The organism is Xanthomonas sp. AC360, assembly GCF_979258225.1.
Map to the genome: position 1 here is coordinate 346030 of NZ_OZ409846.1, position 113909 is coordinate 459938.

Sequence of the window (113909 nt, forward strand, 5' to 3'; positions counted from 1 at the left end):
TGCAGCGACTCCGCTGCCAATCACGCTGGAGTTTGTTGCCGATCACGGCAGCGTCGGCGAGGTTCGCATCACCGCCGGCACACCGCCCCTGCTGAGCCATGGCGTCGAGGTGACGGCGCGTATCGAGGATGCGGATGCGGTGAGCGGTGTTGCGGCGCTGGCCGTCATCGTGGACTACCGCTTCAGCGGGCTCGCACAGGGCAACCCGCAGGCACGGATCGCCTTGCGTCTGCTCGGCGATGGGCGGCATGAGCGCAGCAATACCTGGGTCGCGCAACCGGCCGACGCCGTGGTCGCGGGCTGAGCGGGTCATGAGCGCTCCAGGCCACCGCAACCTGATCTTTCCGCAGCGCCCCACTGCGGCGGCAGCGCGTGCGCTGGCCGGACCGACCGCGGCAACGCCGTCGGCTGGCGAAGCAACGGCAACGGCCACGGTCAAGCCTCAGGCGACCGAGACCATCGCGCGACGTACCGGTGCGATGGTCAATGAGGTGGATTTTCCGGGCTTTGTCGCGCAACTGGTGCATGGCACGTTCGACGCCATCGTGGATGCGTCGATCCGCCAGATGGAAAGTTATTCCAGCATGGTGGCAGCGGTGTCCAAGACGGTGGATCAGTTCACCGAGGACAACGTCTCGCTCAATCAGGCGCGCGATTGGCTGGCCACGCACTATCCCGGCGATATCGTCTTGCTGCTCCCCGATGGCGGCGCGCGCACCGTGCCGGAGCTGGTGCCACGCACGACCGGCAGCCAACCATTATGGCTGGCCGACTATGGGCTGGCCGACGAGGAACTCACCGCCGAATTGCTCGAACAGCGCGTGCTGCCGCAGGTGCGGTTGAAGGTCGGCAGCGAACGTCAGCAACTGCTGGCAACGATGGTGCTGCTGGGCATGAACCGGGTGGTGGTGCGCGATGGCAGCATCAGCAGCAAGGTGATGTTTCGCGCCGCCGCACAAGATGTGGCCAAGGTCGGCTATGCCACCGGCAGCGATCCCGCACAGGCAGACAATTGGGGCGAGCGCGGCTCCTCCAGTTATGCCGGGCAGACCTCGACCATGGTGTCGACATTGCAGGTCAATGCACAGAACGAATCGAACGTGCGCGCCGATCTGTTCGGCGAGGTCAAGCTCAATTTCGTCAGCGAGACATTGCCGCTGGAGCGCCTGGCAGATGCCGCCAAGGTGGCGCTGGTGCAACGCAACGCACCCGCCATGCGTGCCGCCGCCGGCAACCTCGCGCCCGCCGCGGCGGCACCGGCGGCACCATCGCCTGCTGAAGGAGCGGTGTGATGTTGCGCGAACTGTCCGGATTGCTGGAAGAACTGCACGCTGGCCTGGTGGCGATCGAAGACCGCGCCGGCATGCAGTTAACGCATGTGGAAATGCGGCTGCCGCTGGAGCTGCGCCCGATCCTGCGCGACGGTGGTTGCCGCCTGCTGGCCGATGTGCCGCGCAGCTTCGCCATCAATCACTGGAACGCTGCGCCGTCGCTGCTGCATGTGGTCTGGCAGCTGGGAAAACAGTCATGAGCGCGCAATTGCCCCCGTTGCTGCAAACCCTCGGCGTTCCATTGGACCTGTTCATCCAGGCATTGACCGAGCAATTGGACAAGGCGCAGGCCGCGATGACGATCAAGGCACGTGTGGGCAAATTGCCGCTGACCTTTGCGGTGAAAGACGTGACGCTGGACTTGCGCGTGTTCGTGCAGATGCTCGACGACGATGTCTATCTGCGCCCGGCGGGTCCCGGCGAAAGCGAAGCCAGTACCGTGCGGCTGGCGTTGACCACGATCACCAAACCGATGATCGAAGAGAATGCGGCAGATTTCCGCGCCGACGAATCCGAATTCAGTCTCAAGACCGCGCTTGGCGACCAGTTCTCCGATGAGGAACAACGCCAGCTCGAACGGATCGGCGTGCGCACCGTTACCCAGCTCAACGAGCTCAAGGAAACCGCGGGCGCCGATGTCATCGCACGGCTGTCGCGGATGCCGGTCAATCGCCTGCAACAGGCGCTGCTACGTGCCGCCGCACCGCGTGTGACGCGTGTGCAGGCGAGCGATGGCGCTGGCAACAGCGGCACGCGTGTGCACCTGAGCGCACCGGGACTGCGCAGCGGCAGACTACCGCTGGTGCGTGCGGCGGGAATCGACATTCCCATCGTCTCGTCCGATGACGGACAGCTGGTGCTGGCACCGTTGGCCAGCCAACTCGGCTGCGATGCGCAGCTGGACTTCGAGGATGGGCGCAGCGCCTGCGTGCCATTGCGCGCAGGCAGTCTTGGTCAATGGAGTGCGCAGACATGACCGCCTCACATCACGCCGCCTTGCTGCCACGCCGCCTGCTGCTGACGCTGCGACTAGGCGAAGTGCCCGAGCATCTGCCGGGGCTGCGTGCGGTGCAAGGCTACGGCACACCGATGAGCGACGCGGTGGACCACGGGCCGATCGACCGGCTGTTGCGTCACCACGGCGATGCCTTCCGCGCGGTGCGTCTGCATAGCGCGCGCCTGGGCCGCCAGCAAAGCCGCCGCAGTGGCGCACAGCGCTTCGATGCCATCGAACAACTGAGTGGCGTCGCGCGGGTCTTGCGGGTGGAATTACGCGATGGCGCCCGGCTGCCTGCGCTGTTGCGGGCGTTGGCCGAGATCCCGGTCGTGGAGCGGGTCGGTGCCGATTATCTGAGCAGCACCCCGCGCACGCTTGCGGGCCCGGCAGCGCACCTGGCCGCACACGAGAGCTGGGCGCAACAGGCCATTCGTCTGCCGCAGGCCTTGCAACTGGAACCAGGCGATCCGGCGGTGCTGATCGGCCTTGCCGACACCGGCGTGGCGCTGCAGCACCCCGAACTGGCCGGACACTTGCGCGCAGGATTCGACAGCGTGGATCTGGACCCGGCAACGGTCGGCGGGTTGTCGCTGGTCGGCGACTATCGCCGTGCCGGCGAACGTCCGCAGGACGAAGTAGGCCATGGCACCGGCTGTGCCGGCATCCTGGTGGCCAGCGGCCGCCAGATCGCCCCCGGTGGCGCAGGCGCATGCGGACTCACCCCGGCACGCGTGCTGGGCGCCGCGCTGGAGGCTGGCGATCGCCGCGTCGGCGTCGGTGCGTTGGACAACATCGATGCCGGCATGAAGCGTCTGATCGATCTGGGCGTGAAGGTCATCAACATGAGCTTCGGCACGCCGGAATCGGCATTGCTGCCGGATGCGCCCGCACCGCATGAAGAGACCGTGCGCTACGCGCTGGCACGTGGCGTGGTGCTGGTGGCCGCCAGCGGCAACTCCGGGCTGCATGAGCGGTTTTATCCCGCTGCACACGACGGCGTGATCGCCGTGGGCGGTATCGATGCGCACCTGGTGCCCGCCAGCTTCAGCACGCGCGGTGCGCACGTTGCCCTGTGCGCGCCGGGACGCGACATCCGCACCTGTGCCTTGGACGGCTACCAGAGCGCGTCGGGTACCAGCTTTGCCGCTCCCTTCGTGGCGGCGGCGTGCGGCTTGCTCGCAGCGCGCGCGCAACGCCGCGCCTGGCCACTGGATGGCGCAACCGCCCGTCAATTGCTGTGCGATAGCGCGCGCCCGTTTGGCGGTGCCGGCGTCGCCGACTGCGGTGCCGGCGTGCTCGATGCGCATGCCGCGCTCCGCGCGCTCGATGCCTATCTGGACCTGCAACTGCGCGACGAAGACAGCGCAGCCGATTCCCCCACCGTCCCGGCGTCGTCCACGCCGGTGGCGGCCTGACCTCCCACCCGCTGCCGAGGAACGTTCGATGGCGACCCAGCGCACTACCAAGAAGTCCACCCCTAAGACGGTCGCCCCGGCAGCCAAACCACGCTCCAACGGTCGCAGCAAGGCGGCCGCGGCCAGCAGCACCGCCTCCAGCAAATCTCCTTCACCCAAACCGTCCGATCCCGGAGTGAACACCATGAATCGCATCCTGCTGGTCGATCTCGGCGAGCGCGAAACCAAGAAGCGCCAGGAACTGCGTGCACGCCGCCAGGTGCTGCAGACCATCGACAAGACTGCCGACACCAGCGGCGGGCTCAGTCCGCGGCAACTCGACGAACTGGCGCAGATCAAGACCAAGCTGTCCAGCGACGTGGTGGTCGATCCGTTCTACCAGCTGGTGACTGCGACCCAGCAACAGAAGGACTGGAACAAACTTGCCTGTGCGACGGAAAACGTCCACAAATACGGCCTGATCGGCTCGCAACGCTCGCCCAAGGAATTACGCGGCCCGCTTGGCTGCGACGAGCGCGAAATCATCGGCATCTGCGGGCTGCTGCAGCTCGATGGTTACACCGACGCCAGTCTGCGCGGATTCGTGCAACGCGTCAGCGCCGCACAAGGCGAGTACCGCGAAAACCGCGCCTTGTTCGACGCCGCCTTCGAGCTGCTGGTGCCGCGTTACCAGGTCACCATCCAGTCGCAGATCGCCTCCGGGCTGATCGATGCGGACATCGTCGGTTGCGAGTGGCCCGACGACAATCCCGAAGACCGACGCGACCGCTACAGCACCGACACCGATTTCCGACCTTCCGCAAAAGACACCGTCTGCGCATTGAGTTCGCGCAATCTCGCCGCCACCGTGCGCCGGCTTGCCAGCAACGGCATCGGTGCCGACAACGCCTGGCTGGCCAGTCATCTGCAGAACGGGTACGAGATGCAGACCGGCGTGGTGGCCGGCGCGCCCCCGTCGGCGATGGAAATCATCCTGCCCGATCTGGAAGATTCCACCGATGTGGAAATCGTGCGTGAGAATCTCAACGCGGTGCAGGCGATCTACTTTGCCTACATGCTGGAAGAGACGCGGATGCCGCAGGTGGTGGAACGCATCGTCGAATTGTTCCGCAGCGGCATGTTGCCGCTGGGACGCGGCAAAGCCGGCGATTATCTGTTCCGTTACTACAAGACGGCCGCCGAACGCATCACCGAAGGCGAGCGCCGCGACCTGTACATGCGCTGCTTCGGCGCACCTGGTGGCGACCCGAACGGAAACGAACCCAATCGCGAATTCAACGAGCTGTGGTTGCGCTTCCTGTCGGCGGTGTCTTCGTTCGGACGCCAACTGAGTGTGGACCGCATGCTGCGCACCAACGTACCGGTGGCGGTCTCGCAGGAGCAGGTGCGCAAGGCCGCACGCGATCTGGGCGCCAGCCTGTCGCGCAGCGGCTACGGCATCGCCTACTTCGCTGCCACCGAGTTGCAGCAGATGATCCTGGAATACCGCGACCTGCTGAGCGACCCGGAAGTGCGTGGCGCGTTCGGCGCACGCGACATGTGGCAGGTGATCGACCAGGTCAACGCCAATTACCTGGGTGGCCCGCGCAATACCAGCCGCTTCCGTACCCAGGCCCGCGCCGGTGCGGTGATCATTCGCTGGATCGCCAATACGCGACAACGCCTGGAAGGCCGCTATGGCGAAGTCATTTCGATCAGCGCACTCACCAACCCGCAGCTACGCGGCAGCGACCAACCCACCGTCGATCCCACCGATTGGGATCTGCTGCAGGCGTGCGAACAATGGCTTGCGGTGGGCGGCGTACAGGACAACAGCGTCGAGCAGTACGCACAACCAGCCGAATCGCCGGTGATTACCAGCCGTCCGATCGAGATGCCGCAGGCCGCGCGCGATCTACTCAACCAGGCGGGCATCAGCCTGCCCGGTCTGTAAGGAGCACGCGCATGCGCACTCATGACGATCGCCCGCAGGCGGTCAAACATCTGGTCCGTCAATCGCTGCGTTCGGCGGCCAAGGCGCTGGGCACCCGAGACCCGTTGCCCTACGTCGATGGCTTGATCGACCGCACCTTCTACCTGCCCGACGACGATGTGTCGTACGCACGCAACTCGCTCACACCCGGTGCGGTGCCCTACGAACCCTCGTTTTCCGAATCCGAACCCAACCTGCTGCGCTTCACCATCGAACCGTTGGGCCCGGAGGCCTCACCGGTCGCACGACGCGATGAAGCCACCCGCGAAGCACGCAGGTTGATCGCTCCGATCTTCGGCCAGGATGCCTTGCGCTGGTTCGACAGGCGCAGCGAAGCATGGCGCGGCTTCGGCGGCTTGAGCTGGATGAACTACGGCGCCTGGTTCGGTAGCGCGTTCGATCAGGATGGGCTCTACGCCACCAAGATCTACTACGAGCTGCTGCCCAATCAGATCGATGCCTTGGCGCCCGCGTTGTCGCGCTTGACCAGGCTGGCCTGCGACGAACTGCCCGGACTGGTGCCGATCTTCACCTCGATCGGCTGCAAGCGCGATACCGGTAGTCAGCGGGTGACGTTCTTGCATCGCGGGGCATTGGCGGTGAATGGACTGGGCCCGTTGATGAACCGGCTTGGCATCGGCCATCAATTGCCGGGGTTGATGCGCGTGGTTGGTGTCGCCCTGGGTGGGCGGTTCGAACTGCCGGCCGGTGGCGTGCTGATCGGCCTGCGCGATGCGCCCGATGGTGCGGAGTTGAAACTGGAAGTCCTGCTCGCTGCCATTCCGGACCTGCCGGCGCGTTTTCTGGATCTGCTCAAACTCGGCCTGGCCGAGCGCCCCCGGCAACTGGCTGCGCTGGCGCGCTGGCTGGATGCCTTCGGCATGGACGATGCCGAGCAACAAGGGCATTTCTCCGTGCTCAGTATCCGGGTGACGCCGAATTCGCCCGCACGCATCAGCCTGTACGTACGACCGATCGAGTTCGAAATGCGCGAAGCCATCGAAGACGCGCGCGCCCTGCAGTGAGTCGCATCACCTATCGCCTTTCCACCGCCCCCCTGTCGTGCAGGAGTTGCCATGAGTGCCATTTTTCCCGCAGCCGGATCCAGCGCGCGCACGGCCACACCGCCTGGCAACCGCGAAACACACGACGCCGCACGCCTGGCCGTACGTCAGTTGCTGGAACGCAGCGACGCGTTTCATGAGCTGCCTGCCGACAAGCGCGCAGTGTTGGCGAAGGGGCTGGTGCAGATCGGCGCCTATCTCGCCGAACCTGATGGCGTACGCCTGAAACAGCAGAGCGCGCCCGTGCGCGCGATGGCGGGCGAAGATTCCACGCCCCTGAAACAGGAAGACCAGCCAGAGTTCGGACAGGCCCTGAAGACCGGCGTACAGCAGGCCGGCGCATTGATGGCAGCGGTCAATTTCCCCACCTTCGTCTCGGGGCTGATCAATGGTGTGTTCCACTCCATCGTCACCTCGTCGATCGAACAGATGGAGGCGTATGCCAAGTTGGTCGCCGACGTGTCCAAAAGCCTGAATCAATTTCGCGACGACAACACCACCCAGAATCAGGGCCGCGATCATCTGGTGGAACAGTTTCCTGACATTTTTCAGCTGCAGATGGGAGACGATGCCTTCGGCGATTTCGGTGGCAGCAGCGACACCGGTGCGCCACCGCAACCGCGCGTGGTGATGCGTCAGGATGTCGACGAACGCGCCGCCATCGCACGCGTCAATCAATCGCTGCCGCTGGACAAACCGGTCACCACACTCAACGACGATCTGGTCGAAGCGGTATTGGTGCCCGCTGCACGTACCCAGATCGCCACCGGCCGCCAGCAGTTACTGGCCACGCTGGTGATGCTGGGCATCAACCGCATCGTGGTCACCGACGGGCGCATCTCGGCCAAGGTGCTGTACGACTTCCAGGCGCGCGACGACAGCCGCTATCGCTACAGTGCCAGCAAGATGGATCACCAGAAGGATATATTCGGCAACGTGCAGAAAACGCGCGGTTACGAAGGCGATTACGACTACAAGAGCGATGGCGGCACCTCTAGCCAGAGTGCCGACGGCTCCAGCGACAAGCGCGATGGCAGCTATTACGCCAAGGGCAGCTACAAGTACAACGAACAGCCCATCATCAAGATGATGAGCACCTCGCAATTGCAGAGCGATTCTTCGCTGCAAGCCAAGGCAAGCCTGGCAGGACAAGTCGAGGTGAACTTCAAGAGCGATTACCTGCCGCTGGAAAAACTGGCCAATCCCGAGTCGATTGCGGCGATCCAGATGAATGCGCAACCGGGCATGGTGAAATCGTTGGCCACCAACCGCCCTGGCAGTAACACCGCTGCTGCGCCCTCCGCTCCACCTGCGGCATGACCTGGGATCACCACTGCCATGCATGCACTTGCCACAGACAGTTTCAGTGCGACCTCCGGTCATCCCGCCTGGCTCGACGACGACACCCTGGCGGCCGTGCGGCCGCAGGTGCGACGCCTGCTGGAATCCTCGCCTGGCTTCCGCCAGTTGCCAGTGGCCGAGCAGCAGGAAATGGCACGCAATATGGTGCGCGTTGCGTCCTACATGTCCAACCCCGACGGACTGGCAAAACAGGAGCTCTCCACCGATGGCGGCATCCTTGCGCGCGATACGCCGCCAAGCGCGCGCGCACTCGCCGACCCCGTTGGCCAGGCCAAAAACAAGGCATCCGACAAGATCGGTACGTTTGCCGGTAGCGACTTCACTGCCGCCTCGGTGGAACAAGGCGGCGACAACTTCAAGAAGTACATCGGCTCGGTCGATTTTCCTGCCTTCGTCGGCGGGTTGATCCAGAACGTGTTCCAGGCCATCGTCGATGCCTCCATCCAGCAGATGAATGCCTACGGCGAATTGCTCAAGTCGGTGGCGCAAACGGTGGATCAATTCGCTACCGACAACATCAGCATGAACAATGCGCGCGACTGGCTGGTGGAACGCTTTCCGGAGGCGCTGACCATCGAGACCGATGGCGATGCCGGCCCGCGCGTGGGCGTGCGCGACGAAGATCAGGCAGGCGCGGTACTGACGCAGATGAAGGACGACATGCAGCTGGCCCAGCCCATCACCGACCTGTCCGACCCGGAGCAGGAAACACGCCTGGTGCAAGGCGCGCGGTTGCAGATGGCACGCAGCCGCCAACAGCTGCTCTCGTCGATGGTGATCCTGGGCATCAACCGCATCGTGGTGACCGATGGCGCGATCAATGCCAAGGTGGTGTTCGACTTCCGTGCATCCGACTCTGCGCAGCGCACCGCGGGCGCTTCGTTGTACGACACGCAATCCAGCTACAACCGCCGCAAATCCGGCGCCGGCATCAACCTGGGCTGGGGGGCTGCCGGCACCGTCAACACCAATGTGCAGCGACACATGACCACGGTGCAATCCTCGGTCAACGAAGAGTCGTCCTCGGATCAGGAGATGAAAGCAAAACTGACCGGCGAGGTGCGGGTGAACTTCAAATCCGATTACTTCCCGATGGAAAAACTGGCCTCGCCCGGCATGATCGCCAGCATCCAGGGCAATGCCACGCCGTTCAACCCGAATCCGCCGCCGGCCGCTGGTCGTCCTGCCGCCGCACCGGCCGTCTGAGGAATCGCCGCATGCGCCCGCCCTCTGCACCCCGCATCGCTGCAGCCTGGCCGCATCCCTACGCGACCTTGCTGCAGGCGCTGGCCTTGGCACAGGCAAACGTGGCGGTGCACGACGCGGCGCTGGCCCGCACATTGGCCGAACTGGGCGAGATCGACCTGCCGCCCGGCGCACCGAATGCGCAGGATCGCCCGCGCCTGCTGGCAGTTGCACCACTGTATTTTGCCGCTGCGCTGGAACGGGCTGGGGTTTTGCCCGCTGCCGAGCAAATCGCCGCGCTGTTTGCCAGCGGCGCGATCACCCAGCCGCTCGGGCCTGGCACGCAATCGCTGGCCACGTTCTGGCGCAGCCGCCGCGAACGACTCAGCGCGGCCGAGCGCAATGCGATCTTCCAGCGCGTTTTCGAACAACCGCATTTCGATCGTCTGATGCAGGCGTTATGCACTGCGATCGTCGCCGAGGCAGATGGCCGCGACATGCGCGAAGACGTCGCCCTGGCCGCCACCGCGCAGGCGATGGGCGAGTTTCTGTCGCAGCGTGCCGATGCGATGGCGGCGATGGCCGCGCGTGAGATCGTGGACAATCTCAACGCTGCGTTGGGCATGCTGCGCGACCGCCAACTGCAACTGGCCTTCGGCGTGCAGTCGCTGTGGATGTTGATCGGCGTGGCCAATCCCGGCACTGCGCACTCACAGGCCTTCGCCGAGCAGGGGCGCAACGGCCAGCAGGTGCTGGCATGGCTGGCCGCACAGGACCTGGCCATGCCGCTCGGTCTGGAGGCCGCACGCGCCGAAGATGGCGCAGTGATGGCGGCGGCGCAGCGCTGGTTGCTGTCGCTTCCGCAGTCGGCGGCCTAGGCCTGGAGGCCCCGTCATGCCTGCCGCCCGCATCCTGCCGCCGATCTCGCTCACCGCATCGCGCATGCCGCCAGGGCATGCGCCGCAGCCCTGGGTTCGCGCCGCCGTGCGCGAGGTGCTCGAACGCGCGCCTCACTACCAGGCACTGACACCGCACGACCGTCAGGCGCTGGCACGCTCCATGGTGACCGTGTCGGCGTTGGCAGCCGATCTGCTTGCCGAGGAACATGCCGCCGATCAACAGATCGCTCGGACCGCGCCGGCGGTATTGGCGCGCGCGCAAGAGCAGCAACCCGCATTCGGCGACGCTGCGCAGCGGATTGCCGACACCACGCGCGGCGTGCTCAACGCGGTGTCGTTTCCACGCCTTGTCACCGATCTGATCAACGGCGTGTTTCGCGCGATGCTCGACTCCAACGCCCAGCAAATGCAGCAATACGTCGAACTGCTGGGCGCCGTTTCGGCGTCGGCCAGCGGTTTCGAGCGCACCCAATTCGGTCTCGCGCAGGTTCGCCAGTGGGTGGCAGAGCATTTTCCCGAAGCGATCGAATACGACGCACCGGATCCAGCCGACATGCCCGACCCGGACGAACAGGACCAACAGCGGCTCCGCCTGCGTTCCGGCGCCAGCATGCCGGTGGCCGATGACATCCGCGCAACGCTGGGTCTGGCCGACGACGAATCGGTGGACGCCTCCAACCCGGAGCAGCTGGTTCCACTGGCACGCCGTTACCTGGCCCGCCAGCGCCAGCAGATGCTGGCCACGATGGTGGCGATGGGCATGCAGCGCATCGTGGTGGACAGCGGCCGCATCAATGCCGCGATGCGTTTTCATATCGATACGCGCAGTGCCGCCAATGAAGACCGCGGCAGCCAGTTCAGCATGCAGAACCGCGTCAAGGCTTCGGGGAAATTCGGGATGGGCGCGTGGGGCGCGAGTGCGGAGATCGAGAACAACATCGGCTATGTCTCCACCCAGCGCTCGCAGCGCACCGAAGAAATGAATACCGATCTGGATCTGAGCTCTTCGGTGGAACTGAACTTCCACAGCGATTATCTGCCGCTCAACCAGATGGCCGCGCAAGCGCAGGCGGATCGCATTCGCAGCGCCACCTTGAATCCCTCTGCGGACATCCCCGACCCCAGCGCGGCGCGTACGGCGCGCCTGCAGGCGCAGCTCACCGGCGAGCGCGAACGGCGCAGCGGCATGGATGCCGCGATCGCCGGCAGCACCGCGCCACGCCCGGCAAGCCCGTCGCCGCCCAATGCCACACCCGCGCCTGCGGCGGCGCGCCCGCCACCTACCGCACCGACAGCACCGCCTGCGGCTGCCGCACGCAGCCCTGCCGCGGCTGCGCCGAGTGCTGCAGTTGCCAGGGCAGGCGGCAGTCGTGCACCAACCGGAGCAAGCGCAGCGAGCGGCATGCCGGCCGGTCGCCAGTCGCCCACACCCGCGTCCAGCACAACCACGCCTGCCGCAACGGCGACGCGCCCGGCTCCAGCAGCAGCGGCACCCAGCGCCTGATCCAGCGCCATGCAGATGAGGCTACGCCACGCTTGATCCGGTTCAACGCCATCGCATCAACAGCAGCGCCCCGCAAAAGCGCCGTACCACCGCACCCTTACGCGAAGGCAGGCCATCGTCACCGCCACCGCCACCGCCACCGCTGAATCTGAGGATGTCGCTCAGCTAGGAACTGTGAGAGTCGTTGCAACTGCTCGACGCCCTGGCCATCGGCACGATTCCCACCAGCCCACGCACCCGCATCGCCTCCAGCACGCCACGCAGGATGGTCAGGTTATGGCCGTGCGCGGCGCCTTCGTGCAGCAGCACGATCGCGCCGGGGCGCAGGTCGCGCACGATCCGCGCCACAGTGGCGTCCGGTTCGCAGCGCACGCCGTCGAAGCCGCGCGCACTCCAGGCCACGCGGGTCAGCCCGTGCGCACGCAGCGGCGAGGCGACGAAGGGGTTGGTCATGCCGACCACCGAGCGGTACAGCCGCGGCGCCTGCCCAGTGATACTGGCCAGGGTGCGCTGCGCCAGGCCGATTTCCTGCGCCATACGGCGCGGCCCCAACGCCCAGAACCAGGCCTGCGGATGGGTATGGCTGTGGTTGCCGATGCCGTGCCCGCGGCGCACGATCTCGCGCACCAGCTCCGGCCGCTGCTCGGCACGCGCACCGACCACAAAGAAGGTGGCCTTGGCATCGTAGGCATCGAGCAATTCGAGCATGGCCGGGGTGTCGTCGGACGGGCCATCGTCGATGGTCAGCCAGACCTGCGGCGCGTGACCGGGCAGCCGCGCCACCACCGGCGCGTACAAGCGTGCGCGCGGCAGGAAGACCGGCACCACGAATACCGCATGCGACAGCAGCAGCGCAGGCAGGCCCCAGGCCCAGCCCAGATGCCACCACAGCACCGCCACCGCCACCTGCGAGAGGGCAAACAAGCCCACCCAGCGGTAGGGGTGGGAGGGGATGCGATACAGCGTTTCCGGCGTGGTCATGCCGCATGATGCCACGCGGCGTAGAATGCCCAGTCTCCACGCTCTCACCGAAGTGCTGCCATGTCCCTCGACCCCGCCCTGCGTTCCCGTATCGATACGCTGCTGCAATCCAGCCGCGTGGTGCTCTTCATGAAAGGCCAGCCCAGCATGCCGCAGTGCGGTTTTTCGGCCAAGGCAATCGGCGTGCTGGACGGACTGGGCATCGACTATGCCCACGTCAACGTGCTGGCCGACCAGGAGATCCGCGAGGGCATCAAGGCGTACGGCGACTGGCCCACCATTCCGCAGCTGTACGTGGATGGCGAGTTGATCGGCGGCAGCGACATCATTTTGCAGATGGCCGACAGCGGCGAGCTGAGTACGATGCTCGGCCTGCAGGCGCCGGATCGCAGCCCGCCGAAGATCACCATCACCCCGGCCGCGGTGGACATGCTCAAGGGCGCGCTGGCCGATGCCCCGGATGCGTCGCTGACGCTGGCCATCGATGCGAATTTCCAGCCGAACTTCCAGCTGGCGCCGACCAACCCGAACGCCATCGCGGCCGAATCCAACGGCCTGCGCGTGCAGTTCGACCTGGCCAGCGCGCGCCGCGCCGACGGCATCACCATCGACTGGGTGGACGACATCCGTGGCCGTGGCCTGGCCATCGACAATCCCAACGCGCCCAAGCCGGTGCAGGAGCTGTCGGTGCGCGATGCCGACGACCGCCTCAAGGCCGGCAGCCTGACCCTGGTGGATGTCCGTCCTGCCGACGAACGTGCACTGGCGACGGTCAACGCACCGTTCCGCACCCTGGATGCGCACGAGCGCCTGGCGATCGAGCAACTGCCCAAGGACACCCCGCTGGCGTTCCTGTGCCATCGCGGCGGGCGCAGCCTGCAGGCGGCCGAGCATTTCCGCGGCCTGGGCTTCAGCAACGTCTACAACGTCACCGGCGGCATCGACGCCTGGTCGGACGAGGTGGACAACGGCGTGGCGAAATACTGAGCGCGGCCAGGCGCGCCACGCACCACTGCATACCGAAACGGGCGCTCCTTGGAGCGTCCGTTTTTTCATGGATCAACACCCACAAGGACCCCGCCGCAATGCAACCCTCTCTGATAACGCTCGCCCTGGCCGCCCTGTTGCCGCTGGCCGCGCAGGCCGCCGAACCCGCGCGCGCTGTGCTGCTGGTACAGACCTACGACAGCCAGCCGTCCGAAGATCCGCTGGAATACATTCCGGTGTGGCTGGGCAAGACCGTGGCCAAAGATTCCACCATGCCCAAGTCGCTGCTGAGCCAGCCGCTGCAGGCCTTCGATAACGGTGTCTCCACCGCCAACGTGCGGCTTGCTGCACTGACCGTTGACGACAACAGCATGTGCGGCGGCACCTCGAAACTGCGCTTGAAGGGCAACCCCGCGCTGTCGCACTCGCCGCTGTTGTCGACAGTGGATCTGAATCCGGGCAAGCGTTTCGCCGGCCGCGCCGCCACCGCTGCCGAACAGACCGAGTTGCTGCGTCAGGTCGGCGACACCGCGCAGTTGCGCAAGACCGTCAAGCCGGCGGAATTGTCCAAAGCGCTGGCGGCCTTCGCTGCGGACCGTGCGCAGGACACGGCGTCACTGCAGATCGTGACCGATGCACAGCAGCCGCAGCGGCGCGTGGCGGTGCTCACCTCCAACCACCCGACCAAGACCGGCAACCCGGACAACCCGACCGGCGTGCTCGTCGTGCTGGCGATCTTCGAACACGACGGCAACCACTGGCAGTTCCGCCGCGGCAGCGCAGCCAGTGGCTGCGACGATTGTGAAGACCTGCCACTGCGCACGCACCTGCTGCAGTTCGGCGATATCGACGGCAATGGCACGCTCGACTTCGTACTGTCGGAAAGCGGCTACGAAAGCTACGGCTTCTATCTGCTGCTCGGCGAAGGCACCGGCTGGCGCTCGGAAGGATTGCCGGGCGGCTGCTGATCGGTTTGCTGCCATCTGCGCGATGCCGGTTGCGGCATCGCGCATCGGCGCAGACCCAGCATCAACATGCGTGGCGCAGACACGCCACGCCAGTGATTAACCGGCAAATCCACCGTCATCGAGAAACTGCTGCTCTTCGGCCGTGGTCTGGCGCCCCAGCACCGTATTGCGGTGCGGAAAGCGGCCAAAGCGCTGGATGATCTGCTGATGCTCCGCCGCCCAGCGCGTGGCTTCCGCATCGTCCAGTGCAGCGGTCAGCTGCATGGCGCGCGCCTGCTCCTGCAGATCCTCTGCGTGCCCAAACGGCAGATAGAAAAACAGCCGTAATTGCGCCGAGACCTGTTGATCGAACCCCTGCTCGAGCGCCTGCTTGGCGTAACGCAACGCCAGCCCGTCGGTAGCGTAGGCGTGCGCACTGCCCCGGAACGCATTGCGCGGGAATTGATCCAGCAGAATCAACAGCGCCAGTGCGTCTTCGGCACGCGCCATCCAGTCCGCGTAGTCGCCGCGGGCGGCGGCAAAATGCTGCTCGCTGAAGTGCTGGCGAAAGTTGGCATCGAACGCATCGTTATGCGTGAACCAGCGCGCGGAGCCGGCCAGTTCCCAGAAGGCCAGCACCACATCGGCCTGTTTGTTGCGCTCTGTTTTGGCAATCATCGACGTTCCCCCTGACGAATACGGCACAGCATGCACGTGCGCATGTGATGAGGCCACCGCTCCCCGACCTCCAGCACTTGGCAAGTACGGCGCTGGCGGCTAGGTTTGCGGCCTACGCTTTCGTTTCACCGGGGAAATCCATGCGTTCTATTCTGTTCGCCGCCCTTGGCGCGGCGCTGCTGTGCGGGCCTGCGTCTGCGGCATCGCGGTTTGTGCAAGATCCCTACCCCAGCACCTACCACGCGCTCGCGTCCGGTCCGGTGCTGATCCAGCACGCCACGGTACTGACCGGCACCGGGCAGCGGCTGGACGATGCCGACGTGCTGCTGCGCGACGGCAAGGTGGCCGCGGTGGGCCGCGCACTCGAAGCGCCCGCCGACGCGCGCCGCATCGATGGCACCGGCAAGTGGGTCACGCCCGGCATCATCGACGTGCACTCGCATCTGGGCGTGTATCCCAGCCCCGGCGTCAGCGCGCATAGCGATGGCAACGAGATGACCGCACCGGTCACCCCGAACGTGTGGGCCGAGCATTCGATCTGGCCGCAGGACCCGGGCTTCGGCACTGCACTGGCTGGCGGCATCACCTCGCTGCAGATCCTGCCGGGCTCGGCCAATCTGATCGGCGGGCGCGGGGTCACGCTCAAGAACGTGGCCTCCACCACCTACCAGGGCATGAAGTTTCCCGGTGCGCCGTGGGGCCTGAAGATGGCCTGCGGCGAAAACCCCAAGCGCGTCTACGGCGAAAAGGGCGGCCCCGCCACGCGCATGGGCAATGTGGCCGGCTACCGCGCCGCGTTCATCGATGCGGCCGAGTATCTGCAGAAGAACGCGCCTGAAAAGACCACCAAGAAGCGCCACTGGTGGAGCAGCGGCGGCGACAACGACAGCAGCGGCGATGCCGGCGGCAAGCGTGACCTCAAACTCGACACGCTGGCCGGCGCCATCAACGGCGATATCCGCGTGCACATCCATTGCTACCGCGCCGATGAAATGGCGACCATGCTCGACCTGTCCAAGGAATTCGGCTTCCACATCGCCGCCTTCCATCACGGCGTGGAGGCCTACAAGCTGGCCGACCGGCTGGCGCAGGAAAACGTCTGCGGCGCGCTGTGGGCCGATTGGTGGGGCTTCAAGATGGAAGCCTTCGACGGCATCCAGGAAAACATCGCCATGGTCGACCGCCCGGCCAATAGCTGCGCCATCGTGCATTCGGATTCGGAAGAAGGCATCCAGCGCTTGAACCAGGAGGCCGCCAAGGTGATCGCCAACGCGCGCCGCAGCGGCACCGAGATTGCGCCCGAGCGCGCCATCCGCTGGCTCACCAGCAACGCCGCCAAGGCGCTCGGGATCGAGCAACAGACCGGCTCGCTGGAGCCGGGCAAGATGGGCGATGTGGTGGTGTGGAACGGCAATCCCTTCAGCTCCTATGCGTTGGCCGAACAGGTGTATATCGACGGCGCGCAGGTCTACGACCGGCATAACCGCGCCCTGCAGCCGGTGTCGGACTTCATGCTGGGCCAGGAGGTGGCACGATGAGCCGCGCCTGGTTCGCCCGCCCGCGTCTGCGCGCGTTGAGCGCGCTGGTCATGGCCGCGCTGGCACTGCCTGCCATCGCACAGCAGGTGCTGATCCGCGATGCCACCGTGCACACCGCCACCGCGCAGGGCACGCTGCAACACACCGACGTGCTGGTGCAAAACGGCGTGATCCGCGCGATCGGCAGCAACCTCGCCGCGCCTGCCGATGGCCGCGTGGTCGATGCCAAGGGACGTCCGCTGACGCCGGCCTTGTTCGGCGGCATCACCGAGATCGGTATCGAAGAAGTGTCCGGCGAAGACAGCACCGTGGACAGCGGCCTCAAGCTGGCCGAGCAACCGATGCGCCCCGAGTTCGACGTCACCCTGGCCTACAACCCCGACTCGGTACTGGTGCCGGTGGCGCGCGTGGAAGGTATCGGCTTCACCGCGCTCGGCGCCACCACCAGCGGCGCCTTCATCGCCGGCCAGGGCGGCATCGTGCGACTGGACGGCAGCCCGGACCCGGTCGGCCCGCATGCGTTGTTCATCCGTATTGGCGCGGCAGCATCCGATCTCACCGGCAGCTCGCGTGCAGCGCAATGGATGCTGCTCGATCAGCTGGTGGCCGAAGCGCGCGGCCGCGTGCCGGCGGATTCGCCGCATGCCTTGCTGACCCCGATGGGCCGCAGCGTGCTGGCCAAGTATCTGGCCGGGCAAGGCCGCATCGTGGTGCAAGTGGAACGCGCCGCCGACATCCGTCAGTTGTTGCGCTGGGCGCAGCGCGAAAAGGTGCGCATCGCCATCGCCGGTGGCGCCGAAGCGTGGAAGCTGGCGCCGCAACTGGCGCAGGCCAAGGTGCCGGTGTTGGTGAACGCCTTGGCGGATCTGCCATCGACCTTCGATCAGATCGGCGCCACGCTGGAAAACGCCGCGCGTCTGCGTGCCGCTGGTGTCGACGTCAGCTTCACTCAGAGCGGCGATGCCTCGCACAACGCACGCAAGCTGCGTCAGCTGGCCGGCAATGCGGTGGCCAATGGCTTGCCGTGGGAATCCGGCCTGGCCGGGCTGACCCGCGTGCCTGCGGAGATCTTCGGCGTGGCCGATCGTATCGGCAGTATCGCAGTGGGCAAGCAGGCCGATCTGGTGCTGTGGGACGGCGACCCGCTGGATGTGGCGCATTACGCCGAGCAGGTGTGGCTGGGCGGGCGCGAGATGCCGATGCGCTCGCGTCAGACCGAACTGCGCGACCGCTACATGCAGCAGGCTGGACCGCTACCGCGTGCGTATTTGAAATAAGACCAGCGAACACAGCAACTGAGCGGCCGCCAGGTGCGCGCGGCCGGTGCTCGGAATCGACATGGACGCCTCGTACACTGCGATTCTTCTGCGCCGGCCACGCTCAGCTGGGGATCGCTTGCTGCACATTTCACTGCCCCACGTGCGTGCCGCCTGTGTGGATGCGTGTCGTGTATCGCAATGGTTTCGCCAGCGCAGGCCCGCGCATCCACCCTCGCCGGCAGCGTGCCGGCACCATTTGCAAGGACTGCCGATGCGCCTGCCGCGCCGCCTGATGCCATCCATCATCGCTGCCTCCCTGGGCTTGATGCCGCTCTCGGGCATGGCGCAATCGGGATGGATCAACGCGCAGGGCGAAGCGGTTGCAGAATCGCCCAGCCGCAAGACCGTGCAGGACATGGGCGCCAGCCTGCTGCTGACCCCGGATGCGGACTGGCAACAGAAGTGGAACACGCCCAGCGACACCGCTCCGCACTTCAATGAGGTCGACCACGTCGCCACCGGCGACACGCTGTTCGTGCTGATCTTCCTGTCCAACCCGGGGCTGGATGCGCAACGGCGCGCCGATGTGGTGTGCAGCATCCGCGTCATCGACCCCACCGGGCATGCCGAGCAGAACACCGTCGATGCGCCGTGTCTGCAGACGCAGATCGAGGGCGATCCGCGCCATGTCTATCTGGCGCAGGTCAGCCTGGGCGTGCGTGCGGAGGCCAGCGACCCGCCCGGCCGCTGGCAGGTGCAGGTCACCGTCAACGACCGCCAGCGCGGCATCCGCATTCCGCTCGTCAGTTCCTTCACCATGGGCCGTCAGCGGCCGGCCGCAAAAACGCCATGAGCGACCTGTCATTCCGCGCGCGTGCGGGCTACGTGTTGGTGGCCGTGGCGCTATTCCTGATCGAAGTGGCGATCGCTGCCGGATGGATCGGCGGTGCGTGGGTGCGCGGCAGCCTGGGCGATGTACTCGCCGTGGCACTGGTCTACTGCGGCCTGCGTGGCGTGTTTGGCTGCCCGCCCGGATGGGCCTGCCTCCTGGCCGTGGGCATCGGTTGCGCGATCGAAGGCTTGCAGGCCATCCATCTGGCCGACCGGCTCGGCCTGCGCCCAGGCAGTGCGGCCTACATCGCGCTCGGCAACACCGCAACGCTGCACGACGTGCTGATGTATGCCATCGGCGGCGTGATGTCCTTTGGTTGCGATGCGCTGTTGCGACCTCGACGACGCGCAATGCCTGCAGCGCCCCTAATTGATTGATGCTGGTTGATTGATGCTGGTTGATTGATCCCGTTCGCCCTGGACTGCCATGCCTACCCCTCTGGTTTCGACCATCACCCGCTGCGCCGCCCTTGCCACCGTACTTGCGCTGGGCGCATGTGGGCGCGATACAACGCCTGCACCGCCCTCGAGTGCCGGGGCGATCGCTGCTGCCGCCACGACACCTGCCCGCACAGCACTGACGCTGCACTGCGAAGATCTGGACGATGCAGCGCAGGAAACCGCCGCCATTGCCGCAGGCGCCGGCGATCGCGTGCGGCGCGTGGGGGCGCATCGGTTGGAAGTGAAAACCGATGCGGGCACGCAGGTGTTCGACGACAGCCCACCCTACGATGAGCCGCTGGATGGCGCCGAGTACCGCTATTGCGATCGCCGCGATGCCTATGTGTTGCTGCATCACCGTGATGGCGACAATTTTGGCGGCGTGTTGATCGACACCCGCAGCGGTAAGCAGCTCCCCGGCGGCACCCAGGTGGTGATTTCGCCGGACCGCAGCCGTTATCTGGCCGTTGTACAAGTCGACGGCATGGACGGCGAGCAGTGGCGCGTCCTGGATTTCAACAAGCGCACGCTGATCTCCACCACCAGCATGCTGCTCAGCCAGGATGCCACCACCGGTATCGCCGAACTGAGCGCGCCGCAGTGGTTCGGCACGCAACTGCAGGCCACCGCAACCTGCCTGAGCGACGACACCCAGCACTGGCAGGTCCGTCTGGCTAACGCGCAAGGTGCATGGGATTGGCAGCCGCGCCGTGCTTGCGATGCCGCCGACCCCTCCCAGTGACATGATGTTTGAAGGCGGCGGATTGCGCTCGATCCAGCGCGTGGTATTGCGCCAGGCACCGGCCAATCTGCAGCGCGGGATCGAGGCGGTGGGCGGACGCCTGATCCTCACCGCCAACGCGCTGTTGTTCCAGCCGCACGCGCTCAATGTGCAAACGCGTTCGCTCACTGTTCCGCTGAGCCAGATCGTGTCGCTGCAACCGCGCTGGACCCGGCTGTTCGGGCTGCTGCCGGTGGCACCGACGTCGCTGGCCGTGCAGGTGGACAACGGCGACGAGCACCGGTTTGTGATCGGCAAACGCGACCACTGGATTGACGCCATCGCCAGCGCACGTGACGCGCTGAGCCAAGCCGAGCAGCCCTGAAACAGCTACGACCAACTGCAGCCATCGCGGTCATGCAGCAACGCGCCGTCTCCAGGTCGCAGTACAAGCGTGACCCGCACTTAGATTCATTGCGGAAGTTTGAACCGGGCGCACGCTCTGCATCTTCGGCGGTCGCAGCCAAGGTCCAGCCCGCCTAGCATCGCGCATCGGCATCACGGCCACGTCCTCCCCTCAACTAAACGCGGCTAACACCTCGTAGCGAGCAGTCGTCAGGTGCGTCTCAGAACCGGAGCGTACGAGTGGTACATGCCGCTCCGAGCGCCGGCCGCACCTACCTGGCGATTGCACCGTAGGTTTGTTAGCTGCTCTAAGGAACTGAACATGCGCCACTCCATCCTGCGCACGCTGGCATGCGCGCTGTGTCTGTACGGTAGCGTCAGCGCGCCCGCCATGGCCGCCTTCGGATTCACCCGCAGCGGCGACCGCGTGGTGGTGGACACCGGCGCCGAGCTGGTGTTTTCGGTCAACGCCAACAACGGCGACATCGTGTCGATGCGCTACCGCGACAACGAGCTGCAGACCACCGAATCGAAGGGCTCGCATATCGCCTCGGGACTGGGCAGTGCCAACGTGGAGGCACGCGTCGTGGGCGGGGCGATCGTGGTGTCGGCCAAGGCCGGCGATCTGACCCAGTACTACATCGCACGCAAGGGCCGTAATGCGATCTATATGGCCACCTATGCGCCGACGTTGCTGCCGGTGGGCGAGCTGCGCTTCATCGCGCGCTTGAACGTCGCCAAGCTGCCCACCGCGCAGCAGGAACCCGACTCCAATGTCGGCACCGTGATCGAAGGCGAAGACGTGTTTTTGCTGCCGGACGGACGCACCAGCTCCAAGTTCTATTCGGCGCGCCGCATGATCGACGACCAGGTGCATGGCGTCAGCGGCTCGGGCGTTGCAGTGTTCATGCTGATGGGCAATCGCGAGCGCAGTGCTGGTGGTCCGTTCTTCAAGGACATCGCCACGCAGAAAACCCGCGTAACGCATGAGCTCTACAACTACATGTATTCCGACCATACCCAGACCGAAGCATTTCGCGGCGGCCTGCAGGGTGTGTACGGCCTGTTGTTTACCGATGGCGGCGCACCGAGCAGTGCGCAGCTGAGCACCGACTTTGTCGACGCAACGCTAGGATTGAGCGGCTATCTGGCCGGCAGCGGGCGTGGTGCAGTGAGCGGGCGGGTCAGCGGCGTGCTGTCCGGCCAGCCGGCCGTGATCGGCCTGCGCAACGAGCAGGCGCAATACTGGGCCACTGCAAACGGCAGCGGCGATTACCAGATTGCCGGCGTGCGGCCGGGCCGCTATCGCATGACGCTGTATCAAGGCGAACTGGAAGTGGCGCAACGCGATGTCGAAGTATTCGCCAATGCCACCGCGCAGGCGGCCTTGCAGGCAGTGGCGTTACCGGGCACGGTGAAATGGCAGATCGGCGTGCTCGATGGCACGCCGGCCGGATTTCGCCATGCCGAGTTATTGCCGCGCGCGCACCCTTCCGACACGCGCATGCGCTGGACACCGGTCACTTACACCGTCGGGTCGAGCAGCGTGGGAAGCTTTCCTGCTGTGCAGTGGCGCAGCATCAACACGCCCAGCCGCATCGACTTCACCTTGGCCTCCAATGAACTCCGCAGCTATCGCCTGCGTATTTTCGTGCCGCTGGCGCAGGTCAGCGCGCGCCCGCAGATCGCCGTCAACGCGCGCTGGAATGGCCCGCTTCCTGCCGCACCCAACCAACCCAAGACGCGCGGCATCACCCGTGGCACCACGCGCGGCAACAACACGCTGTATGAGGTGGATATCCCCGCCTCGGCGCTGCAGGCCGGCAGCAACCGCATTGAGATCGGGCTTGCATCGGGATCGCCGGACAACGGCTTCCTCAGCCCTGCGGTGGTGTTCGACAGCATCCAGTTAGTGGCGCTCTAGGAGCGGCCAACAAAACGCAGCGGGCAGTGGTCAGGCGGGTAAGGCACGCCCAGAGCCGGAGTGGACGCTGAGTACATGCAGCACCGAGTACCGGCCGTGCATGCCTGGCGCTGAGCACCGTCGTTTTTTTTGTTCTAAGACTGGCTACAAAACGCAGAGAGCAGTCGTCAGGTGGATGTGGACGGCGCGTTCGTAACCGGAGTGCACGCATGGCACCTGCCGCACCGAGCGTCGGCCGCGCCTGCCTGCCGGTGAGCATAGTCGGTCTGTTAGCTGCTCTAAATCGGTTGCGGCCTGGAAGCACCTACATGACCACCACTGCACACACGCACGTGCAGTGGTGGCCATGACTTAAGCTGTTGGTGTCATCTTTTGAGGCGCCGCATCAGGTGGCGCACACAGATGCGCCACATCGCGCGACGCATGCATCGACTACGTCATCGCCACATCGCGTCGATGGAGAGTGGTCGCAGTTACTTGGCCGCAATCGAGCCCGTCAGCGAGATCGTCCCCATCCCGCCTGTCACCTCGAAACCGCCTTCCACCACCTGCAGATACAGCTCGCTGCTGTAGCGGCCATCGCCACTGCGTAGCGTCTGCAACCGAGTCAAAAACGCTTTGACGTCCACATTGAGGTTGCCCTTGGCCGGAAGCGCGTTGCTGTTGCCGGCGCTGCCATGTGGGATGAAGGTGTAGACGTAGTAGCCGGCGGCCGAGTTATTGCCTTCCCACAGATCGTAGGTCACGCCGCCAGAGGTGAATGCATTGGACGCGGTCAATGTGCCCAGCGGATACGAATTGTTGGCGCCCCAGATCATCACTTCCAGCTGCGGATTGCCCTTGCTGGTGTCCTTGCGGAAAAACAGATCGTAGGCAAAGTCGCCGGTCTGCCCGCTGCCCTTGGTGGTAAAGGCCAGCGTGCCGCTCAGGCTGCCGACCTTCGAGACCTGATGCGGGAAGTAGCTGTCGGTGGCCGGGTTCATCGTGTAATGCCAACCGCGGCAGATGGCCGGATAACCGTACAACTGCCCACTGGGCAAGTTGTAGGAGACCGTCAGGCTGGGCGTGCTGCCAGACCCGAATGTCGCCTTGATGTTGTTGTTGCTGTCGTTGAAATTATTGTTGTAAGCGTATTGCGTGCCGTAGACCTTGGTCTCGCCGGTCGCCGCGCTGGCGCTGGAGGCAACCAGCACCAAGGCCAGCGTGGTGGCGTGCAGCAGTAAGCCGCGACGCAAGGGCAAACGGAAACGTTCGTGCACGTGCATGAGGTGAACTCCGATGATGGATAGACGGGCCACGCTCGCCAGCTGGCAACACGCCAGCGGGTGGGCGATGACCGTGGATGCATCCGGCGCAACGACGCCTTCGCGCCGTACCGGATGCCCGCGCACTGACGGGGCGCGGACATGGACATCCCTGCAGACCGATCACCGTGGCCTCATCCGATGCGCGACACATGCGTTGCATGCGCCGCACAGACGACCACATCATTGTTGCGATGCGACTGAACCCAGTAGCAGTGCAGGTAGCAGCGCGCGGGCGGCGGTGCATACCGTCAACGACACACCACTGCATGGACCGACCGCGTCGCTGACGGTCCATGCGCCGCTCATCAGGGACTGTTACTTGGCATCCATCGTGGCGCTGACCTTGGCCCAACCATTGCCGCGCACCACTTCAAAGCCGGCTTCGGCCGCATGCAGATACATGCTGTTGTTGTAGCGGCCATCCTTGGAGCGATTGTTCTGCAGCCAGGTCAAGAACGGCTTGGCATCGATGTTGAGATTGCCGCTGGTCTTGAGCGTCGGCTGGCCGGCGGTGCCGGTCGGGATGAAGGTGTAGACGTAGTAGCCGGCACCGGAGTTGAAACCCTCCCACAGATCGAACGTGCGCCCGCCTGCGGTGATCACCTTGGTGGCGGTCACCGTGCCGATCGGCCAGGAGTTATGGTCGCCCCAGATCATCACTTCCAGCTGCGGGTTGCCCTTTGCCGTGTCCCAGCGGAAGAAGATGTCGTAGGCAAAATCGCCTGCCAGATTGGTGCCGCCGGCGCTGTAGTTGAACTTGAACGGCAACGAGTTGATCGAGGAAATCTGCTTGGGGAACAGCTTGTCGCTGGTCGGATTCCAGTCGTAGTGCCAGCCGCGCACGATCGCCGGATATCCATACAGGTTGTAGTCGGCGAAGTTGAAGGTGACGGTGAGCTCCGGCGTGCTACCGGTGCCGAAGGTGCCCTGGATGATGTTGTTGGGATCGTTGAAATTATTGACCCACGCATAGTGGTTGCCAAAGATCTTGTACGGCCCGGCCAGTGCCGCCGGTGCCAGCGCCACCAGGCCGATCGCCAGCGCGGCCTTCCACCAGCGCGATGCGCGCCGCCGCGTGGTGGGCGCCTGCGCACCAGTCTGTGTGAGGGTGTTGGATGGGGTGGTGTGCATGTGGACTCTCCATGGTGTTCAGCGCGGCGGCGCCAGTGCGGCGCTCCCGGGACCCGCCCTGCAGCGGTTGCGGCCGACCCTAGCAGCGGCACTGCGGCAGGAGCTATAGCGATTCCGGCAGGACAGCCGTGCCAAGCGCGATAGCGGGCGCTACCTTGCACCCCGAGCGTGCCCTGGTCCTCAGTTCGCACCCAACTTCCTGTCGGTCCAGCATGTACCGCTCAGGTGTGTTGCCTGGCGCCGCACGCAAATGGTGCAGAGCCACATGCCCGTGTGGTCGTGTGGTCGTGTGGACGCGGGTGGCCGGAGGCTGCGCTGGGCGGACGCCGCCGTCTCGTTGTTCCTGCGTGCGAGGCGCTGTCCCTGCCAATCCACCTGGACCGACCATGCCGTCTCCAACCTGCCCAACCACTACACGCCCAGCGCGCAGATCACCGCGGGCATCGTAAAGAACCGCCCTTCGATAGCCAGGGTTTGGTGCCGCTGGCCGCCTCCCGGCCCGGCCGGTCCGACCGCTGGTCTACGCGCGGCGACCGTTTTGCGATAGCGTTCGCAGTTGGAAACGACGCAATAGCCGGAGGGGGCGACGATGCGCATCGGAATCGTGGTGGACAGTGCGTGCGATTTGCCGCAGGACTTCATCCAACGCAACAACGTGATCGTGCTGCCGATCAGCGTCCGTATCGGCGACGCCGTGCTGGCCGATCATCGCGATGAAGAAGCCACCCTGAGCTTTTTGCAGGCGCATGTGGCCGAGCGCGGCCACGAGGCAGAAACCACACCGTTTTCGGTAAATCAGATCCGCGATCTGTTCCTGCAGCGTCTGGTCATCGATTACGACCACGTGTTCTGCCTGACCATCTCCAAGCTGCGCAGCCAGATCTACGACAACGCCATGCAGGCCAGCTTCGCGATCCTCAACGACTACAAGCCGATCCGTCAGGCCGCAGGTCACAGCTCGCCCTTCGCATTGCGCGTGATCGATACCTTGAACCTGTTTGCCGGCCAGGGCATCACCGCGGTGGAAGCGGTGCGCCTGCGCGAGCAAGGCCAGGGTGTTGCAGCGATCCGCACCCGCCTGGAGCAGTTGGCCGAGCACACCTACGGCTACATGATTCCGCGCGATCTCTATTACCTGCGCGCACGTGCACGCACCAAGGGCGATCGCAGCGTGGGCCTGATCGGCGCGGCGCTGGGCAGCGCGCTGGATATCAAACCGGTGCTGCGCGCGTATCGCGGCGTCACCGAACCGGTGGCCAAGCTCAAGGGCTTCGAGCCGTCGGCCGAGAAGCTGTTCGGCTTCACCGTGCGCAAGCTCCGCGAGGGCCTGATGACACCCACCGTGTGCGTGGGCTATGGCGGCGAGCTGGCCGAGCTGCATGCCCTGCCCGGCTATGCCGCGCTGCAGGCCGCCTGCCAGAGCCATGGCGTGGAATTGTTCGAAAGCGTGATGAGCCTGACCGGCATGGTCAACGTAGGCAAGGGCGCGCTGGCGGTGGCTTTCGCCGCCGAACCGCACCGTTTTTCTGCCTGAGGCAAGCGCGTCACGACGCATGGCCTTCGACGGCGTTCTCACCCGCCCTCGGCTAGTGTGCCGCCGTCATTCAACGGAGTGTGTCCATGCCTGTCAGCTACTCGATCAGCCTGCCCGACCCCAAGCTCGCCCGCGGCAGCGCGCCGTCGGTGAGCTTCACCGCCAACGGCGCCGAGGCCTTCGCCGAACAGTTGCAGGCCGCACTGCGCGACCCGGCCTGGTTCGATCGCTGGCGCCAGCTGCAGGCCGACCCGGACGAGGTGGACCCCAGCCTGGGCATCACCGATCCGTCGGCCACCGTCACCGGCAAGCAGGACGATCTGCGCATCGATCTGGTCGCCACCACCAGCATCCCCGGCGATCTGTTCAAGCAGCGTATGCAGGCCCTGGCCGGCCATCACTGGGAAATGCGCGACGTGCGTTGACGGCGTGCATCAGATAGGCAGACACGCTGCGCAGCAACTGCGCTAGGTGCCGTCAGAGGCATCGTGCCGCTTAAAGCCCCTCTCCCACCGGGAGAGGGATTTGGGTGAGGGTACGGCGCGAAGCCACTCACGCAATCACTCTCTGCACCAAGCTGTGGCCCGTACCCTCATCCGCCCCTGCGGGGCACCTTCTCCCGACGGGAGAAGGGACATCGGGTCGCCGCTTGATGCGTGGCACCAGAACGCACAACACAGCACCACCACGCCACGCGCACCACCGTGCATCGCCCTATCGCACACGCACCACTACTCACTCAGCCAACTACTACTTACGCAACGAAACAATCAACCACGCAATGCCGCAGCATGATGCGCAATATGTTCGCCAATAAAGCTGGCGATGAAGTAATAGCTATGGTCGTACCCCGGCTGCATGCGCACGGTCACCGGGTACGCCGCCGCCTTGGCAGCGTCTTCGAATAACCCGGTTTTCAGCTGGTTTTCCAGGAATTCGTCCGCCCCGCCCTGATCGATCAACAGCGGCAAACGCTCCTGCGCCTGTGCGATCAACGCGGTGGCGTCATACGCCTTCCAGCTGTCGCGATCCTCACCCAGATAGTGCCCAAACGCCTTCTCGCCCCACGGCACCTGGCTCGGCGCCACGATCGGCGAAAATGCCGACACGCTGCGATAGCGGCCCGGATTCTTCAGCGCGATGGTCAATGCGCCATGGCCGCCCATCGAGTGACCGCTGATCGCACGCGCACCGGTGGTGGCGAATGTCGCTTCGATCAATGCCGGTAATTCGTTCACCACATAGTCGTACATGCGGTAATGCGCTGCCCACGGCTGCTGCGTGGCATCGACATAGAAACCGGCGCCCTTGCCGATGTCGTAGCCTTCCGCGTCGGCCACATCGTCGCCACGCGGGCTGGTGTCCGGCGCCACGACGATCACGCCGTGTTCGGCCGCGTAGCGCTGCGCGCCGGCCTTGCCGATGAAGTTCTGTTCGGTGCAGGTCAGGCCACTGAGCCAGTACAGCACCGGCAACGGACCCTCGGCGGCCTGCGGCGGCAGATACACCCCTACCGTCATGCTGCAATCCAAGGCCTGCGACTGATGCCGGTACACGTCCTGCCAACCGCCGAAGCAGGCACGGTGTTCGATACGTTCCATGGAATTCCTTCGAAAGAAGACCGCGCAGCCGGCATCACCGGCTGCGCGGCGGGTGGGTCAGTGCAGCAGACCCTTCTGACGCGCCACCTGGGCCGACAACGCGTCCATCAACCCCGGCGACAGGCAATCGTACGGCTGCAAGCCCAGCTCGGTCAGCCGCGCGCGCACGCCTTCCATCTGCTCCGGCGGCGTACCGGTTTCGATGATGGACGACACGAACGCCGCAAAGCCCGGCGGTGACCAGCCCGACTGCTGCGACAGTTCGGTGTGGATGAAATCCAGACCGTAGAACGCGTGATCCTTTTTCTCGATGCGGCCAATCATGTGCACACCGCAGCCGGTGCACGCATGCCGCTGGATCGTTGCACTTTCATCGACGATCTTGAGCTTCTCCGCATGGGCGGTCACCGTGATCTTGTCGCGCGGCGCCACCGCGATCACGGAAAAGGTCGCCCCTTCCGGCTTCCAGCATTTACTGCAGCCGCAAGCATGGTTGTGCGCGGTCTGCGCCGCCACGTCCACGGTTACCTTGTCGCTGGCGCAATGGCATTGCAGGGTTCCGCCTGCAAAGCCGCCGGCCGCCCCACGCGCTACTCCACTGTCCACCGAAGGATGAATCGACACGGTAGTCATCATGCCCCTCCCGGGTATCGGGTACTGCGTGCGCGGAAGCGGCCGCGCGCCGATCCTGGCCGTACGGTCAGAAATGAATCACGGTGCGGATCGACTTGCCTTCATGCATCAGATGGAAGGCCTCGTTGATCTCTTCCAGCGGCATGGTGTGGGTGATGAACGGGTCCAGATCGATCTCGCCCTTCATCGATTGCTCCACCATACCCGGCAATTGCGTACGTCCCTTGACACCACCGAAGGCCGAGCCGCGCCACACGCGGCCGGTCACCAGCTGGAACGGACGGGTACTGATTTCCTGGCCTGCGCCGGCCACGCCGATGATGACGCTCTCGCCCCAGCCTTTGTGGCAGCACTCCAGCGCCGAGCGCATCACGTTGACGTTGCCGATGCACTCGAAGCTGAAATCCACGCCGCCGTCGGTCAACTCAACGATGACTTCCTGGATCGGCTTGTCGTAGTCCTTCGGGTTGATGCAATCGGTGGCGCCCATGCTGCGCGCCAGGTCGAACTTGCCCGGGTTGGTATCGATAGCCAGGATGCGCCCGGCCTTGGCCTGCACCGCGCCCTGGATCACCGCAAGACCAATGCCGCCCAAGCCGAACACCGCCACGCTTTCGCCCGGCTTGACCTTGGCGGTGTTGTGCACCGCGCCGATGCCGGTGGTGACGCCGCAGCCGAGCAGGCAGACCTTTTCCAGCGGCGCTTCGGGATTGACCACCGCCAGCGAGATTTCCGGCACCACGGTGTATTCGCTGAAGGTGCTGCAGCCCATGTAGTGGAAGATCGGCTCGCCGTTGTAGGAGAAGCGCGTGGTGCCGTCCGGCATCAGGCCCTTGCCCTGAGTGGCACGCACGGCCTGACACAGGTTGGTCTTGCCGGACAGACAGAATTTGCACTTGCGGCATTCGGCCGTGTACAGCGGGATCACGTGGTCGCCGACCTTGACGCTGGTCACGCCTTCGCCGATCTGCTCGACGATGCCGCCGCCTTCGTGGCCCAGCACCGACGGGAAGATACCTTCCGGGTCATCGCCGGACAGCGTGAAGGCATCGGTATGGCACACGCCGGTGTGGGTGATGCGGACCAGCACTTCGCCGGCCTTCGGCGGTGCGACGTCGATCTCGACGATTTCCAGCGGCTTGCCGGGTCCGAATGCGACTGCTGCACGGGATTTCATTGGGATAGCGCTCCTGACGAGGATGTTCGAGGACGGGCGCGGCATGCGCCGGCCCGGTGGGAGTTCATTTGAGGTAAGACCGGACCAGGCCGAGCAAGTCCTGTACCCGCTCGGCGCGTTGTGCATCGGACGCAGCGGCATGCCCGAAGTCTTCACGGATATGCGCTTCAAGCACCTGCGACATCAGCCCATTCACTGCCCCCCGGATCGCGGCGATCTGCTGTAGCACTGGGGCGCAGTCTGCGCCCGACTGCAACGCACGCTCAAGTGCATCGCACTGCCCACGCAACCGCCGTACTCGCGCCAGTGCGCGTTTCTTTTCCAGCGGCGAATGCGGCATGCCGGCCCTCGACCCAAGATACTGGGGGGCAGTATAGGCATCTGTATGGAAAAAGCGATGCCGAGGGCTGTTGAGCAGTCGATACGCACGCTGCACGCAACAGAAGGTGACCGCGCTCACATCATCGCCGTCCTGCCTTCGCGTCACATCCAGGCGTTGCTGCGCGCATCACCCTGCTGCATTGCCGCACGCGATTGCGCAGCAGCGCATGGCCGATGCCTAACGGTGCGCAGGCTCGCCCCGCTCCAGCTTGAACTGCAGGCAGGCGTCGTGAAAGCCCTGCAGATTCGGCGAAAAAAACTTGTCGCGATGCGCGATCAGAAAGAACCGCCGGGTCAGTCGCGGCAGCCCGCCGCTCAGCGGCTTCAACTTCTTCGTTGCGATCAGCTCATCCACCACCCAGCGCGACAGGCAACTCACACCCAGGCCCTGCACCACCATGTTCTTGATCGCTTCCGAGCTGCCGATCTGGCGGGTATCGGACAACGCATGCAGATGCCGCAGCAGCAACTGCTCGACCTCTTCACGCGTGCCCGAGCCTGGCTCGCGCAACAGCCAGTCGGCGTCGCGCAGGTCGGCCAGCGCGACCTTGGGCTGCTTGGCCAACGCATGTCGGCGACCGACCACGACCAGCAGTTCGTCCAGCAACCAGGGCTCCGCACGCAGTTCCGGCAAATGACAGGGTCCTTCGATCAACCCCATGTCCAACTCGAAGTTGGCCACCTTGCGCGCGATCGTGCTGCTATTGGCACTTTCCATATCCACGCGCAGCGCTGGCGCCTGCTTGCGTAGCGCATGCAGCACCAGCGGCAACACATGATTGCCGATCGTCGTGCTGCAACCGATCTTCAAGCGACCTGTAGCGGCAGCGGTGCCCGGTTCGAAGCCCGCTTCGATCTCGTGCGCGCCATCGAGCAGCTTGCGTGCCTGCGGCAGCAGCGCGGTGCCGACATCGTTGAGCACCAGGCGTTTGCCGACGCGATCGAATAACTGCGTGCCCAACGCATGCTCCAGCTCATTGAGCGCCGCGCTGGTGGCCGACTGCGACAACGCCACCACCAGTCCGGCACTGGTAGTGCTGCCATGCTGGGCAATGGCGCAAAAGATCTGAAGTTGCCGCAGCGTCAGACGCACAATCTACCTGCCTTACAAGTATTCAATAACGATATTACCCGTTTTACAGCTATGAACTGGCGCTCGACACTGTTGCCACTGCCCTCCCCATTGCGTCACATGCCGCCATGTCTACCGTCACTGCACTCCCAGTCACCCAGTGGCTGCGCCCCTTCAAGGCACTGTCCGGCCCGCGTGAGGTCATCCGTCAATTCACCCCGAGCTGGTTCGCCGTCACCATGGGCACCGGCATTTTTGCCCTGGCGCTCGGGCAACTGCCGTGGCCTGTTCCAGGCTTGGCGGCGATCGGCGCGCGCCTGTGGATGTGCAACGTTGTGCTGTTTGTCGTCTTTGCGCTGCTGTATGCCGCGCGCTGGGTGCTGTTCTTCGATGAAGCCAGACGGATCTTCGGGCACGCCAGCGCGTCGATGTTCCTGGGCACCATCCCGATGGGCCTGGCGACCATCATCAACGGCCTGTTGCTGTACGGCATGCCACGTTGGGGCAGCGCCGTGCTGCCGCTGGCCGAGGCCCTGTGGTGGGCGGATGTGGCGATGGCCGTGGCTTGCGGAGTGGGCGTGCCGTATCTGATGTTCACCCGGCAGCGCCACCGCATCGAGCAGATGACCGCGGTGTGGCTGTTGCCGGTGGTGGCGGCCGAAGTGGCGGCGGCCAGCGGCGGGCTGCTGGCTCCGCACCTTGCCGATGCAGGCAGCCGCTTCGCGGTGCTGATTGCCAGCTATGCGTTGTGGGCGTATTCGGTGCCGGTGGCGATGAGCATCCTGGTCATCCTGCTGCTGCGCATGGCCTTGCATCAGCTGCCGCCGGCCAGCATGGCGGCATCGAGCTGGTTGTCGCTCGGCCCGATCGCGACCGGTGCGCTGGGCATGCTGGTGATGGGCGCCGACGCCCCGGCGATCTTCGCTGCGCACGGGCTGGCCGAGCTCGGGCAGATCGCGGCGGGCATCGGCGTGATCGGCGGCGTGCTGTTCTGGGGCCTCGGCGCCTGGTGGCTGCTGCTGTCGATCCTGATCACCGCACGCTATTTCCGTGCCGAGGTGCCGTTCAATCTGGGCTGGTGGGGTTTCACCTTTCCACTTGGCGTCTACGCCGTGGCCACCTTGAAACTTGGCGCGCTAGTGCAGCTGATGTTCTTCAATCTGCTCGGCGTCGTCCTGGTGGCCGTGCTTGGTGTGGTCTGGGCAGTCGTCGCGGCCAGGACGCTGGCTGGCGCATATCGCGGCAATCTATTTGTGTCGCCCTGCATTGCGGAGCTGCACAGCGAAACGACCGCGCCGTGAGTGGTGCAATAGGAGTGATTGATCGATTCGTTGTCATTGGATTTCGCCAACGCTGCACGCTCATCTAGCCGGCGACCAATCGATCGTGCATTGCATGCATTCGACGCCGCGACTGTGAGTACCAAGCAAGCCTGGCAGCGCCGGCGCGATCGAATAGCGGGGTCAACTGCGTGGCGTCAGTAACGCTGCAACCTTCCGATGGCAGCGTCCGCTTGAACCCGCGCACGAGGAAGATGCGCATGCCGTTGATGAGCAACGGCATGTAGTGGTAACGACCACAAGCGCTGACAAGCGCGTCAATCCCTCAACGATCGACCACCACCGGCGCAATGCCGACGGCGTTTTGCGGCGCATGGTCCGGCAGCGACGCCAGTACCGCGCTGCGGAAGCGCGCTGCAAAGGCGGCATCATTGGCCTGATAAAACGCACGCGCATTGGCCGACAGCGTGTCCAGCGCGGCCTGCGGCATGGCGAGCGCGGTTTCCACCGCCTGCGCAATGCCCGCTGCGTCAACGTAGTAATACGACGCCAGGCGTCGCTGGCGCACGTCGCCCACCGGAATCAATACGCCATGTTCCGGCTTGACCAACTCGTTCATCGGCTCGCCATCGGTGGCCAACGTCACCGCCCCCACGCTCAGCGCTTCCATCAGGTAGTGGCCGAAGCCTTCGGCCTCGGAGGGACAGATGTGGAAGAGATGCGCATTTTGCAGCCGGCGCAATTCCGCATCGTCGAGATAACCGACCCTGTGATCGATATTCGGCGCCACCACCGGTTTCCCGGCGGTCCGCGGGTTTTGCACCACCGTCAGTAGCGGCCACTCCGGATGCTGCTTCCAGGTCTCCAGAAGCACGCGGGTGCCCTTGGCAGTGCTGCGCCCGGCCAGATGGAAAAACGCACGCTGGCGCGGCACCTGCGCATCGTGGCGATCCGGGCTGGTAAAGCCGATGAAACGCGTGGTGCAGCCCAGGCTCTGGAAAATCCGCTCGGCATGGTGGGTCTTGCACAGCACCGCATCGAATTTCGGCAGCAACGGTAGCCATTTGGGCAGCAGCCATTCCGGGTTGGGCACCAGCAGGTTGATCTGCCCCAGCGGCAGGCAGCGCGCATACACGCGCTCGGAAAAGATCTGCAACGGCACCCGCCCGAACAGCGCGCGACTGGCCCATAGCCGCACTTCGCGCCCGGTGTCCTGCAACCGCTGGCTGGTGAACCCCAGCTCCTGCACGGGCACGCCGCCGGCGCGCAACGTCTGCGCCATCAGTACCATGTCGCGGGTCAGGCCCACGCCGTTATCGCGGCTGATCACCCGCATCATCGGAAACGCCTTGTCATGCACGCTCCCACCATCGGGATGGCGCAGTGTCGAAGCGATGGTGTCCTGCGTGATGTCCCGTCCCGTCATGTTGCCTTGCACGTGTGCCAATAGTTGACAAATTTGATGTTTATGATGTGAGTTCCAGCCTTGCACCTGCGAGCACCATGTATCCGGTAGCCACCACCCTGCGCGGGCCGACCTCCGCGCCACCGACGATGATTCCCATGGACATGCAACAACCCCGCGTTCTTGTGGTCGACGACGACCCGGACCTGCGCAAGCTGATCGGCGAGTTCCTCAGCGCGCATGGCTACCAGGTGGACGTTGCCGAAAACGTGGCGGACATGCGCACGCGCATGGCGCAACGCCGCCCGGACCTCATCGTACTCGACGTGATGATGCCGGGAGAAGATGGGCTGAGCGCAGCCCGCGCCCTGGCCAGCGAACGCGGTTCGCCGGCGGTCATCATGCTCAGTGCGCTGGGCAACGACACCGACCGCATCATCGGCCTGGAAGTGGGCGCCGACGACTATCTGGCCAAACCCTGCAACCCGCGCGAACTGCTGGCGCGGGTGCGCGCCTTGCTGCGCCGCAGCCAAGCCAGCAACGAGCAGGCCGACCAGCGCGGAAACGTCTACGAATTCGCCGGCTGGCGCCTGGACGTGGTGCGCCGCGACCTGCGCGACCCCACCGGCATCTTCATCAATCTCTCCGACGGCGAATTCGCGCTGTTGCGCACCTTCGTCGAGCACCCGCAGCGCGTGCTCAGCCGTGACCAGTTGCTGGACTATGCGCGCGGCCGCGATACCGACGTCTACGACCGTGCCATCGACAGCCAGATCAGCCGCCTGCGCCGCAAGATCAACGAGCGCGTCCATACCGAACTGATTCGCACCGTACGCAATGAAGGCTACATGCTGCTGCCGGGCGTCTCGCGTCTGTGAGTAAACCGGCACGTCGCGGGCTGTCGATCTTTGCCCGCACGTTCGTCCTGCTGGCGGTGGCGCTGCTCACCGCCCAGGCCATCGGCATCGCCCTGCTGGTGATGCGCACCCCCGTCTACGAGCCGCCAGTGCACCCGCCGGAAGTGGTGGCGCTGCTGTCCACGCGCATGCCCGCCGGCACCCAGACCCTCAAGGTGCACGACAGCGTGCAGGTGCCAACGGCGCCGCCTGGCCAGGTGCGCGACGCCTTCGCGGAAATGCTGCTGGCCCACTGGCTTGATGTCGACGCGCACCGCGTGCGGTTCTATCGCAGTGCCGACGACCGCGAAAGCCCGCAGCTTGCCGCGGACCGACCGCGACGGCAGCACGCGGCCAGTGCCGCGGACAGCAACGGTATCCGACGGATGTCGCCGGAATGGGCGTCCGGCCGCCCAGCTGGCGACCCGCCGTTCGGCAATGGGCTGCGCATGGACCAGGCGCCGGACGATTGGGAAAGCGAACGTCTGACCCCCGGCGTGCCGCTGCTGGATGGCTTCACCGCCGCCCTGCAGCAGCCCGATGGCCGCTGGCGCACGGTGGAGTCGCCGCGACGGCGGCTGTCGGCTGAGTTCAAGACCCATATCGTGCTGCTGTTCCTGGCCGGCCTGCTCGCCAATGTGCCGCTGGCATGGTGGTTCTCGCGCGCACTGTCGGCGCCGATCAAGCGCTTTGCCGAAGCCGCCGACCGGCTGGGCCGCAATCCCCACGCCGCCGCCTTGCAACGCAGCGGCCCGCCGGAGATCGTCCGCGCCGCCGATTCGTTCAATGCGATGCAGGGGCGTCTGAACCGGCTGATCAACGAACGTACCCACATGGTGGCGGCCATCGCGCACGACCTGCGCACACCGCTGGCGCGGCTGTCGTTTCGACTGGACGGCCTGCAACCGCCACTGCGCGAAAAGGCGCTGGCCGATATCGACGAAATGAAGGCGATGATTTCCGCGGCGCTGGATTTCATCCAGAACGATCGCCATCGCGGCGAACGCGCGCCGCTGGATCTGCGCCTGCTGGTGGAGAGCGTGGTCGACAACGCCACCGATATCGGCGCCGACGCGGTGCTGCTGCCCGGCCCGACCATCACCCTGGACGGCGACCCGCTGGCATTGCGCCGCGCGCTGATGAATCTTCTCGAAAACGCCCTGAAATACGGCAAGTGCGCGCGCCTGCAGCTCACCCGCGATGGTGAGGATGGGGTGTTGTGGATCGACGACGACGGCCCCGGCATCGACCCCACCCAGCGCGAACAACTGTTGCTGCCGTTCGTGCGTGGCGAGTCTTCGCGTAACCGTGGTACCGGCGGCATCGGCCTGGGCTTGTCGGTGGCGCACAGCATCGTGCTGGCGCATGGCGGCGACCTGCGCCTGGACAACCGCGCCCATGGCGGGCTGCGCGTAACGGTGCGCCTGCCGTGCATGCCGGAGCGGCGCTGAGCGCAGACCGGAACCGACGGGGGCAAGGGATCAGCGCGCACGACCAGCAGTGGCCTCATCGCGCGCATCACGGGGCAACACATTCCCCTGGCTACCAGGCTGTCGCGCCGAGCCAGGGTCGGTAACGCGCTCGTCGGTCACCCACGCGAAGAATGCGCGCGACCGTGCGCATCAGGGCGCCAGGGTGGAAGCCGCACGCAACCAGGGCTTCACTGCCGACAGCTAACCGCTCACGCACTGACCCACAGCAACACGCGCCGCATCACGGCGCGTAGTCGACCGCACATCACTCAATCAGTACGCAAACTCACGGAATACACGGTCGATATCGCCGTTCCATGCGCCGTGATACAGCGCCAGCTTGCGCTCGGCGGCAGTGACGCCGCTTTCGGCAATCTCGGCGATCACGTCGACAAAGCCGGTTTCGTCCTGGCCATCGCCATTCAAGCGCGCGCGTCGGCGCAGGCCTTCGCGGGCGATATTGACTGCCTCTACCGCCAGGTCGCGCACGGTACCGTTGCGGAACGGCAGGCCCAGGGCGTGCTTGGGCACGCCGTCGCGCAAGGCGTGGCGTTCGGTCGGGCTGAAATCCTTGACCAAGTCCCAGGCTGCATCGAGCGCGGTCTGGTCGTACAACAAGCCCACCCAGAACGCCGACAACGCGCACAGGCGATTCCACGGACCGGCATCGGCGCCACGCATTTCCAGATATTTCTTCAGGCGCACTTCCGGAAACGCGGTGGTCATGTGGTCCGACCAATCGCGCAGCGTCGGCAACGCACCCGGCAACGCCGGCAGCTTGCCTTGCATGAAATCGCGGAAGCTCTGCCCGCTGGCATCGACATAGACGCCGTTGCGATACGAAAAATACATCGGCACATCGAGCAGGTAATCGACGTACCGCTCGTAGCTAAAGCCGTCTTCGAACACGAAATCCAGCATGCCGGTGCGATCGGCGTCGGTATCGGTCCAGATGTGCGAGCGATAGCTCAGGTAGCCGTTGGGCTTGCCCTCGGTGAACGGCGAATCGGCAAACAAGGCGGTGGCGATCGGCTGCAACGCCAGCGACACGCGGAACTTCTGCACCATGTCCGCTTCGGTGGCGTAATCCAGATTGACCTGCACCGTGCAGGTGCGCGTCATCATGTCCAGGCCGAGCGAGCCGACCTTGGGCATGTAGTTCTTCATGATCTGGTAGCGGCCCTTGGGCATCCACGGCATCTGGTCGCGCCGCCACTTGGGCTGGAAGCCCATGCCCAGGAACCCAAGCTGCAACTCGCCGGCCACCTGCGCCACTTCGTCCAGATGGGTGCCGGTTTCCACGCAGGTGTCGTGCAGGGTTTCCACCGCCGCGCCGGACAGTTCCAGCTGGCCAGCCGGCTCCAGCGTCACCGAGGCGCCGTCGCGCAGCAGCGCGATGGTGTGGCCGTTTTCCTGCACCGGCTCCCAGCCGAAACGGGTCAACCCGGTCAGCAGGGCTTGGATGCCACGCGCGCCTTCGAAGGTGGGCGCGCGCAGGTCATCGAGCTGGAAGCCGAACTTCTCGTGCTCGGTCCCGATCCGCCAGTCCGCACTGGGCTTCTCGCCGGAGGCCAGCACCTGGACCAGTTCCGCGCGTTCGGTAATCGGCGTTTCGGCAACGTGGCTGGGACTCGACAAGGGCAGGCTCGCAAACGTGAAGGTGTGGGACGATGTGGGGATACTTCCCAGCCACCGCAAGGCCCGCACTATACCCGCAGGGCATGCAAGTATTGCCGCCATCGGCCGGGTCTGAGATTTCCATCCATGCGCATGCCGCAGGATGGGCCGCAGTGCGCATCACCGCAGCCCACCGCTCCGCCTGTGCGCCAGCCGGCCAACCGGTACACCGGTCGACCCTGGCTGCCGACAGGCCCATACCGACCGGCACACACGAAGACGGCGAGCACTGGCTCGCCGTCTTGCATCGCATCAAAGGGCCGCGGCCGTGGCGGCCGCCAGGCATCACTCGGCCGCGGGCGTTTCCACACCCAGACCCAGCCAACCGCCGACGATGCCGCGCAGTTCGTCCACACCCTGGCGCGATTCGCCGGAGTAGGTCTGCACGGTCACGCTGTCGCCGAAGCGCGAGGTCACTTCCTTCTTGACCTTCTGCAGGGTCTGCATCTGCTGGCCACGGCCGAGCTTGTCGGCCTTGGTCAGCAAACCGTGCGCGGGCAGGCCGCGCTCGGCGGCGTAGCCGAGCATCTGCAGGTCGTAATCCTTGAGCGGATGGCGGATGTCCATCACCACCACCAAGCCGCGCAGCGCCTCGCGGGTGCGGAAATAGCGGTCGATGAAGGCCTGCCAGTGCGCCTGCAGGTCCTGCGGCACCTTGGCGTAGCCGTAACCGGGCAGATCCACCAGATAGCGCTCGGGCTGGATCTGGAAGAACACCAGCTGCTGGGTGCGGCCGGGAGTCTTGGACACGCGGGCGAGCGCGTTCTGGCGGGTCAGCGCATTGAGTGCGCTGGATTTTCCGGCGTTGGAGCGGCCGGCGAAGGCCACCTCGTAACCGCCATCGTCGGGCAATTGCCGGGCGTTATGGGCGGACAGGTGGTAGCGGGCTTGTTCGATAAGGAGCGACATCTCACTAGGATCGCACGTTCGGGCCCGGCGGTTTTGCTGCACTGTTCGTTGACCCTGGCGCAAAGGCGTGTCGATAATCCAAGCATGCCTGCCACTGCCAGCACCCAACGCGCGCGGGCCGGGTCCATACGGAGCTTTAGCTGATGCGCCATGCTCGTGTGCTAGTCCTCACCGCCCTCGCCGTGCCGGTCATTGCCGCCGTGGCGTTTGCGCAATCGGCGGTCACGCCGATCCCCGATCCACCGCCCGTGCGCGTTGCGCCGCTGGAGGTGGATTTGGCCAAGACCACCTGGGGCGATGCCAAGGCCGGGCAGACAAAGGCGGCCGCCTGCGCCGCCTGCCACGGCCCCGACGGCAATCCGGCGGTAGCCATGTACCCGCGCATCGCCGGGCAAACCGAGCGCTACGTTGCGCATCAGGTGGCCCTGATCGCCAGCGGCGAGCGCAATAGCGGGATGTCGGCGGTGATGGTGCCGTTCGTCAAGGACCTCACCGCGCAGGACATGCGCGACCTGGGCGCCTACTTCGCCACCCAGAAGGCATCCGCCGGGGTCGCCGACGACGCAGTGATCGCCGAGGGTCCATATCAGGGCATGAAGTTCTACGAGGTCGGCGAAAAGCTCTACCGCGGTGGCGACATCGCGCGCGGCGTGCCGGCCTGCATGGCGTGCCACGGCCCGTCCGGTGGCGGCAATCCGGGCCCGGCGTATCCGCGCCTGGGTGGCCAGCATGCCGACTACGTGGCGCGGCGCCTGAAGGACTACCAGGCCGGCACCACCCAGGAGCGCAATCCGGCGCTGTTCAATATCATGGCCCAGGTGGCACGCCCGCTGAGCGAGCAGGAGATCCAGGCGCTGTCCAGCTATCTGCAAGGTCTGCACGACCGCGCCGACGATGCCGCCGCTGCACAGACGCCTGCCGGGACACCGGCGCGCTCATGAGCTGAGGCGCCCACCTGCTCCACCGTGTCACGACGCCGGTCCCGCGACCGGCGTCGTCGTTTCCCGCCCCCTCTTGAGATCCCCACGGAGCCTGCATGAATCTGCTTTCCCGCCTGTCCCTGCTGTTGTTGATCCTGGTGCCACTGGCGGCCTGCGCCGCCGACAAGACGGCGCCGCCGGTCGAAGGCGAGGACTACACCCTGATCGACGGCGGCCAGCCGTATGCGCCGCTGGCCGGCAAGGTCGAAGTGGTGGAAGTGTTCGGCTACACCTGCCCGCATTGCGCGCACTTCGAGCCGACGCTGGAAGCCTGGGCGGCCAAGCAACCGTCCTACGTGCGCTTCACCCCGGTGCCGGCAGCCTTTGGCGGGTTCTGGGACGCGTTTGCGCGCGCGTACTTCGCCGCCGACATCCTCGGTGTGGCCAAGCGCAGCCACCGCGCCATGTTCGACGCCATCCACGAAAAGCAGAGCGTGCCTTCCCAGAACGTGGCACCGGAAGAACTGGCGGCGTTCTACGCCGACTACGGCGTGCCGCAGCAGCGCTTCGTCGAGACCTACAAGAGCCAGGCGGTGGACGCCAAGCTGGATGCCGCGCGCGACTTCGCCAAGCGCAGCAAGCTGCCCGGCACCCCGGCCATCATCGTCAACGGGCGCTACCTGATCGGCGCGCGCAATTATCCGGACATGCTGCGCGTGGCCGACTACCTCATCGCCCGCGAGCACGCCGCAGCTGCCAAGCGCTGAACCGCGTAACCGCCACCGACGGCGGCCCGTGGCATCATGCGCCCCGCGGCCGTCCGGCCCTTTTCTCGCCCCACGCTGGAGATCCAATCCGATGAAGACCCGCTTCGCCCTGACGCTGATGGCGCTGCTGCCGATCCTGGTCGCCTGCAAGGCCCAGGACGGCTCGTCCGACACCGCACCTGCCGCCGCTACGCCGGCTGCCGGGACGGCGTCTGCACCTGCCGCTGCCCCGGCTGCCGATCCGGCCGCCCCGCCTGCGGTTGGCGAAAGCGCCACCACGCCGCCGGCCGCCGCGCCCAGCGCCGCTCCGCGCGCACCGAACGGCCCCGAGCCGGTCGCCGGCACCGACTATGTGGACATCCAGGCAGCCCAGCCGTACCAGCAGGCTGCCGGCAAGATCGAAGTGGCCGAGGTGTTCGGTTATGTCTGCCCGGCCTGCAACGCGTTCCAGCCGCTGATCGGGCCGTGGAAGGCCGGCCTGCCGTCGGACGTGCATTTCGTCTACGTCCCGGCGATGTTCGGTGGCCCGTGGGATGACTATGCGCGCGCGTTCTACGCCGCCGAGACGCTGGGCGTGCAGGAAAAGACCCACGAAGCCCTGTACAAGGCCATCCACGTCGACCAGACCCTCAAGGGCGAGCGCGGCAAGGATTCGGTGCAGGACATCGCCGCGTTCTACGCCAAGTACGGCGTGGACCAGAAGACCTTCATCGACACCATGAGCAGCTTCGGCGTCTCGGCCAAGACCAACCGCGCCAAGCAGTTCGCCACCCGTAGCCAGATCACCGGCACGCCGTCGCTGATCGTCAACGGCAAGTACCTGGTCAAGGGCAAGAGCTTCCCGGACATGCTGCGCATCGCCGATCACCTGATCGCGCGCGAACGCGCCACGCTGGCCAAGTGATCGGGGCGACCGCCGCATCGTGAACGCTTCGGACTCGCGCACCCTGCGGGTGCTGACCGCCAATATCCAGGCCGGTTCCAGCACTCGCCGTTACAGCGACTACGTCACCCGCAGCTGGTCGCACGCGTTACCGCTGGGGGCCAAACGCACCAGCCTGGACAGCATCGCCAAGCTGGCCGGCGACCGCGACATCGTCGGCCTGCAGGAGGCCGACCCAGGCAGCCTGCGCTCGGGCTTCACCAACCAGACCCACTATCTGGCCGAGCGTGCCGGCTTCCACTACTGGAGCCACCAGCCCAACCGCCGCATGGGTGGGGTGGCGTCCAGTGCCAACGGCTTGCTGAGCAAGCTGGAACCGCTGGAAGTCCAGGACCACGCCCTGCCCGGCCGCATCGGCGGGCGCGGCATCCTGCTGGCCAAGTTCGGGCAAGGCCGCGATGGATTGGCCGTGGCAGTGGCGCATCTGTCGCTGGGCGCCAATTCGCGCATGGCCCAGTTGGCCTTCATCGCCGAGCTGCTGTCCGAGCATCCCAACGCGATGCTGATGGGCGACTTCAACTGCGTGGCCGACCGTCCAGAGATGCAGGCGTTGTATCGGCATACGCGATTGCAGCCGCCGAGCTGCGTGGTGCACACCTTCCCAAGCTGGCGCCCGGACCGGGCGATCGACCATATCCTGGTCAGCGACAGTCTGGTGATCGAGCACACCGAAGCGATTCCTGCCGCGTTCTCCGATCATCTGGCAGTGGGCATGGACATCCGCGTCCCGCTGCAGTTGCTGCGCTAGCGCACGCAAAGTGCCGACGGGTTCGCACTGGCGAACTCGACCGACGACACCCCCTAGACACCGCCTGTGCGATAACGCAGGCGGTTTTTCGTTGGGAGCACGTCACGTGATACGCATCCTATGAGTGCGTCGGTATGAGTGCAGTCGAACCGCAGCCGTTGCCGGTGCGCACGTTGCGGCCGGTGTTTTTGTTGGCGGCGACGGTGGTGTGCACATTCGCCTTGCTGGTGGCGCTGTTTCCGCTGGACGCAGGCCGCGTGCTGCTGGATGCGCAGACCTGGGCCTCGCGCAATGTCGGTTGGTACTACCTGCTGGCGATGACGCTGTATCTGGTGTTCGTGCTGGGCACTGCGCTCTCCAGTTACGGCAACATCAAGCTCGGCGCCGATCACGACGAACCGGAATTCAGCTATCTCTCCTGGGCCGGCATGTTGTTCGCGGCCGGTATCAGCATCACGCTGTTCTTCTTCTGCGTGTCCGAACCGCTGACCCATTATCTGCAGCCTCCCCAGGGTGGCACCGGCAGCGGTGAAGCGTCCGCACGTCAGGCCATGCAGTTGCTGTTTCTGCATTGGGGCCTGCACGGCTGGGGCGTGTTCGCGCTGGCGGCCATGGCGCTCGCGTATTTCGCCTTTCGCCACAACCTGCCGCTGGCATTGCGCTCGGCGCTGTATCCACTGATCGGCAAGCGCATCAACGGGCCGATTGGCTACACCGTGGATGCGCTGGGCATCGTCGCGACGGTGTTCGGCATTGGCGCAGACATGGGCTTTGGCGTGCTGCATCTCAATGCCGGGCTGAGCACCTTGTTTGATGTGCCGCACACGCATTGGGTGCAGGTCGCGCTGATCGTGGCGATGATGGGCGCGGCGATTGTGGTGGCAGTGTCCGGCGTCGAAAAAGGCGTGCGCTGGATGTCGGACATCAACATGCTGCTGGCGATCGCGCTGCTGTTGTTCATGCTGTTTGCCGGCCCAACGCAATACCTGCTCAATGCCTTGATGCAGAACCTGGGCGACTACCTGGGCAGCGTGGTCGGCAAGAGTTTCGACGTCTATGCCTATGGCGGCCGTGCCGACTGGCTGGGCAACTGGACGGTGTTCTACTGGGCGTGGTGGATCGGCTGGGCACCCTTCGTCGGCTTGTTCATCGCGCGCATTTCGCGCGGCCGCACCATTCGCGAATTCGTGCTGGGCGTGTTGCTGATCCCGCTCGGATTCACCTTGGCGTGGTTGTCGATCTTCGGCAATAGCGCGCTGGATCAGTTGCTGCACCATGGCCAGGGCGCATTGGCGCAACAGGCCATCGATGCGCCGCAGACGGTGCTGTACTCGCTGCTGCAAAACTACCCGTGGAGCCGCACCGTAATCACGGTGACGGTGGCGATCAGCTTCGTGTTCTTTGTCACCTCTGCCGACTCCGGCACCGTGGTGCTGTCCACGCTGTCCTCGCACGGCGGCGAGCCGCACGACGACGGCCCGCGCTGGCTGCGCGTGTTCTGGGGCGTGCTCACCGCCGTGGTCACTGCAGGTTTATTGCTGGCCGGTAGCATGGACGCGCTGAAATCGGCAGTGGTATTGGCATCGCTGCCGTTTTCTGCGGTGTTGCTGCTGATGGCCTGGGGTCTGTCGCGCGCGCTGAGCGAAGAATCGCAGCGCAAACGTGCGCAGCTCTACAGCCCCAGCCCGCTCATCGGGCAATCGCGTCATCACGGTGGCTGGCGGCAGCGCCTGGGCCAGGCGATGCACTTCCCGGCGCGCGATGAGGTCTACCGCTTCATGCACGACCAGGTGCGCCCGGCGATCGAAGCAGTGGCCGCGCAGTTGCAGGAAGAAGGCTGGAAGGTCAGCAGCCGGGTCGACGACGGCGACATGGAAATCAGTGTCGATCACGGCGAACAACAAGGCTTCCGCTACCAGGTGGTGATGCGCGGATATCTCACCCCGTCGTTTGTGGCGCAGCGTTTCCGCAACCAGCGCTATTACCGCGCCGAAGTCTATCTGTACGAAGGCAGTCAGGACTACGACCTGGTCGGCTACAGCCGCGAACAAATCATCAACGACATCATCGATCAATACGAGCGTCACCTGCAGTTTTTGCACCTCACACGCTGAGTTGCGTCGCTGCGGCGACCGTCCCAAGGAGGTTTGTCATGCCACGTTTCCCCGACCAGCTGCTGTACATCGGCGGCCGATATGTTCCCGCCCGCGGCGGCCACACGTTCGAAGTGATCAACCCCGCCACCGGCGAAGTGCTGGCCAATGTGCACAACGCGGGCGCCGACGATCTGGACGCCGCGGTCGATAGCGCCAAGGCCGGCCAACGCGTGTGGGCGGCGCTGACGACAGTGGAGCGCTCGCGCATCCTGCTACGCGCGGTGGCATTGCTGCGCGAGCGCAACGATGCGCTGGCCGAGCTGGAGACGCTCAACACCGGCAAGCCGCTGAGCGAAACGCGCAGCGTGGACGTCGTCACCGGCGCCGACGTGCTGGAGTATTACGCCGGCGTATCGCAGGCGCTGCAAGGCGTGCAGGTGCCGTTACGCGAAGGCAGCTTCTTCTACACGCGGCATGAGCCGCTGGGCGTGGTCGGCGCGATCGGTGCGTGGAATTACCCGATCCAGATCGCACTGTGGAAGGCCGCGCCCGCGCTGGCGGCCGGCAATGCAATGATCTTCAAACCCAGCGAAGTGACGCCGCTCACCGCACTCAAGCTGGCCGAAATCTTCACTGAAGCCGGCCTGCCCGATGGCGTGTTCAACGTGCTGCCCGGCGACGGCGCCAGCGTGGGCACCGCACTTACCGAACACCCGCAGATCGAGAAGATCAGCTTCACCGGCGGCACCGCCACCGGGCGCAAGGTAATGGCCAGCGCATCGAGTTCATCACTAAAAGACGTGACCATGGAGCTGGGCGGCAAATCGCCGTTGATCGTGTGCGCCGATGCCGACCTGGATCTGGCCGCCGACATCGCGATGATGGCCAACTTTTACAGCTCCGGGCAGGTGTGTACCAACGGCACCCGCGTATTCGTGCCGCGTGCGCTGCGTACCGCCTTCGAAGCGCGGCTGCTGGCACGCGTGCAACGCATCCATATCGGCGACCCGCTCGATACGAACACGACGTTTGGCCCGATGGTCAGCGCCGCGCACATGCAGCGCGTGCTGGACTACATCGACCAGGGCAAGGCCGAAGGTGCGCGCCTGCTCTGCGGCGGCGAGCGGCTACGCGACGGTGCGCTGGCGCACGGCTATTACGTGGCACCGACGATCTTCAGCGATTGCACCGACGTGATGGCGATCGTGCGCGAGGAAATCTTCGGGCCGGTGCTGAGCCTGCTCACCTACGACGACGAAGACGAAGCGGTGACCCGTGCCAATGCCACCACGTACGGGTTGGCCGCCGGTGTGGTCACGCCCGATCTGGCGCGTGCGCACCGGTTGATCCATCGTCTGGAAGCGGGCATCTGCTGGATCAATACCTGGGGCGAGTCGCCTGCGCCGATGCCGGTGGGCGGTTACAAACAGTCCGGCGTAGGGCGCGAAAATGGCCTGGCGACCCTGCAGGCGTATACGCGCACCAAGTCGATCCAGGTCGAGCTGGAACGCTACGCATCGGTGTTTTGAGCAGCCCACGCCGCAACGCACGCAATCGATGGATGCATGCGTTGCGCCCGACACACGCGCTGCGCGCAACGGCACGTTGCCGCGCACAGAACAACGACTGCGCAGTGCCTTGACTGCCGCTGCACCGCACACGCATCAGGAGACCACCATGCAACGCGAATACGACTACATCATCATCGGCGCCGGCTCGGCAGGCAACGTGCTGGCCGCACGTTTGACCGAAGACCCCGGCGTGACGGTGCTCTTGCTCGAAGCGGGCGGGCCGGATTATCGGCTGGATTTCCGTACCCAGATGCCGGCCGCACTCGCGTTTCCGCTGCAGGGCCGCCGCTACAACTGGGCCTATGAAACCGAGCCGGAGCCGCACATGGACAACCGGCGCATGGAATGCGGGCGCGGCAAGGGGCTGGGCGGTTCGTCGCTGATCAATGGCATGTGCTACATCCGCGGCAACGCGCTCGACTTCGACCACTGGGCCAAACGCCCGGGCCTGGAAGACTGGAGCTACCGCGACGTGTTGCCCTACTTCCGCAAAGCCGAGACGCGCGACATCGGCGCCAACGATTATCACGGCGGCGAAGGCCCGGTGAGCGTGGCCACGCCGAAGAACGACAACAACGTGCTGTTCCACGCGATGGTCGATGCCGGCGTGCAGGCAGGCTATCCGCGTACCGACGATCTCAATGGCTACCAGCAGGAAGGCTTCGGGCCGATGGACCGCACCGTGACGCCACAGGGCCGTCGTGCGAGCACGGCGCGTGGCTATCTGGACATGGCAAAGCCGCGCGATGGCCTGCACATCGTCACCCACGCCACCACGGACCGCATCCTGTTTGCCGGCAAGCGCGCGATCGGCGTGCATTACCTGGTCGGCAACAGCAGCGAGGGCATCGATGCGCATGCACGCCGCGAAGTGCTGGTCTGTGCCGGCGCCATCGCTTCACCGCAGCTGTTGCAGCGCTCCGGCGTCGGCGCACCGGATCTGCTGCGCGCACTCGACGTCCAGCTGGTCCACGACCTGCCCGGCGTCGGCCAGAATCTGCAGGATCATCTGGAGGTCTATATCCAGTACGCCTGCACCAAACCGGTGTCGTTGTATCCGGCGCTGCAATGGTGGAACCAGCCCGCGATTGGCGCCGAGTGGCTGTTTGCCGGCACCGGCACCGGCGCCAGCAATCAGTTCGAAGCCGGCGGCTTTATCCGCACGCGCGATGAGTTCGACTGGCCCAACATCCAGTACCACTTCCTGCCGGTGGCGATCAATTACAACGGCAGCAATGCGGTGAAGGAACATGGGTTTCAAGCGCATGTCGGCTCGATGCGCACGCCCAGCCGCGGGCACGTGCACGCCAAGTCGCGCGACCCGCGCCAGCATCCGTCCATCCTCTTCAACTACCAGTCCACCGATCAGGACTGGCAGGAATTTCGCGATGCGATCCGCATCACCCGCGAGATCATCGCGCAGCCCGCGCTGGACCCTTACCGCGGACGCGAGATCAGCCCCAGCGCCGATTGCAAGACCGACGCCGAACTGGACGCGTTTGTGCGCTCACGTGCAGAGACCGCGTATCACCCGTCGTGCTCGTGTGCGATGGGCACCGATGACATGGCCGTGGTGGATGGACAAGGCCGCGTGCATGGCATGGAAGGCCTGCGCGTCATCGATGCCTCGATCATGCCGCGCATCATCACCGGCAACCTCAACGCGACCACGATCATGATCGCCGAGAAGATCGCCGACCGCATGCGGGGACGTGCGCCATTGCCGCGCAGCACGGCCGATTACTACATCGCCGGCGACGCGCCGGTGCGCCGATAACGATCGGCCACGATTGAAGGCTGCGGATGCACAGGTGCGTTCTGACGCATCGCGCATCCGCAGCCCATCGCAAGCATTGCGCCATGGTCGAAACAGGCGCCGTGCCATGACGGGCCAGCCACGCTGCACCACCGCGCGACAGCCCCAGTCGCGCGGTGCCATCGCCCCACACGCGTGGGATATGCTTCGAGCATGAACTCGGACATCCACCCGGAAGCCGCCATCGCGCCCGGCTATCTGGCCAACCATGCCGCGCGTGTCTTCAATCGCAGTGTCGACGCGCGCCTGCGCGAACACGGGCTGACGCTTGCGCTGATTGCGCCGTTGCTGCTGCTGTCGTGGAAAGGCCCGATGCTGCAGCGGGACCTGGTGCGCCACTCCGCAGTGAAGCAGCCTGCGATGGTGGCGCTGCTGGACAAGCTTGAAGCGATGGCGCTGATTGCGCGCGAAGCGTTGTCCAGCGACAAACGCGCCGCCACTGTTCGGCTGACCGATGCCGGCCAAGACGCCGCTGCCACCGGGCGCACCGCGCTGCTTCACTTCAATGCCGTCGGCGTCTCGGGCTTTTCCAGCGAGGAAGCCGCGCTGCTGACCGTTCTGCTTGGCCGACTGATCGACAATCTGGAAACCGCCGCACGCGAATAGCATCACGCATGATATTTAAGTATCATGCGTGATATACATTCACTGCAGGAGCGGCACTATGTCCCGTCGGATTCTCATCAGTGGCGCAAGCGTCGCCGGGACCACTGCGGCATGGTGGCTCGATGCTTATGGAGTCGAGGTCGACGTCGTCGAACGCGCGCCGGCGTTTCGTGATGGCGGCCAGAACGTCGACGTGCGCGGCAATGCGCGCGAGGTGCTGCGCCGCATGGGACTGGAGGCGCGTGCATTCGAACGTAGCACCAAGGAACTCGGCACCGATTGGGTGAGCGAAGACAATCGCGTCATTGCGCGCTTCAAGGCAGACGAGTCCGACACCGACGGCGGGCCCACTGCCGATCTGGAAATCCGTCGCGGCGACCTCGCGCGCATCCTGTATGACGCCACCCGCGAGCGCGTGCCCTATCGCTTCGGCGACAGCATTTGCGACCTCGCCCAGGACCAGGACGGCGTCAACGTCACCTTCCACAGCGGCCACTCCGCACGCTACGACGCTGTCATCGTCGCCGAAGGCGTTGGTGCGCACACGCGTGAGCTGGTGTTTCCCGGCGAGAACGTGCCGCACTGGATGGACATGACCATCGCGTACTTCAGCATCCCCCGACTCCCGCACGACAGTGCCTATGCCAGGCAATACAACACGGTGGGTGGGCGCGGCGCGACGTTGAAGCCTGCCCTGGACGGCAAGCTGGGCGCCTATCTCGGCCTGCAGAAGCGGCCCGAGGGCGAGAACGCATGGAGCCTGGAGCGGCAACGGCACTACATGCAAGCGCAATTTGCCAACGACGGCTGGGAATTCCCGCGCATTCTCGAGGCGATGAAGGATGTCGACGATTTCTACTTCGAGGTGCTGCGACAGGTGCGCATGCCGCGCTGGTCCGCTGGCCGGGTAGTGTTGACCGGCGATGCCGCGTGGTGTCCCACATCGCTATCGGGCATCGGCACGACGCTGGCGATGGTGGGCAGCTATGTATTGGCGGGCGAACTTGCCCAGGCCAGCGCACCGACGCAAGCGTTTACGCACTACGAACGGATCATGCGCCCGTTCGTCAAAGAGGGGCAGAACGTTCCCAAGATCGTCCCTCGTCTGCTCTGGCCGCACTCCGCCGTTGGACTGACGCTGCTGCGCGGCGCGATGCGCCTGGCTGGCACCCCGCTTGTCCGACGCGTCATCAACAACCGCTTTGCGCGCGATTCCAACAGCATCGCCTTGCCGGACTATCGGCAGCTAGAGCCGCGCTGAAACAGTCGTTGTCGCGAATCGACGACAACGACCTCACCACAACGTGTCAGTAATGCGCCGGCAACCGGCACCTTCGCATCACCTGCCATAACCACGCGCGGTGCGACGACCACTCATCTGCATCGCCGCGATCAGCTAATCAGCCTGCGTGGTTCTCACTGAAGAACCACGCAGCGTCCGGCCGCCCTAGAACTTCAAATCCACACGCGCATACCAGAAGCGTCCACCGGGAATGTCGTAAGTGGATGCGTCATAGCCGTTGAGTGAGCACGACAGGCAGAGCGGCGGATCCTTGTCGAACACGTTGTTCAAGCCAGCCGTGAGTTGCAGCCCCTTGAGCCAATCGACGCGATACCCCACCTGCGCATCGTGATAGGTGATCGCGTCCAGCCGATTGGTGCCCACGGCAGGATCGGAGCACACCGCAAATTCCACCGCATCGCCGCATTGCTCGGTGAGCTTGGAGATGTGGCGCGCCGTCCACGATGCGGTCCAATTACCCAACGACCAATCCAGCACGGCATTGCTGGTCCACTCGGGAATCGCACTGTCGACCACTTCGATACCCGGCCCCTGCGGCTGCCGCTGTCCAGCCGCGCCGAGCGCTTCGTAACGGCCAACGAAGGTGTTTTGCCAGGACAACTTGAAGCGGCCGAACGCGCTTTCAGGCAGCGTCCAGAACAGATCCACATCCCAACCATCGGTCTTGATCGAGCCCAGATTTGTCAGCCGGTTGTTGAAGGCGTTGATGCCGCCGGTGGACGCGCGTCCGATGCCGTCGCAGTACAGCGCATCCAGCGTGTCCACGCACAGATCCAGCTGCGTCTGCGCATTGATGGCCTGGATCGCGCCGTCGACATGATGGCGATAGAACGTCACTTCCATGTCCAGCCGGTCGGACCAGCTGGCGTTGCTGGCAAAGCCCGGGCTGAAGACAAAGCCGGCACTGAAGCTGCGCGAGCGCTCCGGGTCCAGCTGCTCGTTGCCGCCGGTGGTGACCGAGATCTGCTGGTTGGCCTGCTGGTAACCGCCCGGCACGCCGAGTGCGGCGCAGTTGGCCGCACTGCCGCGCGGCGCGGTGCCGCCCAGGCCGATCGAGCATGGATCGGATAGCTGCAAATCGGCGCGCGCGGCCGAACCGAACAGCTCGCCGATGGTCGGTGCACGGAAGCCTTCGGCGTAGCTGGTCCGCAACACCAACTCGTCGGTGACCTGCCAACGCAGGCCGTACTTCGGCGTGAATTCGCCGCCGAAGGTGGAGTAGTCCGAATAGCGCCCGGCGATATTCAGATCGAGTTTGTCGCCCAACGACGAGTTGGCGAAGATCGGGATGTTGAGTTCGAGATACGCCTCGTTGACGTCGTAGCTACCGGAGGTCGGCAACGACGGCACGCCGTTGTAGCGGCCGGCCACGGTGAGCGGATCTGGCTGATATGAGCCCTCGTACTTGCGGTATTCGTAGCCGCTGGCAAACGACACCGCGCCGCCCGGCAGCTGGAACAATTCGCTGCTGAGGTTGGCGGTGAACAGGCTCAACTCGTTCTGACTGCGGTCGCGCACCACCGGCTGGATCCAGCGCAACATGTCCGGCGTGATGCTGCCCGCGCCGCTGAAGATATCCAGCGGCACGCAGCCAGCCACCGCCGCGCATGCAGCCGGATCGCCCAACGCCAGATTGATGTTGAACAGGTTGTAGCTGCCGTAGTTGGTCTGCTCGGCCTTGTTCTTGCTGTACATGCCGTTGACGTCCCAATACCAGGTACGCGCGGCCGCTTCGAAGGTGCCCACCAACCCGGTGCCGAAGTACTGCGTATCCACCTGCTGCTCGTAGCGACGCGGCCCGCCTTCCACCGGACGCCGGCCGATCTGGATCAGGTTGGTGGCCGAATTCAGATCGAAGCCGAACGGATTGAACGGATTCAAGCCGGAAATCACGATGTTGTCGGCGAGCGGATTGCCGGTGCCGGCATCGGGGCCGAGAAAAATCGGCTCCGGCGCGGCCTGATTGGTCGACTCGCGCCGATTGCCCAACGCCTTGACGTACCACTGCACGTCGTCGTTGAAGTAATAGCGGAATTGCGCAAACACGCCCTTGCGCTCGGACGGTGTCAGCAGCAGGTTCTGCTCGGCGAAGTTGTAGCGGTCTGCGGTGCCGAAGCAGTGGTAGTCGTCGCTGCGCGTGCAGCCCGCGCTGCCGTCGTATTGCGGCGTGCCGACGCCGGCATTGGGGGTGAGGTTCTGGCGCGCGCCGGTCGTGGGATCGACGAACTGAAAGCGCCCATCCGGTGTGGCCGAGCTGCCGAAGGTCAGGCCGGTGCCCGGGATCGGGAAGCGTGCCTGTGCACGGTCGCGTGCATAGATCGGGTCCTGCTTGACGTAGCTGGCGCCTAAAAACAGGCTGAAATCCTCGCCGCTGGTGCCCCAGGCCAGATCCACGCCCTGGTTGGCGCCATCGCCCTTGCCGTACTGGCCGTAGTTGAGCGTGACCTGTGCACCGTCGAAGCTGCGCCGGGTGATGATGTTGACCACACCGGCAATCGCATCGGAACCGTATAACGACGAGGCGCCGTCTTCGAGCACTTCGATGCGTTCGACGATCGCCAGCGGAATGGTATTGAGGTCGGTCGACGAACCCACACCCGAGGCGGACGACTCATTGACCCAGCGGATGCCATCGACCAGCACCAGCACGCGCTTGGAGCCGAGGTGGCGCAGATCCACCTGCGCCGAACCCGCGCCCACGCCGCCGCCGTCGGGCGGAAAGCCGAAATTGCCGGACGAATTGAACTTGGCGTTGAGCGCCGAACCGGACGCGGTGAGTTCCTGCAGCACTTCGCCGATCGAGGTCAGGCCGGTGCGCTCGATGTCGGCGCGGTTGAGCGTCTGGATCGGCACCTGGCCTTGCAGCTCGGCAGTCCTGATGCGGGTGCCGGTGACTTGCACGCTATCGAGCGTGCGCGTACCGGGGGTCGCCTCGGGCTGTTGCGCCCAGGCCAGCGTGGGAATCAGACACAACGACAACTGCACGGCCAGGCATGACCGAGACGGGCCAATCAGACGCTTCATCCTTTCTCTCTCCAGAAGGATCTTTAAGTGTCCGCACGCCCCCGTGCCCTGCGGTCCGGCCCAAGTTGTAAACGAAACCTTAACGCACCGCAATCTGGCGGTGCAGCACTGCGATGCGCGTCGCAGTGCATGGTGTGAGCGCAGATGCCGATAGAAACGCGCAAGCGCATGGTCCAGACGACGAACGCACAGCGGCATCGATAGCGCATGCGCTGTCAGGCGCGATGCGTATTCACTCAAGCGCTCAGGCGTGCTTCGGTATAGTCGCACGATGACTTATTTCCCGCGTCTTGCCACTGTTTTCGTCGGCCTGTTGTGCCTTGGCAGCACTGCGCTGCATGCGCAAAGCCTGGATCCGCAATTGACTGCCATGCGCGATGCAATCGCCGCCGCAGAGCGCGGCCAATCCGATCCCGCCCAGGTCTCGGCATTGAGCCGCCATCCGCTTTACGGCTGGCTGGAGTACGCCACACTCAAGCGCAACATCGACAACGTCTCCAACGCGCAGGCGCAGGGATTCTTGCAGCGCTACGCGGGCCAGCCAGTGGCCGAGAGCTTCCGTAGCACCTGGTTGCCGGCGATCGCGCGCCGCCAGGACTGGACCACGTTGCTGGCCAACTGGAAGACCACCGAGAACGTAGGGCTGCGCTGCGCGCAGCTGACCGCGCGCCAGGCCACCGGCAAGCTGGACGCACAGTGGAGCCGCGATGCGCTCACCCTGTGGCGCAACGGCAAGGCGTTGCCGGATGCGTGCGAGCCGGTGGTGGCGGGGCTGGAGTCGCGCGGCGAACTCACCCCGGCACTGCGCTGGGAGCGTGTGGAAGCCGCTGCCGATGCGCAGCTGCCTGCAGTGATGCGTGCGGCGGCGCGTGGCTTGCCGGCGGCTGATCTGGCACTGGCCACCGATTACGCTGCCTTTCTCGACAAGGTCCACCCGCGTGCACTGGGTTGGCCAAGGACCGAGCGCAGCCGCAGCATTGCCGTCGATGGCCTGGCCAAGCTGGCCAAGACCGACCCGGATGCCGCCGAGCAACAGTTGCCGCAGTTCGCCAGCGCGTTGGGTTTCAGCGACGCGCAGCGCGGGCAGGTGCTGTATCAGATTGCGTTGTGGACGGTGGCGTCCTACCTGCCGGATTCAGCGCGCAGGCTCAACGCGGTGCCCGATGCGGCCTACGACGAGCGCCTGCATGAATGGCGCGCGCGCGAGGCAATGTCGCGCGGCGATTGGCCTGCGGCCTTGGCCGCCATCCGCAAGATGCCGGCCAGCCAGCGCGCCGATTCGCGCTGGCAGTATTTCGAAGCGCGCCTCACCGAGAAGACCGGTTCGGCGGCGGCAGCACAGCCGTTGTATCGCGCCGCCGCGCAGTCGCCCACCTTCCACGGCTTCCTGGCCGCCGACCGCCTGCAGCAGCCATATCGGCTGTGCCCGTGGGAGCCCAAGGACAGCCCGCAGGCCAAGGCCGCAGTGGCACGCGACCCGGCATTGACCCGTGCAATTGCGTTGTTCCAGATCGATCGCCCCGGCTGGGCGGTGGCGGAGTGGAACGATGCCGCCAGCCGCTTCGACGACACCCAGCGCCGCCTGGCGGTGGAGGTAGCCAGCGACAACGGCTGGTTCGACCGCGCGGTGTTTGCGCTTGGCAAACAACCGGACGAGCAACGGTTGTATGCGCTGCGTTTCCCGCTACATCACGATGAAAGCATTCGCCGCGAGGCCGCCAAGAACGCCATCGATCCGGCCTGGGTCGCTGCAGAGATCCGCGCCGAAAGCATCTTCAATCCACGTGCGCGTTCGCCGGCCAATGCGATGGGCCTGATGCAGGTATTGCCCGGCACCGGCGCGGCAGTGGCCAAGGGCATCGCCCTGCCCGGCTACGCGGGTGCCGCCAGTCTGTACGAGCCGGATACCAACATCGCCATCGGCACCGCGTACCTGCGCCAGTTGCTCAATACCTATGGCCTGCCGTATCTCACCATCGCCGCGTACAACGCCGGACCCGGCCCGACCGGCCGCTGGCAATCGCAACGGCCGGGCTTCGAACCGGACTTCTGGATCGAGACCATCAGCTACAAGGAAACCCGCGAGTACGTTGCGCGTATCCTGGCCTTCAGCGTGATCTACGACTGGCGCCTCAACGGCGACATGCTGCCGCTGAGCGACCGACTGATGGGCAAGCTGGTGGACAAGCGTCAAAAGCCGGTGTGCACGCCGGGCCAGAGCGCGAACAACGCAGCGCAGGACTGAGCGCACTTTTGCCGACGCGCCCTGCCACTTGCTGAGGCGGGCGCGCCTGCGCCGTTGCGTCTGTTCTCAGCCATGGATTAGTTGAAGTGCGATGCGCTGGCCGCTTGCGGGCCGCATCGCGAATCGGTCTTTGGACGCGTGGCGGCAGCGTGCTATCGCGTCTTGGCTTCGCTGACGATCCCTAAGCAGGGCATCCAGACCTCGATCAGCACATCGTGCAAACACACAACGCCCGCATCGCTGCGGGCGTTGTGTGATGACGGACAGCGCTGCAACCCTTGCAGCGCTGCATGCGGCAGCAGCAGCAGCAGTTACAGCTTGCCTGCGCCGGCCTTGGCCTTGACGTCCGCAGCCACCTTGTTGGCAGACAGCAGATTGTAGGTGTACGGCGGCTTCCAGCCGATGTTGCTGTTCCAGGAACAGCTCAACGCCTTGCCGTTGAGCAACGACCCCTGGTCGCGGTACACGCTGCCCTTGTAATCGCCGGCAATCTTGTCGCAACTACTCACACCGCTGATGTCGAAGGCATTGTTCTCGGAGAAGATCTTCGATTCCTTGCCCACGCCATGCGCATGCGAAAACGGGTAGACCTTATTGCTGGTGCTGCCCACGTGGTAGTTGTTGTACAGATGCACCTGGCCGAAACGTACCCGCGGTGCACGCGCGGAGATGTTCTCGAACAAGGTGTTGTGGATGGTCACCTTGAGCTTGCCGCTGTCGGTGCTGGAGGCGCTGTCGCTGGAGCCGATCAGGCTGTTCTTCTCGTGCGACTTGAAGGCCGAGTACGAGATGGTCACGAAGTTCGCGCCCTTCTTGACGTCCATCGCGCCGTCATGATGCTGCTTGGGGCGACCATTGGCGGTGCCGTTCTGATCGTCGGTGCGGCGACCATCGGTAAAGGTCACGTGGTCCACCCACACGTTGGTGGCGCCTTCCACGGTCAAACCGTCGTACTCGGCATTCCAGTTGCCGTTGTCGCCATCGTCGGCATCCCACTTCGGTTCCGGATCCCACGGATTTTCGATAGTGAGGTTGCGCACGATGACATCGTTAGCCTTGATGTAGAAATAGCCTTCGCGGATTTCTGCGTTGGTGCCGACACCGATCAAGGTGGTCTTGGTCGGCACATCCAGACGCGCACGCGTCTTCATGTCCGAGGTCTTGGTGTAGGCCTTGCCTTCGCTGATGTCGATGACACCCTTGACCTTGATGATGCGCCCGTTGCTGCCAGCGCTGGCCTTCAGTGCGGCCTTCAATTGTGCTGCGTTGCTGACGGTATAGATATTCGCTGCCGCCGCCTTGGACCCGCCTTTTGTGCCGCCGTTCTGGGTGGCCCAGCCGGTGGTGGCAACCTCCAGCGCAGGGTCGGCTGCGTAAGCGGTGGTCGACAACAACGCGGCGCTCAATACAACGCCCACAACGGTACGTCCCACAACAGTCGATGCGTTCGACATGGTGATGAAATCTCTTGAATGAGTGATGCATGACACGCCGCTACGCGACGTGTTCCCCGTGCGTTCGCCCAGGCCAACAGGCCAGTCCCCTAGCGAACCCGACCGATGCTAATGCTTATGTACATTATTTAAAAGTACATTTTCATCATGTTGCACCTGCGTTTTTGGAATGACCACGAGCCACGCGCAGCGCACGTTTTCGTGCACTGCGCGTGGCAACGCTTTGCAGCAGGTGCTGTCGCTTACAGCTTGCCGGCGCCGGCTTTTGCCTTGACGTCCGCAGCTACCTTGTCGGCCGACAGCAGGCTGTAGGTATATGGCGGAGTCCAACCGATATTGCTGTTCCAGGAGCAGCTCAAGGCCTTGCCATTGAGTAGCGAGCCCTGGTCGCGATACACGCTGCCGCCGTAGTCGGCAGCGATCTTGTCGCAGCTGCTCACACCACTGATGTCGAACACGTTGCGCTCGGAAAAGATCTTCGATTCCTTGCCCACGCCATGCGCATGCGAGAACGGGTAGACCTTATTGCTGGTGCTGCCCACGTGGTAGTTGTTGTACAGATGCACCTGGCCAAAACGCACCCGCGGTGCACGCGCGGCAATGTCCTGGAACAGGGTGTTGTGGATGGTGACCTTGAGCTTGCCGCTGTCCAAGCTTGAATGACTGTCACTGGAACCGATCAGGCCGTTCTTCTCGTGCGACTTGAATGCCGAGTAGGAAACGGTGACGAAGTTGGCACCGCGCTTGATGTCCAACGCGCCGTCGTGATGCTGCTTGGGGCGGCCGTTGCCGGTGCCGTTCTGATCATCGGTGCGGCGACCATCGGTGAAGGTCACGTGGTCCACCCATACGTTGGTAGCGCCTTCCACGGTCAGGCCGTCGTACTCGGCATTCCAGTTGCCGGCGCTGCCGTCATCCGGATCCCAGACCGGCTCCGGGTCCCATGGATTTTCGATGGTGAGGTTGCGGATGATGACGTCGTTGGCCTTGACGTACATGTAGCCTTCGCGGATTTCGGCGTTGCTGGTGATGCCGATCAGCGTGGTCTTGGTCGGGATATCCAGACGCGCGCGCGCCTTCATGTCCGAGGTCTTGGTGTAAGGCTTGCCTTCGCTGATATCGATGATGCCGCTGATCTTGATGATGCGTCCGTTGCTGCCCACGCTGGCCTTCAGCGCGTTCTTCAACTCGGCAGCATTCTTGACGGTGTAGATGTTGGCAGCGGCAGCTTTCGAGCCGCCCTTGGTACCGCCGTTCTGCGTCGCCCACCCGGTGGTCGCCGCTTCCAGCGCAGGATCGGCGCTTGCAACGCCGGTGAGCAGCAACGACCCGACAAACAGCGACGCGGCGGCCGCCGTCGAAAATTTCGGCTTCATCTTGATGTCTCCCTCGAATGGGTTCGATGCGCCGCGCGGCGGCACATTCCTCGTCTATTGACTGCGGAACGTACTTTTCATCTCTGTAATTTTCAGCTCCGCGACACGGATACTAGGAGCATCGCAATCGCTTGTATCTAAGCAATGCCTCGATGTGCACGCGCAGTCACGCAAACGGTTGCGGGACACCAAAGAGAAGACAAAACGCTGTAATCAAGACACGCAGAGACAGCGCCAGGGACACTGCAGCGCAGCATTCTGCGTGTCGCATTGCAGTTGGACATGCCTTCAACACACCATGCTGTTGCGATCACATGGGCGTGTTTTTTCGCAGCGAAAGCATCCATTGCAACGTGCTGACTGGATAGCGCGTGCAAGACGCACATGCGCTTGATGCGTCGGCACGCACGCAATCCGGCAAGCGGGAACCGACACGAACGTGCGAGGTGCGGTGCACAATCGCCTAGCGCACGTAGAACAGGCATGACGCAGGCGATTAACTGAGCGATACATCTGCATACACGCACTGCGTGATGCGAGCCATGCGCAAGACATCGTGATCCAAGACCAAGCGTCAATCGATGGAGCTATTGGCGTTGCTGTGTGTTCAAGAGCACACGCCACGTGGCGCTGGTTGCGCACACAGTCAACACATACGCGTGCATCTTTCAGACGTTATCGGCTGTCCACAGCAGCCTGTGCGCAAGCAAGCCCATGTTTGTCATACGCGCGCACCCATCCACGCACGCACAACGCCATGCGCGCGATCATTACCTGCAATCGATTCGATGATGGGCAGCCCGCGAAGGCGAGGCTGCCGCAGCGCTCAGGAAAACCCTTCGAAGAACAACTCGATCGCCATCACCAACGCATCTTCGCGTCCGGTATTGGAGGGGTAGTAGCGCGGGCGCCGCCCGATCTCGTTGAAGCCTTCGGAGTGATACAGCGCAATCGCCGAAGGATTGGACGGGCGCACTTCCAGAAATGCGCGTCGCGCGCCGCGGTCGCAGGCGCCCTTGATCAAGGCGCGCAACAACACGCGCCCGTGTCCTTGCGATTGCGCTTCCGGCGCGATACAGACGTTGAGGACATGCGCCTCGTCGGCGGCGATGCTGATGATGCCGTAACCGATGACCTGGCCGCCCTGCTCCATCACCCAACCCGGGTAGCCCGCCTGCAAACAATCGCGAAAGATGCTGCGCGTCCACGGGAACGGATAGGCACGCTGCTCGATCTCCATCACCGCGTCCAGATCGCTTTCGCGCATGGCACGCAGTGGCGCGGGCAGCGGGGCGTTCATTGCGCTCACGCCGGGTCCTGACGGCGACGCAGCGCGCGCAGCTGCGGCCACAGCGCGCGCTTGGCGGCCGGATTGCCGCGCAAGTCGGCCAGCGGCCAGGAGGCCATCAAGGCTTGTGTCGAAGGGTCGCCCGGGTTGCAACCGGACGCGCGCAGCAACGCCATCTGCAAACGGTCGGGCAGACCAACGCGGCCACGCCGTTGCGGCGCAGCTGCCGAACGTGCATCAGACGCACGCGACTCGGCCGGCGCAGTCGGCGCCGAGCGACGCGCCGCCGGTGCAGCAGCCGGAGCCGCTTGCGCGACACGCGGCGCACGCACTGGCGCAGACACCGGCGCGTGATCGACCTCCTCAACCGGCGCAGGCAAGGCATCGGCTGTGTCGCGATCCAGATACACGGTGTGCCCCATCGCCTGCAGGCACGACACCTGCAGGTCCGACCACACCGGTTCGTGCGCTGGCTCGCTCATGGACGTCGGCTCATGGAAGCTCGGGGACACGCCGCCAACGCCGCCACAGCCACATCATCGGGCCGGACAACGCATACAGCACGCCGATCACCAGCAGCGACCGCGCCAGGTCGATCACCAACAGCGCAATCACCACCGTGGCAACCGCCAGTGCCAGAAACGGCACGCGGTCGGCACGCGGGCCACGCGCGCCGCCCTTGAAGCTCCAGAAGCGGATCCGGCTGACCATCAACAGCGCCGACACCACGGTGACTGCCAGCGCCACGTAGCGCAGCTGCTCGCCGTCGAAGCCCAGGCTGTCGTCAGCGAACGCCCAGACGAAGGACATCATCAGCCCGGCCGCTGCCGGGCTGGCCAGACCGATGAACCAGCGCTTGTCGACCACGCCGACCTGGGTATTGAAGCGCGCCAGCCGTAGCGCCGCGCAGGCCGCATACAGGAACGCGGCCGACCAGCCGACCCGTCCCATCACGTTGCTGTCGTATTTCAGCGCCGACAGCGACCAGTGATACATCACCAGCGCCGGGGCCATGCCGAAGCTGACCAGATCGGCCAGCGAGTCGTACTGCACGCCGAATTCGCTGCTGGTATTGGTCAGGCGCGCAACCCGGCCGTCCAACCCGTCCATCACCGCCGCCACGAACACCGCCATCGCCGCCTGGACGAACTGACCATTGGCGGCGGCGATGATGGCGTAGAAACCGGAAAACAACCCGGCGGTGGTGAACAGGTTCGGCAGCAGGTAAATCGTGCGCGAGCGCGGGGGCGGTCTCATTTCATCCATCCGACAAGTGTAGGGCCTGAGGTCCGTCCGGCGGTAGCGCGCCCGCATCCTGCGGTGCGCTCACTTGCCAGCGCGGGCCGTGGATGCTGCAATCGCGGCGGGAATCATCCAGGGGAAGCCACATGCACCTGTCGTCCGGGCTTTGCGCCCTGTTGCTGCTGGTCAGCGCCGCTGCAGGCGCTACCGATCTGTATAAGTGGAAGGACGCCAAGGGCGTGACCCACTACACCGAAACCCCGCCGCCGACCGGCCAGCGCTACGAATCGCGCCGGATCGACGCGCGCAGCGGCACTGCGGCCATCGCCGCGCCAGAGACCGCCACCCCGGAATCGGCCGACTGCCTCACCGCACGCCGCAACCTGGAGCTGCTCAGCGGCAAGGGCGAGGTCACCATGGGCGCCGGCACCGACGGCAAGCCCGGCACCCCGCTGGACCCGGATGCCCGTGCCGCGCAGCGCAATCTGGCCGAAGCCGCCGCCAAGGCCTATTGCAAGCCGGCAGCGACTGGCGGCGGCCCGGCCACCTGAGTTCGAGCTGGACAGCGTGAGCGGCCGTCACGCCGCTGGGCAGTGACAAAACGCGCCGCGGCGGTGGCGCGGTGCGTTTCGAGGGCGGCGTGACCTCGCTTCCAGGACTGTGGTCGGGCTCACACCGCAGGCCGACGATCCAGCGTTACGACCGCCTGACCAGGCAAGCCGAACGCATCCATCCCCCGCCGCGCGGGTATGCGGCCATGACCGGCAGGGCGCGACACTGGCAAACTATGGGCTTTCCGCCCAAGCGAAGCCCGATGCGTCTTTCCCAGTTCCACCTGCACACCACCAAGGAAACCCCGGCCGACGCCGAGCTGGTCAGCCACCGTCTGATGCTGCGCGCGGGCATGATCCGCAAGCTGGCCTCCGGGCTGTACACCTGGTCGCCGCTGGGCCTGCGCGTGCTGCGCAAGGTCGAGGCGATCGTGCGCGAGGAAATGAACCGCGCCGGCGCCGTGGAGGTGCTGTTCCCCACCATCCAGCCGCGTGAGCTGTGGGACGCCACCGGGCGTTGGGAAAAGTTCGGCGGGCAGTTGCTCAAGATCAGCGACCGCAAGCAGCAGGAGTTCTGCTACAGCCCCACCGCCGAAGAAGCTGCGGCCGACTTCGCGCGCCAGGAGATCAACAGCTACAAGCAGCTGCCGCTCAATTTCTATCAGATCCAGACCAAATTCCGCGATGAAATCCGCCCGCGCTTCGGGGTGATGCGCGCGCGCGAGTTCCTGATGAAGGACGCGTACTCGTTCCATCTCACCGATGCGGACATGGCGCGCGAATACGACAACATGCGTGCGGCCTACGCCCGCATCTTCACCCGCCTGGGGCTGGAGTTCCGCGCGGTGCAGGCCGACTCCGGCGCGATCGGCGGCGATGCCTCGCAGGAATTCCACGTCATCGCCGACTCCGGCGAAGACTCGCTGGCGTTCTCCACGGCCTCCGATTACGCCGCCAACGTGGAAACCGCCAGCGCCGCGCTGCCGGGTCCGCGTCCGGAAGCGACCGAAAGCATGCGCCAAATCGAAACGCCCACCCAGAAGACCTGCGAAGACGTCGCTCAACTGCTGGGCATCGCGTTGCAGCGCACGGTCAAGTCGGTGGCGGTGATGACCAGCGCCGGCTTCGTGCTGGTGCTGGTGCGCGGCGACCACGCGGTCAACGAGATCAAGCTGGGCAAGGTGGCCGGCCTGGCCGACTACCGTCTGGCCAACGAGACCGAAATCCGCGACCACCTCGGCTGCGAGCCGGGCTTCCTGGGACCGCTGAAGACCGCCCGCCCGGTGCGCGTGGTGGCCGATCGCGATGTCGCGGCCATGGCCGATTTCGTGGTCGGCGCCAATGTACCTGGCGCCCACCTTGTCGGCGTCAACTGGGGCCGTGATCTGCCAGAGCCGGAGACGGTGGCCGATGTGCGCAACGTCATCGACGGCGAACGCGCCGCCGATGGCGGCGAGCTGCGTCTGGCCCGCGGTATCGAAGTGGGACACGTGTTCCAGCTTGGCAGCCAGTACGCACAGGCGCTGCAGGCCACCGTCATCGACGAAAACGGCAAGGTCGCGGTGATGAAGATGGGCTGTTACGGCATCGGCATTTCGCGCATCGTGGCTGCGGCAATCGAACAGAACCATGACGAGGCCGGTATTGTCTGGCCGGCACCGATGGCGCCGTGGCAGGTGGTGGTGTGCGTGATCAACCCCAAGCAGGACGCCCAGGTGGTCGCTGCTGCCCAGGCGTTGCTGGACGAATTGATCGCCGCCGGTCTCGATGCCGCACTGGATGACCGCGGTCTGCGTCCGGGCGCCATGTTTGCCGATATGGAACTATTGGGCATTCCGCATCGGGTGGTCGTCTCGGAACGTGGATTGGCAGCCGGCACATTTGAATATCGCGCCCGCACCGCCGAATCGGCAGAAAACCTGGATAAGGCCGGATTATTCTCCCGCTTGGGGTGCTGATCAAACAGGGCAATTCCGCTCCAATCGGATGAACACAATGCGCCGAATTATTTCGGCGCATTTGTCATGCGGGTTTTCTGACATTATGATGGCCGCCGCTGCCAAGGATCGGCATTCTTTCTCTCTCAATCTTCCGGAGTCGCGATGTCGATCGATCTTTCTGGCCTGTCGGCCAAGCAGTTGGGCGCACTGATCAAAAATGCAAAGAAGCAGCAGACCGTGGTTGCCAAGCGCGCCCCGATCGCCAAGGTCCGCACGCAGCTGACCCGCGCGGCGAAAGCGCAGGGTTATTCCATCGAAGAATTGTTTGGTACCGCCGCCAGCGCCGGCCCGGGTCGTCCGGCCGCTGCCAGCAAGCCGGGTCCGCGCGCTGGCCGCAAGCTGGGCAAGGTTGCACCGAAGTACCGCAACCCGTCCAATACTCAGGAAACCTGGACCGGTCGCGGCAAGCAGCCGCGCTGGCTGGCCGAACTGACCGCTGCTGGCAAGAAGGTGGAAGACTTCCTGATCAGCAAGATCGGTGGCGGTGCAAAGAAGGCATCGGCAAAGAAGGCCGCGCCACGTAAAACGGTCACCAAGCGCGCCACCAAGAAGTCCAAGGCCGCTTGATCCAGACCAATAAAAACGCCGGCAATGCCGGCGTTTTTATTGGGTGATTTTCTGGCCGCTCATAAATTCTTGCGCGCTGGAATCAGCAAATTGCCAAACAGCAAACCGGCCATCAATGCCATCACAATATTGGTGACCGCCAACAATGCGGCTTGTCCGACGCTGACATCCTGCTGTTGCACCAGGGTCAAAAAACCCCGCAGGCTGACACTACCGGGAACCAGCATGATGATGCCCGGCAATCGAATCAGCGCACCGGGTTTGTGCACCACCCGCCCAAACAGATTACCGGCGGCGGTCAATGCCATGGCCGAGGCAAATACTCCGGCCGGGCCACCCCAGGCATGCCCGGCATAACGCGCAATGACATAACCGGACATCGCTGCGGCCATGATCCATAAATAATCGCGCCGATTGGCCTTGAACAACACCGCAAACGCATAAGCGGCCACCAGCAACGACGCCCATTCCACCCAGCCGGCCTGCGGACGCAAGGCAGCCACCTGGGGGTGCAAGCCCACCAATTGGGTCAGCGTCACCGCGATCACGGCGCCTACCGTGAGCTTGAGCACCGTGGTCACCGCACCGGCCAGACGCGCCGTGCCGGAGACCCAGTGCTGACTGGCCAGCTCGTTGAATGCATTGGTCAGCGACATGCCTGGCAGCAGCACCACCAGCGAGGCAATGATCACCGTATTGAGATTCAACGGCCCGACCAACGATGCCACCAGCGCGGCGACCACGCCAGCCAGCAGGCCGGCCAGCGCCTCGCCGGCTTCCTTGGTGGCGGCGCGCTTGTCGGTGTATTGGGTCAGCAGGCCGATCGACATGCCGATCGCGCCAGCGGTGGCGATATCCAGCCAGGGCAACTTCCACAACCCGGCCACGCCGGCCGCGGCCAGACCGAAGGCCAGCACCTGCAAGGTCTTGCCGCGCCGATCGACTTCACGGTCCAGGCGGCGCAGCGCGGTGTGGCCCTGCGCAATGCTCATGCGCCCGTTGGCCACACTGTCGGCCACGTAATCGGCCACGCTGAGCTTGTAGAGATCGTTCTCGCCCGGTGCCAGCCGGATCACGCGGGTGATGTCGCTGGAACCGATCGCCTTGGTCGGGTCACTGAAGCTCAAGATGATACCGGTGGGATTGGACCAGGGCTCGCAATCCAGCCCCAGCTTTTGCGATAGCCCGATCACCGCAGCCTCCAGGCGCTGCGCTGTTGTGCCATAGGAATGCAGACGCCCGGCGATTTCCGACACAAAGGCGACGCGCTGGGCGTAGGTGGCACTGGCGGACGGGAGGACGACGGTGGCAGCGGACATGCGTGGCGGGTCGGATCGGAAAAACGCCGTGCGGCGAGGACGTCAGTGTATGCCGCAGCGCGCGTGGCCGGCGCGCCCTCCGTCCATCCAAGGCCGTCGCAGCGAAGGCGCCCCCATCATTCGCTCACACCGGCCCTGTATGCTGGCGCCACGGACAGGCCACCCAATGATCAAACCGCAACCTCCACGCATCGAACAAGACTCGCAGGATCAGGCACAGGTCCGACTCGCCGGCAGTTGGGTCCTGGCGACCGCCCTGCCCCAGGCCGAACTGCTGCAAGCGGTGCCCGACGGGGTGCGTCGCATCGACGCGCGCGGCATCCAGCAACTGGATTCGGCCGGCGTGCTGCAACTGTTGCGCTTCGCCGGCCGCATGGGGCTGAAAGAAGACGCCATCGATTTCCGCGATGAACACCAGGCGCTGGTGTGCACCATCGAAGAACTCAACGACGAGCGCCCCAAGCCCAAGCGCGATTACGGTTTTGTCGCCGCACTCGACCGCCTGGGTCGCACCACCCACGGCGTCGGCCAGGGCATTCTGGAACTCAACAGTTTTCTGGGCGAAAACCTGGTCAAGATCATGCGGCTGATCCACGAGCCGCGCCGCTTCCGCCTCACCTCCACCGTGCACCACATGGAGCAGGTCGGACTGGATGCGGTGCCGCTGGTGGTGCTGCTGTCGTATCTGGTTGGCGCGGTGATCGCGTTTTTGGGCTCGACGATCCTGCGCGACTTCGGCGCGGAAATTTACGTGGTCGAGCTGGTGTCCATCGCCTTCCTGCGCGAATTTGCGGTACTGCTGACCGCAATCGTGTTGGCCGGGCGCACCGCCAGCGCGTTCACGGCGCAGATCGGCGCGATGAAATCGCGCGAAGAGGTCGATGCCATCCGCACGCTGGGGCTGGACCCGATCGACCTGCTGGTGATTCCGCGTCTGCTGGCGCTGATCTTCACCCTGCCGCTGCTGACCTTCATCGCGATGATCGCCGGCCTGGCCGGTGGCGTCACCGTAGGCGCATTCGATCTGGATATCCCGCCGCAGATGTATCTGGCGCGCATGCACGACACCATCCAGTTGCGACACTTCCTGGTCGGCTTGTCGAAGGCACCGCTGTTTGCGCTGGTAATCGGCCTGATCGGTTGCCTGGAAGGGTTGAAGGTCAGTGGCACCGCGCAGTCGGTGGGCGAACGCACCACCTCGTCGGTGGTGCAGACGATTTCCTTGGTCATCATCCTCGACGCGATTGCGGCGTTGTGGTTCATGAAGATGGGGTGGTGATGGAGCCGAGATTCGATCGTCGGGGTTTGGGAGTCGTGCAAGGCAGCAGCGCTGTCGGCGCCCTGAGATGTGGGAGTGTTGTGCTGTGACCAATCTCGAATCCCCAGTCGCCAATCCCGGCACAGAGACGGAGGACGACGACCAGCTGGCGATCTCCGTGCGCGGGCTGACCAACCGGTTCGGTAGCCAGGTCGTGCACGAAGAACTCGACCTGGACGTACGCCGCGGCGAGATCCTGGGCGTGGTCGGCGGCTCGGGTACCGGTAAATCGGTGTTGATGCGCAGCATCCTGGGCCTGCGCGAGCCGGATGCCGGCAGCATCCAGGTGCTGGGTGCGGATGCGCGCTCCGGGCGTTTTGTCGACCGCCAGCACATCACCCGTAATACCGGGGTGCTGTTCCAGGACGGCGCGCTGTTTTCGTCGATGACCGTTGGCGAGAACGTGCAGGTGCCTCTGAAGGAACACCACGGCGAGTTTCCGGAGCGCTGGTATTTCGAACTGGCGCTGCTGAAGATCAAGCTCGCCGGCTTGCCGGCCGATGCGCTGGACAAGCTGCCCTCGCAATTGTCCGGCGGCATGCGCAAGCGCGCTGGCCTGGCGCGTGCGCTGGCACTGGACCCGCCGCTGCTGTTTCTGGACGAGCCCACCGCCGGGCTGGACCCGATCGGCGCGGCCGCCTTCGACCGCTTGATCCGAACGCTGCAGCAGGCGCTGGGCCTGACCGTGTTCCTGATCACCCATGACCTGGATACGCTGTACGCCATCTGCGACCGCATCGCGGTGCTGGCCGATCGCAAGGTGATCGCCAACGCGCCGCTGGCCGAGGTCGAGCAGATCGATCACCCCTGGATCCAGGAATATTTCCACGGTCCGCGCGCCCGCGCCGCGCGCGCGGCCAAGACCGACTCCACCGAGACCGCCTGAGCATGGAAACAAAAGCCAATTACGTCCTGATCGGCGCCTTCACCATCGTGGCAGGCCTGGCCTTGCTGCTGTTCGGTCTGTGGGCCGCCAAGTACTCCTCCGATCGCACCTGGCAGCAGTACCGCGTGGTGTTCCGCGAGGCGGTCACCGGCCTGTCGGTCGGCAGCCCGGTGCAATACAACGGCATCGCGGTAGGCTCGATCACCGAACTGACGCTGGCCCCGAACGACCCGCGCCAAGTGGTCGCACACGTGCGCGTCAACTCCACCACACCGATCAAGAGCGATACCCGCGCCAAGCTGGCCATCACCAGCCTGACCGGCCCGTCGATCATCCAGCTCTCCGGCGGCACGCCCGAGGCGCCGACGCTGACCACCATCGACAAGAGCGATGCGCCGATCATCCAGACCACGCCCTCGGCGCTGCAGAACATCACCGACACCGCCAACCGCATCGTCGAGCGCATGGACGAAATGCTCTCCGACAAGAACGTGGCCAGTATTTCGGCCACGCTGCAGAACCTGGAAAAGATCAGCGGCGGCATCGCCGACCGCGACGAGGGCATGCAGGCGCTGATCGTCAGCGCGCGCGATGCCGCGCGCAATCTGGACACCACCCTGACCACCACCAACGGCACCATCAAGCGGCTGGATCAGAACCTGGTGCAGCAGCTGCCGGGCATCTTGAACAAGCTGGACGCAACCCTGGTCAAGCTGGATTCGGCCGCCGGTAACGCCGACAACATCCTTGGCGAAAACCGCGCAGCCATCAACAGTTTTGCCAACGATGGCCTGGGCCAGCTCGGACCGACACTGACCGAATTGCGCGGCCTGATCCGTGACCTGCGCCGGGTCAGCGACAAACTGGACAACAACCCTGCGCGCTACCTGCTTGGCCGCGACGCACCCAAGGAGTTCGAACCGAAATGACTGCCATGCGCCTGCTGCGTCCCCTGCTGTGCGTCTCGTTGCTGGCGCTGGGCGGCTGCTCGGTCCTGACCGGTGGCGACCAGAAGCCGGCCACGATCTACGCCCCCACCGTGCGCGTCACGCCCAATCCCACCTGGCCGCAGGTGACCTGGCAGCTGTCGGTCGCCAAGCCGAGCGCTGCCCGCATCATCGACAGCCCGCGCATCAACGTGCGCCCGACCCCGGGCGAAGTGCAGGTCTACCACGGCGCCGGCTGGGCGCAACCGGCCACCGACATGCTGGAAGACAGCGTGGTGCGTGCGTTCGAAGACTCCGGCAAGATCGCGGGGGTTGCGCGCATCGGTGCCGGTATCCGCTCGGACTACAAGCTGGCGATCGACGTGCGCCGCTTCGAAGCCGATTACGCCGGCCAGTCGGTGCCCTCGGCCACCATCGAACTCAACGCCAAGCTGCTGCATTCGTCCGATCAACGCGTGGCCGCCTCGCGCACCTTCCTGGTCGCACGCCCGTCCGCCAGCACCGACACCGCTGCGGTGGCCGTCGCCTTCGAGCAGGCACTGACCCAGGTCACCACCGAGCTGGTTGGCTGGACGCTGACCACCGGGCAACAGGACAGCCAGAACTTGCCGCGTTCGTTGTAAGCGCAAGCGACGGATTTAGAGCTGCTGACAACACCTAGTGAGCAGTCGTTAGGTGGGTGCGGACAACGCGTGGAACCGGAGTTTACGAGTGGGACATACCGACTCCTTGCACCGGCCGCGCCCGCCTGTTGGCTGCCGCAAGGCGGCTGATCTGCGGGCTCGCTGCAAGGCCCTTGCCCGCCCACCCTCGCGGGACGCGCTGCAAGTACGTCCTTGTCAGCGCTTACGCGGCATCCATGCCGCGTAAGGTCCTACGACGGTGAGCGGGCAAGGGCCAGTCGAGATCGTCGGTGTGCAGGGCTTTAAGAAGCTACCGATCAACCCTCTGGTGCGGTGCCCTCACCGCTTGCGGGACCGTGTGGCGGCATGGATGCCGCCACCGAGCCCCCAGGGACGGGTTCACGGCGTGTCCCGCGAGCGGTGAGGGCACCGCCACTCAACCCACTCAGCGTTTGACCAGGGCTTCTGACTGCATCCACCAAGATGCAGACGACACAACCACCGCACTCACCACCAGGCGAGCGCTCGCTACGTTATGTGAGCCGCTCTTATCGCTGGAACACGCGCACCCCGATTTGACGAAAGGTCAGGTTGATGCGCTCCCCCACCGGGCGCGCAGTGCGCGGCAGCGCATGCTTGTAATGCTGCTGGGTCTCGCCGGCCATCAACAGCAGATCGCCGTGGCCGAGTTCCAGCGTCTGCTTCAATGCCGCATCGTCGCGATGCTTGAAGGCGAACCGTCGCGCCGCCCCCAGGCTGAGCGATGCGATCACCGGTTGCGCGCCCAGCTCCGGCTCGTCGTCGCTATGCCAGCCCATTGCATCGGCTCCGCTGCGGTAGCGATTGAGCAGTACGCTGTTGAATGGGCAACCGGCTTCATCCTGCAGACGGGCGCGCACGGGCTGCAGCGCCTCCAGCCACGGCTGCGGCGCAAATTGCGTGCCCGAGTAGCGATAGCTGGCGTCCGGATCGCCGATCCAGCTGCTCAGACGCGGCGAATCCACCACCCGCCCGAACATGCGGATGCGATGCACCTCCCACTGCACCTGTTCCAGCAACGCCTGCATCAGCGCATCGGCCTGCGCGGCCTGCAACCAGCCACGACACCAATGGATCTGAGCTCCCGGCAATGCAACGCGCAATTTCATGCGCAAACGCTAGCATGCGCGCGCCGGAGCACGCCCGCAGACGCGGATGAATCAACGCGATTTGCCGCCATCACATGCAATCCCGGAAAATACGCCCCAGCCATCGAGCCAACGGGAGCGGAGCAATGTCGGAAGCGGGAATCGGCGCGCAAGCGTCAGAGACGGTCGAGCGCGACGTCATGGAATACGACGTCGTCACCGTCGGTGCCGGTCCGGCCGGGCTATCGTTCGCGATCCGGCTCAAGCAGCTCAACCCAGAGTTGAGTGTGTGCGTGATCGAAAAATCCAGCACCATCGGCGCGCATATCCTCTCCGGCGCGGTGATCGAACCCGGCCCGCTGGACGCGTTACTACCCGGCTGGCGCGATAACCCGCCGCCGATCTGCGTGGCCGCCACCGACGACGAATTCTGGTTCCTCGGCAAGGACAGCGCACGCAAGTTCCCGGTGGTACCGCCGGGCATGCGCAACCACGGCAACTTCATCGTCAGCCTGGGCGCGATGTGCGCCTGGCTCGCTCCGCAGGCCGAAGCGCTGGGCGTGGAAATCTACCCCGGCTTTGCCGCCGCCGAAACGCTGCACGACGACAGCGGCCAGGTGGTGGGCGTGCGCATCGGCGATATGGGCGTGGCCAAGGACGGCTCGCACAAGCCCGGCTATACCGCCGGCATCGATATCCGCGCCAAGGTCACCGTGCTGGCCGAAGGCGCGCGCGGGCATCTGACCAAGCGCCTGCTCAAGCGCTTCGACCTCACCGCAGACAGCGACCCGCAGGGCTATTCCATCGGCATCAAGGAGCTGTGGCAGGTGCCCGAAGGCCGCGTCACGCCCGGCAAGATCGTGCACACCATCGGCTGGCCTGCGGACAACCGCACCTACGGCGGCAGCTTTCTGTATCACCTGGACAACAACCAGATCGCGCTTGGCTACGTCAGCGGACTGGACTACAGCGACCCGAAGTACCAGCCGTGGGAAGCCTTCCAGCAATGGAAAAACCACACGCTGATCAAGTCGTTGCTGGAAGGCGGCAGCGTCCTGTCGGCCGGCGCGCGCGCCATCGTCACCGGCGGTTGGCAGTCGCTACCCAAAGTCGAAATGCCCGGTGCGCTGCTGATCGGCGACACCGCCGGCCTGCTCAACGTGCCCAAGATCAAGGGCACCCATCAGGCGATTCGTAGCGGCATGCTCGCCGCCGAACACCTGGTGCAATCGCAGCTGGCCCCGCAGGGCTTCGATGCAAAACTGCGCGCCTCGGACGCGATGGCCGAGTTGAAGGAAGTCCGCAACATCAAACCCGGCTTCAAGAAAGGGCTGTGGTTCGGCCTGCTCAATGCCGCCTGGGAAACCGCACTCAAGGGCGCCTCGCCCTGGACCCTGAAGAACAAACCGGACTGGTCGGCGCTGCACAAGCTCGGCGAGTACGAGCAACCCAAGCGCGACTACGTCACCCGCGAACTGGCCCCGCGTGACCGCCTGCAAGCGGTCTACTTCGCCGCCACCGAGCACGACGAAGACCAACCGGTGCATCTGAAAGTCCTGGACACCGATGTCTGCGCCACCCGCTGCGTGGAAGAGTACGACAACCCCTGCACCCGCTTCTGCCCGGCCAATGTCTACGAAATGGTCGCAGACACCGCCAGCCCCAGCGGCAAGCGCCTGCAGATCAACGCCGCCAATTGCGTGCACTGCAAGACCTGCGACATCAAGGACCCCTACGAGATCATCACCTGGGTCACCCCGGAGGGTGGTTCGGGGCCGAACTACCAGAACCTGTAGAAATCAGGGGCCATATCGGCCCCTGATTGTTTATGCGGCTTTGAACTCCACTCCAGTCTTGGCGCGCAACTCCTCCAGCCCCACCCCATCGGCAGCCTCCACCAAGACCAATCCGTCGGCGGTGACATCGAACACGGCCAGGTCGGTGATGATGCGGTCGACCACGCCCACGCCGGTCAATGGCAGGTCGCACGCAGGCAGGATCTTGTGGCTGCCATCCTTGGCCACGTGCTCCATCAGCACCACCACGCGTTTGACGCCGGCCACCAGATCCATCGCGCCGCCCATGCCCTTGACCATCTTGCCGGGCACCATCCAGTTGGCCAGATCGCCGCGGTCGGTGACCTGCATCGCACCAAGAATCGCCAGATCGATATGGCCGCCGCGGATCATCGCGAACGAGTCATGGCTGCCGAAGTAACTGGCACCGGCACGCGCAGTCACCGTCTGCTTGCCGGCATTGATCAGGTCCGCGTCCACTTCATCTTCGGTGGGGAACGGGCCGATGCCGAGCAGGCCGTTTTCCGATTGCAACCACACGTCCACGCCGTCGGGGATGTGATTGGCCACCAGCGTCGGCAGGCCGATCCCCAAGTTGACGTAGGCGCCGTCGGTCAATTCGCGCGCCGCGCGTGCGGCCATCTGATCTCTGGTCCAGGCCATTACTGCTGTCCTTCGCGCACGGTGCGCTGTTCGATGCGTTTTTCCGGCGCCGTGTTGAGCACCAGTCGGTCGACGTAGATCCCCGACAGATGCACGTGGTCCGGATCGATGGTGCCAAGCGCCACGATCTCTTCGACCTCGGCAATGCAGATGCGACCGGCCATGGCGCAGGCCGGGTTGAAATTGCGCGCGGTCTTACGAAACACCAGGTTGCCGGCGGTGTCGGCGCGCCATGCCTTGACCAGCGCAACATCGGCATGCAGCGCTGTTTCCATCACGTAGTGCTTGCCGTCGAATTCGCGGGTCTCCTTGCCCTCGGCCACGATGGTGCCGTAGCCGGTGGCGGTGTAGAACGCGGGAATTCCCGCACCGCCTGCACGCAGGCGCTCGGCCAGGGTGCCTTGCGGATTGAACTCAAGCTCGAGCTCGCCAGCCAGATATTGGCGCTCGAATTCCTTGTTTTCGCCCACGTAGGACGAAATCATCTTGCGGATCTGCCGGGTGGCCAATAGTTGACCAAGCCCGAATCCATCGACGCCGGCGTTGTTGGAAATCACCGTCAATCCGCCGACCCCGCTGTCGCGTACGGCAGCGATCAGGGCTTCGGGAATCCCGCACAAACCAAAGCCGCCCACCGCCAGCGTCTGGCCATCGGCCAACACGCCATCCAGCGCCGTCGTCGCATCGGCATAGCGTTTACCGCCTGCCTTACCCTCTTCATTGCTGCGCATCACCGCCCTCACCTCGCTGATGTGAAACGGCCATTCTATCCGCTGACTGTTCCCTGTCCCCGGTCGCAATTCCGCCACACCCAAGACACGGCGCACCCGCTAAACTCGGGTGTCCCCCACTTCAGGAATTGCCCATGACGCTACCCGCCTTCAAGGCCTACGATATTCGCGGCCGCGTGCCGGATGAACTCAACGAGGACTTGGCCCGTCGGATCGGCGTGGCACTGGCGGCGCAGCTGGATCAAGGGCCTGTGGTCCTGGGCCACGATGTGCGTCTGGCCAGCCCGGCCTTGCAGGAAGCGCTGTCGGCAGGCCTGCGCGCCAGCGGCCGCGAGGTGATCGACATCGGCCTGTGCGGCACCGAGGAGGTCTATTTCCAGACCGATTACCTCAAGGCCGCCGGCGGCGTGATGGTCACTGCCAGCCACAATCCGATGGACTACAACGGCATGAAGCTGGTGCGCGAGCAAGCGCGGCCGATCAGCTCCGATACTGGCCTGTTCGCGATCCGCGACACGGTCGCTGCCGATACTGCTGCAGCCGGCGAGTCCACCGCAAGCGAGCAGAGCCGCACCGACAAGACTGCCTACCTGGAGCACCTGCTCAGCTACGTCGACCGCAGCACGCTCAAGCCGCTCAAGCTGGTGGTCAACGCAGGCAACGGCGGTGCGGGCCTGATCGTGGATCTGCTTGCACCGCACCTCCCGTTCGAATTCGTGCGCGTGTTCCATGAGCCGGACGGCAATTTCCCCAACGGCATTCCGAACCCGCTGCTGCCGGAAAACCGCGCTGCCACCGCCAAGGCGGTCAAGGAACACGGCGCTGACTTCGGCATCGCATGGGATGGCGATTTCGACCGCTGCTTCTTCTTCGATCACACCGGCCGCTTCATCGAAGGCTATTACCTGGTCGGTTTGCTGGCGCAGGCCATTTTGGCCAAGCAGCCGGGCGGCAAAGTCGTGCACGACCCGCGTCTGACCTGGAACACTGTCGAGCAGGTCGAAGAAGCCGGCGGCATTCCGGTGCTGTGCAAGAGCGGCCATGCCTTCATCAAGGAAAAAATGCGCAGCGAAAACGCCGTGTATGGCGGCGAGATGAGTGCGCATCATTACTTCCGCGAGTTTGCCTACGCCGATTCCGGAATGATTCCGTGGCTGCTGATCGCCGAGCTGGTGTCGCAGTCCGGTCGTTCGCTGGCCGATCTGGTCGAATCACGCATGCAGAAGTTCCCCTGCAGCGGCGAAATCAACTTCAAGGTCGCCGACGCCAAGGCATCGGTCGCCCGCGTGATGGAACACTACGCCGACCTGTCGCCCGAACTGGACTACACCGACGGCATCAGTGCGGATTTCGGCCAGTGGCGCTTCAACCTGCGCAGCTCCAATACCGAGCCGCTGCTGCGGCTGAACGTGGAAACGCGCGGCGACGCCGCACTGCTGGAAAGCCGCACGCAAGAGATTTCAGACTTGCTGCGCGACTGATCTACCATTCTCCCCCACCTTTGACGCACTGGAGTTTCCCCCGCTCATGAGCGACGTCCTTCCGATTATTCTGTCCGGCGGTTCCGGCACGCGCCTATGGCCGTTGTCCCGCGAGTCGTATCCGAAGCAATTCCTGCCGCTGGTTGGCGACAAGAGCATGTTGCAGGCCACCTGGTTGCGTTCGGCGCCTGTGGCCGGACATTCACCTATTGTGGTTGCCAACGAAGAACATCGCTTCATGGCCGCCGAGCAGTTGCAGCAACTCGGCGTAAAGCCGTCCGCGATTCTGCTTGAGCCCAAGGGGCGGAATACCGCACCGGCGATTGCCGTTGCCGCGCTTGAAGCCACGCGTGACGGCGCTGATCCGCTGCTGCTGGTGCTGCCATCCGATCATGTGATCCGCGACGAAGCGGCCTTCCAGGCTGCTGTGACCGTTGCTGCCGCCGCCGCAGAGCAAGGCAAGCTGGTGACCTTCGGCATCAAGCCGACAGCGCCCGAGACCGGCTACGGCTATATCAAGGCCGGTAGCGGTACCGGCGCCACTGCCGTTGAGCGTTTCGTCGAGAAGCCCGACCTGGCCACCGCGCAGGGTTACCTCGCCAGCGGCGAGTACTACTGGAACAGCGGCATGTTCCTGTTCCGTGCCTCGCGTTACCTGGAAGAACTGCGCAAGTTCCACCCGGCCATTGCCGATGCCTGCCAGAAAGCCTGGGAAAACGGCAAGCGCGATGCCGACTTCACCCGCCTGGACAAGGACGCATTCGCGGCCAGCCCGTCGGATTCGATCGACTACGCGGTGATGGAAAAGACCGCCGATGCAGTCGTGGTCCCGCTGGATGCCGGCTGGAACGATGTCGGTTCGTGGTCGTCGCTGCTGGACGTGTCCGAGCAGGACGCCCACGGCAATGCGCATCATGGCGACGTGATCCAGGTTGACTGCCGCAATACCTATGCCTATGGCTCGCGTCTGATCGCCATGGTCGGCCTGGAAGACGTGGTCGTCGTCGAGACGCCGGACGCCGTGCTGGTCGGTCACCGCGATCGTATTCAGGAGGTCAAGGACGTGGTTGGCCGCATCAAGGCCGATGGCCGGTCCGAAGCCACCTGGCACCGCAAGGTCTATCGTCCGTGGGGCGCCTACGATTCGATCGACATGGGCCAACGTCATCAGGTCAAGCGCATCACCGTCAAACCCGGTGCAGTGCTGAGCCTGCAGATGCACCACCATCGCGCCGAACACTGGATCGTGGTGAGCGGTACCGCTGAAGTCACCCGTGGCGACGAGGTTCTGCTGCTGACCGAAAACCAGAGTACCTACATCCCGCTGGGCGTGACTCACCGTTTGCGCAATCCGGGCAAGTTGCCGCTCGAACTGATCGAAGTGCAGTCCGGCAGCTATCTGGGCGAAGACGACATCGTGCGTTTTGAAGATACCTACGGGCGCGCCTGATCGGTCGCCTGCAGGATCTGTTTTAGAAAAACAGCCGGGATTCCCGGCTGTTTTTCATTGCGGGTCGGTTGCGCAGTATCACACCGCCACCTGATCGCTGCGGTTAGCGTTTGGCCACAGCCAACTCGGCAATCACCTGCTGCAAACCGACCTGCCACTGCGGCAACACGATGCCGAAATCGTTCTGCAGCTTGTCGATCGATAACCGCGAGTATGCCGGCCGCTTTGCTGAAGTCGGGTAGTCCGCCGTGGTGATGGGCACGACACGCGGCGCGCGCGCCAGCAAACCCGCCGCGACGGCTTTCTCGAAGATGGCCTCGGCAAACCCGTGCCAACTGGTCTGGCCGGCAGCAGTCAGGTGCCAGGTGCCCGATGTGCCGGGACTGCGTTGACGCAGCAGCTGCGCGGTGACATCGGCAATCAATGCCGCCGGCGTTGGCGTACCGATCTGGTCGGCAACCACGCGCAGCTCATCGCGCTCTGCACCCACGCGCAACATCGTGCGCAGGAAGTTGGCGCCATGCGAGGCGTACACCCAGGCCGTACGCAGGATCAGATGCTGAGCGCCTGATGCGCGGATCGCCTGCTCACCAGCGAGCTTGGTTTCGCCATACACACCCAGCGGCGAAGTTCTCGCGTCTTCCAGATAGGGCTCGCTGCCCCGCCCGTCGAAGACATAGTCGGTGGAGTAATGCACTAGTGCCGCGCTATTGGATGCACACCACGCTGCGATCGCGCCGACGGCATCTGCATTCACTCGCCTGGCCACGATGGGATTTGATTCCGCACCATCCACCGCAGTGTAGGCAGCAGCATTCACGACACAGGACGGGGCCAGACTGCCGAGCACTTCCTGCAAACGCTCCGGATGATCCAGATCGGCAACCACGCATGGTCGTCCGTCGGCGAGAATGCCGTCACGCGTTGCAAACTGCAGCTCGGCAACTCCATGGAGTGCACGCTGAAGCTCGCGACCGAGCTGCCCGTTCGCGCCCAACAGCAATATGCTCATACCGAGTGGTAGCGAGGAAGCTGCTCAACGGCCACCTGATCCAAAAACGGAGCAACTGCATCTTTCTTCGAAAGAATTGGATCACTGATCGGCCAATCGATTGCAAAGCGCGCATCATCCCAGCGCAGCCCGGCATCAGCCTCTTTTACGTAGACATCGGTACACAGATAATTGAAAACAGCAGTCTCCGAAAGCACTGCGAAGCCGTGAGCGAAACCCTCAGGAATCCAGAATTGCCGACGGTTCTCGCGACTCAGCACCACCGCCTCCCATTGACCGAAGGTAGGCGAGCCAACGCGGATATCGACCGCAACGTCATAAACCTCACCTTCCAGGACGCTGATCAGCTTTCCCTGCGGCCGAGGCCACTGATAGTGCAGTCCGCGGATTACCCCCCTCCCAGAGCAGGACACATTGCTCTGGACGAACTGCATGTTGAGCCCATGCTGTTTGAACCGCTCGTAATTCCAAGCCTCGAAAAAAAAACCGCGATCATCCGAGTGGACTACGGGTTCGATGACGTAACAGTCTGCTAGTGCGGTGGAAATCACATTCACAACTTGGCTCCTCGTAGAGCCAGTTCTTTGAGATAACGTCCATACCCATTCTTGAGCAGTGGCGCGGCCAGTGCCTCAAGCTCGGCAAGATCGATCCACCCTTGACCGAAAGCGATTTCCTCCGGACAGCAGACCTGCAACCCTTGCCGCGCCTGGATCGTTTCAATGAAGTTGGATGCTTCGTGCAGTGACTGGTGTGTCCCTGTATCCAGCCATGCATAACCACGTCCCAACGCCTCGAGATGCAAATCACCCTCATCGAGATAGCGCCGATTGAGATCGGTGATCTCCAGCTCGCCACGCGGCGACGGCTTCAACTCTGCCGCATAGTCTGCAGCTCTGCCGTCATAAAAATACAATCCGGTAACAGCATAGTTTGAACGCGGCACAGCGGGCTTCTCTTCAATGCCCACAACCTTTCCGTTCGCGTCGAACTCAGCTACTCCGTACCGCTCTGGATCATTGACCCAATATCCAAAGACAGTAGCACCTTCGTTACGCTTGTCTGCTCGGCGCAACATGTCCGTCAAGCCATGACCATGAAAGATGTTATCGCCCAACACGAGACAGCTCGGCTTGTTGTCAACGAAGTCGCGGCCAATCAGATAGGCCTGCGCGAGCCCATCCGGACTTTGCTGCACGGCATATGAAATAGACATTCCCCACTGAGACCCATCACCAAGCAATGCTTTAAATAGCGACTGCTCATGAGGAGTATTAATAATCAATACCTCACGAATGCCTGCAAGCATCAGCACGCTAAGCGGATAATAAATCATCGGCTTGTCGTACACCGGCAGCAGCTGCTTGCTGACGCCTTTGGTGATGGGATAAAGACGAGTGCCGGAGCCACCGGCCAGGATGATGCCTCGACGTTGCGTCATATGGTTCTCATAGGTTGTAGAGGACGTGCTCATTCATGAGTGTCGGCCATGGCACCAAGACGTTGCATACGGTAGCTACCATTCAGCACCCCGTTCACCCAGTCCTGGTGACCCAGATACCACTCCACGGTTTCGCAGATTCCTTGTTCAAAGGTGTATCTGGGCTGCCAACCCAATTGTGTCTTGAGCTTTGATGCGTCAATTGCATAGCGACGATCATGACCAGGCCGATCAGCCACGTAGGCAATTTGGCTTTCGCGTGGCTGGCCGTCTTCGCGAGGACGTAGTTCGTCGAGTAATGCGCAGATGGCGCGCACAACTTCGATGTTCTCCCGCTCAGCATTGCCGCCCACGTTGTAGGTTTCACCGACCTCGCCCTTCGCCAGAACGGTCCGAATGGCCTCGCAATGGTCGCTGACGAACAGCCAGTCGCGCACCTGTTTGCCATCGCCGTAAACCGGCAGCGGTTCGCCAACCAGTGCCTTCGCGATCACCAGCGGAATGAGCTTTTCAGGGAAGTGATACGGGCCGTAATTGTTCGAGCAGTTGGTCGTCAGCACCGGCAAGCCATAGGTGTGATGGAACGCACGCACCAAGTGATCCGATGCTGCTTTGGATGCCGAATACGGCGAATTCGGCGCATAAGGCGTGGTCTCGGTGAACTTGCCGGTCTCGCCCAATGTGCCGTAGACCTCGTCAGTGGACACGTGCAGGAAGCGAAAGCGCTGCTGCGGTCCATCAGGCAATCCCTTCCAATAATCGCGAACGGCTTCGAGAAGCGCTAGGGTGCCGACAACATTGGTTTGGACGAACGCGCCAGGTCCGTCGATCGAGCGATCCACGTGACTTTCTGCTGCAAAGTTCAGTACCGCGTCAGGCTCGTACTCAGACAGCAGTCTGGCGACCAACGCGCTATCGCCAATGTCGCCGTTGACGAACACATGGTTTGGGTCTCCATCGAGCGACGCCAGCGTATTGAGATTCCCCGCATACGTAAGCGCATCGAGATTGACCACCCGCACACCGCGAGAGACGGCTTCCAGAACGAAGTTGCCGCCAATGAAGCCGGCGCCGCCGGTTACAAGCCAAGTTGCCACTGCCCTCTCCTAATCGCGCGGTCTGCCGCGCTCCGCTTTTTTAAGCCACACAGGATATACGCTGCGCGCAATTCCGGCCCGCGTGACTGGCCCTAGATCTTCACCAGTGCTGCGCCGCACCACCATACGCCATCGCATGGTGGATGCTCCCCGGTTAGAATGGGCGCACTCCCGAGCCTGCCGCCGCGGCCGGGCCTTCCCGCAATAGCTGAAGGATCTCGTACACGATGAAAATCCTCGTCGCCTACAAGCGCGTGGTGGACTACAACGTCCGCATTCAGGTCAAGCCGGATGGCTCCGGCGTGGTGACCGACGGCGTCAAGCTCTCGCCCAACCCGTTCGACGAAATCGCCCTGGAAGAAGCATTGCGCCTGCGCGATGCCGGCATCGCCACCGAGGTGGTGGTCGCCACCCTGGCGCCAGCCGATGCTGCCGCACATCTGCGCAACGGCCTGGCGATGGGTGCCAACCGCGCCATCCATGTGGTGACCGATGCTGCCATCCAGCCGTTGACCGCCGCACGCGCCCTGCTGAAGCTGGTCGAAAAAGAGCAGCCCGATCTGGTCATCCTGGGCAAGCAGGCCATCGACGACGACGCCAACCAGACCGGCCAGATGCTGGCCACCTTGTGGGGCCGCCCGCAGGCGACCTTCGCGGGCAAGCTGGTGGTCGCCGATGGCAAGGCCACGGTGACGCGCGAGGTCGATGCTGGCCTGGAAACGCTGGAGGTCGACCTGCCAGCGGTGATCACGACCGATCTGCGCCTGAACGAGCCGCGCTTCATCAAGCTGCCGGACATCATGAAGGCCAAGAGCAAGCCGATGGACACCCTGGCATTCGCTGATCTGGGCGTAGACGCGCACGACAGTCTCACCACCACCCACTATGCGGCGCCGGCTAAGCGTAGCCGCGGCGTGATGGTCAAGGACGCCGCCGAACTGGTGGCCGCACTCAAGCAGAAGGGGTTGTTGTAATGGCCAAGATTCTTGTCGTCGCCGAACACCTCAATGGCCAGCTCAATGCGGCCACCGCAAAGACCCTGAGCGCCGCCCTGGCGATATCGGCCGAGTCGATCGACGTGGTCGTACTCGCGGCCGACCCGGCCGCCGTTGCAGCCCAGGCCGCACAGCTGGCGGGTGTCGCCCGCGTGCTGACCGTGGCCAACGCCGCCAACGAACACGCGCTTGCTCAGGTGCTTGGGCCCCAGATCGCGCAGCTGGCCGGTCAGGGTTACACCCATGTCTTCGGCCCCTCCACCACCTTCGGCAAGGACCTGATGCCGGTCGTGGCCGCGCTGCTGGGCGTGAACCAGATCTCCGACCTGATGACCGTCGAAGATGCGCACACCTTCAAGCGCCCGATCTACGCAGGCAACGCCATCATTACGGTGAAGGCTCCGACCGACCAGATCGTCGTGGCGACCGTGCGTAGCGCCTCGTGGCCGGAAGCGGCTAGCGGCGGAAGCGCAGCAGTCGAGTCCGTTAGCATCGAGGTCACACTGCCGACCCACACCCGCTTCATCGACCTGGCTGCAGGCAATTCCGACCGCCCCGACCTGCAGAGCGCCAAGCGTGTGGTGTCCGGTGGTCGCGGCGTCGGCTCGGCAGAGAACTTCAAGCACATCTACAGCCTGGCCGACAAACTCGGCGCCGCCGTCGGTGCCTCGCGCGCGGCGGTCGATGCCGGCTACGTCCCTAACGAGCTGCAGGTCGGCCAGACCGGCAAGATCATCGCGCCCGAGCTGTACGTGGCAATCGGCATCAGCGGCGCCATCCAGCATCTGACCGGCATCAAGGACGCTGGCACCATCGTGGCGATCAACAAGGATCCGGAGTCGCCGATCTTCGAGATTGCGGATATTGGGTTGGTGGGAGATTTGTTTACGTTGCTGCCTGAGTTGGAACAGGCGCTGGGCTGAGTGCTGCGGCGCATGCCGCATCCTTTCAGCCAAAAATTCCTACCGCCGCACATCACCGCCACCACATTTCAAATCCACACGCACATCACTTGATACCTCGGATTACATGGACGCCCTAATTCCCGTCAACTCATTGTCTCGCCATATTGCTCCGGTAAAGGATGCACTGTCTCAGATTGCAAGCACTATCGTGGCAAGCGGCTACTATGTGCTTGGTCCGAACGTAAAAGCGTTTGAGCAGGAGTTTGCTAGCTACTGTGGCGCTCGAAATTGCGTAAGCGTTGCCAACGGTACTGATGCCCTCGAACTTTCTCTGAAGGCGCTCGGCGTGGGCAGAGGCGATAAAGTGGCAGTAGTCGCAAACGCTGCTATGTACGGTACGAGCGCGGTCCTAGCGTGCGGCGCGTCGCCGATATTTGTCGATATAGGCGCAACCACGGGGCTAATGTCTGTGCCTGCGTTGGAAGCAGTGCTCGCCGGCGGCAGCACGCCGACAGCGGTGATCGTGACTCATCTTTATGGCCAACTGGCTGATATCGAGGCAATTGTTTCGCTCTGCCATGCACGCGGCATTAGGGTGGTGGAAGACTGCGCGCAGGCGCATGGTGCAGAACGCAACGGACGACGCGCGGGCAGCTTCGGCGATATTGCGTCCTTCAGCTTTTATCCGACCAAGAATCTGGGCGCGCTGGGTGATGGTGGCGCAATCGTGACAAATGATGACGACTTAGCCACTCGTGCTGCGCAACTGCGCCAGTATGGATGGACAGCCAAGTACACCAACAGCCTGCGCGGGGGCCGCAATAGTCGCCTGGACGAATTGCAGGCCGCCATGCTACGGCACATGCTTCCGCTGCTGGACGGATGGAACCAACGCCGCCGGGATATCGCCAACCGCTATGCTCGGGGGCTATCCAACCCGAGGATCGAAGTTGCCGGCGAGGTGGGCGTTGATAATGTGGCGCATCTGTACGTCGTGCGTTGCGATGACCGTGAGCAGCTGCGCGCGCACCTGCATGCCGTCGGCGTGCAGACAGAAGTCCATTATCCGTTATGTGACCACCGTCAGCCCTGCCATGAGAGCGCATTTGATTCAGTGGTACTGCCGAACACGGAAGCCGATGCGGCGCGCGTCACCACACTGCCATGCTTTCCGGAACTGACCGACGAGGAAGTCGACCGGGTCGTCGAAGCATGCAATCGGTTCTGAGCGACGTGCAATCGCCTTCCCTCAGCCTTGTCGTTCCGATCTATCGCAATGAGGGTTCGATCGATGACCTGCTGCAGGCCATCGACCTGATTTCGCGCAGCGTTGACGGGACATTTGAAGCGATTTTCGTGGTGGACGGAAGCCCCGACCTCAGCTATGCCTTGCTGCACGAGAAGTTGCCTCGTTGCGCTTTCAGTTCGCAACTGGCAACCCTGACCAGGAACTTCGGGGCGTTTCCGGCAATTCGCACCGGGCTGCAGCTCAGCCGCGGCGATTTGACCGCAGTGATGGCGGCCGATCTGCAGGAACCGCCGCAATTGGTCATCGACTTCTGGCAGCGCTACGCCAGCGGGCGCTACGACGTCGCCTTCGGCGTGCGCGAAGCGCGGAGCGATCCGGCCGCCTCGAAGCTGGCGTCGACCCTGTTTTGGGCGACCTACCGACGGATGGTCATTAAAGACATCCCCAAGGGCGGCGTGGACATCTTCGCTGTCAGCCGTGGTTTCCTCGAACGGCTGTTGCTGTTGAACGAAGCCCACTCCAGCCTGCTCGCCCAGTTGTTCTGGCTGGGAGGCAAACGCGAATTTGTCAGCTATCAGCGCCGCGAGCGGCAACACGGCAAGAGTGCCTGGACGTTGGGTAAAAAACTGCGTTACCTGTCCGACAGCGTGTTTGCATTTACCGACCTGCCAGTCCGCATGCTCACCGCGCTTGGCCTGGTCGCGCTGATCTTTACTACCCTGCTCGGAGCACTGGTGCTTGCGGCAAAATTTTCCGGCCTGGTCGCGGTGCCCGGCTATACCCTCACCATCTTGACCATTCTTTTTTTTGGCGCGCTCAATTCGTTAGGTCTGGGCATCGTGGGTACGTACGCCTGGCACGCGTTCGAAAACACCAAGGCACGGCCTCTGTCGATCATGCAGTCGGTCGAAAATTTCGAAAAGGATACACCGTGAATCATTTCGTACATCCCAACGCCCTTTGCGAAAGCGAAACCATCGGCGAGGGCACGCGCGTCTGGGCGTTCGCGCACGTGCTTCCGGGTGCGCGCCTTGGCCGCGATTGCAATATCTGCGACGGCGTTTTCATTGAATCCGATGTCGTCGTGGGTGACCGAGTCACCGTCAAATGCGGCGTACAACTGTGGGACGGCGTGCGTTTGGGCGACGACGTTTTCGTGGGGCCCAATGCGACGTTCACCAACGACTTGTTCCCGCGCAGCAGAGTGTATCCGGAGAAGTTCCTCGGTACCGTGGTCGAATCCGGCGCCTCGATTGGCGCGAACGCGACCATCCTTGCCGGGACCACCATCGGCAGCGGTGCGATGATCGGTGCAGGTGCGGTGGTGACGCGCTCGGTTCCGCCCAACGCCATTGTGGTTGGCAATCCCGCACGCATCGTCGGCTACGTTTCCGACAAGGACGCAAGCCAACCTGCTGCCTTGCCAGTCGATCAGGGGATCACAGACACCGCCGTTCCCGGCGTCAAGCTTTACCGGATGCCCAGTTTCGCCGACATGCGCGGCTCGCTCTCCGTAGGAGACTTCGATAGTTTCCTGCCTTTCAATGCAAGGCGGTATTTCTTGGTTTATGGCGTTCCCACACAAGAGACCCGTGGCGAACATGCGCACAAGCGCTGCCACCAGTTTCTGATCTGTGTCTCCGGATCGGTCAGGGTCCTTGCCGATGATGGTGCCCGCCGTATCGACGTCGAACTCAACTCGCCAAACCAGGGAATCCATCTGCCTCCGATGATCTGGGGGACCCAATACAAGTACTCCAAGGACGCCGTTCTTCTGGTATTTGCATCTGAACCTTACGATTCAGACGAATACATCCGCGATTACGCTGACTTCAAGAGCCTGGCGAATGCAGCCGGATGAGCTAAGAAGCGCCGGTCCAGTTCAACGTGACCGGTCGTGGGCCTTAGTGGCACTTCGCTTCCTCGTAGGCGGAGTGCTCAATACGGGCATTACCCTCGTTCTCTACTGGGTGCTGTTGCGCTTCATCCATTACCAGTGGGCGTATATGGCGAGCTTTTGCGCCGGCATCCTACTCAGTTACCTCATAAATACACGATATGTCTTCCGCGCTACACACAGCTGGCTAAAGTTTGCGGCATTCCCCCTTATTTATGCTGTGACTTATGCGCTCGGGGCATTGGCACTGAAGCTTAGCGTTGGAAGCCTTGGGATCCCAGCGACAGTCGGCCCATTAATCTCTATCACGGTGACCCTGCCCGTGTCGTTCGTTTTGAGCAAGCTATTATTGCAACCTCGAAGATCCGCACTTACGCAGGATTAAATTCCTTGTAATGCTTCAATCCATCACATAGACCTGAAGTAGCTGACTACGTAGTGCATTCCGTTTCAATATCTGGATTATATGAGCACACCATCTCCGCATAGCCCGTCGCTCCGCCTGTTCGTCAAAGCCGAATGGCTGATGCTGGTGGCTGGCGCCATATTGTCTACTGTAACTGGCAGTATACTCATCGTTGGCTGGCAAGCGGAGCTATTGTCTATACTTAGTCACCCGCTGGCTTACAGCGGCGACGCTTTAAGCAGCCTTTGGCTAACGCAGCGAGCGATAGAAGGATGGATTTTCGAGAACGACCGGAGTGGATTCCCCTTCGGATCCTCTTTCCTAGACTATCCTGGAGCAGATTCTGGCAGCTTTCTGTTGCTGAAGCTCGCGGGAGTGTTGACAGGCAGCAGTGTCGCAGCTACGAATTTATTTTTTTTGACCGGCTTCGCTGCGAACTTCTTGGCTGCATATTGGGTTATACGCTGGCTGCGCGTGAGTCAGCCGCTCTCTTTTGCGACAGCCATGCTGTTTACTTTAGCGCCGTTTCATTTCCTGCGAGTCGGGCATTTATTCTACACTTGGTACTTCGCGATCCCAATATATTTCATGATTGCAATTGCAGCTGCGCGCACTGATGCGGAGTTCGATTTCTGGCGCGCCAGGCCGACGCGCAAAATACTGCTTGCACTCCTTTACTTAATCTTAAGTTGCTTCGGCATTTACTACACTGCATTTGGCCTGATACTGCTTGGAACAAGCGTCCTGCTCGCTTTCCTTCAAAATAAATTAATTTCATCCGCCAGAATTGCCTGGCCAGTCATTTTTTTCCTAATAATAGGGACACTTGCAAATCTTGCACCCAATATCATTAGCGAGTATACCAACGGCAAAAATCCCGAAGTAGCGGCACGCGCACCTGCAGAGTCCGAAATATACGGCGTAAAGTTCATGCAGCTTATACTGCCACGCCCACAGCACAGAATGCAACAACTGGCCGACGTAACTTCTAGATATATGGCAAACACACCACTCGTTAACGAGAATAGCACTGCATCGTTAGGTCTTATTGGTGTCTTTGGCTTACTTATCTTGACGGTTGCTGCCTTTATGCGTCAAGCAGAACGTAATACTGACGAGAGAATCGCACTGCTTGCAGTCCTCTCTGCTGTGCTTTTTTTATTCATGACCATTGGCGGATTGGGCTCTCTCTTTGCACACGCAATTTCGCCCTCCATCAGAGGGTGGAACCGGGCCAGCATCTTTATAACTTTCAGTACACTAGCCGCAGTTGCAATTGCCTTACAGGCGTTACTCGATAGGCTAGAGCGTCGACGTGGTGGCGGCAAGATCGCTGTAGTGGTCGCCTTGGTCGTAATAGCCTTCGGCGCTTGGGACCAGACCTCACCAATTTGTGAAAAGTGTCAGTTAAATGCACGTAATGCATACCACCAGGACAAAGATTTCGTACAGCGCATTGAAGCTACGCTGCCAGTCGGCGCAGCAGTGTATCAACTGCCGTATATGCCGTTCCCAGAAGTACCCCCTAAGAACGAGCTGCACACTTATGATCTTGCAGCAGGTTTCGTTAACTCCCAGCACCTCAAGTGGAGCTATGGCGGCATGAAGGGGCGCGAGGGTGATTTATTCTACCGAAAGTTAGAGACTGAGCCTGTTGCCATTCAACTCGAAGCGATTCACCGATACGGTTTCGATGCTGTCTACATCGACAAACGTGGCTATGCGGATCATGGAGCAGTCGTTATCGCTGAATGGGAGCACGCGATCGGAGCACCGCCTTCAATGATTCGGGAGGATGGTGCAGTTGTCGTCTTCCAACTGCAGGGCGGCAAAAAGCCTTTAAGCGTGGAGGCTGCCAGGAATTCTCTAATAGTGGAGCCCGCAGCAGACACTGTGATCACTCTCCCCAATCTGCGCAACTTCATGGCTGAAGGGTGGTCAGGTGACGAAGCGTGGGGTGTTTGGTCCGAAGGACCAACATCGTCTCTTCGCTATCGCGTCAATGGCGCGACTTTCGGCAAGACAACCTTAATTCTTCGCGGCAATCCATTTCTCCCAGCCCCAGGAAGCCCACTTTACATTAGCGCCACCGTCAATGGCTCCCCAGCTCTGCACGTGCGAATCTCTATACAGCATTCCTCGCCGCTAGAATTGCGCATCCCTGTCGTTACTCACAACCCTGGCGAAGTGGTGCACATCGCCCTCAGCTATGAGGCACCGACGTCTCCGGCGAAAGTAGGTATGTCAGAGGATCAGAGACAGCTTGCGTTCGGGCTCACTAGCCTTCAAATCTGCAAGTCCGAAAACTGCAAATCACATTCTCGACATGAGTAGCTTGCTTAATAGCAAGCTATCCCAGTCGTCAAGTACATAATAAAGACCCAACGCCCCTTGAATCCAGATCAGCGGTCGCTAATCGTCGCTTCCTCAAGCATCCAGCGCAAAGTTTCCTCCAATGGAATGCTGCGCCAATCCCCAATCAGGCTAAGCAATTTGGCATTGCTGCCGAGCAATTTCTTTACCTCGTTCTGCCGAACGAATGATGGATTTACCTCAACATTAATGCGATGACCGCTGAGCTCAGAGCATATCCTGATAATATCGCTTAAAGAATTGGCAGTATTGGAACATACATTGATGATTTCCCCTTCAGCCGCAGACGTTTGGAGAAGCTGACTATAAGCCGAGGCAACCGATCTTACATCACCAAAGTCACGCCATACCTCGGTATTACCTAATTCTATCGTGGGGGACTGTGATGCGAAGTGAGAAACGATCTTCGGTACCAAGAAGTTGGTTGCTTGACCGACGCCTGTGTAATTGAAGGGACGAGCGATTACCAACGGAAGACGAGCACGCCACAGATTCGCTGCATACTCCATCGCAAGCTTGCTTACCGCATAGTCATTCGCTGGCGCAGGCTCAACTGATTCGTCGATTACACCCTCAGTTGCATTGCCATAGACATTCGCACTGCTAGCAATGAGCACTCGCTCGGGGCAGCGCGGGGATGAAGCCAAAGCCTGCAGCAGGTTAAGTGTCCCTAGTAGATTCACGCGATAGAAGTCATCAACCTTCCCATGACCAACATATGCAACCGCGGCAAGATGCACAACGTATTGTGCGTCAGCCTTTGCAACGATACGAGAAACGTCCGCAGCATCCCTCAAATCCATTGAGAGAAATTCGTCGATGCCGGACGCGCCTTGCTTGTCGGGGTGCGTACCGACACCGATCACTATGCTGCCCTGCTCCTTTAGCTGCCGTGTAACGTAGCGCCCGGTAAAACCCAATGCTCCGGTCACCAGCACACGTTTTCCATCCAAATTAGAATGAAAAGCCACGTTCATTTCTCTTCATATCCGCCTCAACCATCATCTGACAAAGTTGTTCGAGCGTGGTCTGTGGCTTCCAACCGAGCACCCTCTCTGCCTTCTCCGGATCGCCGATGAGCAAGTCCACTTCTGCAGGACGATGGAACTTCGGATTAATCTGCAGGATAACTTTTCCTGTCGCTGTATCGACTGCGGTCTCCTCGAGATCCTTGCCTCGGAACTCGACGTCGATCCCCGCTCCCTTGAAAGCCATGCGGACGAAATCACGGACTGTTTCGGTCCTGTTGGTTGCAAGCACGAACGTATCAGGCTCATCAGCCTGGAGCATCCGCCACATTCCCTCCACGTATTCCTTGGCGAAGCCCCAGTCGCGCTTCGCGTCCAAATTTCCCAGCTGCAGCATGTCGAGTTGGCCCAATTTAATCTTGGCAACCGAGTCGGTGATCTTTCGGGTAACGAATTCCCGGCCGCGTAGCGGGCTTTCGTGATTGAACAGAATTCCGCTGGATCCGAAGATATCGTAGCTCTCCCTATAATTCACCGTAATCCAGTGAGCATATAGTTTAGCGACACCGTAAGGACTACGCGGCCAGAACGGCGTATCTTCCTTCTGAGGTACCGCCTGCACCTTGCCGAACATCTCAGAAGTCGACGCCTGGTAGAACCGGATCTTTTGGTTCACCAGACGAATCGCCTCCAGCAGGTGCAGCGCGCCGATACCGGTGATCTGCGCTGTCGTGGTCGGTTGATCGAAACTGACCCCGACGAAACTCTGGGCGGCGAGATTGTAAATCTCGTCAGGCTGAATCTTCTGGACCATCGCTATCGTGGTCCCCAGATCCGTGAGGTCGTACTCCACCAATTCCAAATTTGGATGCTTCGCGACGCCAACCTCTTCGAGGCGCCAGAAGTTGACGGAACTGGTCCGTCGATATGTCCCATACACCTTATAACCCTTGCCAAGCAACAACTCGGTCAGGTACGCACCGTCCTGCCCGGTGACGCCGGTAATGATTGCAATCTTGTTAGTCATCTACATTCTCTTCAGAAATTTGTGGAAGCAGCCCCGCTCTGGATCACACCCATAAGCATCCCGGGCATCGCCGTGCAGGAGAGCAACGGCCCCATCATAACTTGCCTGACCTCAATCGGCTTCCTGGATTGGAGACACCAGACTTGCGGCCGGCTTCAGAAGGGCAGCGGCAAGCTGATTGGCGCTCTGAGCCCACGTCAGCCAAGACAGCTCGTCAGTACGCGGATGCGCGTTGTGCGCATGTAGTTCGAGCCAATTATCAATGGCGCCCGCTATCTCTAACGGCGTATGCCCTCCGAAGTACGTTGCATGCTCGCCAGCAACCTCACGGAACACGGGGATGTCACGCACTAGAATTGGCAGTCGTCGCTGGCCCGCCTCGATCAGTGGCAAACCGAAACCTTCGCCCTCAGAGGCGGCGATGAGGCATGTGCAGGACAGGTAGAGCTTTTCCAAGAGCTCGTCGCTGGCGGAGCCGATCCAGAACAAGTTGCGATGAAGCTGGGGATTCTTTTCCAACTTTTCACAGAGCTCGTCCACCATCCATCCTTTCTTGCCGACGATCACTAGAGCAATATCCTGCCCTGTAGACCATAGATGCTCGAATGCAGCCAACACTCCGGCATACCCCTTCCGAGGTTCGAGAGTCCCAACCATTAAGAAACTCCTCACTTGCTGCAAGCGAGAGAGAAGGACGTCGGCATCATCCGGCATGCCTCGGCTGGGAGCACTTCCTTCAAGGTCAGCGCCAAGGTGGAACCACGCGACTTCTGGCTGCTTCCCTATTCCATTCTCTAACATCCATCCAGTAACATCCTCTGCAACCGCCTGCGAAATGCAGATCAAACGGTCCGATACAGAAATAATACCTCGCAGCCAGCGCTCATGGTGTTGCCCGCCGGGCCCGGGCCACCATTGCGGATTCCGCACAGGAAGGATGTCATACACCACGAAAGTGATCACTACCCCCGCAACGTGAAAGTAATCAAACCAATCGGAAGCCTGATCAACAGCGTGCCCCACCAGATCAAGACCAACGAAAACGTCGCCCGCGTGACACACGAGGGTCGCATCCTCACCGAGGTTCTCACCCAAAAGATGGCCGGCGTAGGCGTTGGCGCACACATAGCGACGTGACTCGCGGTCCAGCCTGACGAGCTGGATGCGGTAACCATGTGGTGGCCGGCGCAGCCACTCATTCGAGATGGCGCGCGTCACTCGCTGGATACCGGTTCCCCGATCATGCGCGGCCAGCTCGGTAACATCGAGCATGAGCATGCGCTGCTCTGGCGCTATGCTACGGTCCAACGCATCTGCTGCTGCAACCAATGCGGGCGTATGCATATTTTTCTGACTAAGCGCGGTCATTGCCATATCGAGCGCCTGATTGGCATCGGTGCGTGCCAAGTAGCGTATGTGCACGCTCTCGCAGGCGTCGAGAAACGCTATTGCGCTCTTTTCCCAAGAGAAGGCAGCGGCCCGATGCACCGAAAAGGCACGAGATCCCGCCACGGCCGCATCATCCTCCAGCATCCAGCGAATCCGCTCGGACATCTCGGCAGTGTCATGCGGATCAAACAGCATCGCCGATTCCGTAGCAATCTCCGGAACACTTGAAGCGTTGGCAGCAATGACAGCTGCACCACATGCCATTGCCTCTAATACCGGAAGACCAAATCCCTCGTGCCAGGAAGGAAACACGAAGAAGCGGCACTCGTTATACAGCGCAACCAGTTCTTCGTCGGCCACATAACCGGTGAAGATGATCTCGCCAGCTTGCAGTCCTCGCTCCGACGCGACACGTTTCAGATCTTCGACTAACGGCAAGGGCATGCGTCCTGCCATTACAAGACGAGCAATCATACGAGTTGCAGCGGGAAGCGTCGCATACGCATCGATCAAGCGGTTCAGATTCTTCCGCCGATCCGCTCCGCCCGTGTAAAGAAAGAATTCACCTTTGATTCCGAACTTACCGCGGACTAACCGACGGGCTGGATGTTGGATATCCAACTGTGAGAACACAGCATCGCATCCTGCAGAGATATTAAAGACTCTATCGCTGCCAAATTTTCCAACAAGACGGGCCTCGGCAGCTGAACTCTCTGATATAGCCAGTAATGCATCCGCTCTCTGCAGAAAGGAAAACTTCTCCGTGTAAGCCTTTGCATAGATGGGGTCGTGATTGAGATAAACCTCTGGGTTCATCATTGGAATCAGATCATACATGGTCACTACAGTGGGAATCTGGCAAACACGACCGACACTGGTCAATGCGTTGTCACCATAGCCCTCAAACAAACTGGATACATGCAATACATCAGGCTGCAACGAAGCGAGAGCTGCCTCTCGGACGATCTCGGCGTGACTGCGCCGCACGTTATTCCCAAGATCGCAGCCATGCACGGGTAGCGGTACATACCACACATGGATATTGCTCTGCGCAATAAGCCCTTTGAATGCAGCTCGAATATCTTTCACAGCCTCGGGGAAAGCGCCGTTCAATGCTATATGGATATCGTGTCCGCGCGCATTACGGGCTACCGCAAGCGCCAATGCAAGGCTGTAGCGCCCAATGCCCCGGAAACGACTTTCTGACTGCGCACCTTGCAGATCCATCACGATACGCATCAAGCAGACTCCCCATTGCGCGTGGCCAACATGCGCCCATAGATCTTATGACCACGGACAGACAGCTTTGCTAAAGCGTCCGGCTCGGCAACCAACGTGACATCAACGACCTGACCAGGATACGGCCGATCCTCAACCTCTGGCTGTACCACCCCATCAATACCAATATCAGCAGCAACAGAGGCTCTGATCCTGGCATGGAGTGAAGGCGCCATCCGTAACCAAGTGTTTAGCGCATGCGCAAGGGCCGGGCGCTTTAGAACACGACGAACTAAAGCAAGTAAGACCCGCTTCATCGATGCGCGTGGCCACCTCACCAACCGCGCCAACCCTCGGAACGGACGCATCAAACGCCATGAGGTACTGGCCTGGATATCGTGCAAATTTTGCTCGGCAATGCTGGCACGCAGGTACCAATTGTGGGCATTCTCAAGTGAAGAATCGAGCTGAGCGCAAAGTTCATCCAGCTGCTCACGTACCACCATAAAGCTGGTACCGGAAGTCTCCAATTGCCGGCGAAGATCATGCATATTCGAGGTATCCGATAGCTGCAGATGATGCAGCTCCCCGACATTCTCTCTTAATCCATTGATCTCACTGTTGAGCTTATCGATGGTCTCTTCACGCTCGTTCGCGCGCAGATACCAGTGATGAGAGTTACTTAGCGACTCATTGAGCTTGGCATGCACTTCTGCCAACCGCGCTTCAGTCGCTCGAATGGAGCGTTCGTATATGAGCAATGCGTGCTCCTGCGTTCGCAGGAGACATACCCAACCGGCTTGCTCTGCTTCAACATCCTTTTCACCGATGGCCTCCATCAAGGCACGAAACGTCCATTCCCTGCGGGGTCGATTGAACATCGTATAGAACGCGGCCCGATAGCGACTCGGCAGCACGGAAATGTCGAGGAGCGGGCGGCGAACGGGCAATGGCGGCGCGATCTGGCCTTGCACCAATTCTCGTAGCGTTATTAAGAGCGAAAAAATCAGGTCATCTGGCCAGACGCAATCAACTGCGCTAGCTGAGACGGCTCCATAGTCGATAAAAGTGGCACTGCAGTTGTCATTGACGAGCAGATTCCAACAACGTAGATCATTGTGGTACAGCCCGACAGCCTCTAGCGCAACAAGTTGCGCAATGATCGAATCTGCTATCTCCTCGTAAGAATAGGGGACCTTGTCTTGGATCATTTCCGACAGCAGGCACCCAGGCAGCTGCTCTCGCAGAATCCACACGTCGCGACTGTCCTGCAGGTTGTGCATCAGAGTCGGAACAAACACACCTGGAGGAGGATCACGTAAAAATCTCACTTCGTTTTCATATTCTGCGAGATTGATCTTCTTCCTTGACTTATCAACAACAGACATTTGCTTGAGAATGACCCCCTCGGCAAAATAGTAACGCCGCGTCCCAGCATGGCTATTCATCGCATGAGCGTGTGATTCTTTTCGCCATGACAGAAATTCGCGAAAATCATCACCAAGCAGCCAGTAACGGCTGCTTGCAAAATACAAGGGCCTGACGATACCTGACAGGTGTGTTCCCTGGTGGGCCAGAATTCGGAGAAACGCATAGCGCTGCAGCAGTTCCGCCGGGTCTCCGGGCTGCGATGCCCCCCAATACAGCGGCTCTTCGCGCACGGCGAGCTCGTATATACCAGCAGAAATGCAAGTGTCGATCTGCCCAATCAGCTCGACCACAGGCTCCAGTCCATGCTCGTGAATCAGGTGATGAAAGACGCTCAGCCCGAGAACGAGGTCATATCTGCCAACCTCCAGCGCCCCGACAATGTCCTCAATTCGGGCACATTCGAAGGTGGCGGCCACGAGGCCCTGCTCTTCCGCCAATGCCCGGCATACCGCTACATTACGGTCGAGAAAATCCGCGCCATGGACAATGGAACCCTGCGCAGCCAAGTTCAGCGAGAAATAGCCTTGCGCGCAACCAAGATCGAGTACACGAATCGGACGCCCTAACTCCGTCCGTAGGTGCTTGACCACATCAAGAATCACCTCTAAGCGGTCCTCGCAACCACGGGAACTACCGTCCGATATTTCGGGGTGGCCAAAGATCGGCTGATACTTCTCGGGCAACGCAGCAACAAGATCGTCGATAGAACTCTTGCCGGGGGAAACGAAATGCGTCATCAATGGAGACCTAAGATTAGCGGCACGCCGATGGCGCGCATAGATGCGGCTGTCAAGGAACGTCTGCGGAAAATTCCGCTTTCAAGTCAACGATGCCCCAGAACTGCATAGGACGACTGACGTCCAGCAAGATGACATCATAGCGTCTGTCCAGGGGCACCAGCTCTCCGAGTGGGTCGCCGCTCGATATACCCAGTGAAACCATGTAATGCCCCTCATTGACGCTCAAAGGCAATGCAAAATGGCAGGTAATCACATCCCCCGCGCGTGGAGAAAGCATTTGCCGTCCGTCGCTCGCCAAGAATGAGTTTGTCCCATAGAGGAACAGCCCTTCGAGTGTCTTCAACAGCAAGCCTGGGACGACATTATCGAAGTCACGCTCAAAAACGATCTTCATGTAGAACTTCGTGACGGCTCCGCTGTCGATACGCGCAGGGAAACGCTCGCCACCACTCATCACCGCATAATCGACGATTTTCGCTCCTCCCTGTCCCCATCGATGCTCATTGCGGTTATACCCAGGACGAGTATTGACTACGTCATCAATGCTTTCGCCTGGGATCGCTTCAGTAGGTTCGTCCGAACGCATGGCATTAGAGCTGTTCTTTCTCCCAAAAAGCTCGTCTAAATACAGATTGGAAACTTCACGCGCCGGGCCATCCGCAGAGACCCCGCCATCCTTGATGAATAGCACGCGCTCGCAGTGCTTAACGATGTCACCAACTGCGTGACTTACCAGGATCAATGTTGTTCCCTTCTCCTTGAACTCCTGGACGCGCTTGAAGCACTTCGCCTGAAAGTATGCGTCTCCCACGGAAAGCGCCTCATCGACGATCAGTACGTCAGGACGGAACGCGGTCGCCACGGCGAACGCCACCCGCACCTGCATTCCGCTGGAGTAAGTCCGTACTGCCGCATCGAAGTACTCGCCGACCTCGGCGAACTCCTCGATTCCGAGCATGGCCGCATCGATTTGCTGTTGGGAGTACCCCATCAAACCTGCAGAATGGTAAGCATTCTGCCTACCGGTCAGATCCGGATTGAATCCCATGCCCAACTCCAGGATTGCCGCGATTCGCCCTGATCGAACTATAGTTCCTTCCGTAGGCTGCACGGTTCCCGTGATCAGTTTCAGTAGCGTGCTTTTCCCCGCGCCGTTACGCCCCACCACGCCAACAGATTCTCCGCTCTTGATCGAAAACGATACATTGCGCAGGATCCAATGTTCCTCGCGCGCCTTCACTGGAGCACCAAACCAACTGGCCGCACGCAACCATTGACTGCTCCAGACCCGATAGGCCTTGCCGACGCCCTCCACGCGCATCACGACATCACTCATAGCGCATCTACCATTTCTTGACTGGCACGTCGAAACACTACCAACGACATTAGCCCTAATACTGCAGTTGCCGCACACAGAGGCATCAACAAGCGCCAATCCGGCATTTTGTCGTAAAGCAGCACCTGCTGATATGCCGTCACCAGCGGAAACAGAGGGTTGAGTTTGAAGACTCTGGCAACGTCCTCGGGAAGAATGCTGATGTTATAGACGATGGGCGTCAGCCAGAAAAGCGCCTGCAGTACCACTGGCACCACTTGGGCGATATCGCGCATGAATACATTGAACACTCCCAGCAACAAGCCGACCGACATCGCGAAGGTCAATGTCAGCAACAACAGGAATGGCAACCAGAGGACTTGCTGCCCTGGAAAATGGCCCAGCGCGGCAAATACAATAAAGATGGCAAACAGTAGCAAGAGATTATTCACTAGCATCGCCCCTCCGGCGATGAAAGGGAGACATATCCTCGGGAAAGCCATTTTCTTCATCAGATTCCCATTTTCCACGAACAACGAGACACATTTATTGATGGTCTCGTTAAACATGCCCCAGCATAGGGTTCCAGACATTAGATACAGCGCATAGGCATATTTATTATCGATTCCAGGCAGCTTCGCCGAGAGAACCTCAGAAAGGATCGTCGCGAAGATCAGCACCTGCATCAACGGATGGATGATCATCCACATCGCACCAAGCTTGCTTTGGATAAAACGCATCCTCAACTCGTTCTTAATTGAAGAGAAGATGAAGTATCTGTATACCCATAGGGGTCGCAGCAGGTCTTTCATGAGATTAAGCTTACCCAAGAGAGAAGAATTAGAATTGGCACAATCGCAGAGACCGGGAGAGGGAAGCCGAGAAGGAGACCATCATGAGCAGACCACCTATCCATGCCGTTGCGCTAAGATCAAAGGGTCAGTGTCTCGCTGCCACAGCAGTGAACGGACGATGCTCCACAAGCGCAACGCAGATTTTTGGATCTCTAAGTTGCACCGCAATGTCGGCAAAACTGCCGTGTTTGCAGTGACGCCCTGGATCTTGAGCAGATTGAGATCAGCAACACTCGCGACCAGGACCCGATCGCACCGCTTGACCGCACAGATCAGCGCAGGATCCCAAGGATGTGGCGTGGCAATCTGACGCAACAGCACAACGACAATTCGGCCACGATCGAGTTGATCCTCCAAGAGGCCAGCGAACCAATGTTGATGCTGCAGAATGTCAGGATAATCGATCACTACCGCATTGGTCAGCTGACGGCCGATGGTAGGAAAAGATCGAGTTGCGCACTGGGTTGGGTCAGACAAAGAGTCCAACTTTTCCTCCATCGTCGAGTCTGAAGATACGATCGATGATTCGATTTCGAATAGCGCTAACTCGCCAGGTAGACTCCCACCCAGCTCAGCGAGCGGGCTACTTGCACCGGCGGCTAGCGACGATGGCACAACCCAGGCAATTCGAGGCGTAGCAGTGCGAATCGGCCGAGCCCATAGGTCGCGAACAAATGCCAATAGCCGCTGCGCCACATCCGTCCACCGGAAGTGATGCTGCAGTAGCTGTTGACCACGACGGGTTCGCTCGTTTCGCTGCTCGGGGGTGAGGCGGTGCACTTCGCGCAAGAGTCGAGATAGCTCCGCCCGCGAGGGTTCAGCCCAAACCGAGTGAGGCAGACCAAACACTGTCTCAGCAGTCGCGAACTCGTAATCAATTAACCAAGCTGTCTGGTCATTGCAAAAATCGCATTGACCACCCCAAGCAGTGGTGATAACAGCCAACCCAGACAACATCGCCTCTGCCAACGGTAGTCCGAAGCCCTCCGCCCGGCTGGGAGCAACCATCACGTCGCACTGCGCATAAAGATGTTTCAAGCTGGCACTGTCGATATCTTCCTCAATCAGAATCACATGAGGAAAGTCAGCCCGAGCGCATTGTGCTTCATGCAGCAGACGACGCACATCGTTCTGAGGGTTGGCGAAGGTCTTGATGATCAGCGAGACGTCATCACTATCACTAAAGGCATCGCCATAGGCCTGCAACAGGACATCCACGCCCTTGCGGGGAAGGCAGGAAGAGACGTGGAGAAAACTGAAACCACGCCGCTGCAATGAAGGGCCATCTGCCGCAGGAATCCGCTCCCAGTGATCCACGCCAGCGCCACAGACTCCAACCGGGATCGCTACGCCACTGTCCACCAACACTTTGACGACATGAGTTGATAGCGCGGAGATACCCTGGACGAACTCATTGAAATCAGCAATCCAAGCATCAGGTACCGCGGACTCCTCCCAAGCATACGCATGAAGCAGGTTGAACCGGGATTCCATGTCGGCAACGCGAGGCGGATACAGCAACCGGCTGCACACATCGGCCGCAGCCGGTGCGCTTGTAAAAGCATGCGAATGAAGCTGTTCAATCTCCGGATCGGAAACAAGAAACTGTGGATTGGCGTCGAAGTCTCCCGAGCCATCAGTCGAATGCAGCAGCACATCCAAACCCTGCGCATCAAGCGCACGCGCCAGCTCACGGTTCACCAAGGCAAGGCTATAACTACTGTCGAATGGACCTTCGACACGCCACGAGGGACGCTGGGGGAGCGGATATTGCCGCCGCAACACGTCACGCGCCAAATCTTCGTTTGCATCCATGGCGACCGCCACCTGCATGAGGTCCGCATCCGCAACCGGCTCGCGAGCGACGCGGGCGTGCGCCAATTCCGTGACGAGCGCAGCACGCGTTTTCTCTAACGCCTCGCTTGCTTCGCGCCAGCCCCACTGACTGGCCGGATGGAGCTGGCCACAAGCCTCAAATGCATCTAGTGCACGCGATGCACTGCATGCCCAGGAGAAAGCACGTGCGCGTTGTGGGCCGTAATCGCGGAGGCTGCGCGCAAAATCAGAATCTCCCAGGACGCGATGTATCGCTTCTGCGATGGCCGCAGGATCCGTCGGATCAAACAAGGCATCTTCGCGCCCAAGCACTTCTGGAATGCTGCTGGCGCGGGCACCAATTACGGCGGTTCCGCAGGCCATCGCCTCCAGCAACGGCAAGCCGAATCCTTCCTGCAGAGAAGGCAGGACGAATAGCTCAGCACCGCAATATAGTTCGACCAGAGACTGATCAGTAACGCGTCCGGTACAAACAATTCGGTCCGGCGGCAGTTGCAATCGACGCGCAACCAGCGCAATCCGCTCGCGCTCCAATTCGTCGAGGTGGCCTGTGACCACTAGCTGATAGCGTTTCTGCATCTCTCGACCCAGCAGCGCATATGCCGCGACCAGGGCCTCCAGATTCTTGCGAGGATCCATGGCCCCGCTGTACATCAGGTAGTTGCCGACGATTCCATGCTCATGCGCAAATCGCCCACGCAGCACGCTATCGACATGGATGGGTCTGAAGATCTCCGAGGCCGCAGACGAGATATTGACCACGCGTTCTGGCGGAACCGATAACCGCTCGATCGCATCGTTTCGAACGTAATCGGAGATCGAGAGCAATACATCGGCCCGCTGCAGCGAGGCAACTTTGTCTTCGTACCATGCTGCTGCCCATGGGGTGGCGATGTATCGCGGATCGTGGAGCGGGATGAGGTCGTACAAGGTCGCAGCAGTGCGAGAGGCACCCTCCCTAAGACCGATAGAGGTAACCGCTCCATCGTTTGCACCCTCGATCAGGCTGGTGACGTGCACGATATCCGGCTGCAAGGCCTGCAGAAACGACTCGCGCATCTGCTCTGAAGCCCTTCGCCGCCAAGCGTTTGCCGGATCGCGCCAATGCACAGGCTGGGCCGTTCGGAATGCCACCACGCGCTCCGGTGGCAGCAGAGCGCTGAGCGAATCGATGGCGTCGCTGGCAATGTCGCCATTGATGACCAGCCAGAACTCATGCGCGCGCGGCTCACGCAGCATCGCCTCAGCCAGCGCAAGCGAATATCGTCCAATCCCCCTATGCCTGCTGGCGGTCTGGGTTGCCTGTAGGTCGATGGCGATGCGCACGACTCAATGATCCCTGGCGGCCATGGCCCGACGCAGATCTTCGTAGATCCGGGCGGCACGCGCAGTCATGTGCGCTTGCGACGCAAGATTGCGCACCCTTCCATTGATCGCCAAGTGACCTGGCCCCATTAACCCGCCCAACCCAAAACGAACCCCAATGCGTTTGACCGCCATCAGTAAACCCGGTGTCGCGGACAACGCATGCATCAACGTGCGCTTCAAAGACGGTCGCACAAGAACGTAGCGGATTGCCCCAACCAAGACCGAACGCACGAACCCGGTGCTCGGCAAAAGTCGCAAGGTACCCACCTTCATTTGGCTACTGCCAAGTCGCGCGATGAGCGACGGGCTCCCAATACATCGATGCGCTGCTTAGCGCGCAAGCGCCCGCTCCAAATCCCCACGCAAATCCCCCACATCCTCAATCCCCACGCTCAGCCGCACCAGCGCATCGCTGATACCGAGTTGTTCGCGGCGGGCTACTGGGATGGAGGCGTGCGTCATGACGGCGGGATGATTGACCAGGCTTTCCACGCCGCCCAACGATTCGGCCAGGGTGAACAGTTCGGTCTTTTCGCAGAAGCGCTTGGCTGCGTCAAAACCGCCCTTGAGCACGATGGAGACGATGCCGCCGAAGCCGGACATCTGGCGCTTGGCCAGTGCGTGCTGCGGGTGCGAGGCCAGGCCGGGGTAGATCACCTTTTCAATGGCGGGATGGGTTTCCAGCCACTGCGCCAGCGCCAGTGCGTTCTCGCAGTGCGCGCGCATGCGTAGCGGCAAGGTCTTCAATCCGCGTAGGGCGAGGAAGCTGTCGAACGGGCCTTGTACGCCGCCGATGGAGTTCTGCAGGAAGGCCAGTTGTTCGGCAAGCTCGGCGTTGTCGCCAACCACCGCGATGCCGCCGACCATGTCGGAGTGGCCGTTGAGGTACTTGGTGGCCGAATGCACGACGATGTCGGCGCCCAACTCAAGCGGGCGTTGCAGCATCGGCGAGGCGAAGGTGTTGTCGACCACGATCAGCAAGCCATGCTTGCGGGCGATGGCAGCAATCGCTGCGATGTCGACCAGCTTGAGCATCGGGTTGGTCGGGGTTTCGATCCACACCATCTTGGTATCGGGGCGAATCGCGGCTTCGAAGGCGGCCGGGTCGGTCAGGTCGACGAAGCTGAAATCCAGGCCGGCGGTGCGGCGGCGCACGCGCTCGAACAGGCGGAAAGTGCCGCCATACAGGTCGTCCATCGCTACCACGTGGCTGCCGGCATCCAGCAATTCCATCACGGTGGAAGTGGCGGCCATGCCCGAGGCAAACGCGAACGCGCGCGTGCCACCTTCCAGCGCGGCAACGCAGCGCTCGTACGCAAACCGCGTCGGGTTATGGGTGCGCGAGTACTCAAAGCCCTGATGCTCTCCGGGGCTGGACTGCGCGTAGGTGGACGTCGCGTAGATCGGCGGCATCACTGCGCCGGTGCTGGGATCTGGCGACTGCCCTCCATGGATCGCCAGCGTTGCAAGCGCCAATGTGCGCTCGCCATCGTGGCTCTTGGTAGTGCGGTTGGACATGGAGGTTCCCGGAAAAAGTGGGCGATTGTATCAAGCAGGTCTGAACGGCCAATGCCGCGCGTCTCACCGACACGCGCGGCCTTGCGCGATCACTGCACGCGGCGACGCAGGTAGTTGAGCAGGTCGATGCGGGTGATCAGGCCCAGGAATTGCGTGCCGTCCATGACGATGGCGACCTGGCCGCGGTCGAACACCGGCAGCAGCGCTTCGATCGGGGAAGCGACATCCAGGCGATCGAGTTTGCTGACCATGGCAGTGGAGATCGGATCGCGAAAGCGCGCTTCGTCGCCATACACATGCAGCAGCACATCGCTTTCGTCGACGATGCCGACCAGTTGGCCATCATCGATCACCGGCAGCTGCGACACGTCGTAGAGCTTCATGCGCTGGTAGGCGGTGGTCAGCAGATCCTTTGGACCCACGACAACGGTGTCGCGCTTGTTGTACGGGCGCAGGATCAGGTCGCGCAGGTCGCCATGTTGCGGGCGCTCCAGGAAACCGTTGTCGAGCATCCAGTAGTCGTTGTACATCTTCGACAGATACTTGTTGCCGGTATCGCACACGAACACCAGCACACGCTTGGGCGTGGTCTGCTCGCGGCAATACTTCAACGCTGCGGCCAGCAACGTGCCGGTGGACGAGCCGCCGAGGATGCCTTCTTTGGCCAGCAGCTCGCGCGCAGTGTGGAAGCTTTCGGCATCGCTGATCGAATAGGCCTTCTTGACCCGCGAAAAATCCGAGATATCCGGCAGAAAATCTTCGCCGATGCCTTCGACCAGCCAGCTGCCGGATTTCTCGCTGACCGTGCCTTCTTCGATGTACTGGGTCAGGATCGAGCCCACCGGGTCGGCCAGCACCAGTTCGGTATGCGGCGAGGCGGTAGCGAAGGCGCGCGACAGGCCGGTCATGGTGCCGGAGCTGCCGCAGCCGAACACGATCGCGTCCAGCTGGCCGTCCATCTGCGCCAGGATTTCCGGGCCGGTGCCGAATTCATGCGCAGCCGGGTTGTCCGGGTTGCCGAACTGATTGATGAAGTACGCGCCGGGGGTTTCGGCGGCGATCTTGGCAGCCAGGTCCTGGTAGTACTCCGGGTGGCCCTTGGCCACGTCCGAACGGGTCAGCACCACGTTGGCGCCCATGGCCTTGAGATTGAAGATCTTCTCGCGGCTCATCTTGTCCGGCACCACCAGGATCAGCTGATAGCCCTTCTGCTGCGCCACCAGGGCCAGACCCAGGCCGGTATTGCCGGCCGTGCCTTCCACCAGCGTGGCGCCGGGGCTGAGGTCGCCGCGCTGCTCGGCCGCTTCGATCATCGACAGGCCGATGCGATCCTTGATCGACCCGCCCGGATTGTTCGCCTCCAGCTTGAAGAACAGCTCGCAGACGCCGGTGTCCAGGCGCTGGGCCTTGACGATCGGCGTGTTGCCAATCAGTTCGAGTACGGAGGAATGAATCGCCATCGGGATATCGTCGCTGCGCCGCGCGGGCTAGGCCGATCATTATCCGACGAACGGCCGGGGAATGCTCATTCAGGCGGGAAACGATCGTGCCCGCCCATGAACAAGCGTGCTCAACTGCTCACAACGAGCAGCGCGTCGCACAACAGGCCTCTGCCAAAACGAAAGACGCGGACGGTGACAGCCGACGAGGAGGCTGCCACCGCCCGCGACGGTGAACTTGTTCTAACGGTGGGGAAGGATCAGTGCGTGAGCTGGTCGTACATCCGGGTGAGTTTTTCTTTGGCCTGCAATTTTTCGCGTTTCATCTGACCCAAGGTCACGTCGTCGATGGGGAGCACCCCAAGTTCGGCATCCATGCATTTCTTGTTCAAGAGCTTGTGGCGTTGGTACAGCTGCTTGAACTCGGGATCGGACTTGATCAATGCGTCGATTTCGGTCTGCGGTTGCCCTTCGAACATGGCGTTACCTCCTTCACTTAAAACAAGAACGCCCCGGCCGCGAACGGCACAGGGCGCTGCTTGGGAATGGAAGACCCACGAGTCACGTTGGCAAAGGTCACAACGGCAGACGCACTGACGAAACCACCATCTGTTCCAACCGCTTGCGTCACTGCGTGCCTTTGCGTCACTGGCCCGGCCCTCCGTACTTTCCGGGCGGCGGAGTTGCTGCCCGGAGGTACGACCCTACGCCGGTCGCGGAGGGGGTTCAAGGCCGGAACGGCTGCTTTTGCCGTTCCTTGGCGCAATCAGTGACCGCGGTTCAACCGGGCGTCATGCCCGGGTTAAAAGACCTTAACTTCCAACCACTTGCACTACGGCGCCACAGCGACCTCGGCCGCGCGCGTTTTACTGGCGGCACCCTTGCCAGCACTGACCTGCAGCCGCGAGGCCGCGACACCGCCAGCGACCAACGCGTCGCGAAGCGCCTCGGCACGCTTCTTGGCTGTGCCCGCATCGCTGTCGAAGCCAACGATGCTGACCCGACCCTTCTTGCCGATGTTCAGATACTCGGCCAACGCCTTGGCCTGCCCGGCCGCATCGCCGGACAAGGCCGCCTTGCCACCAAACGCGCCGCTGCCCAGCGAGAACACTTCGCCGCGGCTGTCCACCTTGGACGACGGCAGCTTGGCGCCGGCCACCAACTCGGCTTCTTCATGGGCGAGCTGGATGGCCTTCTGCTGGGCGGCATTGAGCTTGGCGGTCTGCTTGCCGGCCACGCTGGTCAGCGCCAGCTCGGCATCCTGGCGGGCCAGGGTTTCCTGTTCGGCGGCCTGCCGCATGCGCTCGGCCTCCTCGGCCTGGATCTGCGCCTGCACACGCAGCCGCTCGGCCTCCTGCCGGGCGCGCGAGGCGTCACGGCGACTGGCTTCGATCAGCAAATCGTTGCGCGTGCCTTCCAGGCGGTCCAGCTCGCGCCGGGCCAGTGCGGTGCGGGCGGTCAGCTCGGCGATCTCGACCCGGCGGTCGGCCAGAAACACCAGCGCATCGCGGTCGCGGCGCTTGGCCTCGGCCAGTGCCGCCACGCTTTGCTGGGCCTGCAGCCGCTCGTAGCGGGCCAGATCGCTGGTCTGTGGGTCGTTCTGCAACGCTGCCAGGCGCCGATTGAGCGCGTCGGCCTGCGGGTCGTCCTTGGCGGCCATGGCCAGCGGAGACAGCGTGGCCAGGCTCAGCGCGCCGATGTAAAGCAAGGGACGCAGTTTCATCGGCCGTTCTCCCCGGTGTTGAGGGTGTTCTGCAGCTGCGCCACTTCCTTGCGACGTTGCTCCAGCTGGGCGCTGACCACGGCCTCTTCGCTGCGCGCCTTGGCCAGATCGGCATCGGCGGCGGCGCGCAGGGCGATCTGAGGCACCTCCTTGCGCTGGCGCTTGTCCAGTTGCGCCTGCTGGGCCTGCATCAATTCCTGGCGGGCCAGATTGACCAGATCCGGGGCGTATTGGTCGGCATCGGCCTGGGTGGCACGTTGTACGGCCTGTTCGGCGGCAGTGAGCTCCGGTGCCACCTGGGCGGCGGCCGGAGAGGAAAGAACCATGAAACAGGCGATGCCATACAGGGATCGCCGCAAGTATGCGAAGCTAGCCGTCATTAGGGGAGCCGTAGCGAGGAAGTCTCGAGCACGGCCATTGTCGGAAGCCTGCGGCGGACTTGCAACGAGACGCTGCTGTTTGTTGGGGAACCATTGCGCATGGATATCGGCTACTTCCTGAAGCTGATGACCGAAAAGAATGCCTCGGACATGTTCTTGACCACCGGCGCGCCGGTGTACATCAAGATCGAAGGCAAGCTCTACCCGCTCGGCAACACGGGGTTGCCGCCGGGGATGGTCAAGAAAATCGCTTACTCATTGATGGACGAAGGCCAGGTGCCGCAGTTCGAGCGCGAGCTCGAGCTCAATATGGCCATCGCCCTGTCCGATGCCGGCCGCTTCCGCGTGAACGTGTTCAAGCAGCGTGGCGAGGTGGGCATGGTGATCCGCGCCATCCGCAGCCGGATCCCGAGCATCGAAGAGCTCAACCTGCCGCAGGTGCTCAAGGACGTCATCATGACCCCGCGCGGGCTGGTGCTAGTGGTCGGCTCGACCGGCTCCGGCAAGTCGACCTCGCTGGCGTCGATGATCGACCACCGCAACAGCACCACCACCGGGCACATCCTTACCATCGAGGACCCGATCGAATATCTGCACAAGCACAAGATGTCGATCGTGAACCAGCGCGAGGTGGGCCTGGACACGCACGCCTTCCAGAGCGCGCTGAAGAATGCGATGCGCGAAGCGCCGGACGTGATCCTGATCGGCGAAATCCTGGATGCCGAGACCATGGAGGCGGCCATCGCGTTCGCCGAAACCGGTCATCTGTGCCTGGCGACGTTGCACTCGAACAACGCCGACCAGACCATCGAGCGCATCCTCAATTTCTTCCCGGAAAGCGCGCACAAGAACGTGCTGATGAATCTGGCGCTGAATCTGCGCGCGGTGGTCTCGCAGCGTCTGGTCAAGGGCGTGGATGGACGCCGCCGCCCCGCCACCGAGGTGTTGCTCAATACCCCGATGATCCGCGACCTGCTGCGTCGCGGCCAGGTGCACGAGGTCAAGGCGGCGATGGAAGAGTCGTTGGAAGAAGGCATGCAAACCTTCGATCAATGCCTGTTCCGCATGGTCAAGACCGGCGAGATCGAGCAGGAAGAAGCGCTACGTGCAGCCGATTCGCGCGATGGCCTGGCGCTGAAGTTCCGCCTGTCCGAAGGCGGCTCCGGCGAACACGACCCGTACGCGGATTACGAGGCAGCGTCGGCGCCGAAGATCAGTCACGGGTTTATTTGATTGGGAATGCGGCAGCGCCGTCATCCGGCGCTGCGCGCCACCTTCTCACGCGTGCGGGAGAAGGACATGGGCACCGGACACGCGCGTTGCGGCGCGCTGTGACTGATCTGTTTCTGTTGCGGCCCGCTGCGACTGATTTGTTTCCGTTGCGGCCCGGAGCTGGGGTTTGGCGCCGATCACGCCTGTCGTTCAAGCCCTCGCCTTACTAAGCACCGCTTCAATACTAGGCACCGCTTCAACGCGCCGCACGTCCCCTGCCTGTGAGGGACGGTGGCCGAAGGACTGATGCCGCCCGGACATCTCGCTACACTCACACCGCCGCGTCGGGCTGGGCCTCTGGCCGGGCAGCGTTGAATTGCGGGAGTGCCAGGCACTGTCGTTCGATCCGTTGCAAGGTGGGATACGGTGTCAGATCGACCTCGAACCGACGCGCGTTGTAGAGCTGCGGGATCAGCACGCAATCGGCCAGGCCCGGCGTCTCGCCATGGCAGAACGTGCCGGTGCGCGGGTCTTGCGCAAGTTGCGCTTCCAGCGCGCTGAAACCGCACTGCATCCAGTGCTGCGTCCACTGCTGGCGTTGCGCCGCATCCAGCGCAACGCTGCGCTCCAGGTAGTGGGTGACGCGCAGATTGTTGAGCGGATGCACATCGCAGGCGATGACCTGCGCCAGCGCGCGCACGCGGGCGCGGTCGGCTGGGGCGGCTGGCAACAGCTGCGTACTGTCCGCAAAGGCCTCTTCCAGATACTCCAGAATCGCCAGCGACTGCGGAATCACCACCGCGCCGTGGCGCAGCGTCGGCACCAGCTCCTGCGGATTGAGTTGCGCGTAGGCGGCGGCATGCTGCTCGCCGCCGTCGCGCACCAGATGCACCGGGTGCGTGACATAGGCCAGCGACTTCAGGTGCAGCCCGATGCGCACGCGATACGCCGCGCTCGAACGCCAGTACGAAAACAGCTCCAGCGCCGCGCTCATGCGCGACCGCCAGTGACCGCGCCCGCCGGCAGGACGCTGCGCGTCATGGCGATGGCTGCCGTTCGACGCGCTGCTCGATCGCGCCGAAGATGCTGGCGCCGCTGGCATCGAACATCTCGATCCGCACCACATCGCCGAACGCCATGAACGGCGTGCTCGGCTTGCCATCGCGCAAGGTCTCGACCACGCGCTGTTCGGCAAAACACGACGCGCCCAGCGTGGTGTCCTGATTGGCGATGGTGCCGGACCCGACAATCGTGCCGGCCGACAACGGACGGGTCTTGGCGGCGTGGGCGATCAGCTGGGCGAAATCGAACTGCATGTCGTTGCCCGCTTCCGGCGCACCGAACCAGGCACCGTTGACGTGGGTCACCAGCGGCAGATGGACCTTGCTGTCGCGCCACGCATCGCCCAGCTCGTCGGGGGTGACGAACACCGGCGACAACGCCGAGCGCGGCTTGGACTGCACAAACCCAAAGCCCTTGGCGAGCTCGGCCGGAATTAGATTGCGCAGCGAGACATCGTTGACCAGGCCGATCAGCTGGATATGCGCGGCCGCCTGTTCGGGCGAGGCGCCCATCGGCACGTCGTCGGTGATGACCACGATTTCGGCCTCCAGATCGATGCCGTGGTCTTCGCTGATCACCTTGATGGCATCGCGCGGGCCGTAGAAGCCGGCACTGGTGGCCTGGTACATCAGCGGATCGGTGTAGAAGCTCTCCGGTACGTCGGCATTGCGCGCGCGACGCACCCGCTCCACATGCGGCAGGTAGGCGCTGCCATCGACGAATTCGTAAGCGCGCGGGAGCGGCGCAGCAAGCGCCTGCAGATCCAGATCGAAGACGCCATCGGCGCTGCCGTCGTCGAGCGAGGCAGACAAGGCGTTCAGCCGTGGCGCGACGTTGCTCCAGTCTTCCAGCGCGCGCTGCAGCGTCGGCGCGATGCCGGTGGCATGCACGGCCTTGCTCAGGTCGCGTGAGACCACGATCAGGCTGCCATCGCGGCCGCCTTCCTTCAGGGAACCTAGCTTCATGACGATCCTGTTGCTGTGGCTGATCGGCCGATTGTACGACCTGTTGCAACAGTGGTTGCACCTGAAACAACTGACCCGTAGCCCAACCGCAGACGCGGTCTTTTGTGCAGCGCGCCAAACGCGCGTACACTTGTCTGGTCTGCATGCGGCCGTCCGTTTCCCTTTGGGACCGCCGGCGAGGCCAGGATCGATCGATCCGCTCGCCCGCCCCACCCGACGCCTTTCGTGGTGCCGACAAACCCATCGCTTCTTGATCGGGTTGTTCCACCATCTCGCAGCGCGGTTCACGGGAACGCTCCGAGCCTCACTTTTTGCATCTGCAATGCGTTTGCGCTCCGGGCCTGGCCTGGTGGCGACGCTTTACTTGGAGCTTCCTGATGTCTTTTGAATCCCTGGGCCTTGCGCCCTTCCTGCTGCGCGCGTTGGCCGAGCAGGGCTATGAAACCCCCACTGCGATCCAGCAGCAGGCGATCCCGTTGGTGCTGGCCGGTCACGACCTGCTGGCAGGCGCACAGACCGGTACCGGCAAGACTGCCGCATTCGGCCTGCCGCTGCTGCAGCACCTGGGCACCACCCCGCAGCCGGTCAATGGCCCGCGCAAGCCGCGCGCGCTGATCCTGACCCCGACCCGCGAGCTGGCCACCCAGGTGCACGACAGCCTGCGCGGCTATAGCAAGTACCTGCGCATTCCCAGCGCGGTGATCTACGGCGGCGTAGGCATGGGCAACCAGCTCGACACCCTGCGTCGTGGCGTGGACCTGCTGATTGCCTGCCCGGGCCGTCTGATCGACCATATCGAGCGTCGCAGCGTGGATCTGTCCGGCATCGAAGTACTGATCCTGGACGAAGCCGACCGCATGCTCGACATGGGCTTTTTGCCGTCGATCAAGCGCATCCTGACCAAGCTGCCGCGCCAGGACCGTCAGACCCTGCTGTTCTCGGCGACGTTCGAAGAGAACATCAAGCAGCTGGCGCTGGAGTTCATGCGCAACCCGATGCAGATCCAGGTCACCCCGAGCAACACCGTGGCCGAGAGCATCACCCACCGCGTGCACCCGGTCGATGGCGCGCGCAAGCGCGATCTGCTGCTGCACCTGTTGGCGCAGGACAGCCGCGAGCAGACCCTGGTCTTCGCGCGCACCAAGCATGGCAGCGACAAGCTGGCGCTGTTCCTGGAAAAGTCCGGCATCAAGACCGCGGCGATCCATGGCAACAAGAGCCAGGGCCAGCGCATGCGTGCCCTGAGCGACTTCAAGGCCGGCCGCGTGACCGTGCTGGTGGCCACCGATATCGCCGCGCGCGGTATCGATATCGACCAGCTGCCGAAGGTCATCAACTACGACCTGCCGATGGTGGCCGAGGACTACGTGCACCGTATCGGCCGTACCGGCCGTAACGGCTCCACCGGCGAGGCGATTTCGCTGGTGGCGCAGGACGAAGCCAAGCTGCTGCGTCAGATCGTGCGCATGCTGGGCCGCGACGTGGAAATCCGCGACGTGCCGGGCTACGAGCCGCAGACCCCGATCCGTTGGGGAAACAGCGCCCCGGGCCGTGCCGAACAGCCGGGTGGCGATCGCGCACCGCGCAAGAGCCACGCGCGTCGTCCGCATGGCGATGCACCGCGTCAGGCGCATGCACATGCCGGCCCGAAGAAGCCGGGTGGTCAGCGCAGCGCCGGGCCGCGTCAGGCCAATGCGGGCGCAGGTGCCGGCCGGCGCGACAGCCGTGGCGGCGCTGGCCGTCCGGCCAACCGCGGCGCCTGATAGGCAGCGTCTGCTGAGCACAAGGGCCGCCATGCGGCCCTTGTTGTATCAGGCTCGCGTTGTATCCAGGCCTGCTTTGTATCGGGCCCGGCCGGTCCGGACCCTTGCGTGATCCGGCACCACGCCGGCACCTGCCCTTCCCTTTCGTTACTGCTTGCCGATCACCGTCATGGATATCTTCAAAGTCTTTACGCTCGAAGCCGCGCATCGGCTTCCCAATGTGCCGCCCGGCCACAAGTGCGCCCGGCTGCATGGCCATTCGTTCCGGGTCGAGCTGCACGTCAGCGGCGAACCGGGTGCCGACACCGGCTGGATCATGGATTTCGGCGATATCAAGGCGGCCTTCCAGCCGATCTACGACCGCCTGGACCACCACTACCTCAATGACATCGAGGGGCTGGAGAACCCGACCAGCGAACGGCTGGCGATCTGGATCTGGCAGCAGCTCAAGCCGGCCTTGCCGCAGTTGAGCGAAATCGTGGTGCACGAAACCTGCACGTCCGGCTGCCGCTATCGCGGTTGACCGCATGCGCACTGTTTGACCCGAAGCCGCCTGATGGGCGGTTTCGTCGTTTTTGACGATCATCTAACCGATTGAATTGCAAAGCTTTCCAACGAAGTTTGGGAAAACTTCAGGGAACGTGTTGCATCGCAACAATATCCGCGTATGCTGCAACGCAACAAACGGTCACGGCTTTCCCGAAGGGGTTCGCAATGTCGGCGCAGTTCGAAAACAGCTTTACCAGTCAGTTCGCCTCTGCCGCAGCACGTGCCAATCAGTTGGCATTGGACACGCTGGAGCAGAACGTCACCGCCACCACCAGTTTCTTGGGTGAGTTTGCGCAGGCACGTGACCTGGGTGCCTACCAGACGTTCTGGCCGAAGGGTCTGCAACTGGCCCGCGACAACCTGGAACGTTTGGCCTCGGCCAATCAGGAAGTGGTCGGGATGGGTTTGAAGATGTCCAGCGAGCTTGGGCAGTTTGCCAAGCAGCAGTTCGACACCGGCAGCGAGCAGGCCGGCGCAGCAGGCAAGACACGGCGCACCTAACCGCCACCAAAAATTCAGCGTCTTTGCATGGGTCCCTCCCCCCATGCAATCCGGCCCGACAGATCCCTCCCTCTGTCGGGCTTTTTTATTGTGCGTTTGCCGGCCATCTGTCGCCGCGGCTTGCGCGCGGCGAGTGGTACTGGCGCGCTTGCCGCCTGGGCGCTACTAGATCGGTAGCCGCAGCTCCTGCGCCTGGCTGGCGGCATCGGCGCCCGGGCGCCAACGGATCCGCCCCCAGCACGGCATCGCCAGCCGCTGGTGCAGCATCTGGATGTTCTCTTCGACGCGCTCCATCTGCGGGTCGATTTCGTTGGCGATCCAGCCGATGCATTCCAGCCCGTCGGCGGCGATGGCGGCGGCGGTCAGGCGCGCGTGGTTGATGCAGCCCAGCCGCACGCCGACCACCAGCACCACCGGCAGTTGCAGCTCGCGCACCAGATCGGCCTGGTCCAGATCGGCGCTGAGCGGCGCGGCCCAACCGCCGACACCTTCGACCACCACCACCTCGGCCTGGCGGCGCAATTGCGCAAACGCCTGTGCGATTGGGTCCAGCGACAGGGTCACGCCGACATCGGCGGCGGCCAGCTCCGGTGCCAGCGATGCGGGCAAGGCGTAGGGGTTGAGGGTGGCGTAGTCCGGTTGCGGGTCGCTGGCCGCCTGCAGTGCCAGCGCGTCTTCATTGCGCCAGCCATCCGGCGTCTGTTCGCAGCCACTGGCGACCGGCTTCATTCCCACCGCGGTGTGTCCGCGCGCGCGCAACGCATGCAGCAATGCCGTGCTGCCCATGGTCTTGCCGATGCCGGTGTCGGTGCCGGTGACGTACAACGCAGGGTGCTGCATGCATTCGTTCCTGCGGCCGGGCCGCCATTGCCGAGAGGGCGCGCAGCATAGCGTGCGGATCCGAACGCGCGGCTGAGTCGCAATGCCGCTGCGGATGGCCGCTGCTAAACTTCGGCCATGTTCGCCACCTCGTCGCTGACCGGCAGCAAGCCGGAACAATATGCCCAGCTCACCGCCCAGGCCAAAGCCCTGGTGCACGGCGAGCCGGATCGGATCGCCAACGCCGCCAATCTGGCCGCACTGATCTTCAATTCGCTGTCGTCGCTCAACTGGGCCGGCTTCTATTTCTATGATGGCCGCGAACTGGTGGTGGGGCCGTTCCAGGGCTTGCCGGCCTGCGTGCGTATTCCGCTGGACAAGGGCGTGTGCGGTGCGGCCGCCAGCACCCGACAGAGCCAGCGCATTGCCGACGTGGACGCGTTTCCCGGGCACATCGCCTGCGATTCGGCATCGCGCTCCGAGCTGGTGATTCCATTGGTCAAGGGCGATACGTTGATCGGCGTACTGGATCTGGACAGCCCGGAGCTGGATCGCTTCGACGCCGACGATCAGCAGGGTCTGGAAGCCATCGCGCAAATTTTCGTCGGTGCGTTGACGTGACCACCGAACGGCTGCGCAATATCGGCCCGAAAAGTGCGGCGTGGCTGCGCCAGGTCGGTCTGCGTACGCAGGAGGATCTGCAGGCAGTGGGCGCGGTGGGCGCCTTCGTCAAAGTCCGCCGCGCCGGTTTCAAGCCCAGCCTCAATCTGCTGTATTCGCTGGAAGGTGCGTTGACCGATTGCCATTGGCAGGACGTGCCGGAAGCGCGTCGGCATGCCTTGCTGGCCGAATACGAAGCGGCCAGTGCGCTGTTGCCGGTGCGCGGTCGCGCGGTCGCCGGCCCGGTGGAAACCGTGCACTACGCGCGGGCGGACAACGACGATACGCACGGCGACATGCTCGAAGGACACGATGACGCTGCGGACCTGAGCCAGACGCGCGAGGATTGAGCCCACACAGTGGGTGGAGCGCCGTTGCGGCGCCTGGTATCGGCGCAGTGCGGCAGTGCCTGTCACGATGGCTACGAGCGTTGCGCGCAGCGCTTGGTCACAACGTCAGCGGCACGCCACGCAAAAACCCCGCTGCGAACTCCAGCTAGCGCACCCACTCCGCTGTCGACCGCGTTGTCGCGTCGCGCCATACACCAGACGCAGCTAGCAGCAGCTACGAAGCGATCGTCGGTTGGATGCGGACGCTAGGCTCAGAACCGCAGGTAAGGAAACAGGACGCGCTGCACCGATCACGTCCGCCTGGCTACCGCGCGGTCGTTTTGTCGGTCGATCTAGGTCAATGCCAGCAGCTCGCGCATGTCATCCATGATCGCCACCGCACCGGAGCTCTGCACATCGAAGCCGCGCAGATAGCCGTAGCGCACCATCGCCAAGGGCATTGCCGCTGCGTTTGCGGCCGCTGCATCGGTGGCCGAATCGCCAACCATCAGGCACTGCTGCGGTGCATGCTGGAATTGCCTGGCCAGGTGCAGCAGCGGCGCGGCATCGGGTTTGCGCTGCGGTAGCGAATCGCCACCGAGCACGCTGCTGAACTGCGCCGCGATGCCCAGATGCTCCAGCAGCGGCGCGATAAACCGCGACGGCTTGTTGGTGCATAACGCCAGCGTGGCACCGGCCTCGCGCAGGCCGGCCAACGCCTCGCCGACACCGGGATACAGCTGCGGGTTATGCAGCAGGCTGGCTTCGTAGTGACGCATCATCACCGGCATCGCGGTATCGGCATCGTGCGTGCCGCCGGCTTCGCGCAAGGCAGTGGCAAGCAGCACGTGCACGCCTTCGCCGATCCAGCCGCGAATCGTTGCCTCGCTGAACTGCTGCAACCCAAGTTCGTGCAAGGTGGCATTGAGCGCTTCGGCGATATTGGGTGCGCTGTCCACCAGCGTGCCGTCCAGGTCGAAGATCACCAGCGGATACGGAAACATGCACAACGCCTCGTTGGGGAGCGGACTGCAGTGTACGAGCGGCTGGATTCAGACCGTGTCAGCGTGCGCGATGCAGATGCGTGATGCAGATGCGTGATGCAGTCATCGCTGCATGCAGCGGGCTGAGAGCGGCTAACACAACGTCGCGAACAGTTGTCAGGTGGCTGTGGACGGCGCGCTCAGACCCGGAGTGTTCGCGTGGTAATGCCACACCGAGCATCAGCTGCGCCCGCCTGGCGGTGAGCACAGCCGTTTTGGTAGCTGCTCTACCACACGGCATCGCAGGCACGACGTCGCACTCACTGCGCCGGCGACATCTCGCCGAACAACTCTCCCTGCACCGCGCCTTCCTCGGCATCGCTGAAACCGCTCAACCCCACACCGACCAGGCGATAGCGTGTGTCGTCGGGCAGCTCCACGCGCTTGGTCAGCGCCAGCGCAATGTCCGCCAATGCCTCGAGCGAGTTGGGTGGCTGATCTGGCGTGTAAGAGCGGGTCAGGATGCGAAAGCTTGAGGTCTTCAGTTTCAGTACCACCGTGCGCCCGATCCGCTCGGTGCGCCGCGTGGCGAGCCAGGTTTTTTCGGCCAGGCGCAGGATGTGCGGGTCCAGTGCATCGAGCGCCAGGTCC

Annotated in this window: 102 protein-coding genes, 5 other RNA genes and 2 pseudogenes (2 of these 109 only partly in view); 60 read left to right on the top strand and 49 right to left on the bottom strand. The window is 63.1% G+C overall.

Translation table 11 applies throughout. The annotated features are described in order from the left end of the window. The 11 genes in view from ACZZ0O_RS01370 to ACZZ0O_RS01420 are tightly spaced (at most 51 nt apart) and all read left to right on the top strand, a layout consistent with a single transcriptional unit that may run on beyond the window. Positions 1-304, top strand: partial view of a papain-like cysteine protease family protein gene (locus tag ACZZ0O_RS01370; RefSeq protein ID WP_463592016.1) — the final stretch only. 3275 nt of this gene lie to the left of the window's left edge; the window shows 304 of its 3579 coding nt (coding positions 3276-3579); its start codon lies off the left edge, out of view; it ends in the stop codon at positions 302-304. Positions 305-311: 7 nt separating this feature from the next. After that, complete coding sequence (locus ACZZ0O_RS01375; protein ID WP_463592017.1) at positions 312-1292, top strand: hypothetical protein; 981 nt, start codon at positions 312-314, stop codon at positions 1290-1292. Beyond that, a complete protein-coding gene (locus tag ACZZ0O_RS01380) occupies positions 1292-1531 on the top strand; it encodes a hypothetical protein (RefSeq protein ID WP_463592018.1) in 240 nt (79 codons plus the stop codon). The genes ACZZ0O_RS01375 and ACZZ0O_RS01380 overlap by 1 nt, the downstream gene beginning before the upstream one ends. Further along, on the top strand, positions 1528-2307 hold the full coding sequence (locus tag ACZZ0O_RS01385; protein ID WP_463592019.1) for a hypothetical protein: 780 nt from the start codon (positions 1528-1530) through the stop codon (positions 2305-2307). Before ACZZ0O_RS01380 ends, ACZZ0O_RS01385 begins: the two co-directional genes overlap by 4 nt. Next, on the top strand, positions 2304-3743 hold the full coding sequence (locus ACZZ0O_RS01390) for a S8 family peptidase (protein WP_463592020.1): 1440 nt from the start codon (positions 2304-2306) through the stop codon (positions 3741-3743). Before ACZZ0O_RS01385 ends, ACZZ0O_RS01390 begins: the two co-directional genes overlap by 4 nt. Positions 3744-3771: 28 nt before the next feature. Continuing rightward, entirely contained in the window at positions 3772-5676 is a 1905-nt protein-coding gene (locus ACZZ0O_RS01395) for a hypothetical protein (protein WP_153066888.1), read from the top strand. 11 nt (positions 5677-5687) lie between these two features. Further along, positions 5688-6740 (top strand): hypothetical protein, encoded by a 1053-nt coding sequence (locus ACZZ0O_RS01400; RefSeq protein WP_323537748.1) that lies wholly within the window; start codon positions 5688-5690, stop codon positions 6738-6740. A 51-nt stretch (positions 6741-6791) separates the two neighbouring features. After that, the gene (locus ACZZ0O_RS01405) at positions 6792-8099 is read left to right on the top strand and encodes a hypothetical protein (RefSeq protein WP_115513867.1); all 1308 of its coding nucleotides are present in this window, start codon (positions 6792-6794) and stop codon (positions 8097-8099) included. A gap of 18 nt (positions 8100-8117) precedes the next feature. Then, positions 8118-9347 (top strand): hypothetical protein, encoded by a 1230-nt coding sequence (locus ACZZ0O_RS01410; protein WP_055848299.1) that lies wholly within the window; start codon positions 8118-8120, stop codon positions 9345-9347. Between the two features lie 11 nt (positions 9348-9358). Then, a complete protein-coding gene (locus ACZZ0O_RS01415; RefSeq protein ID WP_463592021.1) occupies positions 9359-10204 on the top strand; it encodes a hypothetical protein in 846 nt (281 codons plus the stop codon). Positions 10205-10220: 16 nt separating this feature from the next. After that, the gene (locus ACZZ0O_RS01420; protein ID WP_463592022.1) at positions 10221-11729 is read left to right on the top strand and encodes a hypothetical protein; all 1509 of its coding nucleotides are present in this window, start codon (positions 10221-10223) and stop codon (positions 11727-11729) included. Between the two features lie 165 nt (positions 11730-11894). Here the strand turns inward: ACZZ0O_RS01420 and ACZZ0O_RS01425 are convergent, their stop codons facing one another. Further along, a complete protein-coding gene (locus tag ACZZ0O_RS01425) occupies positions 11895-12710 on the bottom strand; it encodes a polysaccharide deacetylase family protein (RefSeq protein WP_463592023.1) in 816 nt (271 codons plus the stop codon). A gap of 60 nt (positions 12711-12770) precedes the next feature. Between ACZZ0O_RS01425 and grxD the strand changes: the two genes are divergently transcribed. Both grxD and ACZZ0O_RS01435 read left to right on the top strand, forming a co-directional pair. Further along, positions 12771-13697 carry a Grx4 family monothiol glutaredoxin gene (grxD, locus tag ACZZ0O_RS01430; RefSeq protein ID WP_055848291.1) on the top strand — a complete coding sequence of 309 codons (927 nt, stop codon included), beginning with the start codon at positions 12771-12773 and terminating at the stop codon, positions 13695-13697. Positions 13698-13795: 98 nt separating this feature from the next. Continuing rightward, positions 13796-14665, top strand: coding sequence for a hypothetical protein (locus ACZZ0O_RS01435; protein ID WP_323522428.1), 870 nt, complete (start codon positions 13796-13798; stop codon positions 14663-14665). Between the two features lie 96 nt (positions 14666-14761). Here ACZZ0O_RS01435 and ACZZ0O_RS01440 read toward each other — a convergent pair whose 3' ends face one another. Then, positions 14762-15322, bottom strand: a complete 561-nt coding sequence (locus ACZZ0O_RS01440; protein WP_463592024.1) for a DUF924 family protein — start codon at positions 15320-15322, stop codon at positions 14762-14764. 140 nt (positions 15323-15462) lie between these two features. Here ACZZ0O_RS01440 and ACZZ0O_RS01445 point away from each other — a divergent pair, with 140 nt between their 5' ends. The 6 genes from ACZZ0O_RS01445 to ACZZ0O_RS01470 all read left to right on the top strand — a co-directional run bounded on the left by ACZZ0O_RS01445 (position 15463) and on the right by ACZZ0O_RS01470 (position 20557). After that, positions 15463-16860: an amidohydrolase gene (locus tag ACZZ0O_RS01445; protein ID WP_463592025.1), complete on the top strand. Its 1398-nt coding sequence runs from the start codon at positions 15463-15465 to the stop codon at positions 16858-16860. Then, positions 16857-18137: an amidohydrolase family protein gene (locus ACZZ0O_RS01450; protein ID WP_463592026.1), complete on the top strand. Its 1281-nt coding sequence runs from the start codon at positions 16857-16859 to the stop codon at positions 18135-18137. The genes ACZZ0O_RS01445 and ACZZ0O_RS01450 overlap by 4 nt, the downstream gene beginning before the upstream one ends. 253 nt (positions 18138-18390) lie before the next feature. Next, the gene (locus tag ACZZ0O_RS01455) at positions 18391-18972 is read left to right on the top strand and encodes a hypothetical protein (RefSeq protein WP_311238549.1); all 582 of its coding nucleotides are present in this window, start codon (positions 18391-18393) and stop codon (positions 18970-18972) included. Continuing rightward, positions 18969-19388, top strand: coding sequence for a ribosomal maturation YjgA family protein (locus ACZZ0O_RS01460; RefSeq protein WP_115554588.1), 420 nt, complete (start codon positions 18969-18971; stop codon positions 19386-19388). The genes ACZZ0O_RS01455 and ACZZ0O_RS01460 overlap by 4 nt, the downstream gene beginning before the upstream one ends. 49 nt (positions 19389-19437) lie before the next feature. Next, positions 19438-20193: a hypothetical protein gene (locus ACZZ0O_RS01465; RefSeq protein WP_463592027.1), complete on the top strand. Its 756-nt coding sequence runs from the start codon at positions 19438-19440 to the stop codon at positions 20191-20193. Positions 20194-20215: 22 nt separating this feature from the next. Next, on the top strand, positions 20216-20557 hold the full coding sequence (locus ACZZ0O_RS01470) for a PH domain-containing protein (RefSeq protein ID WP_463592530.1): 342 nt from the start codon (positions 20216-20218) through the stop codon (positions 20555-20557). 204 nt (positions 20558-20761) lie between these two features. On the opposite strand, the gene ACZZ0O_RS01475 is transcribed toward ACZZ0O_RS01470, so the two are convergent. Next, positions 20762-20826: non-coding RNA, sX9 sRNA (locus tag ACZZ0O_RS01475), on the bottom strand. A 73-nt stretch (positions 20827-20899) separates the two neighbouring features. Here ACZZ0O_RS01475 and ACZZ0O_RS01480 point away from each other — a divergent pair. Beyond that, positions 20900-22501 (top strand): rhamnogalacturonan lyase B N-terminal domain-containing protein, encoded by a 1602-nt coding sequence (locus ACZZ0O_RS01480; protein WP_463592028.1) that lies wholly within the window; start codon positions 20900-20902, stop codon positions 22499-22501. Between the two features lie 4 nt (positions 22502-22505). On the opposite strand, the gene ACZZ0O_RS01485 is transcribed toward ACZZ0O_RS01480, so the two are convergent. From ACZZ0O_RS01485 to ACZZ0O_RS01505, 5 genes are all read right to left on the bottom strand, one after another. Further along, positions 22506-22578, bottom strand: a non-coding RNA gene (locus ACZZ0O_RS01485) — sX9 sRNA. A gap of 65 nt (positions 22579-22643) precedes the next feature. Continuing rightward, a non-coding RNA gene (locus tag ACZZ0O_RS01490) (sX9 sRNA) lies at positions 22644-22719 on the bottom strand. A gap of 255 nt (positions 22720-22974) precedes the next feature. Further along, positions 22975-23766 carry a GH12 family glycosyl hydrolase domain-containing protein gene (locus tag ACZZ0O_RS01495; protein WP_463592029.1) on the bottom strand — a complete coding sequence of 264 codons (792 nt, stop codon included), beginning with the start codon at positions 23764-23766 and terminating at the stop codon, positions 22975-22977. 357 nt (positions 23767-24123) lie between these two features. Then, positions 24124-24939, bottom strand: a complete 816-nt coding sequence (locus ACZZ0O_RS01500) for a GH12 family glycosyl hydrolase domain-containing protein (RefSeq protein ID WP_115528905.1) — start codon at positions 24937-24939, stop codon at positions 24124-24126. A 411-nt stretch (positions 24940-25350) separates the two neighbouring features. Next, the gene (locus tag ACZZ0O_RS01505) at positions 25351-25536 is read right to left on the bottom strand and encodes a hypothetical protein (RefSeq protein WP_463592030.1); all 186 of its coding nucleotides are present in this window, start codon (positions 25534-25536) and stop codon (positions 25351-25353) included. On the opposite strand from ACZZ0O_RS01505, the gene ACZZ0O_RS01510 reads away from it, so the two are divergent. Together ACZZ0O_RS01510 and ACZZ0O_RS01515 are read left to right on the top strand one after the other, a co-directional pair. Next, positions 25529-26473: a DegV family protein gene (locus ACZZ0O_RS01510; protein WP_463592031.1), complete on the top strand. Its 945-nt coding sequence runs from the start codon at positions 25529-25531 to the stop codon at positions 26471-26473. The two genes, ACZZ0O_RS01505 and ACZZ0O_RS01510, sit on opposite strands and share 8 nt — an antisense overlap. An 86-nt stretch (positions 26474-26559) precedes the next feature. Beyond that, entirely contained in the window at positions 26560-26898 is a 339-nt protein-coding gene (locus tag ACZZ0O_RS01515; RefSeq protein WP_055848259.1) for a hypothetical protein, read from the top strand. 345 nt (positions 26899-27243) lie between these two features. Here the strand turns inward: ACZZ0O_RS01515 and fghA are convergent, their stop codons facing one another. The 5 genes from fghA to ACZZ0O_RS01540 all read right to left on the bottom strand — a co-directional run bounded on the left by fghA (position 27244) and on the right by ACZZ0O_RS01540 (position 31358). Further along, complete coding sequence (fghA, locus tag ACZZ0O_RS01520; protein ID WP_115554593.1) at positions 27244-28074, bottom strand: S-formylglutathione hydrolase; 831 nt, start codon at positions 28072-28074, stop codon at positions 27244-27246. 57 nt (positions 28075-28131) lie between these two features. Then, positions 28132-28707 (bottom strand): S-(hydroxymethyl)glutathione synthase, encoded by a 576-nt coding sequence (gene gfa, locus ACZZ0O_RS01525; protein WP_055850259.1) that lies wholly within the window; start codon positions 28705-28707, stop codon positions 28132-28134. A 67-nt stretch (positions 28708-28774) separates the two neighbouring features. Next, positions 28775-29884 carry an S-(hydroxymethyl)glutathione dehydrogenase/class III alcohol dehydrogenase gene (locus ACZZ0O_RS01530; RefSeq protein ID WP_055848253.1) on the bottom strand — a complete coding sequence of 370 codons (1110 nt, stop codon included), beginning with the start codon at positions 29882-29884 and terminating at the stop codon, positions 28775-28777. Positions 29885-29948: 64 nt separating this feature from the next. Beyond that, complete coding sequence (locus ACZZ0O_RS01535) at positions 29949-30224, bottom strand: metal/formaldehyde-sensitive transcriptional repressor (protein WP_046963271.1); 276 nt, start codon at positions 30222-30224, stop codon at positions 29949-29951. Between the two features lie 219 nt (positions 30225-30443). Further along, positions 30444-31358 (bottom strand): LysR family transcriptional regulator, encoded by a 915-nt coding sequence (locus tag ACZZ0O_RS01540; RefSeq protein WP_463592032.1) that lies wholly within the window; start codon positions 31356-31358, stop codon positions 30444-30446. A gap of 107 nt (positions 31359-31465) precedes the next feature. Here ACZZ0O_RS01540 and ACZZ0O_RS01545 point away from each other — a divergent pair, with 107 nt between their 5' ends. After that, entirely contained in the window at positions 31466-32638 is a 1173-nt protein-coding gene (locus ACZZ0O_RS01545; protein ID WP_463592033.1) for a TDT family transporter, read from the top strand. Positions 32639-32942: 304 nt separating this feature from the next. On the opposite strand, the gene ACZZ0O_RS01550 is transcribed toward ACZZ0O_RS01545, so the two are convergent. Then, positions 32943-34043 (bottom strand): glycosyltransferase, encoded by a 1101-nt coding sequence (locus tag ACZZ0O_RS01550; protein ID WP_463592034.1) that lies wholly within the window; start codon positions 34041-34043, stop codon positions 32943-32945. A gap of 137 nt (positions 34044-34180) precedes the next feature. Here ACZZ0O_RS01550 and ACZZ0O_RS01555 point away from each other — a divergent pair, with 137 nt between their 5' ends. From ACZZ0O_RS01555 to ACZZ0O_RS01565, 3 genes and pseudogenes are all read left to right on the top strand, one after another. Continuing rightward, on the top strand, positions 34181-34900 hold the full coding sequence (locus tag ACZZ0O_RS01555; RefSeq protein WP_115513884.1) for a response regulator: 720 nt from the start codon (positions 34181-34183) through the stop codon (positions 34898-34900). Next, positions 34897-35239 (top strand): annotated as a pseudogene (locus ACZZ0O_RS01560) (two-component sensor histidine kinase); the annotation flags it as partial. The gene ACZZ0O_RS01555 and the pseudogene ACZZ0O_RS01560, both read left to right, overlap by 4 nt. Positions 35240-35322: 83 nt before the next feature. Next, positions 35323-36369 (top strand): annotated as a pseudogene (locus ACZZ0O_RS01565) (ATP-binding protein); the annotation flags it as partial. 294 nt (positions 36370-36663) lie between these two features. Here ACZZ0O_RS01565 and ACZZ0O_RS01570 read toward each other — a convergent pair. Continuing rightward, the gene (locus ACZZ0O_RS01570) at positions 36664-38028 is read right to left on the bottom strand and encodes a glutamate--cysteine ligase (RefSeq protein ID WP_104615380.1); all 1365 of its coding nucleotides are present in this window, start codon (positions 38026-38028) and stop codon (positions 36664-36666) included. A 324-nt stretch (positions 38029-38352) separates the two neighbouring features. After that, positions 38353-38976, bottom strand: a complete 624-nt coding sequence (yihA, locus tag ACZZ0O_RS01575; protein ID WP_055848231.1) for a ribosome biogenesis GTP-binding protein YihA/YsxC — start codon at positions 38974-38976, stop codon at positions 38353-38355. Positions 38977-39119: 143 nt separating this feature from the next. On the opposite strand from yihA, the gene ACZZ0O_RS01580 reads away from it, so the two are divergent. From ACZZ0O_RS01580 to ACZZ0O_RS01620, 9 genes are all read left to right on the top strand, one after another. Further along, a complete protein-coding gene (locus ACZZ0O_RS01580; RefSeq protein ID WP_055848228.1) occupies positions 39120-39917 on the top strand; it encodes a c-type cytochrome in 798 nt (265 codons plus the stop codon). Between the two features lie 95 nt (positions 39918-40012). Continuing rightward, positions 40013-40663: a thiol:disulfide interchange protein DsbA/DsbL gene (locus ACZZ0O_RS01585; RefSeq protein ID WP_055848225.1), complete on the top strand. Its 651-nt coding sequence runs from the start codon at positions 40013-40015 to the stop codon at positions 40661-40663. Between the two features lie 91 nt (positions 40664-40754). After that, positions 40755-41567 carry a thiol:disulfide interchange protein DsbA/DsbL gene (locus ACZZ0O_RS01590; protein WP_115513888.1) on the top strand — a complete coding sequence of 271 codons (813 nt, stop codon included), beginning with the start codon at positions 40755-40757 and terminating at the stop codon, positions 41565-41567. Between the two features lie 49 nt (positions 41568-41616). Continuing rightward, positions 41617-42354, top strand: coding sequence for an endonuclease/exonuclease/phosphatase family protein (locus ACZZ0O_RS01595; protein ID WP_055848219.1), 738 nt, complete (start codon positions 41617-41619; stop codon positions 42352-42354). Positions 42355-42488: 134 nt separating this feature from the next. After that, positions 42489-44468, top strand: coding sequence for a choline BCCT transporter BetT (gene betT / locus ACZZ0O_RS01600; protein WP_055848216.1), 1980 nt, complete (start codon positions 42489-42491; stop codon positions 44466-44468). A 38-nt stretch (positions 44469-44506) separates the two neighbouring features. Beyond that, complete coding sequence (betB, locus tag ACZZ0O_RS01605; protein WP_463592035.1) at positions 44507-45979, top strand: betaine-aldehyde dehydrogenase; 1473 nt, start codon at positions 44507-44509, stop codon at positions 45977-45979. Positions 45980-46127: 148 nt separating this feature from the next. Continuing rightward, complete coding sequence (betA, locus tag ACZZ0O_RS01610; RefSeq protein WP_323516627.1) at positions 46128-47798, top strand: choline dehydrogenase; 1671 nt, start codon at positions 46128-46130, stop codon at positions 47796-47798. Between the two features lie 192 nt (positions 47799-47990). Next, positions 47991-48443, top strand: a complete 453-nt coding sequence (locus ACZZ0O_RS01615; protein ID WP_463592036.1) for a MarR family winged helix-turn-helix transcriptional regulator — start codon at positions 47991-47993, stop codon at positions 48441-48443. A 58-nt stretch (positions 48444-48501) separates the two neighbouring features. Further along, positions 48502-49704, top strand: a complete 1203-nt coding sequence (locus ACZZ0O_RS01620) for an FAD-dependent monooxygenase (RefSeq protein WP_463592037.1) — start codon at positions 48502-48504, stop codon at positions 49702-49704. Between the two features lie 186 nt (positions 49705-49890). Here the strand turns inward: ACZZ0O_RS01620 and ACZZ0O_RS01625 are convergent, their stop codons facing one another. Next, positions 49891-52770, bottom strand: coding sequence for a TonB-dependent receptor (locus ACZZ0O_RS01625; protein WP_115528915.1), 2880 nt, complete (start codon positions 52768-52770; stop codon positions 49891-49893). 271 nt (positions 52771-53041) lie between these two features. Here ACZZ0O_RS01625 and ACZZ0O_RS01630 point away from each other — a divergent pair, with 271 nt between their 5' ends. Next, a complete protein-coding gene (locus ACZZ0O_RS01630; protein ID WP_463592038.1) occupies positions 53042-55015 on the top strand; it encodes a transglycosylase SLT domain-containing protein in 1974 nt (657 codons plus the stop codon). Between the two features lie 311 nt (positions 55016-55326). On the opposite strand, the gene ACZZ0O_RS01635 is transcribed toward ACZZ0O_RS01630, so the two are convergent. The 5 genes from ACZZ0O_RS01635 to pssA all read right to left on the bottom strand — a co-directional run bounded on the left by ACZZ0O_RS01635 (position 55327) and on the right by pssA (position 60399). Further along, positions 55327-56469, bottom strand: a complete 1143-nt coding sequence (locus ACZZ0O_RS01635) for a pectate lyase family protein (protein WP_055848197.1) — start codon at positions 56467-56469, stop codon at positions 55327-55329. Between the two features lie 242 nt (positions 56470-56711). After that, on the bottom strand, positions 56712-57845 hold the full coding sequence (locus ACZZ0O_RS01640; protein WP_055848193.1) for a pectate lyase family protein: 1134 nt from the start codon (positions 57843-57845) through the stop codon (positions 56712-56714). Positions 57846-58671: 826 nt separating this feature from the next. Further along, positions 58672-59154, bottom strand: coding sequence for a ribosomal protein S18-alanine N-acetyltransferase (gene rimI / locus ACZZ0O_RS01645; protein ID WP_055848190.1), 483 nt, complete (start codon positions 59152-59154; stop codon positions 58672-58674). Then, positions 59151-59615, bottom strand: coding sequence for an alanine acetyltransferase (locus tag ACZZ0O_RS01650; protein ID WP_463592039.1), 465 nt, complete (start codon positions 59613-59615; stop codon positions 59151-59153). The genes rimI and ACZZ0O_RS01650 overlap by 4 nt, the downstream gene beginning before the upstream one ends. Positions 59616-59625: 10 nt before the next feature. Continuing rightward, positions 59626-60399, bottom strand: a complete 774-nt coding sequence (gene pssA, locus ACZZ0O_RS01655) for a CDP-diacylglycerol--serine O-phosphatidyltransferase (RefSeq protein WP_055848184.1) — start codon at positions 60397-60399, stop codon at positions 59626-59628. Positions 60400-60521: 122 nt separating this feature from the next. On the opposite strand from pssA, the gene ACZZ0O_RS01660 reads away from it, so the two are divergent. The 3 genes from ACZZ0O_RS01660 to ACZZ0O_RS01670 all read left to right on the top strand — a co-directional run bounded on the left by ACZZ0O_RS01660 (position 60522) and on the right by ACZZ0O_RS01670 (position 63493). After that, positions 60522-60926: a DUF4124 domain-containing protein gene (locus tag ACZZ0O_RS01660; RefSeq protein WP_161964733.1), complete on the top strand. Its 405-nt coding sequence runs from the start codon at positions 60522-60524 to the stop codon at positions 60924-60926. A gap of 263 nt (positions 60927-61189) precedes the next feature. Then, positions 61190-62884, top strand: coding sequence for a proline--tRNA ligase (locus ACZZ0O_RS01665; protein WP_463592040.1), 1695 nt, complete (start codon positions 61190-61192; stop codon positions 62882-62884). Positions 62885-63028: 144 nt separating this feature from the next. After that, positions 63029-63493: an H-NS histone family protein gene (locus tag ACZZ0O_RS01670; RefSeq protein WP_055848175.1), complete on the top strand. Its 465-nt coding sequence runs from the start codon at positions 63029-63031 to the stop codon at positions 63491-63493. A 59-nt stretch (positions 63494-63552) separates the two neighbouring features. Here ACZZ0O_RS01670 and ACZZ0O_RS01675 read toward each other — a convergent pair whose 3' ends face one another. Further along, positions 63553-64812, bottom strand: coding sequence for a threonine/serine exporter family protein (locus ACZZ0O_RS01675; protein ID WP_055848172.1), 1260 nt, complete (start codon positions 64810-64812; stop codon positions 63553-63555). A 166-nt stretch (positions 64813-64978) separates the two neighbouring features. Here ACZZ0O_RS01675 and ACZZ0O_RS01680 point away from each other — a divergent pair, with 166 nt between their 5' ends. The 4 genes from ACZZ0O_RS01680 to ACZZ0O_RS01695 all read left to right on the top strand — a co-directional run bounded on the left by ACZZ0O_RS01680 (position 64979) and on the right by ACZZ0O_RS01695 (position 68586). After that, on the top strand, positions 64979-66091 hold the full coding sequence (locus tag ACZZ0O_RS01680) for an MlaE family ABC transporter permease (protein WP_055848169.1): 1113 nt from the start codon (positions 64979-64981) through the stop codon (positions 66089-66091). Positions 66092-66176: 85 nt separating this feature from the next. Next, the gene (locus ACZZ0O_RS01685; protein WP_323514764.1) at positions 66177-67016 is read left to right on the top strand and encodes an ABC transporter ATP-binding protein; all 840 of its coding nucleotides are present in this window, start codon (positions 66177-66179) and stop codon (positions 67014-67016) included. A 2-nt stretch (positions 67017-67018) separates the two neighbouring features. Further along, the gene (locus ACZZ0O_RS01690; protein WP_055848166.1) at positions 67019-67945 is read left to right on the top strand and encodes an MlaD family protein; all 927 of its coding nucleotides are present in this window, start codon (positions 67019-67021) and stop codon (positions 67943-67945) included. Continuing rightward, positions 67942-68586 carry an ABC-type transport auxiliary lipoprotein family protein gene (locus ACZZ0O_RS01695; RefSeq protein WP_115528921.1) on the top strand — a complete coding sequence of 215 codons (645 nt, stop codon included), beginning with the start codon at positions 67942-67944 and terminating at the stop codon, positions 68584-68586. The genes ACZZ0O_RS01690 and ACZZ0O_RS01695 overlap by 4 nt, the downstream gene beginning before the upstream one ends. A 22-nt stretch (positions 68587-68608) precedes the next feature. Here ACZZ0O_RS01695 and ACZZ0O_RS01700 read toward each other — a convergent pair. Further along, a non-coding RNA gene (locus tag ACZZ0O_RS01700) (sX9 sRNA) lies at positions 68609-68683 on the bottom strand. A gap of 451 nt (positions 68684-69134) precedes the next feature. Further along, complete coding sequence (locus ACZZ0O_RS01705) at positions 69135-69734, bottom strand: alpha-ketoglutarate-dependent dioxygenase AlkB family protein (RefSeq protein WP_463592041.1); 600 nt, start codon at positions 69732-69734, stop codon at positions 69135-69137. A 125-nt stretch (positions 69735-69859) separates the two neighbouring features. Here ACZZ0O_RS01705 and ACZZ0O_RS01710 point away from each other — a divergent pair, with 125 nt between their 5' ends. Beyond that, positions 69860-71509, top strand: coding sequence for an electron transfer flavoprotein-ubiquinone oxidoreductase (locus ACZZ0O_RS01710; protein WP_463592042.1), 1650 nt, complete (start codon positions 69860-69862; stop codon positions 71507-71509). Positions 71510-71539: 30 nt separating this feature from the next. Here ACZZ0O_RS01710 and ACZZ0O_RS01715 read toward each other — a convergent pair whose 3' ends face one another. Continuing rightward, positions 71540-72172, bottom strand: coding sequence for a CoA transferase subunit B (locus ACZZ0O_RS01715; RefSeq protein WP_115554614.1), 633 nt, complete (start codon positions 72170-72172; stop codon positions 71540-71542). Next, the gene (locus ACZZ0O_RS01720) at positions 72172-72903 is read right to left on the bottom strand and encodes a CoA transferase subunit A (RefSeq protein ID WP_463592043.1); all 732 of its coding nucleotides are present in this window, start codon (positions 72901-72903) and stop codon (positions 72172-72174) included. Before ACZZ0O_RS01720 ends, ACZZ0O_RS01715 begins: the two co-directional genes overlap by 1 nt. A gap of 134 nt (positions 72904-73037) precedes the next feature. Here ACZZ0O_RS01720 and ACZZ0O_RS01725 point away from each other — a divergent pair, with 134 nt between their 5' ends. Further along, positions 73038-74384 carry a phosphohexomutase domain-containing protein gene (locus ACZZ0O_RS01725; protein WP_463592044.1) on the top strand — a complete coding sequence of 449 codons (1347 nt, stop codon included), beginning with the start codon at positions 73038-73040 and terminating at the stop codon, positions 74382-74384. A gap of 46 nt (positions 74385-74430) precedes the next feature. After that, positions 74431-75834, top strand: coding sequence for a mannose-1-phosphate guanylyltransferase/mannose-6-phosphate isomerase (locus ACZZ0O_RS01730; protein ID WP_463592045.1), 1404 nt, complete (start codon positions 74431-74433; stop codon positions 75832-75834). A 103-nt stretch (positions 75835-75937) separates the two neighbouring features. On the opposite strand, the gene rfbD is transcribed toward ACZZ0O_RS01730, so the two are convergent. The 4 genes from rfbD to rfbB are packed head-to-tail and all read right to left on the bottom strand — an operon-like array spanning position 75938 to position 79384. Continuing rightward, positions 75938-76846, bottom strand: coding sequence for a dTDP-4-dehydrorhamnose reductase (rfbD, locus tag ACZZ0O_RS01735; RefSeq protein WP_463592046.1), 909 nt, complete (start codon positions 76844-76846; stop codon positions 75938-75940). Continuing rightward, positions 76843-77403 carry a dTDP-4-dehydrorhamnose 3,5-epimerase gene (rfbC, locus tag ACZZ0O_RS01740; RefSeq protein WP_055848141.1) on the bottom strand — a complete coding sequence of 187 codons (561 nt, stop codon included), beginning with the start codon at positions 77401-77403 and terminating at the stop codon, positions 76843-76845. Before rfbC ends, rfbD begins: the two co-directional genes overlap by 4 nt. Continuing rightward, the gene (rfbA, locus tag ACZZ0O_RS01745) at positions 77400-78287 is read right to left on the bottom strand and encodes a glucose-1-phosphate thymidylyltransferase RfbA (RefSeq protein ID WP_463592531.1); all 888 of its coding nucleotides are present in this window, start codon (positions 78285-78287) and stop codon (positions 77400-77402) included. Before rfbA ends, rfbC begins: the two co-directional genes overlap by 4 nt. Positions 78288-78316: 29 nt before the next feature. Next, a complete protein-coding gene (rfbB, locus tag ACZZ0O_RS01750; RefSeq protein WP_463592047.1) occupies positions 78317-79384 on the bottom strand; it encodes a dTDP-glucose 4,6-dehydratase in 1068 nt (355 codons plus the stop codon). Positions 79385-79611: 227 nt separating this feature from the next. Between rfbB and ACZZ0O_RS01755 the strand changes: the two genes are divergently transcribed. The 7 genes from ACZZ0O_RS01755 to ACZZ0O_RS01785 all read left to right on the top strand — a co-directional run bounded on the left by ACZZ0O_RS01755 (position 79612) and on the right by ACZZ0O_RS01785 (position 87170). After that, the gene (locus ACZZ0O_RS01755; protein ID WP_115554619.1) at positions 79612-80358 is read left to right on the top strand and encodes an electron transfer flavoprotein subunit beta/FixA family protein; all 747 of its coding nucleotides are present in this window, start codon (positions 79612-79614) and stop codon (positions 80356-80358) included. Next, complete coding sequence (locus ACZZ0O_RS01760; RefSeq protein WP_463592048.1) at positions 80358-81302, top strand: electron transfer flavoprotein subunit alpha/FixB family protein; 945 nt, start codon at positions 80358-80360, stop codon at positions 81300-81302. Before ACZZ0O_RS01755 ends, ACZZ0O_RS01760 begins: the two co-directional genes overlap by 1 nt. Before the next feature lie 106 nt (positions 81303-81408). Then, complete coding sequence (locus ACZZ0O_RS01765) at positions 81409-82512, top strand: DegT/DnrJ/EryC1/StrS family aminotransferase (protein ID WP_463592049.1); 1104 nt, start codon at positions 81409-81411, stop codon at positions 82510-82512. Then, positions 82497-83468 carry a glycosyltransferase gene (locus ACZZ0O_RS01770; protein WP_463592050.1) on the top strand — a complete coding sequence of 324 codons (972 nt, stop codon included), beginning with the start codon at positions 82497-82499 and terminating at the stop codon, positions 83466-83468. Before ACZZ0O_RS01765 ends, ACZZ0O_RS01770 begins: the two co-directional genes overlap by 16 nt. After that, positions 83465-84394: a WxcM-like domain-containing protein gene (locus tag ACZZ0O_RS01775; protein WP_463592051.1), complete on the top strand. Its 930-nt coding sequence runs from the start codon at positions 83465-83467 to the stop codon at positions 84392-84394. Before ACZZ0O_RS01770 ends, ACZZ0O_RS01775 begins: the two co-directional genes overlap by 4 nt. Further along, positions 84381-84815, top strand: coding sequence for a GtrA family protein (locus tag ACZZ0O_RS01780; RefSeq protein ID WP_463592052.1), 435 nt, complete (start codon positions 84381-84383; stop codon positions 84813-84815). Before ACZZ0O_RS01775 ends, ACZZ0O_RS01780 begins: the two co-directional genes overlap by 14 nt. An 81-nt stretch (positions 84816-84896) precedes the next feature. Beyond that, a complete protein-coding gene (locus ACZZ0O_RS01785; RefSeq protein ID WP_463592053.1) occupies positions 84897-87170 on the top strand; it encodes a sugar translocase in 2274 nt (757 codons plus the stop codon). Between the two features lie 68 nt (positions 87171-87238). Here the strand turns inward: ACZZ0O_RS01785 and ACZZ0O_RS01790 are convergent, their stop codons facing one another. The 12 genes from ACZZ0O_RS01790 to ACZZ0O_RS01845 all read right to left on the bottom strand — a co-directional run bounded on the left by ACZZ0O_RS01790 (position 87239) and on the right by ACZZ0O_RS01845 (position 104415). After that, positions 87239-88180 (bottom strand): NAD-dependent epimerase/dehydratase family protein, encoded by a 942-nt coding sequence (locus ACZZ0O_RS01790; RefSeq protein ID WP_463592532.1) that lies wholly within the window; start codon positions 88178-88180, stop codon positions 87239-87241. Then, complete coding sequence (gmd, locus tag ACZZ0O_RS01795) at positions 88164-89204, bottom strand: GDP-mannose 4,6-dehydratase (RefSeq protein ID WP_463592054.1); 1041 nt, start codon at positions 89202-89204, stop codon at positions 88164-88166. The genes ACZZ0O_RS01790 and gmd overlap by 17 nt, the downstream gene beginning before the upstream one ends. A 111-nt stretch (positions 89205-89315) precedes the next feature. Further along, positions 89316-91832, bottom strand: coding sequence for a glycosyltransferase family 4 protein (locus ACZZ0O_RS01800; RefSeq protein WP_463592055.1), 2517 nt, complete (start codon positions 91830-91832; stop codon positions 89316-89318). Beyond that, positions 91832-93979 carry a methyltransferase domain-containing protein gene (locus ACZZ0O_RS01805; RefSeq protein ID WP_463592056.1) on the bottom strand — a complete coding sequence of 716 codons (2148 nt, stop codon included), beginning with the start codon at positions 93977-93979 and terminating at the stop codon, positions 91832-91834. Before ACZZ0O_RS01805 ends, ACZZ0O_RS01800 begins: the two co-directional genes overlap by 1 nt. 52 nt (positions 93980-94031) lie before the next feature. Further along, positions 94032-95318: an ABC transporter ATP-binding protein gene (locus tag ACZZ0O_RS01810; protein WP_463592057.1), complete on the bottom strand. Its 1287-nt coding sequence runs from the start codon at positions 95316-95318 to the stop codon at positions 94032-94034. Continuing rightward, on the bottom strand, positions 95315-96109 hold the full coding sequence (locus ACZZ0O_RS01815; protein ID WP_463592058.1) for an ABC transporter permease: 795 nt from the start codon (positions 96107-96109) through the stop codon (positions 95315-95317). Before ACZZ0O_RS01815 ends, ACZZ0O_RS01810 begins: the two co-directional genes overlap by 4 nt. 96 nt (positions 96110-96205) lie before the next feature. Next, complete coding sequence (locus tag ACZZ0O_RS01820; RefSeq protein ID WP_463592059.1) at positions 96206-99313, bottom strand: glycosyltransferase; 3108 nt, start codon at positions 99311-99313, stop codon at positions 96206-96208. A gap of 372 nt (positions 99314-99685) precedes the next feature. Beyond that, the gene (locus ACZZ0O_RS01825; protein ID WP_463592060.1) at positions 99686-100873 is read right to left on the bottom strand and encodes a cystathionine gamma-synthase; all 1188 of its coding nucleotides are present in this window, start codon (positions 100871-100873) and stop codon (positions 99686-99688) included. Between the two features lie 89 nt (positions 100874-100962). Continuing rightward, a complete protein-coding gene (locus tag ACZZ0O_RS01830) occupies positions 100963-102333 on the bottom strand; it encodes a pyridoxal-phosphate dependent enzyme (protein ID WP_463592061.1) in 1371 nt (456 codons plus the stop codon). A 239-nt stretch (positions 102334-102572) separates the two neighbouring features. Further along, on the bottom strand, positions 102573-102791 hold the full coding sequence (locus ACZZ0O_RS01835) for a YdcH family protein (protein ID WP_005991804.1): 219 nt from the start codon (positions 102789-102791) through the stop codon (positions 102573-102575). A gap of 353 nt (positions 102792-103144) precedes the next feature. After that, on the bottom strand, positions 103145-104035 hold the full coding sequence (locus ACZZ0O_RS01840; RefSeq protein ID WP_463592062.1) for a hypothetical protein: 891 nt from the start codon (positions 104033-104035) through the stop codon (positions 103145-103147). Beyond that, a complete protein-coding gene (locus ACZZ0O_RS01845) occupies positions 104032-104415 on the bottom strand; it encodes a DUF4398 domain-containing protein (protein WP_055848089.1) in 384 nt (127 codons plus the stop codon). The genes ACZZ0O_RS01840 and ACZZ0O_RS01845 overlap by 4 nt, the downstream gene beginning before the upstream one ends. Before the next feature lie 99 nt (positions 104416-104514). On the opposite strand from ACZZ0O_RS01845, the gene ACZZ0O_RS01850 reads away from it, so the two are divergent. Continuing rightward, the gene (locus tag ACZZ0O_RS01850; RefSeq protein ID WP_115562920.1) at positions 104515-105648 is read left to right on the top strand and encodes a PilT/PilU family type 4a pilus ATPase; all 1134 of its coding nucleotides are present in this window, start codon (positions 104515-104517) and stop codon (positions 105646-105648) included. 310 nt (positions 105649-105958) lie between these two features. On the opposite strand, the gene maiA is transcribed toward ACZZ0O_RS01850, so the two are convergent. After that, entirely contained in the window at positions 105959-106621 is a 663-nt protein-coding gene (gene maiA / locus ACZZ0O_RS01855; protein ID WP_463592063.1) for a maleylacetoacetate isomerase, read from the bottom strand. 43 nt (positions 106622-106664) lie between these two features. Then, positions 106665-107654: a fumarylacetoacetate hydrolase family protein gene (locus ACZZ0O_RS01860; RefSeq protein WP_463592064.1), complete on the bottom strand. Its 990-nt coding sequence runs from the start codon at positions 107652-107654 to the stop codon at positions 106665-106667. Between ACZZ0O_RS01860 and ACZZ0O_RS01865 the strand changes: the two genes are divergently transcribed. The 4 genes from ACZZ0O_RS01865 (at position 107653) to ACZZ0O_RS01880 (ending at position 110467) form a co-directional block, all read left to right on the top strand. Further along, entirely contained in the window at positions 107653-108042 is a 390-nt protein-coding gene (locus tag ACZZ0O_RS01865; protein WP_153066583.1) for a hypothetical protein, read from the top strand. The two genes, ACZZ0O_RS01860 and ACZZ0O_RS01865, sit on opposite strands and share 2 nt — an antisense overlap. After that, the gene (locus ACZZ0O_RS01870) at positions 108032-109417 is read left to right on the top strand and encodes a DEAD/DEAH box helicase (RefSeq protein ID WP_055848080.1); all 1386 of its coding nucleotides are present in this window, start codon (positions 108032-108034) and stop codon (positions 109415-109417) included. The genes ACZZ0O_RS01865 and ACZZ0O_RS01870 overlap by 11 nt, the downstream gene beginning before the upstream one ends. A gap of 169 nt (positions 109418-109586) precedes the next feature. Then, complete coding sequence (gene queD, locus ACZZ0O_RS01875; protein ID WP_055850251.1) at positions 109587-109940, top strand: 6-carboxytetrahydropterin synthase QueD; 354 nt, start codon at positions 109587-109589, stop codon at positions 109938-109940. A gap of 191 nt (positions 109941-110131) precedes the next feature. Then, positions 110132-110467, top strand: coding sequence for a phasin family protein (locus ACZZ0O_RS01880; protein WP_463592065.1), 336 nt, complete (start codon positions 110132-110134; stop codon positions 110465-110467). Between the two features lie 165 nt (positions 110468-110632). On the opposite strand, the gene bioD is transcribed toward ACZZ0O_RS01880, so the two are convergent. Continuing rightward, positions 110633-111307 (bottom strand): dethiobiotin synthase, encoded by a 675-nt coding sequence (gene bioD, locus ACZZ0O_RS01885; RefSeq protein WP_463592066.1) that lies wholly within the window; start codon positions 111305-111307, stop codon positions 110633-110635. A gap of 117 nt (positions 111308-111424) precedes the next feature. Here bioD and ACZZ0O_RS01890 point away from each other — a divergent pair, with 117 nt between their 5' ends. Together ACZZ0O_RS01890 and ACZZ0O_RS01895 are read left to right on the top strand one after the other, a co-directional pair. Continuing rightward, on the top strand, positions 111425-111907 hold the full coding sequence (locus tag ACZZ0O_RS01890) for a GAF domain-containing protein (RefSeq protein ID WP_323516681.1): 483 nt from the start codon (positions 111425-111427) through the stop codon (positions 111905-111907). Further along, complete coding sequence (locus tag ACZZ0O_RS01895) at positions 111904-112296, top strand: TfoX/Sxy family protein (protein ID WP_323516682.1); 393 nt, start codon at positions 111904-111906, stop codon at positions 112294-112296. Before ACZZ0O_RS01890 ends, ACZZ0O_RS01895 begins: the two co-directional genes overlap by 4 nt. 332 nt (positions 112297-112628) lie before the next feature. Here ACZZ0O_RS01895 and gph read toward each other — a convergent pair whose 3' ends face one another. The 3 genes from gph to dinB all read right to left on the bottom strand — a co-directional run. Beyond that, a complete protein-coding gene (gene gph / locus ACZZ0O_RS01900; protein WP_311238796.1) occupies positions 112629-113279 on the bottom strand; it encodes a phosphoglycolate phosphatase in 651 nt (216 codons plus the stop codon). A gap of 130 nt (positions 113280-113409) precedes the next feature. Then, positions 113410-113485, bottom strand: a non-coding RNA gene (locus tag ACZZ0O_RS01905) — sX9 sRNA. 93 nt (positions 113486-113578) lie between these two features. Next, positions 113579-113909 carry the 3' portion of a DNA polymerase IV gene (gene dinB, locus ACZZ0O_RS01910; RefSeq protein ID WP_463592533.1) on the bottom strand. The gene runs 749 nt beyond the window's last position, so only the last 331 of its 1080 coding nucleotides appear in the window; its start codon lies beyond the right edge, outside the window; the stop codon is at positions 113579-113581.

What these genes read in the sequence shown, in the direction of transcription:
- ACZZ0O_RS01765 (WP_463592049.1), top strand. Translation starts at nt 81,409, where the DNA reads ATGGACGCCCTAATTCCCGTCAACTCATTGTCTCGCCATATTGCTCCG.
- ACZZ0O_RS01510 (WP_463592031.1), top strand. Translation starts at nt 25,529, where the DNA reads ATGCGCATCGGAATCGTGGTGGACAGTGCGTGCGATTTGCCGCAGGAC.
- ACZZ0O_RS01695 (WP_115528921.1), top strand. Translation starts at nt 67,942, where the DNA reads ATGACTGCCATGCGCCTGCTGCGTCCCCTGCTGTGCGTCTCGTTGCTG.
- ACZZ0O_RS01800 (WP_463592055.1), bottom strand. Translation starts at nt 91,832, where the DNA reads ATGCGTATCGTGATGGATCTGCAAGGTGCGCAGTCAGAAAGTCGTTTC.
- ACZZ0O_RS01385 (WP_463592019.1), top strand. Translation starts at nt 1,528, where the DNA reads ATGAGCGCGCAATTGCCCCCGTTGCTGCAAACCCTCGGCGTTCCATTG.
- ACZZ0O_RS01480 (WP_463592028.1), top strand. Translation starts at nt 20,900, where the DNA reads ATGCGCCACTCCATCCTGCGCACGCTGGCATGCGCGCTGTGTCTGTAC.
- betT (WP_055848216.1), top strand. Translation starts at nt 42,489, where the DNA reads ATGAGTGCAGTCGAACCGCAGCCGTTGCCGGTGCGCACGTTGCGGCCG.
- ACZZ0O_RS01535 (WP_046963271.1), bottom strand. Translation starts at nt 30,224, where the DNA reads ATGCCGCATTCGCCGCTGGAAAAGAAACGCGCACTGGCGCGAGTACGG.
- ACZZ0O_RS01545 (WP_463592033.1), top strand. Translation starts at nt 31,466, where the DNA reads ATGTCTACCGTCACTGCACTCCCAGTCACCCAGTGGCTGCGCCCCTTC.
- ACZZ0O_RS01585 (WP_055848225.1), top strand. Translation starts at nt 40,013, where the DNA reads ATGAATCTGCTTTCCCGCCTGTCCCTGCTGTTGTTGATCCTGGTGCCA.
- bioD (WP_463592066.1), bottom strand. Translation starts at nt 111,307, where the DNA reads ATGCAGCACCCTGCGTTGTACGTCACCGGCACCGACACCGGCATCGGC.
- ACZZ0O_RS01555 (WP_115513884.1), top strand. Translation starts at nt 34,181, where the DNA reads ATGGACATGCAACAACCCCGCGTTCTTGTGGTCGACGACGACCCGGAC.
- ACZZ0O_RS01635 (WP_055848197.1), bottom strand. Translation starts at nt 56,469, where the DNA reads ATGTCGAACGCATCGACTGTTGTGGGACGTACCGTTGTGGGCGTTGTA.
- ACZZ0O_RS01460 (WP_115554588.1), top strand. Translation starts at nt 18,969, where the DNA reads ATGAGCGACCTGTCATTCCGCGCGCGTGCGGGCTACGTGTTGGTGGCC.
- ACZZ0O_RS01880 (WP_463592065.1), top strand. Translation starts at nt 110,132, where the DNA reads ATGTCGGCGCAGTTCGAAAACAGCTTTACCAGTCAGTTCGCCTCTGCC.
- rfbD (WP_463592046.1), bottom strand. Translation starts at nt 76,846, where the DNA reads ATGAGCATATTGCTGTTGGGCGCGAACGGGCAGCTCGGTCGCGAGCTT.
- queD (WP_055850251.1), top strand. Translation starts at nt 109,587, where the DNA reads ATGGATATCTTCAAAGTCTTTACGCTCGAAGCCGCGCATCGGCTTCCC.
- ACZZ0O_RS01425 (WP_463592023.1), bottom strand. Translation starts at nt 12,710, where the DNA reads ATGACCACGCCGGAAACGCTGTATCGCATCCCCTCCCACCCCTACCGC.
- ACZZ0O_RS01590 (WP_115513888.1), top strand. Translation starts at nt 40,755, where the DNA reads ATGAAGACCCGCTTCGCCCTGACGCTGATGGCGCTGCTGCCGATCCTG.
- ACZZ0O_RS01640 (WP_055848193.1), bottom strand. Translation starts at nt 57,845, where the DNA reads ATGAAGCCGAAATTTTCGACGGCGGCCGCCGCGTCGCTGTTTGTCGGG.
- ACZZ0O_RS01450 (WP_463592026.1), top strand. Translation starts at nt 16,857, where the DNA reads ATGAGCCGCGCCTGGTTCGCCCGCCCGCGTCTGCGCGCGTTGAGCGCG.
- ACZZ0O_RS01835 (WP_005991804.1), bottom strand. Translation starts at nt 102,791, where the DNA reads ATGTTCGAAGGGCAACCGCAGACCGAAATCGACGCATTGATCAAGTCC.
- ACZZ0O_RS01410 (WP_055848299.1), top strand. Translation starts at nt 8,118, where the DNA reads ATGCATGCACTTGCCACAGACAGTTTCAGTGCGACCTCCGGTCATCCC.
- ACZZ0O_RS01850 (WP_115562920.1), top strand. Translation starts at nt 104,515, where the DNA reads ATGGATATCGGCTACTTCCTGAAGCTGATGACCGAAAAGAATGCCTCG.
- gmd (WP_463592054.1), bottom strand. Translation starts at nt 89,204, where the DNA reads ATGACTAACAAGATTGCAATCATTACCGGCGTCACCGGGCAGGACGGT.
- yihA (WP_055848231.1), bottom strand. Translation starts at nt 38,976, where the DNA reads ATGTCGCTCCTTATCGAACAAGCCCGCTACCACCTGTCCGCCCATAAC.
- gph (WP_311238796.1), bottom strand. Translation starts at nt 113,279, where the DNA reads ATGTTTCCGTATCCGCTGGTGATCTTCGACCTGGACGGCACGCTGGTG.
- ACZZ0O_RS01845 (WP_055848089.1), bottom strand. Translation starts at nt 104,415, where the DNA reads ATGACGGCTAGCTTCGCATACTTGCGGCGATCCCTGTATGGCATCGCC.
- ACZZ0O_RS01530 (WP_055848253.1), bottom strand. Translation starts at nt 29,884, where the DNA reads ATGAAATCCCGTGCAGCAGTCGCATTCGGACCCGGCAAGCCGCTGGAA.
- rfbA (WP_463592531.1), bottom strand. Translation starts at nt 78,287, where the DNA reads ATGACGCAACGTCGAGGCATCATCCTGGCCGGTGGCTCCGGCACTCGT.
- ACZZ0O_RS01860 (WP_463592064.1), bottom strand. Translation starts at nt 107,654, where the DNA reads ATGAAGCTAGGTTCCCTGAAGGAAGGCGGCCGCGATGGCAGCCTGATC.
- ACZZ0O_RS01725 (WP_463592044.1), top strand. Translation starts at nt 73,038, where the DNA reads ATGACGCTACCCGCCTTCAAGGCCTACGATATTCGCGGCCGCGTGCCG.
- ACZZ0O_RS01420 (WP_463592022.1), top strand. Translation starts at nt 10,221, where the DNA reads ATGCCTGCCGCCCGCATCCTGCCGCCGATCTCGCTCACCGCATCGCGC.
- ACZZ0O_RS01730 (WP_463592045.1), top strand. Translation starts at nt 74,431, where the DNA reads ATGAGCGACGTCCTTCCGATTATTCTGTCCGGCGGTTCCGGCACGCGC.
- ACZZ0O_RS01515 (WP_055848259.1), top strand. Translation starts at nt 26,560, where the DNA reads ATGCCTGTCAGCTACTCGATCAGCCTGCCCGACCCCAAGCTCGCCCGC.
- ACZZ0O_RS01830 (WP_463592061.1), bottom strand. Translation starts at nt 102,333, where the DNA reads ATGGCGATTCATTCCTCCGTACTCGAACTGATTGGCAACACGCCGATC.
- ACZZ0O_RS01870 (WP_055848080.1), top strand. Translation starts at nt 108,032, where the DNA reads ATGTCTTTTGAATCCCTGGGCCTTGCGCCCTTCCTGCTGCGCGCGTTG.
- ACZZ0O_RS01495 (WP_463592029.1), bottom strand. Translation starts at nt 23,766, where the DNA reads ATGCACGTGCACGAACGTTTCCGTTTGCCCTTGCGTCGCGGCTTACTG.
- ACZZ0O_RS01620 (WP_463592037.1), top strand. Translation starts at nt 48,502, where the DNA reads ATGTCCCGTCGGATTCTCATCAGTGGCGCAAGCGTCGCCGGGACCACT.
- ACZZ0O_RS01615 (WP_463592036.1), top strand. Translation starts at nt 47,991, where the DNA reads ATGAACTCGGACATCCACCCGGAAGCCGCCATCGCGCCCGGCTATCTG.
- maiA (WP_463592063.1), bottom strand. Translation starts at nt 106,621, where the DNA reads ATGAGCGCGGCGCTGGAGCTGTTTTCGTACTGGCGTTCGAGCGCGGCG.
- ACZZ0O_RS01660 (WP_161964733.1), top strand. Translation starts at nt 60,522, where the DNA reads ATGCACCTGTCGTCCGGGCTTTGCGCCCTGTTGCTGCTGGTCAGCGCC.
- ACZZ0O_RS01465 (WP_463592027.1), top strand. Translation starts at nt 19,438, where the DNA reads ATGCCTACCCCTCTGGTTTCGACCATCACCCGCTGCGCCGCCCTTGCC.
- ACZZ0O_RS01390 (WP_463592020.1), top strand. Translation starts at nt 2,304, where the DNA reads ATGACCGCCTCACATCACGCCGCCTTGCTGCCACGCCGCCTGCTGCTG.
- ACZZ0O_RS01435 (WP_323522428.1), top strand. Translation starts at nt 13,796, where the DNA reads ATGCAACCCTCTCTGATAACGCTCGCCCTGGCCGCCCTGTTGCCGCTG.
- pssA (WP_055848184.1), bottom strand. Translation starts at nt 60,399, where the DNA reads ATGGATGAAATGAGACCGCCCCCGCGCTCGCGCACGATTTACCTGCTG.
- ACZZ0O_RS01445 (WP_463592025.1), top strand. Translation starts at nt 15,463, where the DNA reads ATGCGTTCTATTCTGTTCGCCGCCCTTGGCGCGGCGCTGCTGTGCGGG.
- ACZZ0O_RS01755 (WP_115554619.1), top strand. Translation starts at nt 79,612, where the DNA reads ATGAAAATCCTCGTCGCCTACAAGCGCGTGGTGGACTACAACGTCCGC.
- ACZZ0O_RS01680 (WP_055848169.1), top strand. Translation starts at nt 64,979, where the DNA reads ATGATCAAACCGCAACCTCCACGCATCGAACAAGACTCGCAGGATCAG.
- ACZZ0O_RS01440 (WP_463592024.1), bottom strand. Translation starts at nt 15,322, where the DNA reads ATGATTGCCAAAACAGAGCGCAACAAACAGGCCGATGTGGTGCTGGCC.
- ACZZ0O_RS01500 (WP_115528905.1), bottom strand. Translation starts at nt 24,939, where the DNA reads ATGCACACCACCCCATCCAACACCCTCACACAGACTGGTGCGCAGGCG.
- ACZZ0O_RS01670 (WP_055848175.1), top strand. Translation starts at nt 63,029, where the DNA reads ATGTCGATCGATCTTTCTGGCCTGTCGGCCAAGCAGTTGGGCGCACTG.
- fghA (WP_115554593.1), bottom strand. Translation starts at nt 28,074, where the DNA reads ATGGAACGTATCGAACACCGTGCCTGCTTCGGCGGTTGGCAGGACGTG.
- ACZZ0O_RS01405 (WP_115513867.1), top strand. Translation starts at nt 6,792, where the DNA reads ATGAGTGCCATTTTTCCCGCAGCCGGATCCAGCGCGCGCACGGCCACA.
- ACZZ0O_RS01630 (WP_463592038.1), top strand. Translation starts at nt 53,042, where the DNA reads ATGACTTATTTCCCGCGTCTTGCCACTGTTTTCGTCGGCCTGTTGTGC.
- ACZZ0O_RS01815 (WP_463592058.1), bottom strand. Translation starts at nt 96,109, where the DNA reads ATGAAAGACCTGCTGCGACCCCTATGGGTATACAGATACTTCATCTTC.
- ACZZ0O_RS01380 (WP_463592018.1), top strand. Translation starts at nt 1,292, where the DNA reads ATGTTGCGCGAACTGTCCGGATTGCTGGAAGAACTGCACGCTGGCCTG.
- ACZZ0O_RS01415 (WP_463592021.1), top strand. Translation starts at nt 9,359, where the DNA reads ATGCGCCCGCCCTCTGCACCCCGCATCGCTGCAGCCTGGCCGCATCCC.
- ACZZ0O_RS01770 (WP_463592050.1), top strand. Translation starts at nt 82,497, where the DNA reads ATGCAATCGGTTCTGAGCGACGTGCAATCGCCTTCCCTCAGCCTTGTC.
- ACZZ0O_RS01785 (WP_463592053.1), top strand. Translation starts at nt 84,897, where the DNA reads ATGAGCACACCATCTCCGCATAGCCCGTCGCTCCGCCTGTTCGTCAAA.
- ACZZ0O_RS01375 (WP_463592017.1), top strand. Translation starts at nt 312, where the DNA reads ATGAGCGCTCCAGGCCACCGCAACCTGATCTTTCCGCAGCGCCCCACT.
- ACZZ0O_RS01705 (WP_463592041.1), bottom strand. Translation starts at nt 69,734, where the DNA reads ATGAAATTGCGCGTTGCATTGCCGGGAGCTCAGATCCATTGGTGTCGT.
- ACZZ0O_RS01455 (WP_311238549.1), top strand. Translation starts at nt 18,391, where the DNA reads ATGCGCCTGCCGCGCCGCCTGATGCCATCCATCATCGCTGCCTCCCTG.
- ACZZ0O_RS01760 (WP_463592048.1), top strand. Translation starts at nt 80,358, where the DNA reads ATGGCCAAGATTCTTGTCGTCGCCGAACACCTCAATGGCCAGCTCAAT.
- ACZZ0O_RS01710 (WP_463592042.1), top strand. Translation starts at nt 69,860, where the DNA reads ATGTCGGAAGCGGGAATCGGCGCGCAAGCGTCAGAGACGGTCGAGCGC.
- gfa (WP_055850259.1), bottom strand. Translation starts at nt 28,707, where the DNA reads ATGACTACCGTGTCGATTCATCCTTCGGTGGACAGTGGAGTAGCGCGT.
- ACZZ0O_RS01690 (WP_055848166.1), top strand. Translation starts at nt 67,019, where the DNA reads ATGGAAACAAAAGCCAATTACGTCCTGATCGGCGCCTTCACCATCGTG.
- betA (WP_323516627.1), top strand. Translation starts at nt 46,128, where the DNA reads ATGCAACGCGAATACGACTACATCATCATCGGCGCCGGCTCGGCAGGC.
- ACZZ0O_RS01400 (WP_323537748.1), top strand. Translation starts at nt 5,688, where the DNA reads ATGCGCACTCATGACGATCGCCCGCAGGCGGTCAAACATCTGGTCCGT.
- ACZZ0O_RS01505 (WP_463592030.1), bottom strand. Translation starts at nt 25,536, where the DNA reads ATGCGCATCGTCGCCCCCTCCGGCTATTGCGTCGTTTCCAACTGCGAA.
- ACZZ0O_RS01825 (WP_463592060.1), bottom strand. Translation starts at nt 100,873, where the DNA reads ATGTCCAACCGCACTACCAAGAGCCACGATGGCGAGCGCACATTGGCG.
- ACZZ0O_RS01810 (WP_463592057.1), bottom strand. Translation starts at nt 95,318, where the DNA reads ATGAGTGATGTCGTGATGCGCGTGGAGGGCGTCGGCAAGGCCTATCGG.
- ACZZ0O_RS01805 (WP_463592056.1), bottom strand. Translation starts at nt 93,979, where the DNA reads ATGACGCATTTCGTTTCCCCCGGCAAGAGTTCTATCGACGATCTTGTT.
- ACZZ0O_RS01625 (WP_115528915.1), bottom strand. Translation starts at nt 52,770, where the DNA reads ATGAAGCGTCTGATTGGCCCGTCTCGGTCATGCCTGGCCGTGCAGTTG.
- ACZZ0O_RS01650 (WP_463592039.1), bottom strand. Translation starts at nt 59,615, where the DNA reads ATGAGCGAGCCAGCGCACGAACCGGTGTGGTCGGACCTGCAGGTGTCG.
- ACZZ0O_RS01720 (WP_463592043.1), bottom strand. Translation starts at nt 72,903, where the DNA reads ATGCGCAGCAATGAAGAGGGTAAGGCAGGCGGTAAACGCTATGCCGAT.
- ACZZ0O_RS01675 (WP_055848172.1), bottom strand. Translation starts at nt 64,812, where the DNA reads ATGTCCGCTGCCACCGTCGTCCTCCCGTCCGCCAGTGCCACCTACGCC.
- ACZZ0O_RS01715 (WP_115554614.1), bottom strand. Translation starts at nt 72,172, where the DNA reads ATGGCCTGGACCAGAGATCAGATGGCCGCACGCGCGGCGCGCGAATTG.
- betB (WP_463592035.1), top strand. Translation starts at nt 44,507, where the DNA reads ATGCCACGTTTCCCCGACCAGCTGCTGTACATCGGCGGCCGATATGTT.
- ACZZ0O_RS01665 (WP_463592040.1), top strand. Translation starts at nt 61,190, where the DNA reads ATGCGTCTTTCCCAGTTCCACCTGCACACCACCAAGGAAACCCCGGCC.
- ACZZ0O_RS01580 (WP_055848228.1), top strand. Translation starts at nt 39,120, where the DNA reads ATGCGCCATGCTCGTGTGCTAGTCCTCACCGCCCTCGCCGTGCCGGTC.
- ACZZ0O_RS01395 (WP_153066888.1), top strand. Translation starts at nt 3,772, where the DNA reads ATGGCGACCCAGCGCACTACCAAGAAGTCCACCCCTAAGACGGTCGCC.
- ACZZ0O_RS01840 (WP_463592062.1), bottom strand. Translation starts at nt 104,035, where the DNA reads ATGAAACTGCGTCCCTTGCTTTACATCGGCGCGCTGAGCCTGGCCACG.
- ACZZ0O_RS01890 (WP_323516681.1), top strand. Translation starts at nt 111,425, where the DNA reads ATGTTCGCCACCTCGTCGCTGACCGGCAGCAAGCCGGAACAATATGCC.
- grxD (WP_055848291.1), top strand. Translation starts at nt 12,771, where the DNA reads ATGTCCCTCGACCCCGCCCTGCGTTCCCGTATCGATACGCTGCTGCAA.
- ACZZ0O_RS01865 (WP_153066583.1), top strand. Translation starts at nt 107,653, where the DNA reads ATGACGATCCTGTTGCTGTGGCTGATCGGCCGATTGTACGACCTGTTG.
- ACZZ0O_RS01550 (WP_463592034.1), bottom strand. Translation starts at nt 34,043, where the DNA reads ATGACGGGACGGGACATCACGCAGGACACCATCGCTTCGACACTGCGC.
- ACZZ0O_RS01780 (WP_463592052.1), top strand. Translation starts at nt 84,381, where the DNA reads ATGCAGCCGGATGAGCTAAGAAGCGCCGGTCCAGTTCAACGTGACCGG.